Source organism: Paenibacillus sp. VMFN-D1 (assembly GCF_003386155.1).
Classification (GTDB): domain Bacteria; phylum Bacillota; class Bacilli; order Paenibacillales; family Paenibacillaceae; genus Paenibacillus_AQ; species Paenibacillus_AQ favisporus.
The window spans coordinates 1-100,355 of sequence record NZ_QRDU01000005.1; the positions used below are offsets into that span (position 1 = coordinate 1).

The 100,355-nt window shown below is 52.0% G+C and carries 101 protein-coding genes, 2 rRNA genes and 1 riboswitch; of the genes, 88 read left to right on the top strand and 15 right to left on the bottom strand.

Translation table 11 applies throughout. The features are described from left to right. The 4 genes from C7820_RS26395 to C7820_RS26410 all read left to right on the top strand — a co-directional run. Positions 1–97 (top strand): 23S ribosomal RNA (locus C7820_RS26395); the annotation flags it as partial. 143 nt (positions 98–240) lie between these two features. Continuing rightward, positions 241–357, top strand: a 5S ribosomal RNA gene (rrf, locus tag C7820_RS26400). A 361-nt stretch (positions 358–718) separates the two neighbouring features. After that, positions 719–1,816, top strand: coding sequence for a DUF3626 domain-containing protein (locus C7820_RS26405; RefSeq protein WP_251678547.1), 1,098 nt, complete (start codon positions 719–721; stop codon positions 1,814–1,816). Between the two features lie 309 nt (positions 1,817–2,125). After that, a complete protein-coding gene (locus C7820_RS26410; protein WP_258875439.1) occupies positions 2,126–3,322 on the top strand; it encodes an MFS transporter in 1,197 nt (398 codons plus the stop codon). 71 nt (positions 3,323–3,393) lie between these two features. Here C7820_RS26410 and C7820_RS26415 read toward each other — a convergent pair whose 3' ends face one another. From C7820_RS26415 to C7820_RS26445, 7 genes are all read right to left on the bottom strand, one after another. Next, positions 3,394–5,199: a stalk domain-containing protein gene (locus tag C7820_RS26415; protein ID WP_116233572.1), complete on the bottom strand. Its 1,806-nt coding sequence runs from the start codon at positions 5,197–5,199 to the stop codon at positions 3,394–3,396. Between the two features lie 51 nt (positions 5,200–5,250). Beyond that, on the bottom strand, positions 5,251–5,595 hold the full coding sequence (locus tag C7820_RS26420) for an EamA family transporter (protein ID WP_116233573.1): 345 nt from the start codon (positions 5,593–5,595) through the stop codon (positions 5,251–5,253). 1 nt (position 5,596) lies between these two features. Beyond that, entirely contained in the window at positions 5,597–6,289 is a 693-nt protein-coding gene (locus C7820_RS33925; protein WP_258875440.1) for a DUF2304 domain-containing protein, read from the bottom strand. Next, positions 6,279–7,031, bottom strand: coding sequence for a glycosyltransferase family 2 protein (locus C7820_RS26430; RefSeq protein ID WP_116233574.1), 753 nt, complete (start codon positions 7,029–7,031; stop codon positions 6,279–6,281). Before C7820_RS26430 ends, C7820_RS33925 begins: the two co-directional genes overlap by 11 nt. Further along, the gene (locus C7820_RS26435; RefSeq protein WP_116233575.1) at positions 7,006–8,280 is read right to left on the bottom strand and encodes an ArnT family glycosyltransferase; all 1,275 of its coding nucleotides are present in this window, start codon (positions 8,278–8,280) and stop codon (positions 7,006–7,008) included. Before C7820_RS26435 ends, C7820_RS26430 begins: the two co-directional genes overlap by 26 nt. Before the next feature lie 255 nt (positions 8,281–8,535). Beyond that, positions 8,536–9,765, bottom strand: coding sequence for a sensor histidine kinase (locus C7820_RS26440; protein ID WP_116233576.1), 1,230 nt, complete (start codon positions 9,763–9,765; stop codon positions 8,536–8,538). 6 nt (positions 9,766–9,771) lie between these two features. Next, a complete protein-coding gene (locus tag C7820_RS26445; RefSeq protein WP_105442458.1) occupies positions 9,772–10,479 on the bottom strand; it encodes a response regulator transcription factor in 708 nt (235 codons plus the stop codon). A gap of 275 nt (positions 10,480–10,754) precedes the next feature. Between C7820_RS26445 and C7820_RS26450 the strand changes: the two genes are divergently transcribed. The 19 genes from C7820_RS26450 to C7820_RS26535 all read left to right on the top strand — a co-directional run bounded on the left by C7820_RS26450 (position 10,755) and on the right by C7820_RS26535 (position 31,776). Beyond that, complete coding sequence (locus C7820_RS26450; protein ID WP_116233577.1) at positions 10,755–11,498, top strand: acyl-[acyl-carrier-protein] thioesterase; 744 nt, start codon at positions 10,755–10,757, stop codon at positions 11,496–11,498. 78 nt (positions 11,499–11,576) lie between these two features. Beyond that, complete coding sequence (locus tag C7820_RS33585) at positions 11,577–11,717, top strand: hypothetical protein (protein WP_163880674.1); 141 nt, start codon at positions 11,577–11,579, stop codon at positions 11,715–11,717. 168 nt (positions 11,718–11,885) lie between these two features. Continuing rightward, positions 11,886–14,024, top strand: a complete 2,139-nt coding sequence (locus C7820_RS26455) for a DNA topoisomerase III (protein WP_116233578.1) — start codon at positions 11,886–11,888, stop codon at positions 14,022–14,024. A gap of 307 nt (positions 14,025–14,331) precedes the next feature. Beyond that, on the top strand, positions 14,332–14,595 hold the full coding sequence (locus C7820_RS26460) for a DUF1294 domain-containing protein (RefSeq protein ID WP_076176818.1): 264 nt from the start codon (positions 14,332–14,334) through the stop codon (positions 14,593–14,595). A gap of 99 nt (positions 14,596–14,694) precedes the next feature. Beyond that, entirely contained in the window at positions 14,695–15,129 is a 435-nt protein-coding gene (locus tag C7820_RS26465) for a universal stress protein (protein WP_076176817.1), read from the top strand. 219 nt (positions 15,130–15,348) lie between these two features. Next, positions 15,349–15,450: riboswitch (purine riboswitch) on the top strand. Between the two features lie 164 nt (positions 15,451–15,614). Beyond that, a complete protein-coding gene (gene purE / locus C7820_RS26470) occupies positions 15,615–16,100 on the top strand; it encodes a 5-(carboxyamino)imidazole ribonucleotide mutase (protein ID WP_076176816.1) in 486 nt (161 codons plus the stop codon). Next, positions 16,097–17,269: a 5-(carboxyamino)imidazole ribonucleotide synthase gene (purK, locus tag C7820_RS26475; RefSeq protein ID WP_116233579.1), complete on the top strand. Its 1,173-nt coding sequence runs from the start codon at positions 16,097–16,099 to the stop codon at positions 17,267–17,269. The genes purE and purK overlap by 4 nt, the downstream gene beginning before the upstream one ends. Before the next feature lie 3 nt (positions 17,270–17,272). Next, entirely contained in the window at positions 17,273–18,568 is a 1,296-nt protein-coding gene (gene purB, locus C7820_RS26480; RefSeq protein WP_076176814.1) for an adenylosuccinate lyase, read from the top strand. A 289-nt stretch (positions 18,569–18,857) separates the two neighbouring features. Continuing rightward, positions 18,858–19,745 (top strand): phosphoribosylaminoimidazolesuccinocarboxamide synthase, encoded by an 888-nt coding sequence (locus C7820_RS26485; protein ID WP_116233580.1) that lies wholly within the window; start codon positions 18,858–18,860, stop codon positions 19,743–19,745. A gap of 115 nt (positions 19,746–19,860) precedes the next feature. Further along, positions 19,861–20,106 (top strand): phosphoribosylformylglycinamidine synthase subunit PurS, encoded by a 246-nt coding sequence (purS, locus tag C7820_RS26490; protein ID WP_076176812.1) that lies wholly within the window; start codon positions 19,861–19,863, stop codon positions 20,104–20,106. Positions 20,107–20,111: 5 nt separating this feature from the next. Further along, complete coding sequence (gene purQ / locus C7820_RS26495; RefSeq protein ID WP_076176811.1) at positions 20,112–20,801, top strand: phosphoribosylformylglycinamidine synthase subunit PurQ; 690 nt, start codon at positions 20,112–20,114, stop codon at positions 20,799–20,801. Next, on the top strand, positions 20,779–23,022 hold the full coding sequence (gene purL, locus C7820_RS26500) for a phosphoribosylformylglycinamidine synthase subunit PurL (RefSeq protein WP_116233581.1): 2,244 nt from the start codon (positions 20,779–20,781) through the stop codon (positions 23,020–23,022). Before purQ ends, purL begins: the two co-directional genes overlap by 23 nt. Continuing rightward, positions 23,007–24,488, top strand: coding sequence for an amidophosphoribosyltransferase (gene purF, locus C7820_RS26505; RefSeq protein ID WP_089548980.1), 1,482 nt, complete (start codon positions 23,007–23,009; stop codon positions 24,486–24,488). Before purL ends, purF begins: the two co-directional genes overlap by 16 nt. 144 nt (positions 24,489–24,632) lie before the next feature. Beyond that, positions 24,633–25,673, top strand: a complete 1,041-nt coding sequence (purM, locus tag C7820_RS26510) for a phosphoribosylformylglycinamidine cyclo-ligase (RefSeq protein ID WP_116233582.1) — start codon at positions 24,633–24,635, stop codon at positions 25,671–25,673. Further along, positions 25,673–26,290 (top strand): phosphoribosylglycinamide formyltransferase, encoded by a 618-nt coding sequence (gene purN, locus C7820_RS26515; RefSeq protein ID WP_116233583.1) that lies wholly within the window; start codon positions 25,673–25,675, stop codon positions 26,288–26,290. The genes purM and purN overlap by 1 nt, the downstream gene beginning before the upstream one ends. 510 nt (positions 26,291–26,800) lie before the next feature. Continuing rightward, positions 26,801–28,348 (top strand): bifunctional phosphoribosylaminoimidazolecarboxamide formyltransferase/IMP cyclohydrolase, encoded by a 1,548-nt coding sequence (purH, locus tag C7820_RS26520; RefSeq protein ID WP_116233584.1) that lies wholly within the window; start codon positions 26,801–26,803, stop codon positions 28,346–28,348. A 307-nt stretch (positions 28,349–28,655) separates the two neighbouring features. Further along, positions 28,656–29,939 (top strand): phosphoribosylamine--glycine ligase, encoded by a 1,284-nt coding sequence (purD, locus tag C7820_RS26525; protein WP_116233585.1) that lies wholly within the window; start codon positions 28,656–28,658, stop codon positions 29,937–29,939. A 269-nt stretch (positions 29,940–30,208) separates the two neighbouring features. Further along, positions 30,209–31,153 (top strand): ring-cleaving dioxygenase, encoded by a 945-nt coding sequence (locus C7820_RS26530; protein WP_116233586.1) that lies wholly within the window; start codon positions 30,209–30,211, stop codon positions 31,151–31,153. Then, entirely contained in the window at positions 31,153–31,776 is a 624-nt protein-coding gene (locus C7820_RS26535) for an alpha/beta hydrolase (RefSeq protein ID WP_116233587.1), read from the top strand. The genes C7820_RS26530 and C7820_RS26535 overlap by 1 nt, the downstream gene beginning before the upstream one ends. Before the next feature lie 79 nt (positions 31,777–31,855). On the opposite strand, the gene C7820_RS26540 is transcribed toward C7820_RS26535, so the two are convergent. Beyond that, positions 31,856–32,281 carry a VOC family protein gene (locus C7820_RS26540; RefSeq protein ID WP_105442477.1) on the bottom strand — a complete coding sequence of 142 codons (426 nt, stop codon included), beginning with the start codon at positions 32,279–32,281 and terminating at the stop codon, positions 31,856–31,858. 167 nt (positions 32,282–32,448) lie between these two features. On the opposite strand from C7820_RS26540, the gene C7820_RS26545 reads away from it, so the two are divergent. From C7820_RS26545 to ilvA, 8 genes are all read left to right on the top strand, one after another. Beyond that, complete coding sequence (locus tag C7820_RS26545) at positions 32,449–33,879, top strand: spore germination protein (protein ID WP_116233588.1); 1,431 nt, start codon at positions 32,449–32,451, stop codon at positions 33,877–33,879. Between the two features lie 9 nt (positions 33,880–33,888). Beyond that, the gene (locus C7820_RS26550) at positions 33,889–35,043 is read left to right on the top strand and encodes a Ger(x)C family spore germination protein (RefSeq protein ID WP_116233589.1); all 1,155 of its coding nucleotides are present in this window, start codon (positions 33,889–33,891) and stop codon (positions 35,041–35,043) included. 18 nt (positions 35,044–35,061) lie between these two features. Further along, positions 35,062–36,165: a GerAB/ArcD/ProY family transporter gene (locus tag C7820_RS26555; protein WP_116233590.1), complete on the top strand. Its 1,104-nt coding sequence runs from the start codon at positions 35,062–35,064 to the stop codon at positions 36,163–36,165. A 41-nt stretch (positions 36,166–36,206) separates the two neighbouring features. Next, positions 36,207–36,764 carry a flavodoxin family protein gene (locus C7820_RS26560; RefSeq protein ID WP_116233591.1) on the top strand — a complete coding sequence of 186 codons (558 nt, stop codon included), beginning with the start codon at positions 36,207–36,209 and terminating at the stop codon, positions 36,762–36,764. A 564-nt stretch (positions 36,765–37,328) separates the two neighbouring features. Beyond that, complete coding sequence (locus tag C7820_RS26570; protein ID WP_116233593.1) at positions 37,329–37,961, top strand: TetR/AcrR family transcriptional regulator; 633 nt, start codon at positions 37,329–37,331, stop codon at positions 37,959–37,961. After that, on the top strand, positions 37,958–38,422 hold the full coding sequence (locus tag C7820_RS26575; RefSeq protein WP_116233594.1) for a PH domain-containing protein: 465 nt from the start codon (positions 37,958–37,960) through the stop codon (positions 38,420–38,422). The genes C7820_RS26570 and C7820_RS26575 overlap by 4 nt, the downstream gene beginning before the upstream one ends. Further along, complete coding sequence (locus tag C7820_RS26580; RefSeq protein WP_181909209.1) at positions 38,412–39,899, top strand: PH domain-containing protein; 1,488 nt, start codon at positions 38,412–38,414, stop codon at positions 39,897–39,899. Before C7820_RS26575 ends, C7820_RS26580 begins: the two co-directional genes overlap by 11 nt. Before the next feature lie 384 nt (positions 39,900–40,283). After that, complete coding sequence (gene ilvA, locus C7820_RS26585; RefSeq protein ID WP_116233933.1) at positions 40,284–41,564, top strand: threonine ammonia-lyase IlvA; 1,281 nt, start codon at positions 40,284–40,286, stop codon at positions 41,562–41,564. A 247-nt stretch (positions 41,565–41,811) separates the two neighbouring features. On the opposite strand, the gene C7820_RS26590 is transcribed toward ilvA, so the two are convergent. Further along, the gene (locus tag C7820_RS26590) at positions 41,812–42,753 is read right to left on the bottom strand and encodes a hypothetical protein (protein ID WP_116233596.1); all 942 of its coding nucleotides are present in this window, start codon (positions 42,751–42,753) and stop codon (positions 41,812–41,814) included. Positions 42,754–43,033: 280 nt separating this feature from the next. Between C7820_RS26590 and C7820_RS26595 the strand changes: the two genes are divergently transcribed. Next, complete coding sequence (locus C7820_RS26595; protein ID WP_116233597.1) at positions 43,034–44,245, top strand: chromate transporter; 1,212 nt, start codon at positions 43,034–43,036, stop codon at positions 44,243–44,245. 167 nt (positions 44,246–44,412) lie between these two features. Here C7820_RS26595 and C7820_RS26600 read toward each other — a convergent pair whose 3' ends face one another. Both C7820_RS26600 and C7820_RS33930 read right to left on the bottom strand, forming a co-directional pair. After that, positions 44,413–45,078: a DUF1129 family protein gene (locus C7820_RS26600; RefSeq protein WP_116233598.1), complete on the bottom strand. Its 666-nt coding sequence runs from the start codon at positions 45,076–45,078 to the stop codon at positions 44,413–44,415. 80 nt (positions 45,079–45,158) lie between these two features. After that, complete coding sequence (locus C7820_RS33930) at positions 45,159–45,281, bottom strand: hypothetical protein (RefSeq protein WP_256992987.1); 123 nt, start codon at positions 45,279–45,281, stop codon at positions 45,159–45,161. Positions 45,282–45,540: 259 nt separating this feature from the next. Between C7820_RS33930 and C7820_RS26605 the strand changes: the two genes are divergently transcribed. The 3 genes from C7820_RS26605 (at position 45,541) to C7820_RS26615 (ending at position 47,932) form a co-directional block, all read left to right on the top strand. Continuing rightward, positions 45,541–46,017: a hypothetical protein gene (locus C7820_RS26605; protein ID WP_116233599.1), complete on the top strand. Its 477-nt coding sequence runs from the start codon at positions 45,541–45,543 to the stop codon at positions 46,015–46,017. Positions 46,018–46,138: 121 nt separating this feature from the next. Further along, on the top strand, positions 46,139–46,969 hold the full coding sequence (locus tag C7820_RS26610; protein ID WP_116233600.1) for an alpha/beta hydrolase: 831 nt from the start codon (positions 46,139–46,141) through the stop codon (positions 46,967–46,969). Between the two features lie 180 nt (positions 46,970–47,149). Continuing rightward, positions 47,150–47,932 (top strand): DODA-type extradiol aromatic ring-opening family dioxygenase, encoded by a 783-nt coding sequence (locus tag C7820_RS26615; RefSeq protein WP_116233601.1) that lies wholly within the window; start codon positions 47,150–47,152, stop codon positions 47,930–47,932. 240 nt (positions 47,933–48,172) lie between these two features. Here C7820_RS26615 and C7820_RS26620 read toward each other — a convergent pair whose 3' ends face one another. Further along, on the bottom strand, positions 48,173–48,718 hold the full coding sequence (locus tag C7820_RS26620) for a DoxX family protein (RefSeq protein WP_116233934.1): 546 nt from the start codon (positions 48,716–48,718) through the stop codon (positions 48,173–48,175). Between the two features lie 484 nt (positions 48,719–49,202). Between C7820_RS26620 and C7820_RS26625 the strand changes: the two genes are divergently transcribed. The 4 genes from C7820_RS26625 to corA all read left to right on the top strand — a co-directional run bounded on the left by C7820_RS26625 (position 49,203) and on the right by corA (position 53,343). Beyond that, positions 49,203–50,315, top strand: a complete 1,113-nt coding sequence (locus C7820_RS26625) for a DUF3048 domain-containing protein (RefSeq protein WP_116233602.1) — start codon at positions 49,203–49,205, stop codon at positions 50,313–50,315. Between the two features lie 229 nt (positions 50,316–50,544). Further along, a complete protein-coding gene (locus C7820_RS26630) occupies positions 50,545–51,159 on the top strand; it encodes a DUF47 domain-containing protein (protein WP_076176785.1) in 615 nt (204 codons plus the stop codon). Positions 51,160–51,175: 16 nt separating this feature from the next. After that, positions 51,176–52,165: an inorganic phosphate transporter gene (locus C7820_RS26635; protein WP_116233603.1), complete on the top strand. Its 990-nt coding sequence runs from the start codon at positions 51,176–51,178 to the stop codon at positions 52,163–52,165. 218 nt (positions 52,166–52,383) lie between these two features. Continuing rightward, the gene (corA, locus tag C7820_RS26640) at positions 52,384–53,343 is read left to right on the top strand and encodes a magnesium/cobalt transporter CorA (RefSeq protein ID WP_076176783.1); all 960 of its coding nucleotides are present in this window, start codon (positions 52,384–52,386) and stop codon (positions 53,341–53,343) included. Between the two features lie 383 nt (positions 53,344–53,726). Here the strand turns inward: corA and C7820_RS26645 are convergent, their stop codons facing one another. Next, positions 53,727–54,320, bottom strand: coding sequence for a hypothetical protein (locus tag C7820_RS26645; RefSeq protein ID WP_105442490.1), 594 nt, complete (start codon positions 54,318–54,320; stop codon positions 53,727–53,729). A gap of 235 nt (positions 54,321–54,555) precedes the next feature. Here C7820_RS26645 and C7820_RS26650 point away from each other — a divergent pair, with 235 nt between their 5' ends. From C7820_RS26650 to C7820_RS34135, 14 genes are all read left to right on the top strand, one after another. Then, a complete protein-coding gene (locus C7820_RS26650) occupies positions 54,556–54,792 on the top strand; it encodes a hypothetical protein (RefSeq protein ID WP_116233604.1) in 237 nt (78 codons plus the stop codon). A 569-nt stretch (positions 54,793–55,361) separates the two neighbouring features. Continuing rightward, positions 55,362–55,652 (top strand): YerC/YecD family TrpR-related protein, encoded by a 291-nt coding sequence (locus tag C7820_RS26655; RefSeq protein ID WP_076176780.1) that lies wholly within the window; start codon positions 55,362–55,364, stop codon positions 55,650–55,652. Position 55,653: 1 nt separating this feature from the next. After that, positions 55,654–56,433, top strand: coding sequence for a sirohydrochlorin chelatase (locus tag C7820_RS26660; protein WP_116233605.1), 780 nt, complete (start codon positions 55,654–55,656; stop codon positions 56,431–56,433). Between the two features lie 48 nt (positions 56,434–56,481). Further along, positions 56,482–57,363 (top strand): diacylglycerol kinase, encoded by an 882-nt coding sequence (locus C7820_RS26665; RefSeq protein ID WP_076176778.1) that lies wholly within the window; start codon positions 56,482–56,484, stop codon positions 57,361–57,363. Positions 57,364–57,781: 418 nt separating this feature from the next. Beyond that, a complete protein-coding gene (rlmD, locus tag C7820_RS26670; RefSeq protein ID WP_116233606.1) occupies positions 57,782–59,320 on the top strand; it encodes a 23S rRNA (uracil(1939)-C(5))-methyltransferase RlmD in 1,539 nt (512 codons plus the stop codon). A gap of 320 nt (positions 59,321–59,640) precedes the next feature. Further along, positions 59,641–60,219 (top strand): TetR/AcrR family transcriptional regulator, encoded by a 579-nt coding sequence (locus C7820_RS26675; protein WP_116233607.1) that lies wholly within the window; start codon positions 59,641–59,643, stop codon positions 60,217–60,219. Positions 60,220–60,731: 512 nt separating this feature from the next. Beyond that, a complete protein-coding gene (locus C7820_RS26680) occupies positions 60,732–61,247 on the top strand; it encodes a hypothetical protein (protein WP_116233608.1) in 516 nt (171 codons plus the stop codon). A gap of 101 nt (positions 61,248–61,348) precedes the next feature. Beyond that, on the top strand, positions 61,349–61,990 hold the full coding sequence (locus C7820_RS26685) for a peroxiredoxin-like family protein (protein WP_116233609.1): 642 nt from the start codon (positions 61,349–61,351) through the stop codon (positions 61,988–61,990). 407 nt (positions 61,991–62,397) lie between these two features. Next, complete coding sequence (locus tag C7820_RS26690) at positions 62,398–63,381, top strand: tRNA dihydrouridine synthase (RefSeq protein ID WP_116233610.1); 984 nt, start codon at positions 62,398–62,400, stop codon at positions 63,379–63,381. A gap of 153 nt (positions 63,382–63,534) precedes the next feature. Then, entirely contained in the window at positions 63,535–63,810 is a 276-nt protein-coding gene (locus C7820_RS26695) for a hypothetical protein (protein ID WP_116233611.1), read from the top strand. A 68-nt stretch (positions 63,811–63,878) separates the two neighbouring features. Further along, positions 63,879–64,601 carry a nucleotidyltransferase domain-containing protein gene (locus C7820_RS26700; RefSeq protein ID WP_116233612.1) on the top strand — a complete coding sequence of 241 codons (723 nt, stop codon included), beginning with the start codon at positions 63,879–63,881 and terminating at the stop codon, positions 64,599–64,601. Positions 64,602–64,725: 124 nt separating this feature from the next. Continuing rightward, positions 64,726–65,259, top strand: a complete 534-nt coding sequence (locus tag C7820_RS26705; protein WP_116233613.1) for a GNAT family N-acetyltransferase — start codon at positions 64,726–64,728, stop codon at positions 65,257–65,259. Positions 65,260–65,443: 184 nt separating this feature from the next. Further along, entirely contained in the window at positions 65,444–66,040 is a 597-nt protein-coding gene (locus C7820_RS26710) for a chloramphenicol phosphotransferase CPT family protein (RefSeq protein WP_116233614.1), read from the top strand. Positions 66,041–66,127: 87 nt separating this feature from the next. After that, entirely contained in the window at positions 66,128–66,691 is a 564-nt protein-coding gene (locus tag C7820_RS34135) for a 2'-5' RNA ligase family protein (protein WP_397334229.1), read from the top strand. A gap of 144 nt (positions 66,692–66,835) precedes the next feature. Here C7820_RS34135 and C7820_RS26720 read toward each other — a convergent pair whose 3' ends face one another. Then, positions 66,836–67,630, bottom strand: coding sequence for an SDR family NAD(P)-dependent oxidoreductase (locus C7820_RS26720; protein ID WP_116233616.1), 795 nt, complete (start codon positions 67,628–67,630; stop codon positions 66,836–66,838). A 148-nt stretch (positions 67,631–67,778) separates the two neighbouring features. Here C7820_RS26720 and C7820_RS26725 point away from each other — a divergent pair, with 148 nt between their 5' ends. The 23 genes from C7820_RS26725 (at position 67,779) to C7820_RS26840 (ending at position 89,516) form a co-directional block, all read left to right on the top strand. Then, a complete protein-coding gene (locus tag C7820_RS26725; protein ID WP_116233617.1) occupies positions 67,779–68,630 on the top strand; it encodes a helix-turn-helix transcriptional regulator in 852 nt (283 codons plus the stop codon). 396 nt (positions 68,631–69,026) lie between these two features. Further along, positions 69,027–69,485, top strand: a complete 459-nt coding sequence (locus C7820_RS26730) for a hypothetical protein (RefSeq protein ID WP_116233618.1) — start codon at positions 69,027–69,029, stop codon at positions 69,483–69,485. A gap of 130 nt (positions 69,486–69,615) precedes the next feature. Next, positions 69,616–70,554, top strand: coding sequence for an AraC family transcriptional regulator (locus tag C7820_RS26735; RefSeq protein ID WP_116233619.1), 939 nt, complete (start codon positions 69,616–69,618; stop codon positions 70,552–70,554). 216 nt (positions 70,555–70,770) lie between these two features. Continuing rightward, the gene (locus tag C7820_RS26740) at positions 70,771–71,739 is read left to right on the top strand and encodes an SDR family oxidoreductase (protein WP_116233620.1); all 969 of its coding nucleotides are present in this window, start codon (positions 70,771–70,773) and stop codon (positions 71,737–71,739) included. Positions 71,740–71,882: 143 nt separating this feature from the next. After that, positions 71,883–72,707, top strand: coding sequence for a copper amine oxidase N-terminal domain-containing protein (locus C7820_RS26745; protein WP_116233621.1), 825 nt, complete (start codon positions 71,883–71,885; stop codon positions 72,705–72,707). A gap of 64 nt (positions 72,708–72,771) precedes the next feature. Continuing rightward, on the top strand, positions 72,772–73,380 hold the full coding sequence (locus C7820_RS26750) for a Type 1 glutamine amidotransferase-like domain-containing protein (protein ID WP_116233622.1): 609 nt from the start codon (positions 72,772–72,774) through the stop codon (positions 73,378–73,380). A gap of 106 nt (positions 73,381–73,486) precedes the next feature. Next, positions 73,487–73,903, top strand: a complete 417-nt coding sequence (locus tag C7820_RS26755; protein ID WP_309545786.1) for an NUDIX hydrolase — start codon at positions 73,487–73,489, stop codon at positions 73,901–73,903. A gap of 18 nt (positions 73,904–73,921) precedes the next feature. After that, entirely contained in the window at positions 73,922–74,149 is a 228-nt protein-coding gene (locus C7820_RS26760) for a GNAT family N-acetyltransferase (RefSeq protein ID WP_116233623.1), read from the top strand. 254 nt (positions 74,150–74,403) lie between these two features. Then, positions 74,404–76,725, top strand: a complete 2,322-nt coding sequence (locus tag C7820_RS26765; RefSeq protein WP_258875456.1) for a helix-turn-helix domain-containing protein — start codon at positions 74,404–74,406, stop codon at positions 76,723–76,725. Positions 76,726–77,021: 296 nt separating this feature from the next. Continuing rightward, positions 77,022–77,879, top strand: a complete 858-nt coding sequence (locus C7820_RS26770) for an ABC transporter permease (RefSeq protein WP_084204339.1) — start codon at positions 77,022–77,024, stop codon at positions 77,877–77,879. 13 nt (positions 77,880–77,892) lie between these two features. Continuing rightward, entirely contained in the window at positions 77,893–78,753 is an 861-nt protein-coding gene (locus C7820_RS26775; protein ID WP_076177084.1) for a carbohydrate ABC transporter permease, read from the top strand. A gap of 63 nt (positions 78,754–78,816) precedes the next feature. Then, complete coding sequence (locus C7820_RS26780) at positions 78,817–80,379, top strand: extracellular solute-binding protein (RefSeq protein ID WP_116233625.1); 1,563 nt, start codon at positions 78,817–78,819, stop codon at positions 80,377–80,379. Between the two features lie 32 nt (positions 80,380–80,411). After that, complete coding sequence (locus C7820_RS26785) at positions 80,412–81,506, top strand: amidohydrolase family protein (protein ID WP_116233626.1); 1,095 nt, start codon at positions 80,412–80,414, stop codon at positions 81,504–81,506. Beyond that, positions 81,503–81,865, top strand: coding sequence for a Rieske (2Fe-2S) protein (locus C7820_RS26790; protein WP_105444790.1), 363 nt, complete (start codon positions 81,503–81,505; stop codon positions 81,863–81,865). Before C7820_RS26785 ends, C7820_RS26790 begins: the two co-directional genes overlap by 4 nt. Before the next feature lie 501 nt (positions 81,866–82,366). Next, positions 82,367–83,152: a sugar phosphate isomerase/epimerase family protein gene (locus C7820_RS26800; protein WP_220376676.1), complete on the top strand. Its 786-nt coding sequence runs from the start codon at positions 82,367–82,369 to the stop codon at positions 83,150–83,152. 142 nt (positions 83,153–83,294) lie between these two features. Next, complete coding sequence (locus tag C7820_RS26805; protein WP_116233627.1) at positions 83,295–83,996, top strand: SDR family NAD(P)-dependent oxidoreductase; 702 nt, start codon at positions 83,295–83,297, stop codon at positions 83,994–83,996. Positions 83,997–84,233: 237 nt separating this feature from the next. Beyond that, entirely contained in the window at positions 84,234–84,803 is a 570-nt protein-coding gene (locus C7820_RS26810) for a dihydrofolate reductase family protein (protein WP_116233628.1), read from the top strand. 192 nt (positions 84,804–84,995) lie between these two features. Further along, on the top strand, positions 84,996–85,583 hold the full coding sequence (locus C7820_RS26815; protein WP_116233629.1) for a TetR/AcrR family transcriptional regulator: 588 nt from the start codon (positions 84,996–84,998) through the stop codon (positions 85,581–85,583). A gap of 261 nt (positions 85,584–85,844) precedes the next feature. Beyond that, positions 85,845–86,696 (top strand): SDR family NAD(P)-dependent oxidoreductase, encoded by an 852-nt coding sequence (locus C7820_RS26820; protein WP_116233630.1) that lies wholly within the window; start codon positions 85,845–85,847, stop codon positions 86,694–86,696. A gap of 14 nt (positions 86,697–86,710) precedes the next feature. Then, the gene (locus tag C7820_RS26825; RefSeq protein WP_181909210.1) at positions 86,711–87,802 is read left to right on the top strand and encodes an FAD-dependent monooxygenase; all 1,092 of its coding nucleotides are present in this window, start codon (positions 86,711–86,713) and stop codon (positions 87,800–87,802) included. 117 nt (positions 87,803–87,919) lie between these two features. Continuing rightward, a complete protein-coding gene (locus tag C7820_RS26830; protein WP_076177137.1) occupies positions 87,920–88,243 on the top strand; it encodes a putative quinol monooxygenase in 324 nt (107 codons plus the stop codon). A gap of 45 nt (positions 88,244–88,288) precedes the next feature. After that, complete coding sequence (gene csaA / locus C7820_RS26835; RefSeq protein WP_116233632.1) at positions 88,289–88,621, top strand: chaperone CsaA; 333 nt, start codon at positions 88,289–88,291, stop codon at positions 88,619–88,621. A 94-nt stretch (positions 88,622–88,715) separates the two neighbouring features. Then, positions 88,716–89,516, top strand: coding sequence for an SDR family NAD(P)-dependent oxidoreductase (locus tag C7820_RS26840; protein ID WP_116233633.1), 801 nt, complete (start codon positions 88,716–88,718; stop codon positions 89,514–89,516). 245 nt (positions 89,517–89,761) lie between these two features. Here the strand turns inward: C7820_RS26840 and C7820_RS26845 are convergent, their stop codons facing one another. Beyond that, the gene (locus C7820_RS26845; RefSeq protein ID WP_089548914.1) at positions 89,762–90,346 is read right to left on the bottom strand and encodes a TetR/AcrR family transcriptional regulator; all 585 of its coding nucleotides are present in this window, start codon (positions 90,344–90,346) and stop codon (positions 89,762–89,764) included. 261 nt (positions 90,347–90,607) lie between these two features. Between C7820_RS26845 and C7820_RS26850 the strand changes: the two genes are divergently transcribed. The 12 genes from C7820_RS26850 to C7820_RS26905 form a co-directional block, all read left to right on the top strand. Then, positions 90,608–91,366 carry a glucose 1-dehydrogenase gene (locus C7820_RS26850; protein ID WP_089548913.1) on the top strand — a complete coding sequence of 253 codons (759 nt, stop codon included), beginning with the start codon at positions 90,608–90,610 and terminating at the stop codon, positions 91,364–91,366. A 93-nt stretch (positions 91,367–91,459) separates the two neighbouring features. Further along, entirely contained in the window at positions 91,460–92,359 is a 900-nt protein-coding gene (locus tag C7820_RS26855) for an oxidoreductase (protein WP_116233634.1), read from the top strand. Between the two features lie 40 nt (positions 92,360–92,399). Then, positions 92,400–93,392: an NADP-dependent oxidoreductase gene (locus C7820_RS26860; protein ID WP_258875457.1), complete on the top strand. Its 993-nt coding sequence runs from the start codon at positions 92,400–92,402 to the stop codon at positions 93,390–93,392. A gap of 711 nt (positions 93,393–94,103) precedes the next feature. Then, entirely contained in the window at positions 94,104–94,559 is a 456-nt protein-coding gene (locus tag C7820_RS26870; protein ID WP_089548910.1) for a ParB N-terminal domain-containing protein, read from the top strand. A 252-nt stretch (positions 94,560–94,811) separates the two neighbouring features. After that, positions 94,812–96,368, top strand: coding sequence for a copper amine oxidase N-terminal domain-containing protein (locus tag C7820_RS26875; protein WP_116233636.1), 1,557 nt, complete (start codon positions 94,812–94,814; stop codon positions 96,366–96,368). 176 nt (positions 96,369–96,544) lie between these two features. After that, positions 96,545–96,901: a hypothetical protein gene (locus tag C7820_RS33345; RefSeq protein WP_147306308.1), complete on the top strand. Its 357-nt coding sequence runs from the start codon at positions 96,545–96,547 to the stop codon at positions 96,899–96,901. A 142-nt stretch (positions 96,902–97,043) separates the two neighbouring features. Further along, complete coding sequence (locus C7820_RS26880; protein WP_116233637.1) at positions 97,044–97,232, top strand: hypothetical protein; 189 nt, start codon at positions 97,044–97,046, stop codon at positions 97,230–97,232. A gap of 57 nt (positions 97,233–97,289) precedes the next feature. Beyond that, complete coding sequence (locus C7820_RS26885) at positions 97,290–97,718, top strand: hypothetical protein (protein ID WP_116233638.1); 429 nt, start codon at positions 97,290–97,292, stop codon at positions 97,716–97,718. A gap of 131 nt (positions 97,719–97,849) precedes the next feature. Continuing rightward, positions 97,850–98,464 carry a YdcF family protein gene (locus C7820_RS26890; RefSeq protein ID WP_116233937.1) on the top strand — a complete coding sequence of 205 codons (615 nt, stop codon included), beginning with the start codon at positions 97,850–97,852 and terminating at the stop codon, positions 98,462–98,464. 226 nt (positions 98,465–98,690) lie between these two features. Next, the gene (locus C7820_RS26895) at positions 98,691–99,296 is read left to right on the top strand and encodes a dihydrofolate reductase family protein (protein WP_116233938.1); all 606 of its coding nucleotides are present in this window, start codon (positions 98,691–98,693) and stop codon (positions 99,294–99,296) included. A 24-nt stretch (positions 99,297–99,320) separates the two neighbouring features. Further along, positions 99,321–99,989 (top strand): Type 1 glutamine amidotransferase-like domain-containing protein, encoded by a 669-nt coding sequence (locus C7820_RS26900; protein ID WP_116233639.1) that lies wholly within the window; start codon positions 99,321–99,323, stop codon positions 99,987–99,989. A 57-nt stretch (positions 99,990–100,046) separates the two neighbouring features. Further along, the coding region (locus C7820_RS26905; RefSeq protein WP_397334225.1) for a dihydrofolate reductase family protein at positions 100,047–100,355 on the top strand (309 nt) is incomplete at its 3' end.

A 100,355-nucleotide genomic window follows, 5' to 3' on the forward strand; every position in this document is an offset into this window, starting at 1 on the left:
GTAAGACCCCTTGTAGACGACGAGGTAGATAGGTTGGAGGTGGAAGTGCAGCAATGCATGGAGCTGACCAATACTAATCGGTCGAGGGCTTATCCAAAATTACCCCAAAAAGTGACGTGAAGCGTTGGAGCAACACCGATTACTTTTCGGGGACCCCGGGATACAAACCGGGTGAAGCTACGGAAGATAAAACACAGATTCGTTTCGTATCTAGTTTTCAAGTGATCAAACACTTGAACGTTTGGTGGCGATAGCGGAGGGGTTCCACGCGTACCCATCCCGAACACGACCGTTAAGCCCTCCAGCGCCGATGGTACTTGGACCGAAGGGTCCTGGGAGAGTAGGACGTTGCCAAGCGAAGGACCACTGTTGATAACATCGACAGTGGTTTTTTTATTTCTTATCCCCAATGTGGACAACACATCCGTTTTGTCCGTTCATCCACAAATATATATTCCCTGGTCGATTTTCCAAAGGTTATGCACAAAAAAGAGAACCATCCCCGCCCAATTTGGATTATAATCATAAATTATATTCCCATAATTCACAGTTTCATCCCCAGTACGCACAATTGAAGTGTACTTTATGGCATAAATGATTCATGTGGTGATGTTCAGTTGACTTTTGTCTAAATGTTATTCACATGTACATAAGTTTGTAAGTTCATGCCAAGGGCTCTTCGTATGATTGCCCCGGGATCGATAAAGGAGGAGTAAGTTTGACCGAAGCACAAGCTCGAGCTGTACAGTATGTACGTACGGATGCTTTGGATGTGCAGTGCCTTTCCCGCAGTGTAATTGACCGGATTTTGGCTGCAGAAGGACTTAGCGCTATTGATGTTGACTTGCTTATTGATCATATTCGCCGTTTTGCGCGGGTTACGCTCAATTTTCATCCCGATCGTCTGCTCGCGACCGGCCGTTCGGTGGTTGAGGGACTGCTTCAGGATGGGGTGTACCGAGGGCAGTTTGAGACCTCGATCTCCAACGGGAGCCGAACGGCATTTGCAGGTGGTGATCGTGACCGCTGGGAAGAGCATTTATTTGGGAAAGCATACCAGGCGCCCGGCGTAACCAATGAAGAACGGCCGAAGTATGGTGGGCTTAACCTGATGAATTATGCGGACGGTGCGTCACCGCGGTTTGGCTCTTGCCACCTGGTCCTTCGTCCGAATGTTTCAGAGCGCTGTACCTTTACGTTTGGGGATAGCTTTACGGGTCCGGAGCGAAAAGGAACGATCGACGTTTTTTCTCCATTGCTGGCTCCTATGTTTGAGGCGGCTGTCAGCACACAGGAGGTGCTCGGTTCGGATCACATCAACGTACGGCTGTTGGTGGAGCTGCTTCAATCGCTAAACTCCAGATCCAGCGAATTTATACCCGAAGCCTTAGGAAGGTCACTCGATGACTACATTGAAGCACAGGTTCATGCTGTGGTGGATTTGGCGAATGACGCGGAGGCCCTGATTGCTGATCCCTCGTTCAAAGGCACGCCAACGGGAAACCTGTTGGAAGAGACCTGCGATAAGTATGATTTGCGGCTTGGTTGGCATGCGGGTTTTCAGTTAGAGGTTGGATCGGTACCGGGCGATTTTCGGGGGCCTGCGATGCAGCCGCTTGCACTCAGGATCGACCAAAGGTTCGGGAACGATAGGGGGCGGATTGACGCGGCCGTATTAGGGTTGGCAGCGGCATCGCTGCACAATCACCCCGAGGAGTGGCAGGACTGGGGATCATACGATGAAACGTTACAGCACATTAAGCAATTATGGCATGTCCTTGTCCGATTTGGTTCTCCTAATCATTGTGTTACGTAATGTTACGCAGTACCAAATCGGTGAACATATAAAAGGATCAGACTTATATTGCTTTCTATCCATTTGATGACTTTCTTTGTCTTCCAGACTTTTCATACTCGAAAAAACTTCCATGCTTGGAAAAACTCCTAAGAACGAAAGGACGGTGACGGGTTGAGCATTCAAAAGCAGGAATCCAAGCGACATGAAAAAATGGATTCAACCGAACCTCTGGATTCTTATAAAACCGTTGCTCGTGGTGCATCGAAAACTTTGGACGAGATACAGCGACCTCAAACAAAGGACGACTCCTTCTCCAGGAGACAGGTCGTGCTGTTTATCTCTGTTGTTTTCCTGTACTGGTTCTCGTCTTATATTTATGTTCCGATTTTGTCGCCTTATATCGAGCATTTGGGGGCATCCTATACCTATCTGGGCATCGTTCTCGGTTCCTACGGTTTGATGCAGATTTTGTTCAGGCTGCCGCTCGGTATTTTATCGGATTTTATGGAAAAGCGCCGTCCATTTATTTGGCTGGGGCTGGCCGCCAGTGCGGTAAGTGGGCTGATGTTTGCTGCGTTCGGACAGTTGGGTTGGGCGCTGGCTGCAAGAGCCATGGCAGGGATCGCCGCGTCGACCTGGGTGGTGTTCACCGTCGCGTTTTCAGGTTTTTTCCCGAAACATGAAGTAACCCGGGCGATGAGCATGATGCAGTTCACCACCGTGGCCGCCCAATTGACGAGCATGCTCGTCAGCGGGTATTTGGTGGAGCGTTGGAGCTGGCAGCTGCCGTTTTGGCTTGGAGGCATCGTTGCGGTGATAGCCCTTGTACTTGCTTTATTTTTGCGGGACAAAGGGCCGGATCCCGGGCGCACCCCCATGTCGCTTCAGGATTTGGCACCCGTTATGCGTGACCGGACGCTGTTTCGGGTTTCTTTTCTGTCGATCCTGGCGCACTGCGTTCTGTTCATCACGATGTTTGGGTATACGCCGAATCAGGCGTTGGACCTGGGTGCAAGCAAAAATGACCTTGCCTGGCTGACGCTGTCTTTCATGCTGCCGCATGCGGCGGCTACGCTGTTTGCCGGACGGACCCTCGTTAACCGTTTCGGGGCAAGGGCCGTGCTAACCGTGGGGTATGTAGGAACGGCCGTTTTTACGTTTTGTATCCCGGCGGCATCGAGTTTTGGCTGGCTGTGCGTAACGCAAATATTTAATGGACTGGCACAAGGACTGGTTTTTCCGCTCCTATTGGGCAAATCGGTGGCCCACATCGAGCCATCCAAAAGGGCAACGGCAATGGGTTTTTATCAGGCAGTCTATGCAATCGGCATGTTCATGGGCCCGTTTATCGCAGGCTGGATCAGTTCGGCATGGGGGCTCGCAGGCGGGTTCCGCTTGGCGGCATATGCAGCGTTAGCTGCGGGAGTGCTCGCTTTTTGGTGGATTCGGACGGATACAAAAGCTGGGGTGAGTGCAGCTTCGGGCGGACCGCCGAATACGGGGAGTGTTCAGAAAAATGTGTAATGTGCATCTGAGCTGCGGTTTGATCCGCAAAGAAGACCCGCAAAGCGCTCAAACGCTTTGCGGGTCTTCTTTTATTTATTCGATATCGGGAGAAACAGCAGGGAAAACGGCAAGTTGCTGCCGGCGGCCGGGGATAACCAGAGTTCTACCTTCTCCTCCCGGTCCTGCGTCCGGTACAGCACGGTGGCACTGTCCTGGGAGCCGTCGCCGTGCTTGATCTCGACAACCCGGTCGTTCACTCTCGCCGAGCCGAAGTACCTTCCGCCGCGTGGGTTGAAAGCGATGAGCGTGTCCGGCGCAACATGGTTCAGAATGATTTTATACAGGACACCGTAATTGCCGGAATTGATGGCAACGCTGTCCTGCATCCCGTCCATCCCCCGCTGAAAAGGATCAGTGGTGTTGTCGGTGAGCGGCAGGCGCTCCGCTTCCGTTCCGACCGTGCCGTCGTATTCGAACACTCGCGTCGAATCGGCAAAGGTGCCGCGGACGATGGACTCGATCGGATTTAAATCCGGCAGAGACGGCATGACCGCAATCGGGTCATGATCGGCCTGGACCATCAGCATGGTATATTCGACGGGTGCATCGCTGGTGACATCAGCGTTCATTGTGATGACATCGCCGGGAGCAGCCGCGGTAGCATTCAGCTTGGGAAAGAGGGCCACGCTCTCGCTGGGGGCGATCTGTACGCTTCGCTGCTCACTGCCGGTCAAGGTGGACTCCAAATACCGGACGCCAGCCAGTCTGCCGGATAGCTCAGGATACGGAGTTGGCCCCGCCACGCCCGCGCTCTCGATCTGGATCGATGCCGCGGTATCGTTCGGATTGGTGGCGACCAGGTAGAAGCGTGCCTTTGCGGCCAGGTTGTTTTTGTGATGGACCAGAAACCGGGCCGGTCCCGACAGGATGTCCTGGTACAGAATCCCTTCCGAGTTGACCGTCTCCGGACCGCTGGCCCGGAACAGCAAATATGGCTCGGTTGTGTAGGTGTAGGGCAGCGCTTTGTAGGACAGGATTGATTTGCCGCTGACCTGAAATGTGCCGCCTGCCGGAGTGAAGCGCATGACATAATCTTCTTTGCTGTACATCACCTCGGAGGTGATATCGATTTTTTTGCTGTATTCGGATGTCAGGCCGTGCTTGTCGGTAACCTTAAGCCTGATTTCCACCGTACCCGGCTCGAAAAAGGCCGGTTCGTTGTTCGTCCATTCGCGATTCGTGATTGCGTCTTCATCATCGGTGCTTTGATCGCTCAGGATCACCGGCTCGCCGATCCGGTATTGGTCTTTGTCCGTCGTAAAATAGGCCTGCGGCGGTTCGTTCGTTTGCGGACCTTCCGGCTTGTCCGTCCCTGAAGATCCGGTGCCGCCAGGATACAGCGTAATTTGGTTTCCCTGGAGCACATAAGGGAGATGAAAAGCAGTCGTCAGCGAAGTAAGGGGAACCATCAACACGCTGCGGTCCTCGTACGCTTCGCCTTTCATCGTTTTCGTCTCCCCGTTGACTTGATATGCCTTGGTATGTACACGGTACCGGGCTTCGGTACCTTCCCGGGATACGGTGGTCTCTTTCGTAGAGGCTTGGTAAGTCACTTTACAGCCCAAAGAGACGGCAAGCGAGCGGAGGCTGACAAAGGTGACTCCTTTTTTGACGACAGTGGAACGGTTTAATGCGGACTCGGTGCCGCTATTTAGGATTCGGCTGCTGTTTAAATAGATGACCGTCGTTCCGGAAGGACCTGCGGTTGCTTGAGCCATAGTCACATTCTGCGGGATCGTAGGCTCTTGCTCCAGATCGGATGCGGCAGATGCCGGAACCACACCGTAGGCGGCAAGCAGAACGGAAGTCAGAAGGGCGGTTTTTTGTATTTTCATGGGAATGATATGGAACTCCTTTTCTGAAATTTGATAATCAAACAGGGGCCTTTATTTGGCGGCAATGATGACCGCTCCCAGTACGATGACCGCGGCCCCGATCCAGCGGTTCAGCGGAACGCTTTCCCCGAAGAAATACCACGCGGCGAAAATGCCGGCGGCGTAAGCCAGGCTTTGCAGCGGGTAGGCAAGGCTGAGCGGCAGCCGGGACAGCACGACGAACCACAATCCCGTGGCTATTGCATAAAGGGCGATACCAAGCAGAATCAGCGGCGAAAATAATACCTGCAATAGGTTGCCAAGGTGGATGCCACCTTGCTGCTGCAGGCCGATTTTCCAGGAGATTTGACCGGCGACCAGGAGCAGCATATTGAGAAGCAGCATCAAGTAAGCCATACTAGCGGTTCACCTCCGTGCTGGAAGAAGACGGCACAACAATTTGCTCTTCGGAAGAAGCCGCCGCAGAAATTCGCTGACAGGGTTCCGTGGAATGAAGTCCGGAGAATTCCCCGGACGGCATCCCGGATTGCTGCATGTTATGCGCTTCTGGGGGCAATCCGGAGTGCTGTTTAGATGTCTGCTCGGAATGAGGTCCAGATGTATGTTTGGAATGCTGTTTAGATGTCTGCTCAGAATGTGGTCCGGATGACTGTCCAACATGCGGGTCGGATGTCTGTCCCGGGCGCGATCCAAAGGCAGGACCGACAGCAAGCCCCATAGAACCCTCTGAGCCTCCCTCCGCCTGGGCTTCAAGCTTTTGAATGCGTTGCTCCTGCAAGCCCAGCGTTTGGGTAAGCACGATGACCCGGTGCGTGAGCGTGGAGACCGCCATCGTCAAATGCAGCAGGATGAACAGCACCGCGACTACACTTAGCAGGTAGAGCAGCGACGGGGCATAATAAATGTGGATCCGCTGCGCCACCTCGTCCAAAAGGGACGGAAACAGGGACAGCGCCATCATGATCACACTCATCAAAAGCCAGAGCAGGGCGTACTGCTCGCGCAGCCTGCGCTTGCGGATCAAGTATAAAATCGTGCCGGCAAAAGCAAGGCTGATGCAAAAGCTGATGATATAAATATTAAGATTCATAGCGGTTTTCCCACGCTCTCTTTTTCTTGGTTTTCATGAGCAGAACCGACAGGATGACTTTGGACATGTAATACACGGATTTCATAGCCGAGATGCTGGAGACGCCTCCCTGACGCTCATTCATCACGACGGGAATTTCCGTGAAGGACAGCTCCCGGTTGTAGAGCAGCATCAGCGCCTCTACCTCGGGATAGTCGGTCGGGTACTCGCGTGCGAACAGGGAGATAGCCCGCCGTCCGCACAGGCGGTAGCCGGAGGTCGGATCGGTCACGTTCTGCCCGGTGAGCCGGGTCACGAGGGCGGACAGCAGACCGATGCCCATTTTGCGGGCGAAAGTCGACTGAAAGCCCTCTTTGGTAATAAAGCGGGAGCCAATCACCATATCGGCGCCGGTATCGAACTGGGCGGACAGGAGGCAGCGCAGATCGCACGGATTGTGCTGACCGTCGCCGTCGATCTGTACGGCGTAGTCGTAGTGATGCTCCGCAGCGTAGCGATAGCCGGTCTGCACCGCGCCACCGATGCCCAAGTTGCAGGTCAGGTCGATGACATTGGCCCCGGCGGCCCGGGCGATCCGGCTGGTGGCGTCGCTCGACCCGTCATTGATGACGAGCACGTCTGCGTAAGGGGCATCTTCGCGGAGCCGGCGGATGACCCGCCCGATCCCCTCCGCCTCGTTATAAGCGGGGACGATCACGAGCACTTTGGGCGGCTTGTTATGACTTTCCGGTCGATTCAGCATAAGTAACGGCTCCTTTCCGTGAATTTGAAGAGCGGGTCCATTTCTGCCACGCCCAGCGGAGGATGGCGATCCCCGCGGCCGCATCCAGCATGATGATCAGCGGCATGGCGGTGTAGTTATAGCGGAACTCAGGAACGAAGGCCAGGCGGGTAACCGTCATGACCGCTACAATCAGCGTCATCAGTGCTAATGGCTGCTTCCATTTGCGAAGCGATGCGGCCAGGGCCACGGGACAGAACCACACGAGCGCCACATGCAGCAGGCTGCCCAGCGGGCTCGGAAGCACGCGGTATAACGGGCTGTGGCCGCTGCCAAAATACATATTCGAATAAATGTACTTGAGCTTGCCGACGGTGTACCATTTGACGAACTGCCATGTGTGCTGCGTAAAACCGATCTTCAGCCGCTCTTTGGCGACTTCCATCTGGGTTTTACCATGCCGGTCGACCAGGCCGTCGTTGTAATTTTTGTCCGGATAGGTGCCGGCGGCAAACGGATTGACCTGGGTGGAGGCGATCACGACCTCGTGCAGGGTCACCATGTTGCGGACCACCCAAGGAGCGAGGACGATCCCTGTTCCGATGCCGGTGAACAGCAGCAGCTTGAACGTGAGGCGGAATTCCTTTTTCCAGAGCCAATACAACCCGTACACCGGTGCGATCAGAATCAAAAACTCCGGACGCGTCAGCACCAGCAGGCCCATCGCCGCCCCGCTCAGCAGAGCGAGGGTTCGTGTTCTGCGCTCGAAGGCTTCAAGCTGCAGACGGATATACAGCATCAGGAAAAAGCAGGCCAGTGTCTCGGTCAGAACCGCCCCGTTGCTCCAAATAAAAGGCGGATACACGCTGCTGATGAGCAGCACGATCATCGAAACGGTCCGGCCCGAGAGCTTTCGGGCGACCGAGTAAATGAGCCACAGGGTGACGAGGCTGATCATGACCTGAATGTAACGAATATAGGGAAACGGATCATGATGCTGGTAATCGACCAGCTTATAGATGGCCGCCATAAACAGCGGATACCCCGGCGTGACCTGGGCGTTCGGCTGGGTATCCTTGTAAGCGTAGATCCCTTTTTCGAGCAGCTGCCGGACCATGATGTCGTAGTTCAGCGTGTCATGCGAAACTTTATGGGTGACCGAAAGCAGAAAGTCCAGCCGCACATAGGCAGCCAGCGCGAAGATCAGCACGAAAATCGTGATGAGCAGCGTTTTTTTTGGGGCAAACAATTTTGAAGTGATGGTGTACATACGGATTTCGTGCTCCTTCCTGGACAGACAGGGGAGACAAACAGCTCTCCTCACGGACGATGCCTGCTGTCCTCTTAACTTGAATCAAGATTACAGGAGAGTTCTTAACGGGAGCCTACCCAAATGCTTAACAAACGCTTAAGTTTTTCTGTTAAAAAATGCTGTGGGGAGCAGAATAGCACCAAAAAAAGCAGATAGCCGCACTCCCCAGATGGGATGAGGTTATCTGCTTTGAGTATAGTGAAAGGAAAGTGGCTATGCCGGCACAGCCGGATCGGGAAGCCGGGTCTCAAACACGGTCTGGTTCGTCGAGCTCTCCACGGAGATGTCGCCGCCGTGCACGTCGATGATGCTCTTGGTAATGGCCAGTCCGAGCCCGGTACCGCCGGTCGCCTTGGAACGCGATTGCTCTACGCGGTAGAAGCGTTCGAAAATGTACGGTAGATCCCGCTTGGGGATGGGCTCCCCGTAATTGCAGACGCGTATGCGGACAAAGGCTGCTTCCTTTTCGATATAAACGTCGATGTATTTGCCGCTGCTGCCGTACTTAATGGCGTTGGATATGAGATTTTCGTAAGCCCGGACGAGGTGGTCGCCGTCGGCTTGAATGATGACCGGCTGCTCCGGCGCGTGAATCTGCAGAGTCATGTTCGCCTGCTCCAGGCTCGGCACAAACTCCTCGGCCAGCTGCCGGATCAATCCGGTTACATCCAGCTTGCGCAGGTGCAGCGGCATGCCGTTGTTGATGCGCGTATACTCAAACAGGTCGTCGATCAGCTTTTTGAGGCTGAGCGATTTTTCGTAAGCGATATTCATATAATAGCGGAGCTCCACCTCGTCGGCATAACGGTCCTTATCGATGATTTCCAAAAATCCGAGAATGGAGGTCAGCGGGGTCCGAAGGTCGTGGGATACGCCGGTGATCAGGTCGTTTTTCGTCTTCTCGGCGTTACGCTCCTCCTGAATGGAGCGGTTCAGCTGAGCGCTCATCTGGTTGATGCTGTCGGCAATCCGGCCGAGCTCATGGTTTTCCCGAACCGGAATTTCGTAATCGAAATGTCCCTTGGCGATCTCCGCCAGTCCGTAACTGATTTCCTCCAGGTACGTATGAATTTGCCCGGACAGGCTGTTCATGTGTTCCGCGATCGTTCCGAGCTCATCGGCAGCTTTCACACTGACGGAAGCTTGGAGCCGCCCGCCGGCCATGTCCTCCAGGACTCCGGCCAGCTCTTTGGCATAACGAACGAGGGGCCGGGTGGAAGCCACGTAGAGGGACAGGAAAAAGACGACACCGAACACACCGATCGTCGGCCTGGAGCCGATATGGTTGATCACCCAAATCAGGGGCACATTATAAGGCGGGCGCACAATGATATAAGAGGCGAGCAGACGGCCGAGCAGCACGAACAGCAGCGTCAGCCCGGTGCAGCCGAGAAACACGGCAAGGAACTTCCAGCGGATGCCGATGTATACCTTGGTGGTCATGGTGCTCTACACCTCCTTCGCCGATTTCATTTTGTAGCCGATGCCCCAGACGGTCTTGATGTAGGCCGGATGCTGAGTATCCTTTTCGATTTTTTCACGGAGCTTGCGGATATGGACCATCACCGTGTTTTTGGATTCCATGAACGGCTCGTTCCAGACCTCTTCGTAAATTTTGTCCATGCTGAGCACGATGCCCTGATTGACGGCCAGCAGCTTCAAAATGTCGAACTCGCGGGGCGTCAGCTTCACTTCCTGCTCCCCGACGGTCACCGTATGGGTGGCGGTATTGATGACCAAATCGTCAATTACGATTTCGTCCTCGGCTGTAGTATCGCGGTAATTTAGCAGCTTGTACCGGCGCAGCTGCGATTTGACGCGGGCGACCAGCTCCAGCGGATTGAACGGCTTGGTGACGTAATCGTCGGCACCGATGCTCAGGCCGGAAATTTTATCGATATCCTGGCTTTTCGCGGACAGCATGATGATGGGGGTATTGTTCTTTTCCCGGATTTTCATGCAGGCTTGAATCCCGTCCATTTGGGGCATCATCACATCAAGGATGATGAGATCGATCGGATGGCTCTGCAGCGCTTCGAGCGCCTCCAGTCCGTTGGAAGCTTTATATAAGGTGTATCCTTCATTTTTTAAATAAATTTCAATCAGTTCGATAATTTCTTTCTCGTCATCGACGAGCAGGATCGCTTCTCTGGACATTACGGCATTCACACCTCTTTGAATATTGTGGAAACTAGGAGTATGCTTGATGTATAGCATTATAAACCGAAACCCTTAACATTATGGTCACGAATTTCTTAACATTAACTTAAATTCCGCCGATGTTGTGGCCTTAGGATGAACGTTCCGCTGCTTCTTATACATACAGGGAAAGGGCGCAGCCGATGAAAGATAGGGCTTTTTCACCAAATGGAAAGGCTGGCTAACAACGTACGAGTATCATTTTAACGTAAAAAGAGGAGAGAGCGCATAGCATGGGCAACAAGTGGACTGAAACCTACTTAATCCATTCCAACGATATCGATTTTAAATCCGAAGCACGGCTGTCGGTACTGCTGTCTTTGGCGCAGAGAACGGCCGACGCCGATCTGGAGCAGCTTGGGGCAACGAGGGACCAGATGATCGAAGCGGGCATGGGCTGGATGCTGATTACAATGGATCTGCGCATCAGCCGGATGCCGAAGGCGCTGGAGCAAATCAACGTCGAGACCTGGAACAAAGGCCCGAGAGGGGCCTTGTGGCAGCGGGACTTTGTGATTTATGGCAGCGGTGGAGAGATTCTCGGCGAAGCGTGCAGCATTTGGGCGCTCGTGGACATCCAGAAACGCAGAATGCTGCGGCCATCCAAGTTCCCTTTTGACGTCTACATTAATGAAGAGGACTCGGCCGGTGAAGCACCGGATAAAGTAACTATACCTGAGGATATGCCGCTTCATGAATCGTACCGCTCCGTGGTACGCTACAGCGGGATCGACGCCAATCTGCATCTGAATAACTCCCGTTATGCCGATCTGTGCATGGATACGCTGACCAAGGAGGAGCTCACGGGTTATTCTTGCGCGGGTTTCCGGATCACCTACCATCACGAGGCCCGATTGGGGGATGACATGGTGGTGAAACGGTCAGAGCTGTCCGGCGGCCGGGTGTACGTGAGCGGACAAGCCGAGGACGGGTCGCATTATTTTGATGCGTATCTTCTATTGAAAGGAACGAACTGAACGAACGAAGGTATCCTATCGCCCCATGGATAATTCCGTCCCGATCGGGGGATTGTTAAAGGATAAGGGGGGATAAGCATGCCGCATCGTAAACCGGTAAAAGACAGTAACCTGCCAAACAGAGCGAGCCGGAAACAGGAATACACCACGCTGCATCCGGATAAAGCTGCTAAATTTCCGCCGAGCCTGAACCAAATTCCGAAGCAGGAACAGGATTAGGCATTTACCGCACCACCCCAGGTCCTTCAGTGGCAATCTCGGCTCCTGCCGAGGTTCCGCTGGGGGATTTTATTTTGCACAGGCGATAAGATAAAACAGGGTTACCTTCCTTTTGCATCCGCTGCCGGATTCAATGTTATAATAGGACGGAAAGAAAGGTGGTACGTCATGAAATCATTGGTATTAGCCGAAAAGCCTTCCGTTGCCCGCGAAATTGCGCGCGTCATGGGAAGCCACGACAAGCATAAAGGATATATCGAAGGTCCGAAATATATCGTCACCTGGGCGTTGGGCCATTTGGTCGGACTCGCGGAGCCCGAGGATTATGACAATAAATACGCAACCTGGAACCTGGAGGATCTGCCGATCCTGCCGGATTCGATGAAGCTGAAGGTGCTGCGTGAATCCGCCCAGCAGTTCAAGGTGGTGCAGCAGCAGCTCCGTCGACAGGACGTCGGCGAGTTGATCGTGGCGACGGACGCCGCGCGGGAGGGGGAGCTCCTCGCCCGGTGGATCATGAAGATGGGAAAATGGAACAAGCCGTTCAAGCGGCTCTGGATATCTTCACAGACAGACAAAGCGATCAAGGAAGGTTTTGCTTCGTTGAAGCCGGGGAACCAGTTCGACCGGCTGTACGAATCCGCGCGCTGCCGGGCTGAAGCCGACTGGATGATCGGCCTGAACGTGACGCGGGCGCTCACCGTCAAATTCGGGGCGCAGCTCTCCGCGGGACGGGTGCAGACACCGACGCTTGGCATGATTATGGACCGGGAAAATGAAATCGTCAATTTCCGGTCGGAGGAGTACGACACGATCAAGGCTGACTTCGGCGGATTTGCCGCGGTGTGGCGGGGGAACAATGGTGACGCCCGCATCTTCGACAATAGCGCGGCCGAAGCCTTGAAGCGCAAGCTGGACGGATCGTCAGGCCGGATCGCCAAGGTGAAGAAGACGGAGAAGGTCGAGCCTCATCCGCTCGCTTACGACCTGACCGAGCTGCAGCGCGACGCGAACCGCCGGTTTGGCTTCTCCGCGAAGCAGACGTCAAACGTGCTTCAGCGCTTGTATGAGCAGCACAAGCTCGTCACCTATCCCCGGACCGACAGCCGCTATCTGACGTCGGATATGACCGGCACGCTGAAGGAACGCCTGGAGAGTGTGGCCATTGGGCAATATGCTTCCCTGGCGCGTCCGCTGCTCCGGAAAAATTTGAATATAACCAAACGCGTCGTGGACGATTCGAAAGTCAGCGATCACCACGCGATCATCCCGACGGAAGAGACAGTGCTATTGAACCAGCTGAACACGGAAGAGCGCAAGCTGTACGACCTGATCGTCCGGCGCTTCATCAGCCTGTTCTATCCGCCGGCACGGTACGATGCGGTCGCGGTGACGATCGACGTGGAAGGCGAGTCCCTTCATGTGAAAGGGACGACGATCAAGGAGAGCGGCTGGCGCGAGGTATACGGCGGAGATGTCTCCGACGAATCGGATGAAGATTCGTCGGCTGATACCGACGCCGAAGAGAGCGGAGCCCAGCTTCCAGTGCTGAACGAGGGCGAAGCCGTCAAGGTGCAGCGGGTCATCATGCAGGGCGGCCGGACTTTGCCGCCGAAGCGGTATACCGAGGCTGCGCTTCTGTCCCAGATGGAGAAGCACGGGCTCGGCACCCCGGCGACGCGGGCGGACATTATCGAGAAGCTGGTGAACTCCGATACGATCGAGCGCCAGGGGAACGCGCTGCATCCGACGGGCAAAGGCAAGCAGCTGATCGGACTCGTTGCGCCGGAGCTGCGGACGCCGCAGCTGACGGCCAAGTGGGAAGCCGAACTGGAGAAGATCGCCCGCGGCCAGGGGCAGCCGGAGCCGTTCCTGAAGGGAATCCGCGGCATGTCCAAGGATCTGGTGGCGGGTGTAAAGAACAGCAAGGCGGACTACAAGCCGCACAACGTCTCGAACAGCCACTGTCCGGACTGCGGTACCCGGCTGCTGGAGAAGAAGGGCAAGCGCGGCAAGATGCTCGTCTGCCCGAGTGAGGACTGCGGCTACCGCCGTTCGGACGAGAAGCGCCTGTCCAACCGCCGCTGCCCGCAGTGCCACAAGAAGATGGAGATGAAGGAAGGCAAAGCCGGCCTGTATGTGCAGTGCCTGTCCTGCGGCATCACGGAGACAGTCAACAAGGACAGCAAGCACGTCAACAAGCGCGAGGAGCGCAAGCTGGTGCAGCAGTATGCCAAGAAGCAGGAGCCGATCGGTTCGAACCTCGGCGAGCTGCTGAAAGCGGCGATGGAGAAAAAGAACGGTTAATAGCCTGAAAGCCCCGGGCTGCATGCTCTTGCTGATCAGACAGAGCATGCATGCATTAAACCTTTCTCGCCTATCGCCGCCACAGCTAGAATCCAGCTAGTTCATTGGAATCTCTCAAACAAGAGAAAACCGTCATAGTAAGGAGCGCTACGCCGGAGACACTGATTTGCTCCATCATGATTTAGGAAAACTCCGCCAGGTAGGCGTTTTTGCTGGGAATACTGGCAGACGGATGCCTGGCGGTTTGTCTCTTGGCTAGTAAAGATTTATAATAGAAGCAAGCAGTAGAACGGGGGTGGTAGCGTAAGTGAGGACGGCGCTCTTGATCTGGTTTATTTTTATCAACGCGGTAGGTTACCTGATCATGTCCGAGGACAAAAGAAGGGCAAGAAACAGGCGTGACCGTGTGCCGGAAAGAACGCTCTTTCTGCTTGCCGCCATCGGCGGAGCGCTGGGCGTACTGATCGCCATGTACCGCAAACGCCATAAGACCAGGCATCTGAGCTTTCGGGTCGGGATACCGCTGCTGCTGTTCGTCAACGCAGTTCTGTACGCATTTTTCATGAGTTGATTTATCGCTTGATGGTACAACATGGTTTCATTTCTTGCTAATTCGGTTTAATAACATCTCAATTCACACTTCATACAGAGAAAGCGCAGGTGGGTCCACATGTTATTTTCCAAAATTCTTTTAGCTTATGATGGTTCCAAAGCTTCCAATAAGGCTCTTGAACGTGCAATCGAACTGGCGAAAGCGGCGCCTGACGCGGTCATTGACGTCGTACACGTTTTTGATTTCCCGCGCGTATTCATTGGCGAAGGCATGGCTCCGATTCCGGCGTCCGTCAATCAGGACTTCTATGAACTCGCTGAGCAGACGGTCGCGGAAGTGAAGAAACGCCTTGACGGCGAAGGCGTCGCCTACAATGCGGAAATGATCCAGGGTGGACCTGCGGAAGTCATTCTGGAATATGCCAAGGAAAAAGGCAATGACTTGATCGTGATCGGCAGCCGCGGCTTGGGCGGAATCCGGGAGTTCGTGCTCGGCAGCGTCAGCCACAACGTCGTGCAGCATGCGACCATTCCGGTGCTTGTCGTTAAATAAATGATGGAATTGTAAGCCAGTGTGCCCCGAATATGGGGTGCACTGGTTTTGTTTTAGGAATGATCAGCGGCAAAATCCGAACATTCGATTTTACACTGTTTTAATTGTTCGTGTTTTAGTTGACATGTTGTGTAGGGGATTGTTAAACTGTTAGGTGTAAAGCCTTAAGGGATTTGGAAGAGGAAGAGGACCATCGCTGGATGGTTAAGGGAATGAACAAATAATCGAATGAATTGATCTCGTATAAAGCCGGGGATATGGCCCGGAAGTTTCTACCCGGATACCGTAAATGTCCGGACTACGAGGGAATACTGCCGAGGAGTCGCCGGTTCCGATGGACGGAAAGGCTTCCCTCCTTGCTGCGTTTGCGGCAGCAGTATTCCTTACCCGGTCCGGTATCCTGAAAGTCAACGTATTTCTCGGGCACCGGGCCTTTTTGGGTCTCTCCCGAATGAATAAAAAACTTTTGGAAAGTGGGTTGAAACATGTCAGCAGCGGTCGCTGTCATTATGGGCAGCAAATCGGATTGGGAAACGATGCAGCATGCATGTCTCGTCCTGGACGAACTGCAAATTCCGTATGAGAAAAAGGTCGTGTCCGCGCACCGGACGCCGGACCTGATGTTCGCCTTTGCGGAGCAGGCGGCGGAGCGCGGCCTCAAGGTCATCATCGCCGGAGCCGGCGGTGCCGCGCACTTGCCGGGCATGGTAGCGTCCAAGACGACGCTGCCGGTCATCGGCGTGCCTGTGCAGTCCAAGGCGCTGAACGGCCTGGATTCGCTTCTGTCGATCGTTCAGATGCCAGGCGGCATTCCGGTCGCGACGGTGGCGATCGGCAAGGCGGGCGCCACGAATGCGGGCCTCCTGGCTGCGCAAATCATCGGGGCCTATGACAGCGAGGTTCAAGCGCGGGTGCAAGCTCGAAGAGATGCCATCCGCGACGAAGTGCTGGAAAGCAGTGATTCGCTATGAGCAGCAATCAGGCATCGCAGCAGACATGGCTCCCTGGTTCCACCATCGGCATTCTGGGCGGCGGCCAGCTGGGACGAATGATGGCGCTGGCCGGAACCGCTATGGGGTACCGCTTCATCACGCTCGATCCGACGCAGGATTCGCCCTGCGGGCAGGTCGCAGGACAGATTGAAGCGGCTTACGACGACGTTGATGCAGCCCGCCGGCTGGCGGCGGCGTCAGATGTCATTACGTACGAATTCGAAAATGTCGACGCAGAAGTCGCGGCGCTGCTAGAGAAGGAATCCAGCGTGCCGCAAGGAAGCGCGCTGCTCTATACGACGCAGCACCGCCTCCGGGAGAAGCGGGCGATCGAAGCTGCGGGCGTGCCCGTGGCGCCGTACCGCGAAATTACGAGCCTGGAGAGCCTCAGAGAGGCGGCTGCCGAGCTCGGACTTCCCGGCGTGCTGAAGACCGCCACCGGCGGATACGACGGCAAAGGCCAGATCGTTCTCCGCTCGGAGGATCAGCTCGAGACTGCTTACGAGGAACTGGCTGCCACCGGCCGCGAGCTGGTACTGGAGAAATTCGTTGATTTTCAATGCGAAATTTCAGTTATTGCCGCCCGCAGTCCAAAAGGGGAAGTAAAAAGCTTCCCGGTGGCAGAAAATATTCATGTGAACAACATTTTGCACCTGTCGATCGTCCCGGCGAGAGTCGAGGAGCAGGTTCAGCGGGAAGCCCGCAAGCTTGCGGAGCAGCTCGTAGAACACCTGGGCGCGGTCGGCCTGCTGGCTGTGGAGATGTTTGTGACGAGGGATGGGCAGCTGTACGTGAACGAGCTGGCGCCGCGTCCGCACAACTCCGGCCACTACACGATGGAGGCCTGTGCGACTTCGCAGTTCGAGCAGCATGTCCGCGCCGTGTGCAACATGCCGCTTGGCGACACGACGCTGCTGACCCCCGTCGTCATGGTCAACGTGCTCGGCCAGCATCTTGAACAGGTGATCCGTGCCAGTGGCAGACCAAGCATCGCCGTCAGCGAATACGGCGTGGTGCCGAAGCTTCATTTATATGGCAAGAGCGACGTGAAGAAAGACCGCAAAATGGGACATATCAACCTGCTGTGCAAAGACGTGCAGGACGGACTCGACTGGGTTGAACAAACTAACATCTGGAGGCAAGGATAATTTATGATCGAACGTTACAGCAGACCGGAAATGCGGGCCATCTGGACCGAAGAAAATAAATTCAAGGCATGGCTGGAAGTAGAACTGTGCGCATGCGAGGCTTGGGCCGAGCTGGGCGTTATTCCGAAGGAAGATACGAAGCTGCTTCGCGAAAATGCCAAATTCGACATCGACCGGATTTACGAAATCGAGCAGGAAACGCGCCATGATGTCATCGCCTTTACCCGCGCGGTCTCGGAAAGTCTTGGACAGGAGCGCAAATGGGTGCATTACGGGCTCACTTCCACTGACGTGGTGGATACAGCGCTCGGATATCTTCTCCGTCAAGCAAACGAAATTTTGGAGAAGGATATTTTGAACTTCATCGAGATCCTGAAAGACAAGGCTATTGCTTACAAAGACACGCCGATGATGGGGCGTACGCACGGTGTTCATGCCGAGCCGACGACCTTCGGCCTGAAGATGGCCCTCTGGTACGAGGAAATGAAGCGCAACCTGGAGCGTTTCCGCCACGCGGCGAACGGCGTCCAGTTCGGGAAAATTTCCGGCGCGGTCGGCACCTATGCCAACATCGACCCGTTCGTGGAAGAGTTCGTCTGCAAAAAGCTCGGCACGAGCCCGGCTCCGATCTCCACGCAGACGCTGCAGCGTGACCGCCATGCCGAATACATGGCAACGCTGGCATTGATCGCGACGTCGCTCGACAAGTTCGCAACGGAAATCCGCGCGCTCCAGAAGAGCGAAGTGCGCGAGGTTGAAGAAGCCTTCGCCAAAGGCCAGAAGGGCTCCTCGGCGATGCCGCACAAGCGCAACCCGATTGGCTGCGAGAACATCTCGGGCCTCTCGCGTGTCATCCGCGGCCACATGGTGACCGCCTATGAAGACGTTGCGCTCTGGCACGAGCGCGATATTTCGCACTCCTCCGTGGAGCGGATCATCCTGCCGGATGCGACCATGCTGCTGAACTACATGCTGAACCGCTTCGGCAACATCGTGAAGAACCTGACCGTGTTCCCGGAAAACATGAAGCGCAACATGGCGCGTACCTACGGCGTGCCGTTCTCCGGCCGCGTCATGACGAAGCTGATCGACAAAGGCTTCAGCCGCGAGCAGGCGTACGATACCGTGCAGCCGCGGGCGATGCAGGCGTGGGAAGAACAGCGCCAGTTCCGCGACATCGTGGAAGCAACGCCGGAAATTACGGAGGCACTCAGCCCGGAAGAGATCGAAGATGCGTTTAATCCGTCGTGGCATCTGAAGCACGTGGATACGATTTTCAAAAAGCTTGGCTTGATTTAAGAGCGTTCGGTTTAAGTTAATCGTGAGTAACCCGTATTAGAGGCTTGGAGAATGATGGACTCAACATCATGGCACACATCTTCAGCGATTGCAGCGAAAGGGACGGAATCGATCCAGAGAAGCGACAGCGTTCGCCTTTGTCTCCGAATTTCAACCGCTATTTAAGAGCGACCGATCAAGAAATTTGGAGACAACAGCGATCGGCGGAACGATCCGTAACTGCAGCGGCTGCCCCGCTGACGACGAGGGGATTTTCAAGTGTTGAGCCGAGAAAATGGGGAGGATTCGCATGACATCACCGGCTGTATCGACCGCGGTGGAACTGGTAGACGCGCCGCTGCTGTACAAAGGCAAGGTGCGCGAGCTTTACGATTTGGGAGAACATGTGCTGATCGTGGTTACCGACCGCATATCCGCTTTTGACTATGTGCTGGAGCCGCCGGTGCCCGAGAAGGGCAATGTGCTGAACAAGCTGAGCGCGTTCTGGTTCGAAATGACGAAGGACTTCATGGACAACCATGTTGTCCATACGGACGTCGAGCGACTGGGCGCCGTGGCGAAGAACAAGGAGCTCTTGAAGGACAGGATCATGGTGGTCCGCAAAGCCGAGCGGATCGACATGGAATGCGTCGTGCGCGGTTATATTACCGGTGGCGGCTGGAGGCAGTACCAGGCGGGCGGTGAAGTGAACGGCATCAAGCTGCCGGAGGGCATCCGCAAGAACGAGCCGTTCCCGGAGCCGATCTTCACGCCGGCGGCCAAAAACGATGTCGGCCATGACGAGGACATCTCCATGGAACGCATGCAGGAATTGATCGGTGCAGAGCTGGCGCAGGAGCTCCAGGAGAAAAGCCTGAAGCTGTACGACTTCGCTCGGCGGTACTGCGATGAGCGCGGCATCATTTTGGCGGACTGCAAGTTCGAATTCGGCGTACTGGACGGCAAGGTCATCCTGATCGACGAGATTTTTACGCCGGATTCCTCGCGCTTCTGGGCTAAGGAAAACTATGCGCTGGACATCGAGATCGACAGCATGGATAAGGAGCCGGTGCGATCCTACCTTGCCTCAACACCATGGGACAAGAACAGCCAGCCGGACCCGCTGCCGCAGCCGGTAGTAGACGAAACGACCCGCAGATATGTAGACATTTACGAACGCCTGACGAAGCGCGTTTAAGATAAATTCCGCTGTAGTACGAACTTAGGTTTTTAGACGATTTTTTTAGCTAATGCAGGCCTGAAAAGGATTCATTCACTCATTCACTCATTCCTAGAGGAGGAACTAGAAGAACATGATGAAAGCTACGGTCTATGTCACTATTAAGCAGGGCGTACTCGATCCGCAGGGGGTTGCGGTGCAGGGAGCGCTTCATTCGATGGGATTCGAGGAAGTGTCGAGCCTCCGCATCGGGAAATACATGGAGCTTCAGCTGGACACGAATGACCGTGCTGAGGCGGAACAACGCGTCAAAGCCATGTGTGAGAAGCTTCTGGCGAATACGGTGGTCGAGGATTACCGATACGAATTGGAGGGCTAACATCCATGAAATTTGCAGTTCTCGTCTTTCCCGGCTCCAACTGTGATATCGACTGCTACAAAGCGGTAGAGGAAACACTCGGGGAGCCTGTCGATTACGTCTGGCATACCGCAACCGACCTGTCCGCTTACGACTGCATTCTGGTTCCTGGCGGTTTCTCTTACGGCGACTACCTTCGCTGCGGGGCAATCTCGCGGTTTGCTCCAGTCATGAGTGAAGTGGCCAAGGCTGCAGAGCAAGGCAAATACATTCTGGGCATTTGCAACGGATTCCAAATCCTGACGGAAGCGGGGCTGCTGCCGGGCGCGCTGCTGCGCAACACGTCCATGAAGTTCCGCTGCCATGATACCGTGCTGAAGGTGGCGAACAACCGCACGCCGTTCACGACCGACTTTAGCGAAAATGAAGAAATCGTCATTCCGATCGCCCACGGCGAAGGGAATTACTATTGTGATGAAGAGACGCTCGCGCGTCTTCAGGAAAATAACCAAATCGTCTTCACCTACAGCAGCAATCCGAACGGCTCTGTCCTGGATATCGCCGGCATTTGCAATGAGCGCGGCAACGTCGTCGGCATGATGCCGCACCCGGAACGCGCAGTGAACTCTCTGCTCGGCTCCGAGGACGGCAAGCGTATGTTTACATCCATTTTGAAGGCTTGGAGGGATACCCATGGCGCAGCAAGTGTCCGCTAAGGAACCGACCGCAGCACAGATTGCGGAACAGAAAATCTATCAGCAGTTTGGGGTATCGGACAGTGAATACGAGCTGATCTGCTCCTTTATGGGACGTCAGCCGAACTATACCGAAATCGGCGTGTTCAGCGTCATGTGGTCTGAGCACTGTGCCTACAAAAATTCGAAGCCGCTGCTGCGCCGCTTCCCGACCAGCGGCCCGCGGGTCCTGATGGGACCGGGCGAAGGCGCGGGGATCGTCGACATTGGCGACAATCAGGCGGTCGTGTTCAAAATCGAAAGCCATAACCACCCTTCCGCGGTAGAGCCTTACCAAGGCGCCGCGACCGGCGTGGGCGGCATTATCCGCGACATTTTCTCGATGGGCGCAAGACCGGTAGCGCTGCTCAACTCGCTGCGTTTCGGCAAGCTCGAAAGCGACCGCGTGAAGTATCTGTTCGAGCATGTTGTGGCCGGCATCGCCGGATACGGCAACTGTATCGGCATTCCGACGGTGGCCGGTGAAGTGATGTTCGACAACAGCTACGACGGCAATCCGCTGGTTAACGCGATGTGTGTCGGTCTAATCGACCACGACAAAATTCAGCGCGGCGTGGCTAAAGGCGTGGGCAACCCGGTCTTTTACGTAGGCCCTCCTACCGGCCGCGACGGCATTCACGGTGCGACGTTTGCTTCGGTTGAGCTCAGTGAAGAGTCGGAAGCGAAGAAAACGGCCGTTCAGGTCGGCGACCCGTTCATGGAGAAGCTGGTGATGGAGTCGACCCTGGAGCTGATCGATTCCGGGATCGTACTCGGCATTCAGGACATGGGCGCAGCCGGCTTGACCTGCTCCAGCGCGGAGATGGCGAGCAAGGCCGGCAACGGCCTGGAGCTGTACCTCGACCAGGTGCCGCAGCGTGAAGAAGGCATGACGCCGTACGAAATGATGCTCTCCGAATCCCAGGAGCGCATGCTGTTCGTCGTCGAGCCGAAGGACGAAGCGCAGGCGATGGAAATTTTCGAGCGCTGGGGCGTCATCTGCGCCAAGGTCGGCAAAGTGACCGACGACGGACGCCTGAAGCTGTTCCACCATGGTGAGGTCGTTGGCGACATGCCAGTCAAGGCACTTGTTGACGAGTGCCCGGTGTACAACAAGCCGTCGAGCGTGCCTGCTTATTATGAAGCAAACGCCGGCGTCGATACGCTGCGCTACGAAGAAGTGAAAGACCTGGGCGGCGCCCTGAAGCAGGTTTTGGCTTCCCCGACGGTGGCCAGCAAAGCCTGGGTATACAATCAGTACGATTACATGGTCCGCACGAGCACGGCGGTCCGTCCGGGTTCCGACGCGGCAGTGGTTACGATCCAAGGCACGCGCAAAGGCCTCGCGATGACGACCGACTGCAACGGGCGGTACGTATATCTCGATCCGGAAGTCGGCGGCCGCATCGCGGTCAGCGAAGCCGCGCGCAACATCGTCTGCTCCGGCGCCGAGCCGCTCGCGATCACGGACAACCTGAACTTCGGCAGTCCGGAGAAGCCGGATATTTTCTGGCAGATGGAGCGTGCGGTAGACGGCATGGCCGAAGCCTGCCGAGTGCTGGATACGCCGGTCATCGGCGGTAACGTCAGCCTGTACAATGAGAACGCCAGCGGAGCGATCTACCCAACGCCGGTCGTCGGCATGGTCGGTCTGGTGCATGATACAGATCATATTACGACACAAGGCTTCAAACAAGAAGGTGACGTCATCTTCCTGCTCGGCGACACGAAAGCGGAGCTGGGCGGCAGCGAGTTCCAATACGTCGTGCATGGGGCAACGGAAGGACGTCCTCCGGCGCTCGACCTGGATACGGAGAAAAAACTGCTGTCCTCCGTGCTTGGTGCGATCCAGCAAGGACTCGTACAGTCGGCGCACGACTTGTCCGAGGGCGGCCTTGCAGTGGCTCTGGCCGAGTCCTGCATCAGCGGTTCGCTGGGTGCCCAGGTGCATGTCGAAACCGGCCTGCGTCCGGACGTAGCCCTGTTCAGCGAATCCCAATCCCGCATCCTGCTCTCGGCATCCCGGGACAAGGCAGAGCAGCTGAAAGCTTATATTGAAGGTCAAGGCGTGCCGGTTGCCGAAATCGGCATCGTGGAAGGCAACAGTCTGGTGGTTGACATCAACGGTGCTTCGGCCGTGAACGAAAGTGTAGGAGGCTTGAAGCAGGTCTGGGAGGATGCGATTCCATGTCTCATGAAGTAACACCGCAAACGCTGTGGACGGGAGACTACTATAACGAAGGCTCGGGCAAAGACGGGCTGTTCGACAAATTAAAAGAAGAATGCGGCGTGTTCGGGGTCTATGGACACCCGGACGCCGCTTCTTTGTCCTACTACGGGCTGCATGCCCTGCAGCACCGCGGGGAAGAAAGTGCGGGAATGTGCGTCAGCGACCGCGAGGAATTTCACTACCACCGCGGCATGGGGCTCGTCAAAGAGGTATTCGACAAAGACATGATGGCTTCCTTAACCGGGGACATCTCCATCGGGCACGTGCGCTATTCGACGAGCGGCGACAGCAAGCTGACGAACGCGCAGCCGCTGGTGTTCAAGTACCGTGACGGCGACCTGGCCGTGGCGACCAACGGCAACATCGTGAACGCCCCGCAAATCCGGCGCGAGCTGGAGGAAGGCGGGTCGATTTTTCAGACGACGAGCGACACGGAGGTCATCGCGCATCTGATCGCGCGTTCGCCGAAGGATCTCGTCTCCGCGGCCAAAGACGCGTTCAACCGCATCGTCGGCGGCTACGCGTTCCTGATCATGACGAACGACCGGCTGCTGGTCGCGTCGGATCCGCACGGGCTGCGGCCGCTGACGATGGGAAAACTCGGTGAGGCGTATATTTTCGCCTCGGAGACCTGCGCGCTCGAGACGATCGGCGCGGAGCTGATCCGCGACATCGAGCCGGGTGAGCTGCTTATTCTCGACAAAGACGGCTTGCATGAAGACCGGTTCGAGGAGAAGAAGCACCGCAAATCGCTGTGTGCGATGGAATACATCTATTTTGCCCGCCCGGACAGCGACATGAACGGCTCGAACCAGCACGCCGCCCGCAAGCGGATGGGCAGCCGGATGGCGATCGAGTCGTTTGTCGACGCCGACATCGTGACCGGGGTGCCGGATTCCAGTATTTCCGCGGCGATTGGTTACGCGGAGCAGACGGGGATCCCGTACGAGATGGGGCTCATCAAAAACAAATACACGGGCCGCACCTTTATCCAGCCGAGCCAGGAGCTGCGCGAGCAGGGCGTCAAAATGAAGCTCAGCGCCGTGCGGCGCGTGGTCGAAGGCCAGCGGGTCGTCATGATCGATGATTCGATCGTCCGCGGCACGACCTCCCGCCGGATTGTGAACCTGCTTCGCGACGCCGGGGCGGTGGAAGTGCATGTGCGGATTACGTCGCCGCCTTTTAAAAATCCGTGCTTTTACGGCATCGACACGCCGGACCGGCGCGAGCTGATTGCCTCAAGCAAGTCGGTGGAAGAAATCTGCCGGGAAATTAACGCCGATTCGCTGGCGTTCCTTAGCCCGGAGGGTCTGATCACCGCGATTGCAGGCAACAATGCGGATGATTACAAGGGCGGGCTGTGCCTGGCTTGTTTCGACAACGATTATCCGACGCATCTGGATTTTAACGGTGAAGAGAAGTTTGGCTGCAGCTGCTGATGGGCTTGGAATGCAGGACGATTACTGATCGCGATGGCATTGCCGGGCTGAAGGTTTGGGCTGTGCCTGTGGATCGATTCAGGATATGAATACTTTACCCGCTTAAAATAGAGGCGGAGCATCTGACAAAGGAGTGTCGTGGGAGTGTCTGAGGCTTATAAAAATGCCGGTGTGGATATCGCGGCCGGAAATGAAGCGGTAGAACGGATGAAGAAGCACGTAAAACGGACGTTCCGTCCGGAAGTGATGACAGATCTTGGCGGCTTTGGGGCGCTGTTCGGCCTGAACAAGGACAAATATGAGGAGCCTGTGCTCGTTTCCGGAACGGACGGGGTCGGCACCAAGCTGAAAATCGCCTTCGCCATGGACCGTCATGACACGATCGGGATCGACGCGGTAGCCATGTGCGTCAACGACATCGTGGTGCAGGGGGCAGAGCCGCTGTTTTTCCTTGACTACTTGGCATGCGACAAGGTCGTGCCGGAGAAGATCGAAGCGATCGTGGCCGGTATCGCCGAGGGCTGCCATCAGTCCGGCTGCGCGCTGATCGGCGGCGAAACCGCCGAAATGCCCGGTATGTATGCCGAAGGCGAATACGATATCGCGGGCTTTACCGTCGGCGTTGTCGATAAAAGCAAAATCATCAACGGCGCGTCTATCGCCCCTGGAGATACGGTCATCGGCATCGCATCGAGCGGCGTGCACAGCAACGGCTTCTCCCTGGTGCGCAAGCTCTTGCTTGAGCAGTCCGGCTACAGCCTGCACGATGAAATCCCTGAACTGGGCGGCAAGCTGGGCGACGTCCTGCTGACACCGACCAAAATCTATGTGAAGCCTCTGCTGGCTCTGCTAGAAAAGGTCAACGTGAAAGGCATGGCGCACATCACCGGCGGCGGCTTCATCGAGAACATTCCGCGCATGCTGCCTGCAAACGTCAACGTGGACATCCGGTACGGTTCCTGGCCGATCCTGCCGATCTTTGAGCTGATGCAGAACAAGGGCAGTATTGCCAACCGCGATATGTTCACCACGTTCAACATGGGCATCGGGCTTGTCCTTGTCGTCAGCGAAGGCGATGCGCAGCAGGCACTGGAGCTGCTCAAGGCGAGCGGCGAGGAAGCGTATATCATCGGATCGGTAACGCCGGGTGAGTCGGTTGTGACCTTTACGGGAGCCGATGTCTAATGAGCGGCTACCGGATTGCTGTGTTTGCTTCCGGTACGGGAAGCAATTTTCAGGCACTGGCCGAAGCGGCCGCTGAGGGAAGGCTCGGCGGCGCGACGGTGGAGCTGCTCGTCTGCGACAAACCGGCAGCCCCTGTCGTCGGCCGGGCGGAGCGCCTCGCCATTCCCACGCATCTGTTTGTTCCCAAACAGTACGGATCGCGTGAGGAATATGAGACGGAAATCGTCGCCAAGCTCGAGGAGCTGAACATCGACCTGGTCGTGCTGGCAGGGTACATGCGTCTGCTGACTTCCGTGATCGTCGACAAATATGCGGGACGCCTGATCAACATTCATCCGTCGCTGCTCCCGGCATTTCCCGGGACGAACGCGATCGGACAAGCGCTGGACTATGGCGTCAAGCTGAGCGGCGTAACCGTGCATTTTGTGGACGGCGGCATGGATACCGGGCCGATTATCGCCCAGCGGGCGATCGAGGTGGCCGAGCATGAGACGGAGGAGTCTTTTGCGCAGGCGGTGCATGCTGTGGAACAGGAGCTGTACCCGCAGGTCGTTGCTCTTTTTGCCCAGGGTAGAGTGAAGCTGGAGGGCCGGAAAGTTACGCTGCTTAAGGGATGATGCCTTGAAGTGGTTGGAGAGGTAACAACACAAAGATATAGAGATAGGGTAAGGGGATAAAGGGCAGCTGTCGTGGTTCCGACACGAATGGAGGCGGCTGTCAGCGGCTTTTTCGTTAAATATAAGTTGAATTAAAAGAATAGGATGCAGGGCAAGGGAGTAAAACGATTCTGAAGAAGCGAAGCGTTCGCATTTGGCTTTCGGATTTCTACATTAGGTTGGATCCATTAATCAAGAAATACGAAAACAAGAGCGATCGTAGGAACTTTTTACGTACTTGCCCCTATCATCCATTTCAGTAGTTCAACTTATAAGAAATGATAAATTTCGGTGTTTCCGCAAAGACTTCGGCCGTTATCGAGCAAAAAGTGCGCTTTGTGGAGGGATTTGACGGTTTTGTCGGCTCGGCCCGCTTCCGGCGGATGCCGGGGAATCTTTTCGATATTTCTCGGGAAATAAATGAGCTTCGAGCGAAAGTTATCGTTTTTACACATAAAGGAGGAGCATATCGTGAGTATTAAAAGAGCGCTGGTCAGCGTATCGGATAAGAAGGGCATCGTGGATTTTTGCCGCGAGCTGTCTGCATTGGGCGTAGAAATCATTTCGACAGGGGGCACCAAAAGCCTGCTGGCACAGGAAGGCGTGCCGGTCATCGGCATTTCCGAAGTAACCGGGTTCCCGGAAATTTTGGATGGACGCGTCAAGACGCTGCATCCGGCGGTACACAGCGGCCTTCTGGCTGTCCGTGACAGCGAAGAGCATCAGCAGCAGATGAAAGAGCTGGGCCTGGACTACATTGATCTGGTCGTCGTAAACCTGTATCCGTTCCAGGAGACGATTGCCAAACCGGACGTTACGTATGAAGATGCGATCGAAAATATCGACATCGGCGGTCCGACCATGCTTCGTTCGGCAGCCAAAAATCATGCGTTTGTCAGCGTAGTTGTCGATTCGGCCGACTACGGCACCGTACTTGCGGAAATCCGTGAGAACGGAGATACGACGCTGGAGACGCGCAAACGGCTTGCAGCCAAAGTTTTCCGCCACACCGGCGCATACGATGCCCTCATTTCCGATTATTTGTCGAACGTCACAGGCGATCCTCTTCCTGAGCGTTTGACGGTTACTTACGAGAAGATCCAAGACCTTCGTTACGGCGAGAACCCGCACCAGAAAGCGGCGTTCTACCGCAAACCGCTCGCTCCATCCGGAACCATCACAACTGCTGAGCAGCTGCACGGCAAGGAATTGTCTTACAACAACATCAACGACGCCAACGCGGCGCTGCAGATCGTCAAAGAATTCGATGAACCGGCTGTCGTGGCGGTCAAGCATATGAACCCTTGCGGCGTAGGCACAGGCGAAAGCATTTTGGAAGCCTATAAAAAAGCCTACAGCGCGGATCCGACTTCCATTTTCGGCGGCATCGTCGCGGCAAACCGCATTATCGACAGCGACACCGCTGCGCTGCTCAGCGAAATTTTCCTGGAAATCGTGCTGGCACCGGGCTTTACTGATGAGGCACTCGAAATTTTGACGAAGAAGAAGAACATCCGTCTGCTGAAAATGGGCGAATTCGGCTCTGCCAAGGAACGGGCCAGCCAATTTGTCGTCACGTCGATCGACGGTGGCATGATCGTACAGGAAAGCGACGTGCATTCGCTGGACGAAGCCGATCTGAAAGTCGTAACCGATCGTGCGCCTAGCGAAGAGGAGCTGAAGCAGCTGCTGTTCGGCTGGAAGGTCGTCAAGCACGTAAAGTCGAACGCGATCGTACTGGCCGCGGACAACATGACCGTTGGCGTGGGTGCGGGTCAGATGAACCGCGTCGGCTCGGCCAAAATCGCCATCGAGCAGGCGGGCGACAAAGCCAAGGGAGCGGTGCTCGCTTCCGATGCGTTTTTCCCGATGGGCGATACGCTGGAGCTGGCGGCCAAAGCCGGGATCACGGCGGTTATTCAGCCTGGCGGCTCCATCAAGGACGAGGAGTCCATTAAAGTCGCCAACGAATACGGCATTGCGATGGTATTTACGGGCGTGAGACATTTTAAACACTAAGACGGGAACTGGCCGTTCTGGCTGGGAGGAAGTCAATACCGTCATATGTAGAGTCATTGCCACTATGCATTGAAAAGTGAAAAAGGCTGAGATAGCCGCGTTTAAGAGGTTTGGGAGAGAGTTAGGGAAGGGTGACTACAGCCGGGCTGTGGTCGGAAAGTCACCTCTAGCAGCTGCTTCCCGTCATCAAAATCTCCACTGAACGCGGCTGTCTGCTATAAAGGGTGTCGACACCGTAATGTTGGACGCGAATGTTATAGATTTCTAATGAAAAATTAACGCATAAACGAAGAAACGGGAGGCGGACATGGATATTTTGGTGATTGGCGGCGGGGGCCGCGAGCATGCCATCGTATGGGCGCTGCATAAGAGCCCGAAGGCGGGACGGATCTACTGTGCCCCGGGAAATGCGGGGATCGGGCAGATCGCCGAATGCGTGCCGATTCAGGTCAATGAATTCGACAAGCTGACGGACTTTGCTTTGACGAAAGAAGTGGGATTGGTCGTCGTCGGACCGGACGATCCGCTGGCAGACGGCATCGTGGATGCTTTTGAGGCGAAAAATATTCCGGTATTCGGGCCTGACCGCAAGGCGGCTGAAATCGAGGGCAGCAAAACGTTCATGAAGGATCTGCTGCATAAATACAACATTCCTACGGCGGCTTACCGCAAATTCGACAATTACGAAGAAGCATCCGCTTATTTGCAGTCGCAGCAAGCACCGATCGTCATTAAGGCGGACGGACTTGCTGCAGGAAAAGGCGTCACCGTGGCGTTTACGATGGAGGAAGCGGAAAAAGCGCTCCACGACATCATGGTCGCCAAAGTATTCGGCGAATCCGGGGCTCAGGTCGTCATCGAGCAGTTCCTGCAGGGGCAGGAAATGTCGATTTTGTCCTTTGTCGACGGCGAGACTGTGCGGCCGATGGCAGCTGCGCAGGACCATAAGCCGGTGTTTGACGGGGACAAGGGTCCGAACACAGGCGGCATGGGCACCTATTCGCCGCTGCCGCATGTGGATCCGGCGATTATCGAGGCCGCTGTCGAAAACATCATCAAGCCGACCGCCAAAGCGATGGTCGCCGAAGGCCGGCCGTTCCGCGGCGTGCTCTTTGCCGGGCTGATGATCCAGCCGGACGGTACGCCGACCACGATCGAGTTCAACGCCCGCTTCGGCGACCCGGAGACCCAGGTCGTGCTGCCGCGGCTGAAGACGGATCTGCTCGACATTTTCCTTGCGGTCGTGAACGGTACACTGGCCGATATCGACATCGAGTGGAGCGATGAGGCCGCCGTGTGCGTCGTGCTCGCTTCGGGCGGCTATCCCGCTTCGTATCCGAAGGGACTGCCGATCCAGGGGCTGGATCAGGTCGATGCGGCAGACGCCCTCGTGTTCCATGCGGGAACCGCAAAGAACGAGCAGGGCGAGTTCGTTACCAGCGGCGGCCGTGTGCTGGGCGTCGTTGGCCTGGGTGCCGACATCGCCGAAGCCCGCGCGAAGGCATACGCGCAGGCCGAGAAGATTACGTTCGAGGGCAAGCAGAACCGCACGGACATTGCTGCCAAGGCGTTGGTGAAGAGCGGGAAATAAAGATGTTTCGCTAGAGATGTCCCTAGGGATGTTGCCCGGTACACTTTGCCGGATCTGAGATAGAAGGCGTTCCGAGGTCGACACACGACCGAAGGGGCGCCTTTTGTTGTTCAGCACCTCACCATTCAAATACCCCTTGCCAAAAATCTTTAAATCATATATTATATATTTATAAATCTTAATATTAAAATAAATTTAGAACAGGTTTGGCAAGTCCTAAACGCAATGAGCGGTTTAAAATTCAGAGAGCACAGAGGAGGTTTCAAACCATGCTGCAGACGACAGGGATCCACCACATTACCGCATTCGTGAACAACGCCCAGGACAACGTTGATTTTTACGCCGGGGTGCTCGGGCTTCGACTGGTGAAAAAGACGATCAACTTCGATGCACCGAACGTGTACCATCTGTACTTTGGCAACGAGCACGGCAGTCCGGGGACGATTATTACGTTTTTTCCGAGGGACAATAGCCGAACAGGCTCCGTTGGCGGCGGACAGGTGAAAACGACGGTGTATGCCGTTCCTCCGGGAAGCCTGGATTTCTGGATGCAGCGTCTGAGCTCTCTGGATTTGGCGTACGGCACGACGGAAAGATTCGGAGAAACGTACATTCAATTCAAAGATCCTTCCGGTCTGCAGATTGAATTGGTGGAGCGGGCCGAAGGGGCGCCAAGCCGCTGGTCCTTCAGCGGGGTTCCGGGGGACCATGCCATTAAGGGATTCGGCGGAGCCGTTTTGGGAAGCAATAACCCTAAGCAGACGATGCTGGTTCTGGAAGAAATCCTCGGACTGGCCAAAATCGGCGAAGACCAAGGCCAGGTCCGTTACCGCAGCACCGGCGATATCGGCAACATCATCGACGTGAATATCGGTCAGGAAGAGCGGGGGACCGCCGGTGCCGGTACGGTGCATCATATCGCCTGGCGTGCCAAGGATTTTGCGGAGCATGAGGCGTGGAGAAGTCTGGTGGAGGAAGCCGGTCTACGTCCGACGCAGATCGTCGACCGTCAGTATTTTAACGCGGTGTATTTCCGCGAGCCGGGCGGGATTTTGTTTGAGATCGCCACAGATCCGCCAGGGTTTGCACGAGATGAGCCGGAAGAGGAAATGGGGACACATCTTATGCTGCCCGAGTGGTATGAGCCGAAGCGTGAAGTGATAGAACAACTTTTGCCGGACATTCAGGTCCGTGCGTTGGGAGGCGTACAATGATGAGTATGAAGCATATTTTTGTTCAAGGAAGTCGGCCGGAGGCACCCGTATTGGTTCTTCTTCACGGAACGGGTGGGAATGAGCGGGATTTGCTCCCGATCGCAGACATGATAGCACCAGGGGCATCCGTGCTTGGCGTGCGGGGAAACGTTCTGGAGCACGGCATGCCGCGTTTCTTCCGGAGACTGGCCGAAGGGGTGTTCGACGAGGAAGATTTGGTTGCGCGGACGCATGAGTTGAAGGCCTTTTTGGATGAGGCGGCCGCGCAGTATCCCATCGACCGGAACCGGATGGTGGCTGTCGGCTTCTCCAACGGCGCCAACATTGCCGCGAGCCTGCTGTTCCATTACAGCGACGCCCTGCAGGGCGCAGTTCTGCTGCATCCGATGGTCCCGCTGCGCGGGAGGGAGCTGCCTGATCTAACCGGCGTTCCGGTATTTATCGGGGCAGGGACGAATGACCCAATCTGCTCCGTCAGTGAGACTGAAGAGCTCCATTCGCTGCTGTCTGACGCCGGTGCGGATTCCGAGCTGCATTGGGCAAATTACGGACATCAGCTGAGCAAGCTGGAGATTGATGCGGCGACCGCCTGGTTTGAGCGTCATTTTAATAGCAAAGCATAATGGTTTGATCGAAATAAGGAAAAGGCTGCTTGGGACTCATCCCGGGCAGCCTTTTTTTGGTGCGTTGGAATTCCGTTCTTTACTCCTCTGGAAACTCCCAAGCGGGATTCCAGACGATTTCCCACAGGTGCCCGTCAGGGTCCTGAAAATAACCGGAGTACCCTCCCCAGAACGTGTCGTGCGCGGGTGAGGTAATGGTAGCTCCCGCCTGACGCGCCTGTTCCATCACTTGATCGACCTCTTCCTTGCTGGTCACGTTGTGGCCGATCGTAAACTCCGCACTGCTGGGGGCCGTGCGCTCGATGTTGGCGTCGTGGACGAGGTCGTCTCTTTTCCAGACAGCCAGCTTCACCCCGGCTTGAAGGTCAAAGAATGCGACCGCGCCGTGCTCAAACTCTGTTCCAATAATGCCTTCCGTAGGTAGCCCCAGGCCATCCCGGTAAAAGGCCAGCGCCCTTTCCAAGTCGTCTACTCCCAGGGTCAAAACGGATATACTTGGCTTCATCGTGTTACATCCTCCTTTTTGGATTCAAGTGTGTGCGATGTCTTCTGCTTGTACTTTTGATTATAGCCATGCATTGGTGACAGCTTGATTGTCACCATGAAGGAATAATTTGACTCCATTTCTGGCATGATATGAGAACCGATCATCGTACAAAGAGGTGAGAAACTATGAAGGGAACCGCACTGGATATCCTCAAACAGCAGCTGAAGGATTCCCCGGATCTGGTTTGCCAGCCATTTCTCATTGACGGTAGAACTTGTACGTTATTTTATATACCTTCCATTGTAGACCAAGCGATGCTTCAAAAGAACATCGCCCGTTTTTTGCTGGCCGAAAGCCGGACGGGGAGTTGGGATGCTTTTCGCCGTAACCTGCAGCAAGGAACCGCGTTTCCGGTCGTCTATCATGCCATTTCCGACCCCGAAGAGGCCCCCGTTCTGGTCGTACAAGGGAAGGCCGTCCTGCATGTGGATCAAACGGACGATTTTTATTATTTTGACACCGTACAGTACCAGAAAAGATCGATTGCGGAATCGCAAAACGAATTGGTCGTTACGGGTCCGCAAGAGGCTTTTATCGAGGATATTCAGAGCAACCTGTCCCTGCTGCGCCATAAGATCCGGCATCCGAAACTGAAGATGAAGGAATATACCATCGGCGAATATACCAACACGCTGGTTTATGTGGTTTATATCGAGGGAATGCCCAAAAACGAAGTGTTAGCCGAAATCGACAGCAAGCTGCAAAGCCTATCCATCGATGGGATTTTCGGCATTGGTTATGTAGTGGAACATTTCAAGGAAAGCTCCACGCCGTTTCCGATATTTCAATATACGGAGCGGCCTGATGCCGTTGCAGCCTCTTTGCTCGAGGGGCGCGTCTGCATTTTGATGGATGGGGCACCCAATGCTGTGATCGCTCCGGTCACCTTGTTTTCGTTATTGCAGGCCTCGGAGGATTATTTTCAGAGTCCCTTTGCAGCCAGCTGGATTCGCATGGTCCGATTCGCTTTTTCGCTGTTGTCGATCTTATTGCCTTCATTATACGTAGCGATTACGACATTCCATCCTCAAGTCCTGCCGGCTCATCTGCTGATTACGATCGCATCCGCCCGTGAACGCATTCCGTTCTCGGCATTAACGGAAGCGCTGCTTATGGAGCTGACCTTTGAAGCGCTGCGGGAGGCGGGCATGAGAATTCCGAAGCCTGTCGGCCAGACGGTCTCGATCATCGGGGGGATCGTCATTGGCCAGGCCGCCGTTCAGGCAGGCATCGTCTCCGCTCCCATGGTTATCGTCGTTTCGATCACCGGGGTGGCATCTTATATCATTCCCCATCTGGAACTGGGGCTTATCTTTCGGATGCTCCGTTTCCCGTTTCTCATTTTAGGCGGTTCGATGGGGCTGATCGGAATATTCGCAGGTACTTTTGTTCTGTACGCGCATCTGGTGCACTTAAGGTCCTTTGGAGCCCCATATTTGCAGCCGGTCGCACCGCTCGTCCTGTCCGATTGGAAAGACACGCTGTTGCGGCTGTCATCACCTTTGATGAACAAACGCAGCAGCGCCTTTTCGAGAATCCGGCATCGGAGGAGATAATCCATTTCTATGAAAACGATACTTCTGAAAATTGGGCTGATAGCCATCATATTGTGCAGCATCACTGGATGCTGGTCCAAAGTCGAGCTGGATCAGCGTATTTTCGTAAACGGGGTGTTTATCGATGTCGGCGAAGAACCCGGAACGGTGAAGGTCTCGATCAGCACGCCTCTGACCAACCGCCTGGATTCGGACCAGTTAAGCGGCGGGGGAGGCGGCAAGGATAAGCCCTACTCCTTGATCACCAAGCAATCCACGAGCATCGGCAAGGCGCTGGAATATATCCACAAAGATTTGTCGCGCCAGCTCAGCCTGTCCGAAATCAAAGTCGTGATGATCAGCGAGCAATACGGCGAGCAGGGCATCGGCGATCTACTGGAATGGATCAAGAGGGAGCCCGATGTCCCGATCGGGGCATACTTGTTGGTTGCTTCCGGTAAGCTGGATGATGCCGCACACCTGACGCCGATTTTTGAACAGCTGCCCACCACGGTGCTGCTAAGCTTCGCCACCCAAGGTTATATGCTGAATACGACCATCAGGGACTGTATCGTCGCGGACGCGGCAGGCTTGGGATACGCCGCCACCTTATTGCAGAACGACAAGATCCATTCGGCCGCCGATGCTCATAAAAGCGAAACGTGGACGGGGATTAAAGGGGCGGCTTTGTTTCAGCAAGGCCGATTGAAGGGCACGCTCCCCTATGAAGAAGCCAAAACGATCGCCTGGGCCCACGGGCATCTCAAATTTCCGATTTATTCCGTTCAATGGGATCACGGCAAGAGCAAAGCTGATCTTAAATTCACTTATACGAACGGTAAAACTTCGGTCAGAATGACCCCAAACGGCCCGGTGTTCACGGTTCATCTCAAAGGCAGGGCCAGCATCATAGCCAAAAAGGACGCTTCTCACCGCGACGTGAAGGACATCAGCGGAACCATCATGAACCAAATGAGAGAAACCGTCTCCGAAGACTTCAGGAAGAGCATTGTCTACTCTCAACAAATCGGAGCCGATGTGCTTCAGCTCGGGTTTCTCCTGGAGTGGAACGCCCCGCAGTACTGGCAGCAGGTGAAAGGCAAATGGCCGGAACACTATAAGAAGGATGCCGAGGTACGCGTAGTTACCAAGTTGAGCCTGGACGATTACGGGAAAGAATATTGAGAAGGGGAGCGAGGCAAAATGACTTCAAACAACAACTGGAGGTTGGCCCGATTTGCCTTTGTCTATTTTAACTCCCAGGCGTCCATCTTCCTTATTCCAGAGCTCGTATCCACGTCTAGCTATCAAGGAATTGCGGGCATCGTGTTCGGTTCCCTCCTGGGCTTCATCATTTTGTTCTATATGGTCTATGTCGGCAAGCTTCAGCCGGCTTCCTCCTGGGTCACCTTCGGAAACCGAATTATGGGTAAAGGGATACATGGAGCCTTCGTTGTTATGCTGCTTGCATGGACGGTGTACTACGCCTCCTACGATATCCAAAGCTTCGTCTTGTTTTTCGGGACCAATTACTTGAAAGGAACCCCGCCCTGGTTCATCCAGCTTATCATCAGCCTCGTGATCCTCTACGTTGTCCAGTTGGGGGCAAGGACGCTTGTGTACATGTCGGAGGGCCTTTTTTTGCTGATCTTTGCAACCACGCTGCTGATCACCTATTTTTATGCTGAAAACGCCAGTGTGCAGATGCTTCCGGCTTTTTTTCATTACTTTGACCTGCCTACTTTTTCCAGAAATACAATGGCTACGTTTTCGGTCGTGAGCGAGTGGGTGGTCTTCCTGTTTCTTGCTCCGGAATTTACATTCGGCAAAGGGACGTTCGCCAAGCTGGCGGTTGCATCGGTTGGAAATTCCTTAGTCTTGTTGTCAGGCTGGATGTTTACGCTGCTTAATTTCAGTCCGCATTATGCCAAGCAGATCCAATATCCATTCCTCGAAATTATCCGAGGTAAAATAGACGATGGCCTGTTGGAAAACTCCGCCCCGTTTATGATCGGGGTATGGACGGCTTCGATGCTGATCCATTGCTCTTTTTTGATATATGCCGGAACCAAGTGCATGTCCTATTTTACGAAAGGAAAAGGAGAGGGAATCATCGTCCCTTCGCTGACGCTCGTTTCGGCGGGGATTGCGTTTTATTACGCCTACCACTTGTCTGTCTACCAGAAGCATTATTTTTCCTTTATTACGGTGCTGGTGTGGATTTTTATCGAGCTGATTCCACTGTATTATGGGATCGTGGCCATGTTACGAATACGGTCAAAAAAATGGTGGAGTGAGCAGTCCTGAATGGGGATGGCTCCATTTTAAACGTCAAGGAGTGAAATACGATGAGCATCGCTGTCATTTATGGGGGTACGCGTCCAGAAGGGAATACGGAGCTTCTGACCGAGCGGGTCGTCCGGGGATTTGCAGGCGTGGACCGGATTGTGCTGAAAGAGTATACCGTTCAACCGATTGAGGATCTTCGACATACCGAGCAGGGGTTTCAGGACGTGGGCGACGATTACAACGGGCTGATTGACCGCGTGCTGGCCGCGGATACCGTGATTTTTGCCACGCCGGTGTATTGGTACGGCATGTCGGGTCATATGAAAAACTTTATCGATCGCTGGTCCCAAACGCTCAGGGACGATCAGCGCCCGCATTTCCGGGAATCGATGAAGTCCAAAACCGCTTATGTGATTGCGGTCGGTGGCGACGATCCACAGCTGAAAGGACTGCCGCTGATTCAGCAGTTTCAGTATATCTTTGGCTTCTTCGGAATGAAGTTCGGGGGCTATATCCTGGGCGAGGGGAATCGGCCGGGGACGGTTATCCATGATACGGCGTCGATCAAGCTGGCGGATGAGCTCCGGGACCGTCTGATCCGGCAGGTGCAAGAATAAGCCATATTTTTCAATTTGCATAGCTTGTGGTATATCTTGCCGTATGCTAAGATAACAATAAATAAGGAGCAGCCGGCCCAGGCTACTCCCTAGCACAAACATCTTGAGTGGGATTTCCCTCCAGGATCAAGCTTGACCTTGAAAATAACCCACTTAGGTGCCGACCTTAAGAGTGGGTTATTTTCGTTTATCGATGTAAGTGAGTAACGCTACCAGGAAAATCCCGAAGGTTAGTACTTCACCAAACGAAATGTTCATTCGCATCACCTGAGCTAACGTAACGTTTAACCTGAGAATAAAAGATCTAGAAAAGGCCCATTTAAGGGGGCCTTTTTTATGCTTACCCATCAAAACAAATACACACATTTCATGCATCATGATAGTGAGTTCTTCAAGCTGTATAGGCCCTCAGTTGCCCCAGTCACCAATTTTCTGGCGGTTCCATGCTGCCTCAACCGTTTGGATATTGACAAATTAGTACACCCGTACTAAACTAATTAGTACAGTCGTACGATTCTTAGAATCTACGAAGCAGGTGAACTCCAATAGGGGGCGGGGGAGTCTATGGAACAATCGAAGAGAAGGCAGCAAATCGTGGAGGTCGCGATCCATACGATTGCCGAGCTTGGTTACGCCCAGGCCTCGGTGGGACAAATCGTCAAGCGTGCCAGTGTAAGCAAGGGCGTGTTCACCTACCACTTCGCCAGCAAGGATGAGTTGATGGAGCAAATCGTCCATGAGGTCTTTGATGCCGGAGCACGCTTCATGTCTCCACGAGTCGAGGGACAAACGACACCAGGCGGCATGCTGAAGGCCTATATCGAATCGAACCTGGAATTTATGGGCGGGCACCGTGACTATATTGTAGCTTTAACGGAAGTTGTCACGAATGCGCGCACAGCGGACGGAAAGCTTCGATTCGGAGGAGCCGCCGATGACTTGATCCTGGAACCTCTTATCGAAATATTGCGATGGGGACAGGAAGCCGGGGAGTTCAAGCCGTTTACCGAACGCTCCGCTCGTGTTACTGCAGCGGCCATCCGCAGCGCCATTGACGGCGTCGCAAGCCAGCTGCTCGTCAATCCCGGCCTGGACCTTTCGGGATACGCGGTGGAACTTGCCGACCTGTTTCTATCGGCCGTCCACCGTCCCTCTCATCCAGCGGATTCGTCTGCGGAAGGAGGAGAGCGGTTATGAAACGGATCGATCCGAGGGCGGTGAAAGCGCGAAGAATGGAAGGGTGGATCGCCAGCGCGATCAGTGTCGTGCTGATTATCGCGCTTCTATGGCTGACAATGGCATACAGCTGGCCCGTCTGGATTGCAGGATGGAGTGCGGCCGCCGTCCTGTTGTTTATCGTGCTTGAGCTGGCGGTGCTGCCCGGTTTGCTGTACCGGTTCTGGCGATATGAGATTACGGAAAAGAACGTAGAGCTGAATCACGGCGTCTGGGTGCGCAGGAAAACGTTGATCCCGATGGTGCGTATTCAGCATGTGGATTCCAAGCAAGGGCCGATCCAGAAAATCTATGGACTGTCCACCGTCACGTTCTCCACCGCAGCCGGCAGCCATCGCATTCCTGCATTGTCAGAGCACGAAGCTGAGAATATCCGCAAGCAGATTTCGGATTGGGCAGGAGGGACGGACGGTGAACTCTAATCCAGGACCCTTGCCGGCCAACCGGCGGCTGCATCCCGTATCCATTCTGTACTTTCTGATTCATTCCGGGAAGGAACTGGCGGGCTTGCTGCCTTTGATTCCATTCTGTATTTTTCTGATCCATCGCGTATTTGGAAAAGAGATCGACCGCGTCGTGCTGACCGGTTGCGTTATTGCGGCGGCTGCGGTCATGCTGATCGTATTCGCTTGGCTGCGCTGGCGCCGTTTTGTGTACCGGGTGGAGGACGGCGTCCTTTATATGGAACACGGGCTGTGGGTCCGCCGAAAACTATGGATCACCAAAGAACGCATTCAGTCTCTGAATATCACAGTCAGCCTGTATGATCGAATGTTCGGGCTCGTTCGCCTGGAAATGGAGACGTCCGGGGGTGAAGAAGAGCCGGAGGCCGTGCTCAGTTCGATTTCTGCCGCGGAAGCCGCCCGGATTCAGCGAGAGATCGGCATGGCAGACCCGGAGAAGGCGGTGTCTGACACGTCCGGCGATTCCCCCGTTCACGCAGAACGGCCGAACGCTACTCCCCTGAACAGCATGCGGCTGTCACTGGGCCAAACGCTGATCTTAAGTACAACGAGCGGCAAATTCTCGATCCTCTGGATGGTGATCGTAGGGGGAGGCTTGAAGCTGTGGGATGAATGGGTGAGGGATACGCCGATTTGGGATCAGCTGTCCCCGCGGCTAATGGTCCTCGGAATCCCGGGACTCGTCGTCATCCTTGCGATCCTTTCCTGGCTGCTCGCGTTTGCAGGCGCCTTCTTACTGGAGTATGGCTTTCGGGTTGAGGCCGAGGGCCGTACGTTAACCATCGAGCGGGGCTTATTGGAAAAGAAAAGAACCGTCATCAAGCCGCACCGGATTCAGGCGATCCGCATCACCCAGAACCCGCTGCACAAGCTGCTTCGCCGGGCTTCGGTTCGGATGGTCATCGCAGGCAGCTCGGATGAGGAGAAAAAGGCCGTCGATTTGTTTCCGCTTGTCCGTTATGACGAGCTTCCTCTGCGGCTGGCAGCGTTTCTGCCCGGCTTCCGCCTGCCGCAGACCTGGAACCCGGTCAGCCGTAAATCTTACCGTTCTTACACCGTGCTGCCGGTTCTCATCTGTATCATCCTGGCGGCAGCCGCCTGGTTGCTCGCGCCCGGCGTGTGGCGGTGGCTTGCATGGGTTCTTCCCCTCTTTGCCTGGGCAGCGTCTTCATTGGAATACCGGAGGGCGGCTTGGAGCAGGGAGGAGAACCAGCTTCACATCCGCTATGGGAGCTTTTCCGAGAAAACCGTGCTGATTCCGATTTCCAAGGTACAGTGGCACAAAACCTCGCAGACTCCATTCCAGGCGGGAAAAGAGCTGGCCACGCTGAAAGTGGCGGTAGCGTCCGGTAAATCCGGAGACAAAGTTTCGCTGCGGCATGCTTCGGCCTCCGATGTCGACATGCTCACCGATTGGCTTTCCGGAAAACAGTAGCTGATGGCCTTTCCACCGCGAAGCGGGTGGGAGGGCTTTTTTTGCTATCAAACCGGCTGTTGGCGCAATTAGGGAAAAACGCAATAAGAAAAACGTCTATCGACGTACTTTCAAAGAAGACAGACCGCGGTTAGCTGAAGTTTTTCTTGCGAGTATAGAATGGTTCAGCTTCGCTGAATTTTATAAATTCTATAATCTTCAAAAATAGGTGCCTGCCGGGAGAGAGCCTCTTGAAAAAAAGCCGTAAAAGCGTTAAGTTACTGAGTAATATAAAAACGTCCGTTTAAAAAGAGGGCTAGCGGAGTGAGGAGAGAACAAGAGATGAAAGATACCGGTAAGGAAACGCAGGCCCAGCCTTCAGCTGGGGCCGAAGGAGTCACCGTCATGAACGCTGAAAGAGAAAGCGCGGCAGACAAGCCCCGCACCGTCAGCATGGAAGATATCGTCCGGGCACATCACGTGCTGCGGGAAGTTATCGTTCGGACGCCGCTGCAGCGGGATCCGGTCCTGTCGGCGAGATACGAATGCAACGTGTTTTTGAAAAGGGAGGATCTGCAGGTCGTGCGTTCCTTCAAGATCCGCGGGGCCTACAATATGATCCGCAGCCTGTCGCCGGAGGAGCTGGCGAAGGGGATCGTATGCGCGAGTGCAGGCAACCATGCGCAGGGTGTGGCCTTTTCGTGCCATGCGCTGAATATTCACGGGAAAATCTACATGCCGAGCACGACCCCGAACCAGAAGGTGAAGCAGGTCAAGCGCTTTGGCGGCAGCAACGTGGAAGTCATTCTGACCGGAGACACGTTTGACGATGCCTACGCAGAGGCGATCAAGGCCTGCGACCGCGATGGCATGACGTTTATCCATCCGTTTGACGAGCCTAAGATCATTGCAGGGAACGGCACGATTGCGATGGAAGTGATGGAAAGTCTGGATTCGGCTGCAGACCATGTATTTGTCACCATTGGCGGCGGCGGACTTGCGGCAGGCGTGGCGACGTATATCAAGACGGTCAGTCCCGCGACCAAAGTGATCGGCGTCGAGCCGGAAGGCGCAGCATCAATGAGCGAGGCGCTGGCTCAGAAGGGCGTCGTCACCTTGGACGAGATCGACAAGTTCGTCGACGGAGCAGCCGTGAAAAGGGTGGGCGACACCCCGTACGACATCTGCTCGCGCCTGCTGGACGACGTCGTCAAAGTGCCGGAAGGCAAAGCCTGCACGGCCATCCTGGAGCTGTACAACGAAAATGCAATCGTCGTCGAGCCCGCAGGCTCACTGCCGGTGGCGGCGCTGGACCTGTACCGGGATGAAATCCGCGGCAAGACGGTCGTCTGCATCATCAGCGGCGGTAACAACGACATCGACCGGATGCAGGAGATCAAGGAGCGCTCGCTCATGTACGAAGGCATCAAGCACTATTTTATGATCAATTTCCCGCAGCGCTCCGGCGCGCTCCGCGAATTTCTGGAGGACGTGCTCGGGCCGGGAGACGACATCACCAACTTCGAATATACGAAAAAGCACAACAAAGAGAACGGACCGGCGCTCGTCGGCATCGAGCTGAACAGCCGCGAGGATTATGAGCCGCTCATCGAGCGCATGAATCGGAAAGGTCTCAAATATACGGAGCTGAACAAGGATTCCAGCCTGTATAACATGCTGATTTAATAGAGCGGCCGATCGCCGGCGGCGGATGCTGATATTTTCGCCCCTTGGTGCACCGTGCCAACGTGGGAGCAATCCGCTTCCGCCCGCCAAAACGACAAAAAGGGAGGCCTGCAACCATCGCAGCGGTCTCCCTTTTCTATTTTTAAATATGACAAAGGAACAGCTTCAAAGAATGTACGTTGATAGACGATTTTTTATCCGGTTGATGATTCAGCCGATAAAAGTTTCGTCTGATGAACGAACGGCATTATTTCAGCGCGGAATTGATGTAGTTCCGGACTTCTGGCGTCAGGGTGTCTTTGTTTTTGTTCACGACGTCAAGGAATCCCTTGATGCGTTTCAGGTAGCCGCTCGCGGCCGGGTTTCCTTTGCTGACGGCAGCTTCCAGCGCGGCTTTGGCATTCGGATCGATTTTCTTGCTGTCATAGTCGAACATCGGCGTGTTGTTGAGGCCGTTCATGCTGATGGACAGGTACAGCTGGTACAGCGCTTTGACCTGGGTCACACGGTTGGATTTCGGATACGACTTCACGAATGCTTCCTGAGTCTGGGCACGCTTGATGACTTCCTGCCAGCTGATCGACAGCGCTGCGTCGTTGGCAAAGCGGTTCTTCGTCTCCGCCGTCATGATATCGATATAGCTCTTGATATCGTTGGTTACGTAAGGGCGAACCTTCTGGAAGCGCGGGTAGTCCAGCACCAGGTAGAACATACCTTCAGCCGTTTCGAGACGATAGCCGCTGTCGCGGGCGCCTTTGAAGAGGGCTTTCAGGTTTTTGTCGCTCGTCTTATTGATCAGGGAAGTCAGGTCGTCGCCTTCCTTCATCAGCTTCATGAGGCTGCGCTGTACATTGTCTTTGTAAAATTTCTGGTTCCATGCTTCCAGATTGGCGTTTTCGGCATTCTCCATCTTGAGAGCCATCAGCATGGCTTGATACGGTGTTACTTGATAAATGTTTTTCTCCATGTAGGCAAGTGCTTCCGCCTGCTTCGCCGGTTTCTTCAGCAGCTCCATCATGTGGTTGTAAATGGCGTTGGCGTGCTTCGTTTTGGCCGAGACGGCGGCAGAAACTGCCGATTTGTAAGCGGCAGGCTGCGCGGTGGCTGCATGAACCGCTCCGGCTCCGGTTTGCAGGGTAAGGGCAATCATAAGGGCAGCGGCTGTGGCCGCGGTAACTGTTTTTTTCATAGGTGTGTTCAACCTCCTGTTTGGTATATGAACATATTACCCGAAGGTTGTTTCGCTTTGATCTCAACTTGTTTCCGACTTGTAAACTTTTAGCGATGGATTTTGGAGACAGGGGAATTTCACAGTACTGCATAGAACTAAATATCAGGGATTCGTATATTTTCTCGCTTGTTTCGAATCTTTTGATACTCCATTAATCTACATGCAACATATAACGTGTATGATGGATTTGATTTGCCGGAAGCAAGCACCCCAAAAATAACGCTAGGGAGCGATTGGCTTGAACCCTGAACCACAACAAACCTTAGAAGCTACCAATGCAAAATCAGGATCACTCTGGGAGGTGCTTCGCGTCTCCACCAAATTAGGCCTGACCTCCTTTGGCGGTCCGATTGCCCACCTGGGTTACTTCCATGACGAATACGTCCGGCGCAGGAAGTGGATGGACGAAAAAGCCTATGCGGATCTTGTGGCCCTCTGCCAGTTCTTGCCCGGTCCGGCAAGCAGCCAGGTCGGCATCGGGATTGGCATCCTCCGGGCGGGCCTGTGGGGCGGTATGATGGCCTGGTTAGGCTTTACGCTGCCTTCCGTGATCGTGTTGGTTCTGTTCGCCTTATTGCTTCAAGGTTTCGATATCGCGAATGCAGGCTGGATTCATGGGCTTAAAATCGTGGCGGTCGCTATTGTCGCCCAGGCTGTGCTGGGCATGGGCCAAAAGCTGACTCCGGACCGATCCCGGGTCACGATCGCCGTTTGCGCTGCTGCACTTGTGTTACTATGGCCGACAGCCTATACTCAAGTGCTGATCATTGCCGCCGCGGGTATAATCGGGCTGTGGCTGTACAAGAAGGGTCCGGATCCTGGCAGCCAAAGTCTGCGGATGCCGGTGGGCAAACCTTTCGCGATCGGCTGCCTTGTTCTGTTTTTCGGCCTACTCGCTGCGCTGCCGCTCTTAAGACAAACGTTTGACATCCAATGGCTGGCCCTGTTCGACAGCTTCTACCGCTCGGGGTCATTGGTTTTCGGCGGCGGACATGTCGTACTGCCTTTGCTGGAGCGCGAGGTTGTGCCGACGGGCTGGGTAAGTCCGGAAGACTTCCTTGCCGGTTATGGGGCGGCACAGGCCGTTCCCGGCCCGCTGTTTACTTTCGCAGGGTACCTCGGGGCGATGTCCGGCGGCATAACTGGTGCAATTGTTGCGACAGTGGCGATCTTCCTGCCTGCTTTTTTGCTGGTTGCCGGAGCGCTGCCGTTTTGGAACGGCCTCCGAAACAGCCCCAGGGTGCAAGGTGCGCTAATTGGGATTAACGCTGCCGTGGTCGGCATCTTGTTAGCGGCATTCTATGTTCCGATCTGGACGACGGCCATTACGGCACGGGTTGATTTTGCCTTGGCTCTATTGTTATTTATCCTGCTTGTCTTCTGGAAGCTCCCGCCTTGGGTTGTCGTTCTTGCCGGTGCGTTAGCCGGAATGATTATCGGATGGATATGAGTGGATCTTAGAGGCTGTCGTATAATAGCCTAAAACGAAAAATCCCCTTCGAGCAAGCGTAGCGCTGCCATTCAGCACCTGCCTGCTTAAAGGGGATTTTCGCTATGTTCGGGCTATCCGCAAATATGGGGCCAAGGCGCTTTGTCCAGCCAACCTCGTTTGCCGAATCAGCCTCTTCTTAGAAAGATAAACCGCAGCCCGGCCAGCCCAACCAATCCGATCACCAGGCTTACCCATGGGTTGACAGTGAAGACCGGCAGCATGGTCCGCATCGAGAACCCGATGATCATGACGATGATCAGGATGATCAAGTACACCCCGATCGCCTTTAAATCGATCTTGGGCTTGCCGGAGCCCTTATCGCTGCCTGGTTTATTCAGGGTCTTGGTGACAAGCTCGGTCAGCAGAATCGAGCCTGCGGCCAGCACGATCAGCGCCAGCAGGCTGATCCGATTGATCGGTTCCCCTGCATAGCCGCTCCATTCGGCGACCAGTCCGAACACCGCCTCGACCAAAAACAGAAACGTGAACGCCGCCCAAGGAATCATGATGTAATAGGCGGCTCCCTCGATGGCTTTACGCTTCGGCAGCGCATCCGCGATGCTGCGGGCACAGGCCGCCGGATCTTCGCCATACAGCTGGGATGCCGTGCGGCCGGCTTCCTGGGCCTTCAGCACGTCCGAAGCCACTTCGAGCAGCTTCTTCTCGGCCTGCTGCCGGTCGGCGCGGGTGCTGCGCACCGCAATGATGACGTCCTCCACGTAATCCCGGTTCGCCGGGGTCATAAGTTCGCGCAGCCGGTTATTTTCTTGAATCATTTGCTTGATCGTCATTCTGTACGCTCCTCCATATACCACAAGTATAGGAACAGCCCCGGCCGTTTGCAAGGCAGCCTTCAAGGGATACCGTCCCTCTATTCCTTGAAAAAGAGCATTTCATAGTGCACCGCCACATAGATGATGGCGATAATGACGCAGACGATCAGGACGATCGACAGCGGTTTTTCCTGGGCAAACGTCATGACATGGTCCCACATGGATGATCCATCCCCTCGCAAAAATGATAAGTAGACCTAGTTTCTGCCGCGCGTCTGTTTTCCATGCAGGCAAGGGAGATATGAGGCGCAGCGATGGTCCATAGCAACGCTCCACAGCAACGCTCCACAGCCCAGCAGTAGTCTCCTGTCTCCCTTAATTTTGTGAACATTTAACGACCCCCGAATAATCGGCGCGGCTGCGCGTGACAATAGGTCAATATGCACCAAATTTTTAATCTGACCAGGGGGTGACCTTGTCGTGAGCGACAACTTTAAGCAGAAATATGTGTGGGACAGCAAGAGCAGAGGATGGATCGTGGAAATGGCCGCGCTGGGGTCACTGAACGGGTCCGAAGCAGCGGCCGAACAGGCACGGACAAAGGGAGAAGAAGGCGGGCAGCTGTCTGTATCCGGGCAGCAGGCAGGGCAAGCGAATCGCATCAGCGATCACGAGCTTCGGGGCGTTGGCCCGGTCGATGTCGGCAACGGCATGCGGGGCGTAGGTCCGGCAGCCGAAGATAACGGGATCGGGCCTCGGACGGCGGGCGCATTCACGAGCGAAATGGCCGAGGAGCCGATCGAAGCGTACGGCTGGCTTAATGAGCCGGAGTCCAGGGAGGAGCACGGCAGCTGGCATCCGCAGAACGTGCTGGAAGTAAGTCCGGAGAACAGCCTGCTGACCGATTGGGAAGGCCGGGAGGAAACCCATTCGATGTTCCGCCGCAGTTACGAATAGAGGCATAAGCCGCTTTTTCAATTGACACTCTCCGCCCCGTGGTGATAAGATAAATTTCGATATCACATTAAACTTATCGGAATTATCAATATATAAAATTTACGGGGACGGAGGAGTTATGATGGAGCGGAATATTACGATCCGGCACGAACAGGAGGAGCTGGCGGCGAGCCTGCATTATCCGGTGAAACAGGAAGGCAAGGAGGGCCGGTGCAAAGACCGCGTCCCACTGGTGATCATCTGCCACGGGTTCGTCGGGAGCCGGATCGGTGTGGACCGACTGTTCGTGAAGACCGCGCGCGAGCTGGCGCGGGAAGGATACATGGTGCTGCGCTTTGACTATGCCGGATGCGGCGAGAGCAGCGGGAGCTACGGGATGGAAGGGCTGGAGTCGATGATCGCCCAGACCCGGACGGTGCTCGATTACGGCATGAGCTGCGTGGATGTCGATCCGACGCGCGTCACCTTGATCGGGCACAGCCTGGGAGGCGTGGTGGCCATCCTGACGGCTGTCCGCGACCGCCGCGTCAAAAGCCTGGTGCTGTGGTCGTCGGTCGGATATCCGCTTAGCGATATTTTGAAAATCACCGGCAGAGACGTGTACGACACCGCGGTGAAATCCGGGTACTCGGATTACCTGGGCTATGACTTCACCCCGGGATTCTTCGACTCGCTCGGACAGTATCAGCCGCTGCAGGAAGCGGTGAAGTTCGGCGGCGACGTGCTCATCATCCATGGAACATCGGACGACACCATCCCGGTGGACTATGCGTTCCTGTATCAAAAGGTGTTCTGGATGCGCAACGAGGGCCGCTGCGACAAGGAGATCATTTTCCAGGCGGACCATACGTATTCCTCCGGACCTCACCGCAGACAGGTAATCCACTGCACGAAGGAATGGCTGAACGACCAGGAAGCCGTTCAACAGGAATGGCAGCACTGGATGATCTAGAACGTTACGAGGTTCGGTTATCCCAGGCAGACACCAGGTATGGCAGGCGTGGATAACGAGGCGGGGCGGCGATCCAAGGCAGGCGGGCGGACCGTATGTTCGGGCGGAAATTGGAAATCTCTCTGCATACACGGTACAATAGAAACAGCAACGTATACTGGCGTGTGGAGGTTGACATCGATGACATTACCAGCACTATTTGTAGCCCACGGTTCACCCATGCTCGCTTTGGAGGATCACGAGTACTCGCGGTTTTTGGAGACTCTGGGACGGGAGCTGCCTGCCCCGGAAGCCATCGTCGTCTTCTCGGCACATTGGGACAGTCCTGAGCAATCGATGACAGTGGACGAATCTCACGATACGATGCATGACTTTTACGGATTTCCTGATGCGATGTACGAGCTCCGCTACCCGGCTAAGGGGTCGGCAGCCGTCACTCAAAGAATCGCCAGCCTGTTCGAAGCAGGCAATCTGCACTACGAGCCCGTTCTGGGACGCGGTCTGGACCATGGCGCTTGGGTCATCCTGAGCAAAATGTACCCGAACGCGGACATTCCGGTCATTGAGCTGTCCGTGGATTCACGGCGTTCACCTGAGGAGCAGTACGCCATTGGCGCGATGCTGAAGGAGCTGCGGCAGGACAACGTGCTGATCATTGGCAGCGGCGGCCTCGTTCATAACTTGCGGCTGATCAGTCAGACGGATGAACCGGAAGCCTGGGCGGTCGAATTCGACGAATGGATTGCCCGGAATCTGGAGACCTGGAACCTGAAAGAGCTGTTTAACTACGACAAAAAAGCACCGCATGCGCGCGAAGCCGTTCCGTCCTACGGGACCGAGCATTTTGCCCCGCTGTTCTACGCGATGGGCGCAGCGAGCGACGAGGCGAAGGCCAAACGGCTGATCCAGACGTACCAATATGGAAGCCTCAGCCTGAACTGCTGGATGTTCGGCGGGTCTTGACCCGAGCGGAAGGCTTGCAGCAAGATTGCATTTTGAAGGGGGACCGGCAAAGCGCCGAAAGTCCTGTAAAATATAAACGAGCCGGCATCCTTGCCGGCTCGTTTCTTGTTTGAACGGGGGAACGTTCAAAGCAGTATATGGGGAAAGCGGCGGTCCGCTCCGTCCATCCGGCTGTTCGCGGGATTCGCGCTTCAGCCGAGTGGACGGTGCTGGTTGCGGGCCGTCCGCTTGCTCCTGAAGTTAAGCGGCGCCCTTGCTCTTGCCATTCATGCCTGGTGCGGGTGCCGGCGTGGGATCCATGCCGTCATGATGCCGGTGGAACAAGCCGCGGAGGTAAGGCAGTACCCAGCGGTCCAGACCGATGCGGCCGGCGTTGGCGGCAGCGACGACGATGAACATTTCAAGCAGCAGCATTTGTGCGTTGGTGCTTACGGTGCCCGAGAAGAGGAACGCCGCGTTCATCACCATACCCATCAGGGCGGCGAAGGTGGTGAAGGTGCCGAGGATCAGCCCCAGGCCGACCAGCGTTTCGCCGAGCGGGATCAGGACGTTGAAGAATTTGACGCCCGGCAGGGCCGCGTGTTCCAGGAAGGCTGCCCACCAGCCTTGAACGGCCGGGTGATCACCGGTACTTTTGGCAATCGCCCCCTGCAGGAATCCGCCGGCATCGAAGCCTCCGGTCAGTTTCTCGATACCGCCCTTGATCCAGCTGTACCCCAGGTAGATCCGGACGATGGTCAGCAGCCAGCTTGCTACTTTGTTATTTCTAAGCCAATGGTTGAACATGATTTGTTCCACTCCTTTAATTTCTTTGGGATGTGTTGCTTTTGTAAGATGATCATCCTTGATGTCTTTATTATAAGTGAAAAATTTCACAACAACTGTGATATACATCACACATCCAACAAAATACGAAAAAAAGATTTCAGTTATGTTTAAGCTTCGGACGCTAAGCTGGATTTATCCGAAAAACGGGATGTTTTAGCAGTCGAAAAAAATAAATAACCTTCAATGTAGCCGTACCCGGAGCACATTCCCTCGTGTGTCTCTCAGGTTATGCCTGTAGTCCGCCGCAGTGTGGTCCGTCAATCTGCATGGGATCAGGATCAAACGCCCGCTAGTGCGAGTCCGTCGGCCCGCCAATCTGCCTGAAAACACAGACAGATGCCGCCCTTTTGTGATTAAATGGAAGGAAAGTATGTGTGGACGAGCCACACAAAGACAGCAGGGGATGACCGGGAGTTTACGATGAAGGGATGAATCCAAGCGAATGAACGATACGTGGAGTACAGGCTGGAGGAGGCTGGCAGGCACGCTGCTGTGCCTGACGCTGAGCGGCTCGCTCTTGGCCGCCTGCACCGAGAAAGCGGCGGAGGCGCCGCAGCCGCCCGCCGCCGGGGAGCAGCAGCCGGCGCAGGACGAGCCGGCGCCGGAGGAGACCGCGCCGCCGGAAGCGGCGGAGCAGGAGCCGGCCGCCTATACGGCGCCGCTGACCGGTCTGCCGGTGGAGCAGCCGGCAGACAAGAGGCCGCTGGCGGTGATGATCAACAACGCGCCGGCGGCACGGCCGCAGTCGGGCCTGAGCCAGGCCGACATCGTCTATGAAGTGCTGGCTGAGGGCGGCATCACGCGGCTGATCGGCATCTTCCAGAGCCGGGGCGCCGAGGAGACGATCGGGCCGATCCGCAGCATCCGCCCGTATCTGATCGATCTGGGCGAGAGCTACGGCGGCGTGCTGGTGCACGCCGGGGGCAGTAACGACGCCTACGCGATCATCCAGCGCCAGCACAAGGAGGACCTGGACGAGATCAGCAACGCCGGGCCGTACTTCTGGCGCGACAAGAGCCGCAAGGCGCCGCACAATCTGTACTCCAATGCGGACAAGCTGCGCGAGGGAGCGGACAAGCGCGGATACGCAGAGCATGTGGAGCTGAAGTCGTATCCTTTTCACGATCCGGCGGACGACAGCGTTCCCGAGGGTGAGGACGCTGCGGGCGTCGACGTCACCTTTTTGCTCCAGAGCTATAAAGTTTCCTATAAATATGATGCCGCCACCAAGCTCTATCAGCGCTTCATTAACGGCAAGCCGCATATCGACCTGAACAACAACGAGCAGCTGACCGCGGCGAACGTCATCGTGCTGGGTGCCGACCAGAAGGTGCTGGACGATGTGGGCCGGCTGGACATCGATGTATCTTCCGGCGGGAAGGCCGTGCTGCTGCAGCGGGGCAAGGTGCTGGAGGGCAAGTGGGTGCGCGCCAAAGGGGATGTCATCCGCTTTGTAAAAGACGGCCAAGAGGTGCCGCTCTACCCGGGAACCACGTATTTTAACATCGTGCCGAATGCGCCATCTTTCGACAGCCATCTTCAGCTTCTTAAATGACGGAAAAATAGGGAAAGGATGGCGAATCCTTGCGGGAATTGTCACTCCACCGGATATTTTGGCAGGGAATGGGTAAGTTTAATATATAAATTCGGCAGCGAGTTTACATTGCATTAAAATTGAAAGCCGCTTATCTTTACAAACCGTAGGACGGATTGATAAGATAACAAGGGTTGTCATTCTCATGTTTTTGCGGTGTTTATGCAAACTTATGTAAAGGGGTTATCGTATGAGATTGAAGAAAAAGGACATATTTTTCCAAACCCTGGAGAATATGGCCGATACGATTGTGCAGGCTGCCGATTATTTCGCCCAGCATGTGGACAATCTGCAAGATGTGCTTGTTTTTGCCAACGAAATGAAGAGATTCGAGTCGCAATGTGACGATTACACGCACACGATTATTACAGAACTCAACAAGACATTCATTACGCCCATCGAACGTGACGACATCATGGACCTGACAACCACCATGGATGATGTGATGGACGGGCTGGAGGCCTGCGCTTCCCGTTTCGACATGTACCATCTCCCGGATCCGGATGAGTATATCGTGCAATTCGCGGAAATTCTCCGTCAGTCGGCTTATGAAATTCAGAAAGCGATCCACCTGCTGTCCCAGAAGAAGCTGCTGGCCATGCGTGAATATACGATCCGCCTGAACGACCTGGAGAACCAGGGCGACGAGCTGCTTCGCATTTGTATTAAAGAGCTGTTTGCGAAAGTGACCGATCCGATCGAGCTGATCAAGCGCAAGGAAATTTACGAACGCCTTGAGACGACCACCGACGCTTGCGAAGACGTGGCCAACATGCTGGAATCGATCATTATGAGCAACTCGTAAGGGGTTTTGGAGACACATGGAGACATCATTATTTGTACTTACCATAGTCATCATTCTGGCGCTGGCGTTTGACTTCATCAACGGTTTCCACGACACGGCAAACGCGATCGCCACGTCCGTATCGACACGGGCGCTGAAGCCGCGGACGGCGATTATTATGGCTGCGGTCATGAACTTTGTCGGCGCAATTATGTTCACGGGCGTCGCGAAGAAGATCGGCGGCAGTGTCACCGACCCCTCCACGCTGGACAATGGGCTCGAAATCGTCATAGCCACGCTGCTGGCGGCGATCATCTGGAACCTCGTCACCTGGTGGCTCGGTATTCCGTCCTCCTCGTCGCATGCACTCATCGGTGCGCTGGCCGGAGCGGTTTACGTCGGAGCAGGCTCAAGCCATATCAAGTGGAGCGGCTTTACGGAAATTGTGGAGGGTTTGTTGTTATCCCCTCTGATTGCATTTGTGATCGGCTATATCGTCATGACGATTCTGAAGTGGATTTTTGCCCGCCGGAGTCCGCATACGGTCAATAAAGGCTTCCGGTTTATGCAGATCATTACGGCGGCACTGCAGTCGTTCACGCACGGCACGAACGATGCGCAGAAGGCGATGGGGATCATCACCCTGGCACTCGTATCGTCAGATCGTTTGCAGACGCTCGAAGTTCCGCTCTGGGTTAAAATCGCTGCGGCGACCTCGATGGCGCTCGGCACATCCGTCGGCGGCTGGAAAATCATCAAGACGATGGGCACGAAAATTTTCAAAATCGAGCCAATCAACGGCTTTGCGGCAGACTTCTCGTCCGCTTCCGTCATTTTCTCGGCAACGCTCCTACACCTGCCAGTCAGTACGACGCACGCAATTACGTCCGCTATTCTCGGCGTGGGCAGCGCGAAGCGCTTTTCCGAAGTAAAATGGTCGCTGGCCGGAAGAATCGTCATCACCTGGTTCATTACCATTCCGATTTCAGCGGTGCTGGCGGGCATTATCTTTAAAATCCTTTTCTAATCTTGCTTAAATATCATATATAGATGTATACATTTGGAGTAGAGTGGGGGCCAATCGTCAAAGGGTTGGCTTTTTTGTTGCGCAAAAACATCGCCGGCGTGACTTCATTCGAACGGATGCTGTACAATACGAAGATAGATCAGAACATACATATAAAGTGCTCCGCTTCTGCCGGAGCCGCAACATAAGCCGCTAGAGGGGAGCTTCGCTGAACGCCGATGATACGCACGCTTGCCATTACCCATACCCATGAAGTGCTGACGGGAATTTCGCTGGAAGAAGCCCGGATGGAGGACTATGCCTGGATGTGGGTGGATTTCAACGGTCCGACCGAAGAGGAATCCGCCCTTTTACATACGTATTTTCATTTTCACCCGCTGGCGGTCGAGGACTGCATGCATGTGCTGCAGCGGCCGAAGCTGGATATGTACGAGGATCTGCAGTTCTTCGTTCTGCATGCGCTCGATCCCGATACCCTCGGGGTGGATGAGGTAGACCTCTTCCTCGGGCACGACCTGCTCGTGTCCTTTCATCTCAAAGAGCTGCCGGTCGTCGACGACGCCTGGGAGCAGATCCTCCAGCATGCGCATGACCGCAAAATCTGGGCGCGCGGCCCGGTATCCTGTGCCTATACGATCATGGACCACCTGGTGGACCGCTACTTTCCGAGTTTGTACAAAATCGAGGATGAGCTGGCCGACCTGGAGAACCGCGGCGGCAAAGAGTCGGTCGAGGAGCTGATGAACCAGGTGTTCGACCTGCGCGGCCGGCTGCTGAAGCTGCGGCGGACGATCGTGCCGATGCGCGATCTGCTGTACCGGGTCGTCAACTCCCAGCATGTCCAGAACAACAGCGAGCATAAGGTGTATTTTGCCGATATTTACGACCATCTGCTCAAGCTGACCGACATGATCGAGGCCGACCGCGAAATGACCGCCGACCTGCGCGACAGCTACATCTCGCTCAACTCCAACCGGGCAAACGCCATCATGAAGACGCTGACGGTCATTACCGTCATCTTCATGCCGCTGACGCTCATCGCCGGCATCTATGGCATGAACTTCGTCAATATGCCCGAGCTCAACTGGAAGTACGGCTACCCCGCCGTCATGCTGCTCATGTTCTTGCTTGGGGCGGGCATGGTGCTGTGGTTCACGAAGCGCGGATGGTTCAAATAGGGGGAAGGACTATCTGGGATTGCATCAGGCCAAGAGTGTGGCAGGGGAGAACGGGAGCAATCGGCCAAGAGCAGGATAAAGTAGAACGGGCGGCCGGACAACAGAACGTATGGTAGAACGGAATGCGCCAGGCCAAGCACGGAAGTGGAGAGACTTCTGAGCTGGGACCTGGCGCTTGTATGTTCTTTGGGCATGATATGGTGGCGAAGAGGGAATCATCGTATTCTTCCGGTAAAATGGGCGACATGAGGGTATCGATATTGTGAATGGTGAGTACGATAGGGCATGAGGTACGATATGGCACCGGATTATGACACCGGCTCATCGCACCAACGAAGGCTTCGTTCGACGCTTAAACGGCAATGGTAGTGGATTTTTTGGCGTCAGCTGCGCTTCTTCTTGGATGTTTTTTTCGACGAGCTCTTTTTCGACGACGATTTTTTCTTGGAAGACGATTTCTTGGATTTCTTTCTCCGGCGCGGTCTGTACTCGCCATCATTGCTGCTGTTGGTTTTGCCTTTACCGAGACCCGCGAACAGTTTAAACATCGGGGCGATCTGCTGCATACCGGTCATCACCTTCTGGAATTTGCCGACGGAGTTCACGATGCCGTCGATGCCGCCCACCCGGTCGATCAGTCCCTTGAGGTCGCCGAGCTGGGCGAGGGAGAAGCCGGTTTTGGCGGTTTCGGCTGCGGCAGCGACCGGTGCGGCGGCTGCGGCTGCGGCTGCCGCGGGAGCAGCAGAGGCGGCTGCGGATACTGGCGGGATGATCTCCGCCGTACCTGCCAACCCTTCCGGTCCGTAATAAGGCGCAAACCCGGGAGCGCCTCCGGGTAATCCGCCGGGTGCTCCAAAGTCCGGATAGCCTTGAATGCCGGGATACGGGGACTGTGGATATGGGGAGGCAAATTCGTTCAGCGAGCGGTGGTCAGCTTTGGGCTTTGCCTTTGACTTATGGTAGTAATGCTCAGGCATGATATCACTTTCCTTTTTGGAATGATTTACTATACTGTATGTGCTGGGCAAACATAATGTATGGACGTTAGCCCGGTAGACAGGGATAGGAGCGGAAACGGGCGGATGCCCAGGCGGCGCGGAAGCACGGATGAAACGGTCGGCAACGTGGAATGCGGCTTATTTTTGCTTGACCCTGACACTAATGTCACGGTTTATAATGAGCTCATCCCAAACAGAAAAGGAAGATGCCGTGATGGATATTTCGTCCCAAGAAGAACATATGATTCAGGCCCTGCGTGAGGTGGCATTACCTCCACTATTTGTGCTCATCCGGATTCGGAACGATATTTTAAATGACACGGTCAATATCGAAGAAGGCCGGAGAAATGAGATCGTAAGCACGTTGGAACAATACATCGCCCCGCTCTGGGAGGATTATCATAAGGAGAAGAACGCACAAGCCAATGAAGGAGCTTCGAATCCGGAATGAATGGGCACGACATAGAGAAGGACCATCGAGTACGGATTGAGTGGACACAAACATCACAACAACGCGCCATGCCGCCATATCGGGCGGTTTTTCTTTTGCACAAAAGTCGGCATTCAAGGATCCCAGACCTCTTACCCTACAAGATTCAGCGGAGGCCCGGTTGGTGCCTGTGCGGAAGATCCGGGAGAAGGAATATCGCCAATCTCTGATCACAACCCGGAGTCCAATGCCGGGAATTGGAAATGATCCACCAAAACATGTACAAGCCCGTCTGGATGATGTATAATTTAAGCGCTTTCAACTGGAAGGTGGTGTTCTATGCATTTTAACCGTGGAAGGGCATCGGGGACCGGGCGGCGGATCCATGTCGCTTTATTTGGCCTGCTGCCATGCAACTCTTCAGTGCGTGAATCCGTTAACGCTTGAAAAGTTCATACCGGCTCGGTACAATGGGAGTACATAGAGGACTATCATTTGAACACGGATTGACCGATATTAAATGTGGAAAGACCCTGTGACGGGAGCAAAATCCTGAATAGGCAATAGTTACAATAGGGGATGATATTTCAGTGCAGCTGAAGAAACTTAATGATAAAAGCATCGACCAACTATTTGAAGCCATTTTAACTCTTAAAGATGTAGAGGAATGCTACGTATTTTTCGACGATCTGTGTACTGTCAACGAGATCCAATCCCTCTCCCAGCGTCTGGAAGTGGCGCGCATGCTCGGCAAGGGCAGCACGTACAATCAGATTGAGGCGGAGACGGGAGCCAGCACGGCCACCATTTCGCGGGTGAAGCGCTGTTTGAATTATGGCAACGAAGGGTATAAAATGACGTTAGAGCGTCTCGGGCGTTAATATGCGCAAACCGGGGGTACTTGTTATCAGTCACGGCTCCAGGGAATCCTCCTGGGTCCAGCTGGTCGACGATGCCGTCCAACAGCTGCCGCTGCGGGGAGAACTCCCTGTGGCGGCTTCGTTCTTGGAGATCGTGGAAGGCCGCTTGATTCAGGACGGGATCGATGATCTGGAGCGTCAGGGCGTAACGGATATACTGGTGATTCCGCTGTTTGTCTCTTCGGGCAGCACCCATGTGAATGAAATCGCATATGCGCTCGGCGTCATTGACGCTCCGGCCATCGACACGGACCTGGAGCCATTTCGCATCCGGGCGAATATTGTGTACGGAGAGCCGATCGACAACGATCCGGACGTGGCCCGCATGGTGTGGGATAAAGTGAAGACGGAATCGAAGAACCCCGGCGAGGAGGTTCTTATTCTTGTTGGTCACGGCAGCAGCCACGACGGTTTCCGCGAGCGCTGGGAGGAAGGCCTCTCGCGCCTGGCGGAGAGCGCCCGGGCGATCGGCGGCCTGGCCGCGGCGGACTATGCCCTGCTTCGGCCCGACAGCGTACGGGCGAAGGTGGAATACTGGCAGAAGGAACGCGGAATGCAGGTGATTGCAGCTCCGCTGTTTTTGAGTGACGGCTATTTCACCCGGACGGTGATTCCACAGCGGCTGGACGGGTTAAATTACCGGTATTCAGGTGAAGCGCTGCTGCCGCACCCGCTGCTGACCCATTGGATGGAGCGGCAGATCCGGAGCTGGCTTGCGCGTGGTGCTGATGCGTCATTGTAAGGAACAGGCGCTTATTCGGAAATTATCAACTTATTAGGTGGCGTATGTATGAAAAGAGCACGTTTGATTTATAATCCCACCTCAGGCCGGGAGGAAATGCGCCGGCGTCTGCCGGACATTCTGCACCGGCTCGATCAGGGCGGCATCGAGGCTTCCTGCCATGCCACGATGGGCGAAGGGGACGCCACGAAGGCGGCCATCGACGCCGTGGAGCGGGGGTATGACATGATCATCGCCGCCGGCGGGGACGGCACGCTGTACGAGGTCGTCAACGGCATGGCGGAGCGGGATAACCTGCCGCCGCTCGGCGTGTTCCCGGTCGGAACGACAAACGATTTTGCACGGGGGCTGGGCATTCCGAGAAACTGGGAAGACTACTGCGACCTGGTCATCCGCCAACAGACCCGCCCGATTGACGTGGGCAAGGCGAATGACCGGTATTTCATCAATATCGCGGGCGGAGGCACGCTCACAGAGCTGACGTATGATGTGCCCAGCCGGCTGAAGACGATGATCGGCCAGCTCGCTTATTATATTAAAGGCGTGGAGAAGATGGTCAGCCTGTCTCCGCAGGAGCTGATCATCAATGCCGAGGGCCAGGAGACGATTCATGACGAGTTCATGATCTTCCTGATCACGAACACGAACTCCGTCGGCGGCTTTGAGAAGCTCGCGCCGGGCGCGCGTATCGACGACGGCCTGCTCGACGTGATCGCCCTCAAGAAATGCAACCTGGCCGAATTCGTGCGGCTGGTCAGCCTCGCGCTGCGCGGCGAGCATTTCAACGACAAGAAGGTCGTCTACTTCCGCACGAGATCGATGGAAGTGACGTCCCCGGGCAAGGTGTTGCTGAACCTGGACGGAGAACTTGGCGGAACGCTGCCGGGGCAGTTCTCGGTGCTGCCGCAGCATTTGCGGATTTTTGCGTAAGGCTTGTTTTTGACATACTTCGATATAGACAACAGGGATAGGAACAGAATGGTTCATCCGGCAGCAGGGAAGTTGTGCAGGTGGTGGATCATCGCAGGAGAGTTAAGGTGTCGGCATGCGGCTCATCCGCCAGGGATGGGGGCAGGGCATCTTGACTTTTTTTGTGCGCTTTTCTGTTATAATGGGAAGGATGCGGGGAAGAAATGAAGCCAGAGGGTTGTGGGGCTTACGACCCGCGGGATAAAAGATGGATTAGTGTGTGGAGCAAGGTATGAGCAAGGATTAGTATGCGGAACATGGATGAATCATAGATCGGTATTCAATTCCTCATATAATTTTGATGAATACAAGTGGACAGGCCGCCGTACATCGGGGCTATCCCTTTCAAAATATACTCGAAAGAAGTGACTCAAGCAGCATGAACAAGCGACACAGCCGCCGGAACCCCGGCCGCCGCAGCACGCCTGCAGCGATTGCCGGCCTGCCGGTAGCGAAAAACGATGAGGCCGTCATCGACATCATCGGCATGAACCATGACGGAGAGGGGGTTGGCCGAGCAGAAGGCTACACCCTGTTCGTCGCGGGCGCCCTTCCCGGCGAGAAGGTCCGCGTGAAGGTGCTCAAGACGAAGAAGCAGTACGGCTACGCCAGGCTGCTCGACATCGTGCAGGCAAGCCCCGACCGGATCGCGGCGCCCTGCCCGATCTACGACCAGTGCGGCGGCTGCCAGCTGCAGCACATGGACTATGCCGCCCAGCTCGCGTGGAAGCGCCAGCTGGTCGTGGACAACCTGACGCGCATCGGCAAGCTACAGGTGCTCGGCGAGCCCGAGCTGCGCGGGCCGCAGGCTGCCGATGGGGCGGAAGGCGCGGATGCTGCTGCGTCGGCGTCCGCTGCCGCAGCGGGCGGTGCCACGCAGCAGGGCATCCACGTTCATGCCACGCTGGGCATGAACGAGCCGTGGCGCTACCGCAACAAGGCTCAGGTGCCGATCGGCGTCACCGAAGGCGGCCTGGTGGGCGGCTTCTACGCCCGCGGCAGCCACCGCATCATCGACATGGAGACCTGCCTCATACAGCACGAGCACAACGATGAGGTCGTTGCCCGTGTGAAGGCCATTGGTCGAAAGCTCGGCATCACGGCGTACGACGAAGAAACCGGCCAGGGCCTGTTGCGCCACGTTGTCGTGAAGGTGGCCTTCCGCACCGGTGAGATGATGATCGTTTTGGTCACTAACGGAGACAAGATACCGCATGCGGACGAGTGGATCTCGGAGATCCGCGAACAGCTGCCGTCGGTCGTCAGCATCTGCCAGAACGTCAACACGAAGCAGACGAACGTGATTTTCGGTGATGTGACTCGTGTCCTGTGGGGCAGTGAGGTCATTTATGATTATATCGGCGACGTGAAATTCGCCATCTCGGCGCGATCTTTCTATCAGGTGAACCCGTCACAGACCGAGGTGCTGTACGGGAAGACGGTCGAGTATGCGCAGCTGACCGGAAAGGAAACGGTCATCGACGCGTACTGCGGCATCGGGACGATTTCGCTTTTCTTGGCCCAGCATGCGGGCAAGGTGTACGGCGTCGAGATCGTGCCGGAGGCGATTGAGGATGCGCGCCGCAACGCGGAATTGAACGGAATGAGCAACGTTACGTTTGAGGTCGGAGCGTCCGAAGATGTCATTCCTGCCTGGAGGGAGCAGGGCATCGAAGCGGACGTCATCGTCGTCGACCCGCCGCGCAAGGGCTGCGATCCAAAGCTGCTGGAGACGATCCTGGAGATGAAGCCGGAGCGGGTGGTTTACGTGAGCTGTAATCCTTCCACACTGGCGCGGGATTTGCGGGTGCTGGAGGACGGTGGGTACAAGACGGTGGAAGTGACGCCGGTGGATATGTTCCCGCATACGGTGCACGTTGAATCGGTGGCTTGGTTGGTGAAGGATAGTTGTAATTAGCAATAAAGTTAACCCAAAGCCTAATTAGTCTGCATAAAGCATAAATAGTTTGCCTAAGAGCCGAACGAAATTCAGGTATTCACTCCTGTTTTTCCTCGGCTTTTTTAAACCCAATCGATATCCGCCGAGGGAACCCAGGGGCAGGCAATATTATTTTTAGGGAGCGGGACAGGATACGTGCATACCGTTTCCCCTCGACCTTGAACCCAGAACCCGCTAGGACCCTTGCCCCGCCTACATTTTGCCTACTGATGATTCCATCCAGCTTTGCCCTTATGCCACCATTTGACAAACTACCTACCAGAAGGTAGAATTACGATATGAACAATTTATCTAACACCTATGACGAAATACTGGCTTGTGCGCGTTCTCTGATCATCGCTGGTGGCTACAACGGCTTCAGTTATGCCGACATCGCTGATGTGGTTGGGATTCGTAAGGCGAGCATCCATCACCATTTCCCGAGCAAGGTCGATCTGGTCCGAACGTTGGTTGCGCGGTATCGGAAAGAAGCCGAAGAGGGGATGGCGAATCTCGAGCATCAGGTATCCGATCCGCTCGAACTGCTTCGGTTCTACACTGGTTATTGGGAAGCCTGCATCATGGACGACAGCGCTCCGTTTTGTGTCTGCGCGCTGCTGGCAAGCCAGCTCCCCGTCCTGCCCGAGGAAGTTGGCCTAGAGGTCCGGGCGCATTTCCGCTCTCTGTCGGGTTGGTTGACATCCGTGCTGGAGCGCGGCGCACGGCAAGGGGAGCTTCAACTGATGGGTACCCCTCATGATGAGGCCGAAGCGTTCATGGCGACGGTCCACGGCGCGATGCTCTCAGCACGGGCCTATGGCGATCCGAAAATATTCGGCGTCGTGACAAGCTCGCTCTTGGAGCGATTCTCTTCGTGATGAAAGCCGCGATGGCGATGGTATGTAGTCATGATCTTGAAGAAAAGAGGTGAACCCTTTAGCTTTACCCATCTTGAGAGCAGGCTATGTTCTAATGAGGATCAGATCGCTATTTTACGAACGAATCGCATCTCATCCGCCAAGTACAGATACGAGGCATGCCGTCTACATATCGTCAGTCTACTGTGAGAACGGCGTATTCTTGTCGCTGAATGTTTGCTAAACGGTCCCTGCTGCCCGTCGATGGATCCGACATACATCCAGAGCTGCTGAGTATGGGATATCGGTTGTCGCCGGTCCCGTCGAGTGGTCCGAGCGTGATGTTTTTTCACGACAGGCACGGGGGACGTTTAAAGCAGATGGCGGAGTCTTGTCTTTTTAACCTACCTATTAGTAGGTAGTGAATAACGACCAAATGAATTTTGATCAGGAATGCTGTCAGCCGCTAGTATCGGCTCGCGCCAAGACAAAACAAATCAACCTTGTCCTTATGGACTGGAAGGAGACAAATTATGTTTGGAATTTCATCACTCGGCTGGGTGCATACACTCAGCAGCTTGCCCGCCATTCCGCTGGCTATCTATATGTTTGCTCGCTACGGACGGATTGTTCCTCGCTCAAAGCCCGGTGTCGTCTACTTCATTTCGATGCTGATTGGCGCGATCACCGTCTTCCCCATCGCACATCAGTCGGCTAGCTACGCCATTGGTACCGCAACGCTCCTGCTGCTGCTCGCCGGATACGGCGTCGGGCGTATTTCGAGCTTTGGGCGTGCGGGGAAGTACCTCGAAACCATCTTCCTGAGCCTGACGGCGTTTCTGTTGATGCTGCCGACCATTACCGAAACCCTGACCCGTGTTCCTAACGGCCATCCTTTCGTCACCGATCTGAGTTCGCCCATTCTCCGCGGCGCCCAAGCCAGTCTCTTCGTCATTCTCATTGTTGGCTTGACAGCCCAAATCATCCATTTGCGCAGGCAAGGCAAGCGCGCGGCATTCGCCTCACCAGCCGAGATTTCTGCCGAATGAAGCTTCATGAATTGAGATTTAGCCTGATAAATAACCAGCAAGTCTATCTAATTTTATAGCGGCTTCTATGAGAAAGTCTACATTAAAAAGGAGAGCAAAACATGTCATTAACTCAAGCTTTAGCGGAAACCAAACAGCAATTTATCGCGCATACCCCTATAGAGATTCAAACAGAGATGTTCCGTCAGATCCGGGAGCAGCAGGAATCCGGTATTCCTTACGGCCGGCAGGAGGGGGAGAAGGCTAAAGATTTTACACTCAAGAATGCTTTGGGAGAAACGATTAATCTTTATGATGAATTGTCCAGAGGACCTGTTGTCCTGACTTTCTATCGGGGCGGATGGTGCCCGTTCTGCAACAGTCAGCTGAAGGCGTATCAGAAGCTACTGCCGGACATCGAAGCCCTTGGGGGCCAGTTGATCGCGGTCAGCCCGCAAAGCCCGGACAACACGCTTTCCCAGCAGGAGAAAGAAGAGCTGACCTTCCAAGTGCTGAGCGACACCAACGGTCTCGTGGCTGCTTTCTATAACATCCTTTACGACGTTCCGGATTACATCCAGAACATGATGAAACAAATGGGCATGGACTTGGCGGAATACAATGCGACGAACCGCTGGATCCTGCCGATTCCTTCCACCTTTATGATCGACGAATCCGGCATCATCCGTTCTGCCTACGTGAATCCGGACTTTATGCAGCGGTTGGATCCGGAGAATATTTTGCAGGAATTGAGAAAGCTGTAAACCCTACGATCATAATTGCTATACCTGTGTTTCATAGGAATGGCATGATTAAATGATTGGAATAAAGAACGAATTTCGCTGATTGGGGAGTTCGTTCTTTTTCTTATAATATCAGAAAGTATAAACTCCAGAGCCATGGCTTCCTGATATTGCAAGAAAAACTTCCTTTAAACGCGGTCTGTCTTCTTGGAAGGTACGTCGATAGAGTTTTTCTTATATCTGACAATATAAAAATTTCAGAGTAATTTGATATATAATATGGTCAGAAGGGTTGGAAGCTCAAGTGTACTTTGATTTAATTATTTAAGTTATGAAGCATGATATAAGTGGATAAAAAGTCGAATATGAGGCGTTATATTTTTGGATAACGGCTGAAGCTTTATTATTACGAGAGGATTGAGTTTGAAGTGAACGATAATTTTTGGCTTGATTTACCCCGGCCTTTTTTTATACTTGCACCAATGGAAGATGTGACGCATGTTGTTTTTCGTCATGTCGTGAGTAAAGCAGGAAGACCGGATGTGTTTTTTACCGAGTTTGCGAATACGGAGAGCTACTGTCATCCAGAAGGCAATCATAGTGTGCGCGGCCGTTTGCTATTTACCGAGGATGAACAACCGATGGTTGCACATATATGGGGCGATAAGCCGGAGTATTTTGAAAAGATGAGTATCGGGATGGCGAAGGCAGGATTTAAAGGGATCGATATCAATATGGGTTGTCCTGTTCCTAATGTGGCATCCAACGGGAAGGGAAGCGGATTGATTCTCCGCCCAGAGGTTGCAGCTGAAATCATCCAAGCCGCCAAGGCAGGAGGACTGCCTGTAAGTGTAAAGACCAGACTTGGTTTCACCAGGGTGGATGAATGGCAGGACCGGCTGACCCATATTTTGAAGCAGGACATTGCTAATCTTTCGATCCATTTGCGTACACGAGATGAAATGAGCCAAGTTGATGCACATTGGGAGCTGATTCCTGAAATTAAAGCACTTCGGGATCGTGTGGCGCCACATACGCTGCTCACGATTAATGGAGATATTCCTGACCGTCAAACAGGCCTGAAGTTGGCTGAGCAATATGGTGTGGATGGGATTATGATCGGGCGTGGCATTTTTAAAAATCCGTTTGCCTTTGAAAAAGAACCGAGGGAGCATAGTAGTAGCGAATACCTTGATCTTTTAAGATTGCAGCTGGATCTCCATGATCAGTATTCCCAACAATTAGAGACCCGTCCATTCAAAGCTCTACATCGCTTTTTCAAAATTTATGTCAAAGGGTTTAGAGGGGCCAGCGAACTCAGAAATCAATTGATGAGCACGGCGTCTACCGATGAAGTGCGTGCGCTTCTGGACGAATTTGCACAGCGTATGGATGAGGGTGCAGACAGTTAAATAAGGTATGCGCAGCAACTCCGTCCCTTAGGGGATGGAGTTTTTTGCGTTCTGTGATGGACGAATTTAGTCTTATGCGATTGCGATTGTGTTGTATTGAAGGGCAGATTATGATAATTGTACGATAATCATGATCCCTATGGAGTGATGACCTTGAGATACACCGATTACATCCGTCTGAAAACAGGCAGGTACCAATCTGTAGGAAAGTTTGGCGACGATATCTACGCATATGAGGTCCTAACAGGGATCGCCGACTCCCCGGAGTACCACCAAATTTCCAAGGAAGAATTCGAATCGTTTGAAACCTGGAGCCAGGAGTACATTACGGATCTTAAAAAACTCTATGAAATCATTAACCGCCCTGTCATCTGCAGCGGTCACCTGGGAAGAGCGGAGCTGAATACTTCGCTGCTTCGGGATATGTAGCCGCAGGAATGGAGAAGAACTTGTGTTCATAATGACAACAAAAAGTATACAATCGTGGGGGGGTTCGTATGATTGATCAAATCAAACAGGTAGTATGTGAAAATTGTAGTCAGCCCAATGTGTTATGTGTACTTTTAATGGGTTCGGTTTCAGCGGACGCTCATGACCAGCACTCGGATGTCGATTTACTTGTCGTCTATCAACAGTCCGAGCCCGTGTTGCGTCTTCCCAACGCGGCTTGGAAATGGGATGTATCCTACATAAGCGAAAAGGAGATTAAAGGGCTTCAAAAATTATCGGATTGGCGAGCGAACGCTTTTTTAACTGCTCAAATCATCGTTGACCATACCACATGGCTGCCATCGGTTATTCATGAAATCTGTACACTATCGGATCAAGAATCTGAACGACATGTCACGAGATGGTTGGATGCCTATCTGAATGCTTTTTATCGATCTATGAGGGCAGTAAGAAGAAATAATGAACTTGGGTATTTGCTGCAGGCTTCCTCGTCTATCATGTGCTTAATCAATTGCTTGTTTAGTATTAATAAGCTAATTCCCCCTTATTTGGATAGAGTCGATATCTTACTCGATCGTTTGGAGCATCTTCCAATGCAGAAGACAGCTTTAAGTGAACGATTTGCAGCGATATCCAAATCCGCTAACCCCAAGGATCAGATCATATTGTTTAGAGCTACCGAAAAATTACTAAGATCTTGTGGTTTTAATCAAGTGTATGAGGCATGGGGAGACCAGCTGGAAAATGAAGTGAATTACTGGGAAGGCTGAAGATGAGTCCGTTCGGAAGTAAATGATTGAGTGATATGAGATGAGCCTCTTTGCAGCAGACGGCATAAGAGGAATTTTTTGAAATTGTGGAATATTCACATAGCCACAGAAAGGGGTTTTTACCGTGAGTATCACTTTTGAGTCTGTTAAACAGGAAGTTGATGAGCTCATACAGTTCCTCACATCAGATAGCTGGCCTTATCATGGAGTTGAGAACCCTACTGAATCCGATATCAGAAAGGCTTATGAAAATGGCGCCTATCACAATGAGAATACTCGAACGTTCTGGATCATTGATAAAGGCGGCCATCAGAAAATCGGGCTGATCCGATTGTTTGATGTCTCCGATCCGATTGTTATGTTCGATCTGAGAATCCGAGGCGAGTATCGGGGCAAGGGTATCGGAAAGTCAGCTTTGAGTTGGATTGTCTCGCACGTGTTCTCTGAATACCCGGAAGCGATCCGCATTGAAGGACATACCCGAGTGGATAACACGGGTATGCGGGCTCTGTTTGCTAAATCGTTGTTCGTATTGGAAGCTTATCATCGTAAATCTTGGAGACAAGCCGGGCTATTGTTTGACTCCGTCGGTTACGCGGTGATTAGGGAAGACTGGGAGAACAATCAGGTTACACCTATTCCCTGGTCGATAAAATAATTGATGGAATCCAATTTATTTCATTAGCAATTAAGGTAACGGGAAACGTTATTTTCATTAGCCTAGAGGCCAGGATCATTTCAATTGTTTCTCGAATATTTTATCAGCTGGATAATTTATTGAACTTTGTGAAGATAACGTTTATCTGAAAGATACGCAAATCTTATAAGTAAGGGTGGTTCGTTTGGAGCAAGGGCTTATTGTGTTGTTGAACGGAACTTCAAGTGCAGGAAAGACGAGTATTTCCATGGAACTGACCAACCAGAAAGAGATTCTTTTTCATCATTTATCCATAGATGATTTTTATCATAATTACAATGATTTTATTAATAATAAATTTCCAGATTTAAAACCTGTAAGAAAATTGGATGATGAAGTTATCGGACAAATCATATTTGATCCCTTAATCTCCATGTACTACGCGACAATTAAATTGTTTTCCGAAATGGGTCTGAATGTAATCGTTGATACCGTAATCGAAAATGACAAGTGGTTTAATGATTATCTTGATGTACTTTTTGATTATCCTACATTATTTGTAGGTGTCATATGCTCGAAAGAAGAACTCGCAAGAAGAGAGCAAATCAGAGGAGATCGAAGGATTGGACTAGCAGCTTCCCAATTCGACAAAGTATATTCCTTTAATGAATATGACCTTGAAGTAAATACGGAAGAGTTGAGTCCGACAGAATGTGCCGAAAAAATATTAAGTTTTATGAAGTCCGAACAGGATTATGCTGCATTTAAGAAATTAAGTAAAAGAGAGGTTAGTGTTTCATAGAAGGCGAATCCATCAACTTTGACTCGAATACGGAACTCTATATAAAGAATGTTTGGAAAGAGTTGAGTGATAAAGCTATATCCCAATATGCTGAGGAAGTACAAGATAAACGACCACATATTACGATGGGGGTATGATTCTGGAATAAATATTGAACAATTTATCTCCGATTTTGACCGATTTTATGAATCCCAAAAACAGATATCCATTACGCTGAGTTCGTTAGGGACTTTCTTAAACCCTGGAGCATTATTCCTAGCGCCTGTTCCTTCCAAAGAATTTTTAGAAATCCACGGTAACCATCATAACTACTTTGAAATATATCGAGCGAGTGCTGAAACTCAATATCTTCCGAATAATTGGATACCTCACTGCACATTAGCTAATAGACTGAACGATGAGAAGTTAAAAGAGGCGACTGTTTATTGCACTAACAGAATCGAACCATTAACAACTTCAATTGTTGAAATATCAGTAATAAAAGCTATATATGAAAATAATAAGTGCATAAAATCACCATTGATTCACACAAAGGTATTAAAAAGGAACGTCCAAAAACGGAAGTATAACAGAACTTCACTGAGGTGCGATATTTTAATGATCTTGGAGCAGCTTGCTGGCGGGCTATTGCTTCACCCTTTGTTCAATTAACTGGAAACGTAATGTACTCAGCCGTGGGATGTCAGAAATTCCATCATAGTTTAGGGGCGGCAGCAATTGTCGGAGCGTTTCATAACATACGCAAGGAGTATCCCCGGGTCAATGGACCCTAGGGGATACTCCCTCCGTTAGGGACTACGCTCTTGTTCCACCGTCCACCGGCAGAACGACGCCTGTTACGTAAGAGGCGCGATCGCTCAATAACCAGGCAGCCGCTTGCGCGATCTCATGAGGATCGGCAGGACGCCTAAGAGGCGTCACAGAGCTGCTTTTTTCGATGATATCTGGAACTTGTGCAACTAACCCCTCGATCATCTCGGTCATGGTCGTGCCAGGTGCAATAGCGTTTACACGGATACCCGAAGGCCCGTATTCAATGGCAGCCGTCTCGGTCAGACTATTAACAGCCCGTTTGGCGGCTCCGTAGACAGACAATCCGGGATTACCTCTGAAGCTGCCCACGCTGCTGTTATTGACAATGGCACCGGTACCTGCAGTATCGAGCATTGCCTTGATTTCCGCTTTCATTGCCACCCAGATTCCTTTGTAATTGACAGCTTGAAGAAGGTCGAAATCCTCTTCTGTGACCTCTGTTAAGGGCGAAAGGGGAGCCCCAATTCCAGCATTATTGAATGCTATATCCAGGCGACCGTGACGCTCAACGGTCGTTTGAACCGCCCGTTCGATGCTGGCGGAATCGGCCAGATCGGCTACAATGTAATCGGCTTTACCGCCTTTCGCGATAATTTCCTCTACTCCAGAGCGAAGAGCTGCTTCTGTTCTTGCGACGAGAGTAACCGCCGCTCCTTCTTCGGCGAAGAGTTTGGCTGCCGCTGCTCCGATGCCGCGGCTGGCCCCTGTAACCAGAGCTACTTTATTGATAAGCATTCCCTGAGAATTGTAATTTTTGTGCTGTGTGATTGATTGCATGGCCTGTCTCCTTTAAAGTCGGTAATGGTTTGAAACGTTTCAAACGGAGTTGAAGCGATTTCTATGATTGAGTATAATTTTCTAATACACTTTTAACGAGAGGTTGCTTAATCATAGGTTTCTGAGTAATAGGTTAGGAGGGATTGAGATGAACGATCGCGAGCGCCGTTCGGCTCTTGGTGATTTTTTGCGTAAACAGAGGTCAAGCCTTTCTCCAGAGGATGTGGGTTTGCCGACTGGGTCGCGCCGCCGGACAGCCGGATTGCGCAGGGAAGAGGTCGCACAGCTGTCGAATATCGGCACATCCTGGTATATGTGGCTGGAGCAGGGACGTGATGTCCGTCCGTCAGTACAAGTGTTGGAAAGCCTAGCTGCGGCACTAAAGCTTAATCCCAATGAACGACGCCATCTTTTTTTTCTTGCAGGAGAATCACTTCCTCCTTACTTGTCTCCTCATAAAGAAAGTATCGGGTCAGCATTTCAAAGGATGCTGGATGACCTTACTCCGAATCCTGTATATATTCTGGGAAGACGCTGGGATTTTGTGGCCTGGAATGATGCTGCAAATGAGGTTTTCTCTATTTCCTCGGCAGCACCGCCTCATGAATTCAATTTAATCTGGCGGTTTTTCACGGACCCGGTATGGAAGGGGCGCTTCAAAAATTTCGATCAAAAGGCTACGGGAATGATTGCGGAATTCCACACGGCATCAGCCCGCTACGTTGAAGATTCGTCGTTTGCCGAATTAATAGAAGATCTGAAACGAATAAGTCCTGAATTTGGCCGGCTATGGCTGCAGCATGAAACGCCCGGCTCTCTTGAAGGATTTAAAGAAGTGGAGCATCCTTACATGGGACACCTTGAGTTTGATCATATTACCCTGCAAATCCCCAATGATCCTGATATGAGAGTGATGATTTACATGCCTCTACCAGCAACAAGATCAAAGCTGGAAAAATATTTGGCAAAGGGATCACCTGCAAAGGAAAGTAAGGGATAACATCATTATCCTAAGCGCGGGGGGCTTTCGATGTGGGAGTTTTATAATGTCGGAGGACAAGAATATATACGCAAAAGAAGTCGCGGGATCCGCGGCTTCTTTTTTCTAAAGATGCAAGTTCTTGCCCTCAGCTAGGGACATGAACTTGCATCTCTACCTGTGCTGCTGGATGCCGGCAATCCGGGCTAAGTTAGAACCGTAGTGTATTTATTACGGTCGGTTTAGAGGAGCATTAGTCGAAAGGGAATGTTGTCCAAAAACCGGCTGCCTTTTCTTCAATTAACGGGCAGGGGAGTTCAATGTTTTTCGCGAATACCCTACATATGGATTATTTACAAAGATCTAGAATAAGTCGTTAGCCGAAAGCTTGATAGAGATAAAGTAGAGGAGCCTGAAATGAATAAATCTAAAAATATCATAACTATATTAGCAGTTGTAGTTATTATTCTAGTAGTTTTTCTAATATATTCTAGGAATGTACAAATGAACAGTAAAGAGATTTTAAAATACAAACAAAACATGATTGATATGGAATTTAAATATCAGTTAGGTGAATCAGCTGCATGTTTTAGTAGGGATTTTACCGATGGAAACAACAGTAATTATGAAAGTTGTGTAGGTTCAGTAGCTGCAGCTTCAGCCGTATCTAAACCTTCGTCTTATGAAGCCACTAATGATTTGATAGATGTAGGACTTGATGGTTTATACAAAGCAATGATAGATGGAGACAAGAAAGAAATAATAATAGGTAAGGCAGAAGAGATAAGAAATATCTTCATGAAATTAAATCTAGATCCAACGGATATAAAAACCACAGATGAACTAAACATTCTTGTTGCAAGTCTTTATAAATAAAGAATCTTCAACCATGATTACCAGCAAAAAAGAATTGAGAAAAATAACTTGAAGAAGCAGCGGAAATGGGGGGCAGAGGAGCCCGTCACATCGTTCGATATGAAAAGTTAAGAAGGAGGCTCTCGAAAAAATGCTGGATAATCACGAGATTATACGGGTATCCGATCATACCAAGAGATCGCTTGATGCAGAAACGGCCCGACTGGCAAGTCTGATTTACGCTTATACTTCGCATGACGGGACCTATGATGTGCGGATCCCTGGGTTGTATGTCATTCGTTACTCACATGTAGAAGCTGCGGATTACTTACATACCATCTACTCGCCTGCCGTCGGCATTGCCGCACAAGGGAAAAAAATCTTAACCGTGGGACAGGAGGTACATGAGTATGGCGGGTCTCGTATTTTTATTGCTCCCGTTGCCTTACCGGTTGCGATGAAAACCATACAAGCCAGCCCTGTCGAACCCTTCTTGGGAGTAGGACTATACCTTGATCCACAAAGGCTCGCTGATTTGGTTCCGAAAGTATTTCCGCAGGGGTTGCCTAAAGTTCACAATCGTAGTGCGGGTTACGTGGTTGATGCTGATTTGGCCATTATGAATGCCGTGGTAAGACTTGTAGACTGTCTATCCCATCCGGGTGATGAAAAATTGCTTGCGCCGCTCGTCATGGACGAGATTTACATCCGGCTTCTCCGCAGCCCCATCGGCGTTAACGTTGCCGAGACGGTTTTTGCAGATTCCGGTGTGCAACGGATTGTGAAAGCAATTGACTGGCTGCAGGCCAACTACTCCCAGCCATTAAAAATCGCAGATTTGGCAGAGATGGTCCATATGAGCGAGTCATCGTTTCGTGAGCATTTTAAGTCGGTTACGGCAATGAGCCCCATACAATACCAGAAAGCACTGCGCCTTCAAGAAGCAAGACGCCGGATGTTATCCGATAAAATAGATGCGACGACTGCGGGCCGGGCTGTAGGATATGTGAGCGATTCCCAATTCAGCCGGGATTACAGCAGCTTCTTTGGAAGTCCTCCAAGCAGAGATATCGCCAAATGGCGCAAATAAACACAGTATTTGAACGGATCGGGAGGCATCATCGCTTTTTTCCATATATACCCGCGGCCATAAGGCTTAGCGGGTTTTACCTTTTCTGGAGAGCAGATTTCGTTGAATGAAGCAAAAACTTAAGCGAATAAGGCAAACATCCGGATGAACAAACTCCTATACTATGGTTAAAGCGAGATTCAAGAAATCTGTTTAAAAATTTGAGGAGGATTTTACATGCATGTTTTTGTTACGGGAGCTGCCGGCTTCATCGGAGCAGAGGTTGTTCGTAAACTAATAGATGCTAACCATCATGTAGTCGGTCTGGTTCGTTCCAAAGAGGCTGGCAGGAGGCTCACTGCTATAGGTGCAAAGGTGCAAATGGGTTCAATAGAGGATATCGAATGCTTGCATAGAGGAGCTGCAGAGGCAGATGGTGTTATTCACTTGGCCTTTTTCCATAAGTTCTCGCATGCCAGTCTCCGGACACGCCTTCGAATTTTGCTCGGGGGCAATCCCCGCCTTGCGTCATTGAGATTCATGAAGGCTGCTGCAGAGGCTGACAGACGCGCCATTGAGACATTCGGTACTGTGCTTTCGGGCCGCGACTGTCCACTAGTCGTCGCTATTCCAACTATGAGCCTTTCACCGGGTGGACTGGCGACAGAAGAGCATGCACCCGACCCTAACTCCTTAGGAAGCGGACGGGTTCCGTCGGAGATCGCTACACTGGCATTGGCAAAACGGGGAGTCCGCTCCTCAGTTGTTCGTCTTCCTCCGCTTGTACATGATTCGGGCGGTGATAAGAACGGCTTGTTACCGCTTCTGATTCGCACGGCTCGTGATAAAGGCATCTCCGCCTATGTGGGTGAGGGGACCAACCGCTGGCCGGCTGTGCATCGCCTAGATGCGGCTCAATTGTTTAAGCTTGCATTGGAGAAAGCCCCGGCAGGGTCGCGACTCCATGCGGTGAGAGATGAGGGAGTGCCATTTCGAGAAATCGCCGTCACCATCGGCCAACATCTGAAGCTCAAGATAGATAGCATTGACGTGGACAAGGCGGGTTCACATTTCGGATGGATAGGAGCCTTCGCGTCGGTGGACAATCCTGTATCAAGCGCATTAACTCAAGAGCGCCTGGGGTGGCGTCCCGTACATCCATCCCTTATTGAGGACATTCATGAGGGGCACTACTTCCGCAGATAATTTGATCTTGGCTAGGAGCGGTTTGCCGGCGGCAGCTGCTCCTTTTATTTATCAAGCTCACGGACAGTTTAGCGCAACATTACTTCACACTTCTCGTCATAATATTAGTTCACTAAAATATGCCAAGAAAGGAATAGAATATTATGAAAAAGGTTCTAACAGGAATTTTCGCTGCATTCATTTTATCTATCTCTTCATCTGCATACGCGGCAGATATGCAAATAAAAGTTGAAGGTGTTACTATTGCCTCTGCTGTGAAGCCCGAAATGAAGAACAATCGAACGATGGTGCCTTTGCGTTTTATCAGTGAAAATTTGGGAGCCAAGGTCAACTGGTCAGGTTCGGAAGTTACGCTCGCAAAAGGCGATATGCTGGTAATCTTAAAATTGAAGAGCCGTACGGCGATGAAAAATGGTAAACCTGCGCTACTGGATGCAACCCCATATATCAAGAATGATCGCATCATGGTTCCGCTTCGCTTTATTGCAGAAACGTTCAACTGCAGCCTCGGATTCAGAAATTCGACAGTATCTGTTGAACCAGCCCCATTTGTTCTAGATGGAGTGAAAGTCAAAGCATTGCAGTACGAAGTTAATTATACAATGGGCAGCATAGTAGAAGAAATTAATGGGAGTGCCTATATCGAAGCGATTTATCATATTTTTGACAACAAAGGAAGTAAGGCGAATCCCCCTGCCAGTTACACTTCGAGTGTTATAGAGCTTACAAGGGGGGATTATTACATGAGTGGAAAGTTTGATTTTTTGGATCAAAAAGGGAACAGCATGAAACAATTTTATCTCTATACTTTATCTCATTCCGAGGGCAATCCCAGTGTTATGTTATATGATGCGACTGAAAAACAATGGTACTCGTTTACCTACCCAGCATTTCAATCGATTGATCAGTTCATTGAAACTGCAGGGAAGAACGGTTTTCTGACGACGATCAGTGATACAAATCCATAAGGCAACAAATTAGAGGCAGCGTTCTCGTAGTTCTGAAAATGGCAGTTTAAGGAGAAGATACAGAATGGACAGAACAATTCTCGCAATTTCTGGTGGTGGTTTTTCCGAAGAAGACCAAGCCTACATTGATGAATACTTATTAAAAATACCTAGAAAGCAAGAACCATTAAAAATTGCATTTATTGCAACAGCCAGTAACGATGCACAAGGTTATATCGATAAGTTTTATAAGGCTTTTAAAAATGAACAATCAAGCCATCTTACTATAAATGATTTTGACACACCCAACATTCAAGAAATTGTTAATGATTTAGATATTGTGTATGTAGGCGGTGGGAATACCCAATATATGCTTGAAATTTGGAGAAAAACAGGCTTCGACGTTGTTTTGAGAAATGCTTATCAAAAAGGTGTCATATTAGCAGGTATAAGTGCAGGGGCCATGTGTTGGTTTGAAACTTGTTTTAGTGAGAAAAATGAAGAAGAATTCGAGGAATTTGAAGGATTAGGATTGTTAAAAGGCAGCCTTTGTCCGCACTATAATGATAAAGAACGTCGTATTGCATTTGATCATTGGGCTTCTACTCAAAAAAACAGCACGCTTTATACTTTATTGGATAATGAGAATTTACACTTTAAAAATGAAAAGTTAGTTGCAAAAATAATTACGTGACGCTCTAAAGATCAGTGTGCTTTTTTATTATACAAACGTTCCGCGTAAGGGGGGTGTAATATGCCATTTTCAACTCACATCGTAGCCGCAGGTGGATTTGTGGAAGATGAGCAAGGAAATATCCTGGGTTTACCCCGGTGGACAAGTGGAAGTTGGAGAAAACTTGATGGATGCATTGGTTCGTGAAGTTAAAGAGGAAAGCGGAATTGACATCACGGTTAGCGGCTTAATTGGTGTTTATTCAAATACAGGAATTTTTAAATGGTATGATGGCGTGACTGATGTTCCTACGCAAGTTATTTTTGATTTCGTATGCAAGCCTGTTGGAGGGGAGTTAGCTGTTTCTGAAGAAACAACCGATAGCCGTTGGGTGGCGAAGGATAAAGTTCTTGATTTCATTACACATCCAGCGATTCGCACTCGCTATCAGGCTTATTTTGAGTTTAACGGAGCCGTAAATTACATAGAGTATGTAACGAATCCCGAGTTCCTAATCAAATACCAAACACATATATCGAAGTAGATTGTTTCTTCTGACACAATGTTGCCGGAAAAGGGAATAGGTAAATCCTTGGTTCAAAAATTGATTAATAAGGCGAAACATTGTGAGGGACTTGAACAGATTAACCTCACTGTCATCTCAAATAATAACGCGGCAAAGCGGCTTTATGAGACTATCGGTTTTGTAACTTATGGAACAGAGCAGAATGCCCTAAAGAATGGATATCAATACTGGGATGAAAATTTAATGGTCTTACGGTTGAACTAAAGGGAAAAGGCAGCCAGATTAATCATTTTTAGATAATGAAATATATAAAAAATAGACTGGGGCAAGTGTTCCAGTCTTTTTTTGTTGCAATCATGGCCATGTAGCCCAAAAGCGAGGTCCGGCTGCCTTTCAGGCAGAAGCGGTGATATTTTGCAAAGTAAACAAGTACAAATTTAGTGAAAATAGTTTAAGATAGGGGTGAAATAATATTTTGTATTTAAGTTATTTTTATGAAATTTTATTGGAGGGTTGTCATGGTGAACCGTTTCTGGCAAACGTATCGTACTGTGCTGTTTTGTCGGTTATTCGCTAACTACTTCGCACTGATTCTCATCCCAGTCATCGTAGCCGCCGTACTGACCAATTTTTTTGTCGTCCGGTTGATTGAGCATGATGCGGAAAGACTGAACAATACCATCATGCAGCATTTCTCGGAGCAAACCGATGACACCTTCGCCTCTCTCGAACGTGATATGGTGAACATGCTGTCAACTGCAAGCCTCAAGAACTTTCCCGGAACGTCCGGCGGTCCGGCCGACCTCACGCAGCACTATGAATGGATTCACTCGCTCATGCAACAAATGAATAAACTGGATTCGGAAGATCTGGTGTACAAATCGTTCCTGTACTTTGCGAGCGAAGATCTTGTCATCGACGGCAATACATACAACAACAAAGACGAGTATTTCCGGGAACAGTATCTGATTAAAGATACGGATATGCCATCCTACTTTGCCAATTTTACTGGCAAGAAATCGATGGTTTTTACAAAACCGCATACCGTATTTGAAAGGCCGCCGTTCACTCGGGACATTGTCTCAACCCACTCGAATACCGCCATGCTGATGAGCTATCCATTCAACAATAGCAATCCCGAAGTCTATTTGGTCGTGAATCTTGATCTAGATGAGCTTCGCGGGCGATTGGGCATTCAGGAGAAGTGGGTAACGGATACGATGCTGGTCAACTCGTCCGGCTCCGTCCTGATCTCGAACGGATCGTCCGAGCTACAGCCTGATTCATTTGCAGCAATGATCCGTATGAAGCCGGAACAGACTTTATTTTTAAACGAAAATAAGAAAGCGCTATCATTTACCGAATCCCGTTTCAACGATACTTGGTATTACGTAAGCATGATCGATCTGCCCACCCTGATGAAGCCGGCAAGCACGATCCGCACGATGACGTTCGTACTGCTTGGCATGTTTATCATCGTAGGCGGCTTGGTTTCTTATGATTTGAGCCGGAGATTGTACAATCCGATTCGCGAAATTAAAACGGGGCTGGAATCGCAGCATCCGCATCTGGACGACGCACCCGGCTCCCACAGTGGCAACGAGTTCGATACGATAAAACGGTTTTCGCATTTGCTAATCTCTAAGAACAAAGAGCTGACACAGACCGTAAACGGCATGTTCCCGATCGTTCAGGAGCAATTTATTGTTCGAGTGTTGTTGGGTGAATACCGTGACAGCTTGTCCATCGAATATTACGCGAAAGAAATTGCCTTCCCGTACAAACCGGTATCAGCCGCAACCGTCCTCTGCATTGATATCCAATACTATTCGCCATTCGCGGAACAGCTGTCTGAAACGTCCAAATCATTTATGCTGGCGGAGCTGAAGGAGAAGATTCGCAAGCTGTCCCCGGCAATGATTTGGGTATGTCAAACACGTTCCGAACAATTGTCCTGTGTGTTGCATCACGAAGAGAATGGGCTTTGTGACCCCATGGAAACAGCGAATGTTATAAAGCTGCTCCTGGAACATCCTTATTACAAGGCTTCCATTGGGATCGGGGAAACAATCCATTCCGTCGCCGCCCTCCATGAGTCTTACAACCATGCGCTTTCGATGCTCCATTATAAGAGTTTGCACGCTGGTGCGGAAATTTGCAGCGAACAAAGGGTGTGGAAGGAGCGATCGTCAGGAGATAGTTTCTTGTCTGCTCAAGAAGTGAACCGGATCTTCAATAGGTACAAAGCTGGCGATTACAAAAACTTGCTTCAGTCCGTGTTCGACTTGCTGGACGCAGGAATGCGAAGCAATGCGAACGCAGATCAGATGAAGAACTTGGGCACCGATGTGCTGAATACTTGGGCCAGGGCCATCGAAAGTGAGCAAAACGATTTTGACATCTCGGTCTATTCCGAGTTGTTTGCCTCCATCAACCGCTGTGTAACCTGGGAAGAAATGAGGCAAACATTTCGGGAAATACACGGCGTATTGTTCCGGAAAATCGAAGTGCCGGATCGTAAACAACAGTTTGCCGAAATTTTGGACTATATTCGGACCCATTATAACGAAGAACTCTCCATTGAGCATTTTGCGGAGCAAATGAACATGTCCGCCGGGCATTTCAGCCGCATGTTCAAGGAAGAGGTAGGTGAGAAGTATGTGGAATACATCGCCAAGTACAGGATTTCCAAAGCGAAGCAGTTTTTGCTCGAAACCGATCTAAAAATCGATGATATAGCCGAACAAATCGGCTATTGGGGAAGGAACTCATTCATCCGTAATTTTCGCCGTTACGAAGGAATTACCCCGGCTAAATATCGCGCGATTCATCAAGCATGAGTCTTCTTTTTTTCGAAGTCTCATTTTTTTCACCTGCTTATTATGCGAGTTGGCGTTGTCATGCGGTTTGTAAAAATGGAGACAACCCGAAAACATGGTGCTTTACCCGCGACGTGTCACCACATATAGTCAGAGCAAAGATTCGGCTGGCGTTCAAACGCCTGCCAAAGGAGGTGAAACCGTTGTCATTGGATCGAAGCGACGCCGCGAACGCACAAATACCAGCCCGAGATCAAAGTGGAAAGGGCACTTCTCTCCGATTCAAGCTGAAGAAATACAAAACGTTATATTTGCTGATGCTGCCCGGCATCCTGTATTACATCCTCTTCAAATACGCGCCGATGTACGGGGTGATCATCGCGTTTCAGAATTTCTCGATCGGCCGTGGTATCATGGGCAGCAAGTTTGTCGGCCTGCAGCATTTTATTGATTTTTTTCTCAACACGCCGGATGCCTGGAAGCTGGTCCGGAATACGGTCATGCTCAATGTTTACGACCTGATATTTCGATTTCCGGCACCAATCATCCTTGCCTTGCTGTTCCATGAAATCCGAAGCCGGAAGTTCAAATGGTTCGTGCAGAGCGTCAGCTACATGCCTCACTTTTTATCAACCGTCGTGATCGCCGGCATTATGGTTACCTTTTTGTCGCAGCAGACCGGAATCGTCAATCATATACTCGACTGGCTCGGCTTCGGGCGAATCATGTTTCTCGGCGAGCCAGGTTGGTTCCGTACGATCTACGTAGGCTCGGAAATTTGGCAGACGATCGGCTGGGGCACCATCTTGTACTTGGCGGCTATTGCCGGCGTCGATCCGACGTTGTATGAGGCTGCAAAAATCGATGGGGCCAATCGGTTTCAACAAATGCGTCATGTGACCTTCATCGGCATGATTCCGGTAATGATCGTCCTGTTTGTCCTGACGCTTAGCCACTTTATGGAAACCGGCTTCCAAAAAATTATTTTGCTGTACAATCCGATGACCTATGAAACCGCGGATGTCCTCAACACATACATTTATCGCCGCGGCATCCTATCCGCCGACTTCAGCTTCGCTACAGCTGTCGGTTTGTTCCAGTCGGTGATCGGATTCGTACTAGTCGTCTCAGCGAACCGTGTCGTCAAGAAATTTTCGGACACTAGTCTCTGGTGAAGGAGGCCGAGAAATGAAAATCAAGGAAAGCTTCGGCTCGAAGTTGTTTGATGCTGTGAATATCTTCCTCATGTCCATCCTCATTATCGTCATGGTCTATCCACTCGTATATGTGTTTTCCGCTTCCATCAGTGATAACGCCATGGTCATGAGCGGGCGGGTCGTTCTCTGGCCCAAAGCGATCAACTTGATTGCTTATGAACGGCTCCTCGGCAATCCGGATCTATGGATCAGCTATTGGAACACGATTCGCTATACCGCCGTTCAAACCTTTTTATCGCTCGCCGTTACATCTGCCATGGCTTATCCGCTTGCCAAAAAAGGGCTCCCTGGCCGTCCGCTGATCCTGTTCCTGGCGGCCTTCACGCTGATGTTCGGAGGAGGGATGATCCCGACCTTCCTTGTTGTACAGAAACTGGGACTGCTTGATACGATGTGGGCGATCGTGCTGCCCTCGCTAGTCAGCACTTGGTATCTGTTCATCATGCGCACCTTTTTCGAAGGATTGCCGGAAGAGCTTGAAGATGCCGCCACCATTGATGGCTGTGGCACGATGCAGGTGTTCCTAAAGATTGTACTTCCGCTTTCGCTTCCGGTACTCGTCTCCATTGGTCTGTTCACCGCCGTTAATCAATGGAACTCGTTCTTCGATGCGCTGATCTATTTGAACGATCGGAGCATGTACCCCTTGCAAATCATGCTGCGCAACATTATTATCGCCGGCTCGAATGTCCAGGGCGAAGGCAACACGGACTATATAGAGACGCTGAAATACGCCATGATTACGATTGCTACGGTACCGATACTATGCGTGTATCCGTTCATTCAAAAATATTTCGTACAAGGCACCATGATCGGCGGAATCAAAGGGTAGATGTAGATTCCACCGGAACTTATTCCTATATATCCGATGTCAATATAAGGAGGGTATAAACAAGTGAGCAAAAGAATGATGGCCATCATCCTTTCTGCCGTTATGCTGAGCGTTCTGACCGCAGGCTGCAGTGGAAAAGGCGGGAAGCAAGAAGGGGCAAATGGAGGAGGGACAGACTCGCAAAAGCCAATTTCGTTCTCCTGGCTAGTTTACGATCGCCCGGAAGGAAAGGTAAAGAATGATTGGGAGATTTTCAAGGAAATCGAAGCGAAAACGGGCGTCAAAGTGGATTGGCAGGTCGTCAGCCAAGAAGGCCTGACAGAGAAGCGGCAGATTATGATCGCTACCAACACGGTCACGGATTTTAGTCAGCCGACAAATCAAGAGGCTAGGGAGAACGGGCCGGAGAACGTGTTTCTGAATTTGAACGATTATTTGGATATCGCGCCCAATCTCAAAAAGTTTTATGAAACTTATCCCGAAGCGAAAGCTGTGGCAACTGGAGCAGATGGCGGTATCTACGACGTTCCTGTACTCGAAGGTGACCCTGCTGGGAAAGGCTTCAATTATATTTGGATGGCGCGCAAAGATTTGATGGATAAATATAACTTGAAAGCCCCGACAAATATTAATGAATTTTATCAATTCCTGAAAGACTTGAAGGCTAAAGAGCCGGACAGTTACCCGCTCAGCTTCAATACTCCGGTCACGGCGGATACCGGAATGTATACCGTATTCGGAAAGATTTTCACAGGTATTACAGGCTTTTTCAATCAAAGTCCGACGGAAGATAAGTATGAGTTCGCGCCGTACAATAGCGGATATAAAGATGCACTTGTATTTATGAATAAGCTGTATACAGAACAGCTGCTCGACCCCGAATTTTATTTGTTGACTCCGGATCAGTGGGAAGAACGGTTCTTAAAAGGGAAGTCGTCCGTAACCTACTACTGGAAGGCGGAAGTGAACCCAACGATCGACAAAGCGAAGCAAGCCGGCACGCCGGATTACGATCTGGATGCGCTTCCCGAGTTTGCCGCAGACGGCGTAAAGACCTACCAGTTTTCCCGTCCGGTCGTAGGATCGGTGGGGCGGGCCATTTCGGCGAAAGTCAAAGATAAGGAAAGAGCCGTCAAATTTCTTGATTATCTAGTGAGTGAAGAGGGCACCAACTATTTGTCGCTCGGTATTGAAGGCAAATCGTATACCCTTGAGGACGGGAAGCCGGTCTACATGAAAGAGTTCGGAGCTAGCCCCTATGTGCCGCTGCGCCGCGATTTCGGTGTATGGTACGACAACATTTCGCTGAACAACGCATTGGCACGTCAAACGTGGGAAAGAGGTCTCGACGATAAAAGCAAAGCGATCAACAGCAGCTATGAAAAGTTCATCATTCCCGCGCCTAAGGCACTCGTGAAGACTACGGAAGAGCTCGATCTGGAAAAATCAAAGCTGACCCCGCTCACCAAGTTTTTGGAGCAGAAAATTACAGAATTCGTGACAGGCAAAACACCGATTACCGACGCGAACTACCAGCAGTTCTTGGATCAATTGAAGAAACTCGGCTCCGATGAACTGCTGGATATGTACAATACGGCATATAAGCGCACATATGGTTCTAAGTAAGCCGTAAGATTCAAATCAAAGGAGGGCATGGAATGCGATCCGCATCGTTTATCGTTGATGCTGACATCCACAATGCGATCGACAAACTGCAGGACTTGCTGCCTTATTTACCGAAAGTATGGCACCAACAATGGCTCGAAAGTGGTATCGGTGTGCATGGGCAGTATTATTCGCCCGTAGGTGTATTGCGTCAGGATGCAAAGCCCGACAATGGCGCAACCCCCGGAAGCGATCCGCAGTTTGTCCTGCAGCATTATATGGAACCGTTCGGAATCGATTACGGCATACTAACGGGTGGGGGAGAACAGGGCCTTTCTCTTCACGCCGATCCGGACTATGCGAATGCCGTAGCTGCCGCCTTCAATGATTGGCTGGCGGATCAGTGGCTTAGCGTCAGTCCAAAATTCAAAGGCTCCATTCAGATTAACCATTCCGATCCGGCCGAAGCCGTCAAAGAGATCGACAGGATGGGGCCGCATCCGGGCATGGTGCAGGTCGTTATGGGAAGCGGAGCGCGTATGCCGTACGGCAACCGCTTTTACCATCCGATCTACGAAGCAGCTGAACGGAATGGACTGCCGGTCGCCATTCATCCGGGCACGGAAGGGAAGGGGATATCCGGCGCCCCGACACCGGCCGGGTACCCGACCCGGTATATGGAATGGCACAATATTCTACCTGCGAATTTCATGACTCATATCAATAGCCTGGTATGCGAAGGAGTGTTCGAAAAATATCCGAAGCTTAAATTTGTAGCGATCGAAGGCGGTATAGCCTGGCTGCCCCATTTGATGTGGCGCATGGACAAAAACTACAAAGCGCTGCGCGATACCACGCCATGGCTGAAGCGTCTGCCATCGGAGTATATTGTGGAGCATGTGCGGGTAACAACGCAACCGATCGAAGAACCGAAGCAGCCGGAACATCTGCTGCAAATCTTTCAGATGATGCATGCTGAACAGATCGCCATGTTCTCATCCGACTACCCGCATTGGGACTTCGACAATCCGAAAGTCGTGCTGAGAAACCTCCCCCAGAAGTTGAAAGAGCGTATTCTAGGGGATAACGCGGCAGAGCTGTACGGCTTCCGGATCCCGGAGAGGCCTAAGGAGGCGGGTCCCGCATGAGAGTGAAAGTGGCGGAGCCAGATGCGATCAGCGACGGCGGCAAACTTATCGTAAAAGTGAAAGAGATGGAAATCGGCCTGTTTCGGATCGAAGGTAAATACTATGCGTGGCGTAACGTTTGCCCGCATGCGGCGGCGCCGGTATGCGCGGGGGCGATTCGAGGGACCCGGCTTCCTTCCGATGTTTACGATTATTGTTACGGATTGGAAGATCGAGTGCTGCGATGCCCATGGCACGGCTGGGAATTTGACCTGAAGAGCGGTCATCACCTGGCTCCAGGCAGCGACGCGAAGCTGCGTGGTTATCCGGTGGAAACCGACGATACCGGGGTATATGTTGTGTTACGTAAGAGAAATTGAAGCTTGGTTTGCGGCTAAGGATATGATTCCTTAGCCGTTTTTTTCACAAACAGCCGCGTCTGGCAACGACGTTATATCCTGTAGAAATGGCCCTTTTGGCGATTTCTCGGCCAAATCCGGTGGAACAGCCTGTAATGAACCAGGTCTTTGGTTGCGATTGATTTTCGGTCACTTCACTCCTACCTTCTTATCCGATTTGATCAGATAAGTATCTAAGAATTTTTAGTACCCTTATTAATTTTGCTAACGCTACGTTAAAGGGCAGTTGATGTCAACCCTTCTATAGAGGTATCTAGTTAATAGGCTCTCCTTCAAAAAAATGAGATATATAAAGATAAACAAAGATCTCATTTTCTGAAAATCCCATAATCGGCCATCTAGAGCGAAGATACGTTTCTATTCAGAAAGCGAACGTGTGTTTTTAAGGTTTGTCAATTAATCAATAGTATCATAACATAGCTTCGTGGGGACCAATTATTGGGAAAAGGGAAGGTCATAACTATGAATTTACCAGGGAATCGGCATATGTTTACCATTTATGATTGGTTTGGATATGAATTACCGATTAAAGATCGTTATGGGTTAATAAAAAAAGCCGGATTTGACGGTGTTTTAATGTGGTGGAGTGATGGCTTTGGTCGCGGCGATTATCGCAACGGGCCTCAAATTGCGCGGGACGCGGGTCTGTTTATAGAAAATATTCACACACCAATCCAGTACGAAAACAACCTCTGGCTAGACAATCTGGACGGTGAAGCCTTAACCGATATCTATTTGCAATGTGTAGCGGATTGCGCCGAAATTGAAATTCCGACAATGGTGGTGCACCTTCCCAACGAAAACCATCCATATAACGTGTTAGGACTGGATAGAGTCAAGAGAATTGCAGAAAAAGCTGAACAGCTTGGTGTCAATGTTGCGATGGAGAATTTATGGAACTTTACTAATTTGTCATATGTGCTGGAGCAAGTCGATTCTCTGCGAATCGGATTCTGTTATGACAGCGGACATCACTACCGACACTATCCAAGCGATGATTTATTAACCATGTACGGTTCCCGACTGATGGCGCTACATTTACATGATAATAACGGAAGTTATGCTCAACATGGGTTACCTTTTGACGGCACGATTGATTGGTCTACAACCATGAAAAAAATTGCTGAAACGAATTATTCAGGCGCGACTGCCATAGAGGCCATGAATTGGGATTATGAGCATTTATCGGCTGAAGAGTTTTTACATAAAGCGTTTGAACGAGCAAAAAGGCTGGAAGCATTACGCTAACCGGAAATGATAACTCAATAAAGCATTTGAAGGCAGCCGCATACTTGGGATCGGCTGTCTTTTCTCCATTAACAGGCAGGTATATCTAAGAACGAATCGAAGCAATAGATGATCGCCAAATAAATGGAAAGAGGTAAACTGGATGAGAGCATTTATTATTACAGGTACATCTCGTGGTTTGGGTTATGAGATCTGCAAACAGCTTATTAACCGTAATCATCTTATCTTTGCAGTTGCAAGGAACCATAATGACTCTCTGATCGAATTTGCAGCTCAACACGATTGTAAATTACATTTTGTGAAATATGATCTACAAAACATAGATGACATATCAGAATTAATTAAAGAAATAATGGAACGAGTTCCTGACGAAATAGAGTCGATCACATTGATTAATAACGCAGCTCAGGTAACACCTTTAGGGAATATAGACGATTGTAGACCTGAAGACGCAGTAAAAAGTATACAAACCAACTTGTTAGCGCCGATCTTGTTAACCCAGTCTTTAATAAACCAAACGGATGAGAGGAGTGTCCATCGAATCATTGTAAACGTATCCTCTGGTTCCGCTAAAGATGCGGTGGCCGGCATGAGCATGTACTGTGCTTCAAAGGCTGCTTTGAATATGTTCACGTCCTGCATACAATTGGAGGATCATAAATCGTTAACCATATACAAAGTAGATCCGGGTATGGTTGATACCTCTATGCAGGAGGTGGCACGGAACCAAGAAGGACTAGCAGTTGCGAATTTTTTTAGAGAAGCCAAAGAAACAGGTGCCTTGAAATCTGCGGAAGATGCGGCGAAAAAAATTGTTAGAAGGGTTTTAGCTTCACAATCTTAAAATAAATATTGATGATACATATTAAGCTAAGGACAGTTAGCAGCAATGGGGGATGAAAATGGCTAAAAATTAAGATAACGGGCAGTTTTGCGCAACATGGCTGTCTGCAAAAAAATTCTGATTCCCCCTTGAACCTTACGTTAGGTAATGATTTATAGTGAACCTAACAGCAGAACAAACACAGGACAAGTGCCAAAAATAGAACAAGATAAATTCGAAAACGGAGGAGAAACAGACATGAGGAAACTCGTATTGTTCATGCATGTGTCGCTAGACGGGTATGCGTCGGATTCGAACGGAGGGCTAGATTGGATTCCGTATAACGAGGAATTCGAGAAGTACGCCGAGGAGGTCGTAGCCGAAGTCGGCTCTCCCGTATACGGACGCACGACGTATCGGATGATGGAGAGCTACTGGCCCACGGTGCTGGATAATCCGAATGCGTCGAGGCACGATATGGAGCACGCCAAATGGGTGCAGGATGTTAAGAAGATCGTCATCTCCGGCACGATGGACAAGGCGGAATGGAACAATACGACCCTGATCAAGGACAATATCGCAGAGGAAATTAAGGCGCTCAAGGAGGAGCCTGGCAAAAATCTCGTTATCTTCGGCAGCCCGGGGGCTGCGAAGACGCTGCTTGAGCTCGGCCTGATCGACGAATTTCTACTGACGATTTGTCCGGTTGTCCTGGGCGGTGGAAATTCGGTTTTCGACGGCGGCGTCGAGAAAATCAGGCTCAAGCTGCTGTCCAGCCGAACGTTCAAGTCGGGCATTATCGCGACCCGCTATGAGTTGGAGAAATAGTCGTGCCGTACAAGGGGTTCCGCTCTAACGGGGAACGATTGCTTAAAATACAAGTCGGCAGCCGGTCAAGAAGCATGGCTGCCGTCTTTATTTAGCTATAGAGCAGTTTACATATATCGTTAAAACAATAAAAGCTCTAAGCGTACAACCTTCCTTATGGACATTCGTGTATAGCACTGCTATAATGGGCGTATGAACACATATGACAAAATATTAGCAGCTGCTCTTAAGGTACTCGAAGAGGAGGGCGGAGCCCAATTTTCGACGCGAGCCGTAACTGCGATCGCACAGGTTACGGCTCCTACGCTCTACCATCATTTCGGCAGTGCCGATGGACTCCTGAGTGCAGCTATAGTGGAAGCGTTCAAACAGTTATTTAAAAGCAAGATTGCCGCTGTGGAGTCCGCCATTCCAGAGATGGCTCTTCGTCAAGGATGGGATGACTATGTCCGCTTCGCGGCAGCCCGTCCCCGGATTTATGCGGCGATGATGGGGCGGTTGCTCGAGGGAGCCCATATCGAGGCGGCAGATCAGTCGTACCAAGCATTGGTGCAAAATATTCAGAGAGTCGCCGACGAAGGCAAACTGGCAGTGTCAGTCGACGCTGCGGCAGATCTGGTCTGGGCTTCTGCGAATACGGCCTCTTGGCTGTATGTGACGGCCCAGGTTCGTAAGACACCCCCACCCCAGCCCGACGTCGTTGATCTCATTCGGGAAAGCGTAATGCAGATCATTTTGATCCAAAGGCCGGAAGACGATTCAAAAAGAGGAATTCGATGACAGAGCCTGGCGACCCCAGGCAAAGCCCTAATTTAGAGACGCATAAGAAAGATCGCCTATCCAACCTGGACATCCAGGAGGATGGCGATCTTTTTTATGTTTGGAGGATGCGAGTCAAACGATGTTCGAACCGCAGGACAACACTTCTAGAAAATATATAGCACCGCTATAGACAGTTTTGTATAGCGGTGCTATAATACCCGTATAGCAGTGCTATACAGTGACAGTGATCCACAACTTATCAAACCTAGGAGGGTTACTATGCCATCTAAAACTCAAGAGCTGGTCGTCGTCACAGGTACATCCAGCGGCATCGGCAGGGCTACCGCGGAGCAGCTCGCCGCTGAAGGATTTCACGTTTTGGCGGGGGTTCGTCGTCAGGAAGACGCCGACAAAATCAAACGCAAAAATATCGAACCGGTGATCGTCGATGTTACCAATATCAACACACTAAAGGCGCTGGCCGAACGGGTGGAGCAAGATCCACTTGGTCGCCCTTTGCGGGCAGTGGTCAACAATGCCGGCATCGCCGTTAATGCCCCTCTCGAGATGGTTCCGCTGGATGAATTTCGCCGCCAGATCGAAGTCAGCGTGATCGGGCAGGTCGCGGTTATTCAGGCACTTACCCCGGCCTTGCTGAACAGCGGCGGACGCGTGGTCAATATCGGTTCGCTTGGGGGCAAGGTTTCCATGCCCGGGTTCGGAATTTATTCGGCTGCAAAGTATGCTATGGAAGCGATCAATGACAGTCTCCGCAGGGAGATGTCCTCGTTTGGCCTCAAGGTCATCATGATCACGCCGGGTGGCGTCAGCACAGGCCTGTCGGAGCAAGGGATTACGACGGCAGAGCGGCTGGCGAAATTGATGACGCCGGATCAGCACAGGCGCCATGATCGTCTTTTTGATGCCGTGAAGGCTCAGGCTGAAACATGGGCAACGGACGGTATCCGCCCCGAGAAAGTGGCAGCAGTGGTTTCACGAGCCATCCACGTAAGTAAGCCGCGCACCCGCTATACGGTCGGTCGCGATTCCGCGCTGCTGACCCGACTGGTCCGTATTCTCCCAGACAAACTCCTCGATCGGATGCTCCGCAGCCAGATGAAATTGCAGTAACGGGAGAATGAATGATGTCACAAAAACAATTTGAACATGCCATTATTGTAGGTGGATCTTTAGGTGGTCTAATGATGGGGCTTGCGTTATCTCGTTCTGGTTATACAGTGACCATTCTTGAACGTGCAGATTCATCATTAAGAAATGGCGCTTTTATTCGTTTACACACAAAGCCTTATCGTAACAGTGAAATTGAACGTGAATTAAGACACTTGGCATCCAATGGTAGCAACCATGTTGAAGCTTGGTCAGCCATTCAAGAACGTTTGCGCAATGCGGTCGCTAAAGAACCTGGTATTACCCTTCGGCACCATACACGAATTGTTAGTGTTGGGCAAAATGAATCATCTGCTTGGGCTACCAGTGAAGAGGAGCAGACGTTTAAAGGAGACTTTTTAATTGGCGCAGATGGATATCGCAGTATTGTTCGCCGTTATTTAAGCCCTGACAAACCATTTGCAGATTATGCTGGCTATCTGGCTTGGGTAGGGAAAGTGGATGAACATTTGCTGCCCAAGAAAGACTGGAAAAAACGGCAGCTTTCGAGCGCTTATTTCAACGATAGTGCTGCCGGTAAATTGACAACTGCGGTGATGCCAGGGAAAGAGGGGGGAACCCATCCTGGCCAGCGATGGATAGGTTTTTGCTGGTTTGATCATTCGCATAATCCATTGCTGTCTGAATTAGGGGTGTTAAAGGACGGGGTTGCCCAACATTCCTTATACGGTGAAGCTATTCCGGATTCGCTGCTGGAAGAACTATCACAAACCAGCCAAGCCCATTGGAGCAAAGAAGATGATGCCATTTTGCAAATCGCGATTAAAGACCGCAGTTTAATCGGGGCACCTGTTAATGAATACATCCCTAATATATTGTCAAAAGGAAGAATAGCCATGATCGGCGACGCAGCTCATACCATGTCACCAATGACGGGCGCAGGCTTTAATGACTCACTTGATGATACGGTTGCCATTATAGACTCTATTAAACAGTATCCGAATTCGATAACAAAAGCTTTGAGTGAATACCAAACACGCCGTTTAGATGTGGTTCGTCAAGATGTTCTTGCGGGCCAAGGCTTTAATCGTTCTTTTGGACGTTTGTAACAGCATGAAACTAAGCCATTGATGCACTGGAATTTCAAACATAAACGGGGAATTTGCCCATTTGAGAAAACGGTAAAACAAAAAATACGAAGTATTTATAAAATAGGAGGAATTAGCATGAACGATACAAAGAACCGTTACGTTACTGTACTCTGGGAGGCGAGAGCTAAAGCAGGGAGAGAAGCCGAGATGAAGGCATTCATGACTGCTGCCGTCACCCCGTCGCGCAACGACCTGGGTAACATTGACTACGAGGCTCACGAAGTAGAAGGCCAGCCTGGCACATTCATCATCTACGAGCGCTGGGAAAACCGGGATGCCCTCGATCGGCACCTGAACGCCCCCCGAATGAAGGAACTGGTACCCCAGCTCTTAGAGTTGATGGAGGGATCCATTGAGGAAGGGATTCGACTCCTGCAGCCGTTCCGCCCAGCGCAGTAAAAGCAACGCCGAGGGGTTAAGGACTCTAGTGGAGGAGGCAAAACGTTGGCAACAATCGATGATTTTACAGCACTAGATATTCGTGTCGGAACGATTAAGGAAGCGGAGTTTTTTGAAGAAGCGAAGGTCCCTGCGATAAAGCTTAAGATTGATTTTGGACCGGAGATCGGGATGAAATCCTCAAGTGCACAAATAACTAAGCGATACAAGGTTGAGGATATTGTAGGGAAGCAAATTATAGGAATCGTCAATTTTCCTCCTCGGCGCATTGCGGGATTCAAATCGGAGGTATTAGTGTTGGGAGGAGTCCCGGAAAAAGGAGATGTTATTCTATTAAAGCCGGATACTGAAATGCCTAATGGTACGCCTATTGCGTAAAAATAAGGATCTACCTAAATTATTTTCATCAAAGGAATAATACTTGGAAATAAAGGAATTTAAATTTTAAAAGCGTTAGCTTTCGGAGGTAAACATGGATCTTAAATTAGCCAACAAAGTAGCTGTCGTTACCGGAGCAAGTAAAGGAATTGGACTCGCTATCGTTCGAAAATTTGTCGAGGAAGGGGCAAGTGTCGTCGCGGTAAGTCGGACTTTAACGGAGGAATTGGCTGATCTTGTTGAAAACAAATCAGTCAAACATCTACCGATTGATGTCAGTATGGAACGCAATACCGTTGAACTTTCTGAAAAACTCGGTGGCGTGTTCGGTAGAGTCGACATTTTAATCAATAGTATCGGGGCAGTTGACAAGAGGAGAGGAGAAGGTTTTTTAGCTACGCCAAATGAGGAATGGGAACAACTTTTTGATTTGAACTTGTTTAGCGTTGTTCGTATTACGCAAGCAGCATTATCGCATATCCTCAAGAACAATGAGGGTGCCATTGTAAATATCTCTTCGGTAAATGCACAAATGCCCGAAATGTTATTGCCCATTTATGGAACAACCAAAGCGGCACTTAATAATTTGACGAAAATGCTGGCTGGCGAGTTTGGGCCTCGTCATATTAGAGTGAACTCGATCTCGCCTGGACCGGTAGTAACGCCTTTGTGGCAAGACCCTGAAAACGGAATGGCCAAAACGATCGGTTCAGTTGCAGCGATGGATTCCGAAAAAGTTTTTGAAGAGCTGCCTAAAATGGCTGGTATAACATTGGGGAAATTTGCAGAAGCCGACGATATTGCAAACCTTGCAGTTTTCCTTGCTTCGGAGCGAGCTTCAATGATTACCGGAGCGGATTATGTTATTGATGGAAATATGATTAAAACGATTTAAACCGAAATTGACGAAAAACAGGTACTGTGTATTCAAGCCATATAGACAATGAGGAATGAACAATATTTACCCTTTGTGGATCAACACAAAAAGGACAGGCTGCCTGTCCTTTTTTAATTGTATGAGAGAAACGCGTCATAAATCTACGGTTCGATCAAAAGGTTACAGACCGACTCTCAAGGTGCCCCTCATCTTGACGAATATCAGGCACTCTTTTTGACCGCTCCGCCTGTTCGCGGGACCAATTATTCCCCTATTACGGGTGCTATGCCAGCAGCAACGACCACCAAAACTTCTCGCGCCATGTCTTCCGCCGATCGATATTCCGGATGTCTGCTCCACTCCAGGGCTGATCCAAATATGCCCCAGCTTGCAATCCGGGCGGCAGTCTCCACCGTCTCTCGTGAAACGGATGGTTCCGATTGTTCACTTAACCAGGTGAATAATAGGTCATACAGTTCCTTTTGCATCGCGACCTCAAATAACGGTTCATACTGACGATCAGCTAAAGTCATATACGGACGAGTACAGAAAAGAAAATCAAAAACGATTAAAATAAGCGTTCGCAGGCTCCCTATATCGGATAAAGCAGCATTAGGCAGCTCATCCTTCAGCTTCTCTAGAAATTTTTCCCTCATCCAGCTCTCAAGAAATGCGAATTTGTCTTCAAAATGCGCATAGAACGTGGAGCGGTTTACGGTCGCGTATGCCGTAATATCTTGTACGGTAATAGAAGTGACATTCCTCTTCTGCTCAAGCAATTCCATAAAAGCTTGCATCAATAATTGACGCGTCCGTTTCACACGGGGATCGTTTGTGTTAGTCGACATGTTATGATCCACCCTCTCTCTCAGGATATATTGGTTATCATGCGTTTAGGAAAACTAAAGGCCAACAAATAAGTACGTGTGTTGGATAACCCACAAAAACGGTTTTTTACTGGTTGTATAAGCCAAACCGCTTAGATAAGATTAGCACAGACAGTGTTGCTTTTACTACACTGTTGGGTCAATTTGTCGGTTCAAAGTAAAGGCTTCTTATCCAACATTTGACCGTTAGTTTAGCACATAAACCAAGGGAGGACGATGGAGATGGCAAACCATACTGGAAGTAAATACGCAGGCAAGAATGTAGTGATCACAGGAGGCAGCAGCGGGATCGGCCTCGTAACAGCTCAGCTGCTGGCGGATGAAGGAGCGCGTGTTCTGATCACTGGTCGTAACCAGGATAAGCTTGACACAGCTCGTGAAAAAATTGGCAGCAACGCGGTCGCAGTGCTGAGCGACGCCGCGTCTTTAACGGATATCGATAAATTGGCTGAACGGGTAAAGGCTGAGTTTGGAACGATCGATGCCTTGTTCATAAACGCCGGCATCACGCACTTTATCCCCTTCGAGTCGGTGACCGAGGAAGTGTACGACGAGTTATTTACAATCAACACCAAAGGCCCGTACTTCACCGTGCAGAGACTGACCCCGTTGCTAAACGCAGGAAGCAGCGTGGTGTTCACCACCTCGATCGCGAACGCAGTGGGTATCCCGATGCTTAATGCTTATGGGGCCAGTAAAGCAGCGCTTCGCTCCATGACGCGCAGTCTGGCCCGTGAGCTGTTGCCGAAGCAGATTCGCGTCAACGCGGTCAGCCCAGGCCCTATCGACACCGGCATCATGGAGAAGTCGATGCCGAAGGAAGCTGCAGAACAGACCAAGGCACAGATGAGTCAGCAGATCCCCATGCTGCGTTTCGGTGACCCCATCGAGGTTGCCAAAGCAGCCGCATTCCTTGCGTTCGACGCGACTTACACAACCGGAGCCGAAATTCCCGTGGACGGAGGCGGCTCTCAGATCTAAGTTCGTGTCCAAGCTCGCAGCTGGATAAACATGTTGTACCTGATCAGAGCATGCCACTAGTTTTTGGATTGAACAGAGGAAGGAAGAAACCACATGACAACACCATGGACAGAAGACCACATGCCAGATCAGACCGGTCGAGTGGCCATTGTAACCGGATCAAACAGCGGGATTGGTTGGGAAGCGGCGCGGGTGCTAGCCACCAAAGGGGCGACGGTCATTATGGCCTGCCGCAGTATCGCTAACGCCAACATGGCGGCTGACCAGATTAAAACACTTAAGCCGTCGGGCAAGGTCGTAGTCATGAAGCTCGATTTGGGTGATCTGGAGTCCGTCCACGCTTTTGCCGCGGCCTTTCGCCAGCACTATGATCGGCTGGATCTCCTGATTAACAACGCCGGCGTGGCGAAGCCGCCTTACGGGAAGACAGCGCAGGGCTTCGAGCAGCAGTTTGGGATCAATCACCTTGGGCACTTTGCGCTGACCGGTTTGATGCTGGATATGCTCGACGCGACGCCGGGCGCACGCATTGTGACCGTAAGCAGTTTGTCGCATCGCTCGGGAGTGATTCGCTTTGATGATCTGAACTGGGAGCGGAATTACCATCCAGCGCGCGCCTATGCTCAGAGCAAGCTGGCGAATCTGCTGTTCACCTATGAGCTGCAGCGCAGGCTTGTTGCAGCAGGCCAATCAACGCTGGCAGTAGCTTCGCATCCGGGCTGGTCCGCGACCAATGCGCTGCGGCATTCCAGCATGATGCGGAGCCTGAATCCGTTTTTCGCGCAGTCCCCGAAAATGGGTGTTTTGCCGACCCTGTATGCAGCCACTGCGCCAGGCGTCCGAGGTGGAGATTACTACGGGCCAACGAGTCTCGAATTGCGCGGCTACCCCAAGAAGGTTGTTTCGAGTGCAAGCTCGCATGACGAAGCCGTTGCGCGGCGGTTGTGGACGATTTCCGAGGAGCTGACACAAGTGAAGTATACACTTATGTAAATACACGAATTTGCTAAAACAAACGGGAGGGGATATCAAATTGGAGAATTTAGATACGTCAAGCAAAGATGTGAACAATCAGACGTCCAGCCCTGCTACTATGCGGGCGATCCGCCTCCACGACTACGGCGAACCGGCCGATGTCCTGCGCATGGAACAGGTAGAGATCCCTTCCCCAGGCCCGGGACGCATTCGTGTAACGGTGCGAGCTTGCGGACTGAATCCGGTTGACTGGGTCTTGTGCAAAGGGTTATATCCTGGTAAGCTGCCCCGCGGTATCGGGCTGGAAGTGTCCGGGATTGTGGAAGCGGTCGGTGAGGGGGTCACCGATGTCGTTATCGGTGACGCCGTCCTGGGCTCCGCCGACTTTGTCGGCGCCCCGAGCGCCGGCGCTGCGGATCGGGCGATCATGGACTATTGGATCCGCATCCCTGCAGGACTCGAGTTCGTGCAAGCAGCGGCGCTTCCAATGGCGGTCACAATTGCATACAACCACCTTAAAGCACTTGGTGTTAAGTCGGGACACACCCTGCTGATGCACGGAGCAGGCACAATGATGGGCTTCGCTGCCGTCCAGATCGCCCTCATGGACGGCGCCAACGTGATCGCTACCGCCGGTGACACTTACGCCGACCGGCTCCGTTCGATGGGAGCGGCGGTGACCTCGTACGGTGACGGAATGGTCGAGCGGGTAACCGAGCTCGCCAGACAGCCAGTGGACCTGGTTCTGGACACGGCTCCGGTCAGCGGCATATTGCCCGACCTTATCCGGATCGCCGGTGGTGATCCCCGCCGTGTTCTAACCATCAGCGACTTCGGCGCAGCTGCCAAACTCGGCGTCCGCGCCAGCAGCGGAGAAGACCAGACCTTACGCTATGATGTTCTCGGCGAGTTCGCCCAGTATGCTGCAGAAGGCAAGTTCACCGTTCCGGTCGCCCAGACTTTCGCCCTTGAGGACTGGCGTAGAGTGCTCGACATCAGCCAGAGCGGACATGCCCGTGGCAAACTGATCCTCCTGCCTGCCGGCGACTGATGTAGAGAAGATTGGGATTACACCTCTGGTTCGGTTTATCGAAATCATGATTGATGAATATAGTCGGTGCGCAAATGTGCTGATGATGTACGAAGAGGTCTCTCATGCCGGCAACAATCGGGACAAAGGACATCCATTGGATGGCCTGAGCGGCATTTTCATTTCCGGATATAAGCGCGGAAAGCTCGTCCGCATGAAAGAACAGGATCAAGGCAGAGCTTATCCCCCATTACCATCCGAATGCGGCCCCGCCAACGGCAGCGTGAATGCCGTATTTCATCCATAGTACAGCTAACAACAGCATCGTACCGGCGCGTACCGCCTGCTCTACCAGTTCGGAAATGTACGCCTGCGATTTGGGCTGGGATCGTACGACGAAGTATATTCTGATTCATGTTAGGGGTTAAGGGGGCCGGGCAGCTTACTGGCGCCGAGGATTAGGTGAATGATATGACGGATAATGAACCGGAAGGCCTTATTGAGGCTTTCCGGTTTTTTTGCGGCAAAGTTAGCATGCGGGAAGTACCTCTTAGTCGTCGAACGTACGAGGATGAGTAGCCGAAGTTGCTTCTCGGATAAAAGAGTGGGTTCTCCAATACGCTTGAAGTAAGAAACGGACAGTTTAGTTATATCTGATAAGTACCATTTTGTCCCATTTGGAAGTGGTATACAATAGGTTGTACTAGCCCAATCGAGGAGAGAGTGAACCTAATGCTATACGGCAGTACAAAATGTGCAATTGAATATGCCCAACGTGGTGCCATTGATGAGTGGATTCAGTTATTTCTTAGAAATGACGGAGACAATGTTGCATTGGCAGACGGGTTATTGGAGAAGAAGAGATACTATATCGGTCCTGTCGTAACGGATATATCGGAGTTTGGAATTGAAGAGGGAGCTCCATCGTATCTGACTAAGGAGAATGATATAGCATGGTTTTTCCATGTCGTGGATAAAATGAAAATCGCCTATGGTGATTGGGACTTTCCGCCGCTAATCGTCTTTTATTCCGCTGGCAAATATGAAATCGCTGATGGGCGTCACCGCAATGAAGCGTTTCGACAAATGAACATAAAACAAGTACCGGTTATTTTTTGGACCGATACGGAGGAAGATTTTCGTTATATGATCGAGCATACCTCATCTATGGGAATGAACCTTGGATGACTCGCTAACGGAGAACGATAGCTCTATAAGAAAGAAGAGACGGCAGCCGTGAAATGACTGCCGTCTTCTCAGCTAACGGGTAGGACTGTGTAATTATGTCGCGAATTATCAAGTATTTAGAACCTTACTCAGTCATAATATACATCCAGTATACTTTGCGGTGTAACCGCGGAACATTCTCGCTCCCCCAGCCGTCTATAAGAATGACAGGCTTCATGGCCTATAGATCTTCCTGACGGAAGGGACGATGAGATGAAAATGAAACAGTTCTATATGTTCACTCTGGCGGTACTGCTCACCGTCGGAGTTCCCGTCTGGTCGGGCGGGACCTCGTGGGAGGCTGAGGCGGCAGCGTCAACAGCTGCCAATGTGCCACCTGCCGCCGAAAACGACATTGCTACCGTGCCGGCATCATCGGCGCAGCCGGCGGCCATTCAAGCGGATGCTGTTCAGCGGGTCCAAATGAGTCACGCCGATCTGGCGTGGGTGCCGCTGTTCGCCTCGCGTGCAGCAGATCAAAGCGCTATTGCGAAGACGGCTAACTTCGTTAACCGGTTGCTTAAGAACGCAAAGCCGTCGACGGAGCAGTTGGTCGGAGAGGACGCCTTTTTCGCCACTAGTGTCGATGTCATGCTAACCGACGGGACCGATATTTACTTGCAATTCAAGGATTCGAAGCATGTTCTCATCCATATCGGCGAAGATAAATATATCGCCCAGGATGCCACAGCCCTCAAAGAGTTTTACGAATTGCTGGCGGTATCCCCGCAGACCGATGTAAGCACGCTCAAGCCGACCATTGGACAGACGGTTCGTATTAAGGGCAGTGACGCGAGTAACTATGAAGGAACGGTTCGGATCTTCGTCGAGACTTCCGGCTCATCCGGAGGCTATATGACAGCAAAGGGCGTGGATTATCCATCCAAAAGAGCACTGCTCGTCCATACCGCGCCTTACTCTGAAGCACGGTACGATTTTCAATTCACGATGCCGGCCTACGGCGAGGCGATTGACGGTACCTTCAAGCCGATCACGCCTGGCACTTATGACCTCTACATCGACACCGGCTCGAGAAGAACCATACGCAGCGTTATGGTCGCTCCTCCAGCCGCTCCTACGCTGGCCATCAACGGTGTCACGGTGAACGATCCGGCGCTTGCGCCGATCGTCTCGAACGGCGTCATGCTGCTGCCGATGCGCGCGCTTGCGGAATCGTTCGGCTGGTATGTAAGATGGGACGCCGCGTATAAAGCCGCCTTCGTTTCAACACAGCCTGATACGCAGGGAATCAACCCAGGAAAAGGCGCAGCGTTGTCGCTATGGGTGAACGGCAAGAAGCTTACCGGCGCGAACGCCAAACCGGTGATTGTGAAGGGACGTGTTTATTTGCCGCTGCGCGCGACGGCGGAAGCGTTCGGTTTCCAGCTGACGTGGACGCCAAGCGTTCGCGGCGTGCTGCTCGTATTCAGGCCGCAGTTACTTGATGAAGGCGCGTATGCGGGGGAAGCGAAGAAGTTGGCCGCTGCGAAGCTGCTCAACGGCTATGTCAACGCCATGAATGGTCGCGACGCCGCTGCGCTCGGCCGGCTGTTCGTGAAGAACGGCATGCCGGCGCAGTTGTTCGAGATCATCGGCCAGCGACTCATTACGGGCGTCCGCTCCGTGACGTTCGAAGACCGTCCCGGCGGCGCACTGCTGGCGTATGTGACGTTCAGTTACCTGTTCGATCAGCACGGCAATAAGTCGGGCACTTCAGGAATCGTGCTCATGCAGGAAAATGGCGCGTGGAAAATCTCGGACGTCGACTGAGGGAACAATAGTTCAAAATAACAAACAGCAGCCGGCAAGTAATTGGCTGCTGTTTTTGTTAAGCTAACGGGCAGGTTTACGTAACAAATTAGTTCTCCTTTCTGTTTTATAATATGTGAACTTCATTAATACTCAAGGGAGGGATTACAATAAAAGGAATCCTCATCTGTTTATTCATGGTTATGTTTTTATCTGGATGTTTAAATAGCTCTTCTATTTTATTTACTGGTGAAAGTAAGAACTGGTCAGCAAAATATGTCGTTACTAACCTCAATGGTGAGAACCACGATTACACATTGACATTAACTTACAAAGGAGATAACCCTTCTGAAGTGGGTAAAGTCAAATATAAATTTTCTGTATCATCAGGGGGAGGAAGTGGAGAAACAGAATTATCAGGGCATAAAGAAATCACTCATAAATCTATTAGTAATGGTGCTGTTCCGCAGAAAGACGAAACAATCAATGTTACTGTCGAGTGGAAAGGTATTAAAGAAGAGCTACAGCTTTCACTAATGGGAAACGATAGTTGAATAAACAAACATTTGAAGAAGCTGCCGGCGCCGATCGGCAGCTTTATTAAGCTAACGGGCAGGATAGATATAACGATTAACGGGGAGAATGGGAAGCAAAAAAAACGCAACCGTGAGATAATATCCAATGGAGGTTAACCCCTTGAAACGAATAGGACTTAGATTCTTAGCCTTGCTTTCGGTCTTCTTTGTCGGAAACCTTATTCTAAACGTGATATTTAAACCGGATGTGGATGTCGGTACTGCATTTTTAGTCTCATTTGGTGCCTCAACTGGCGTGGCTTTAGTTGAATATTACTTATTGAGAAAGAAACGTAAAGGCGATGATTAAGCTAACGGGAAACGTTTGTTTAATACATTCACACTTTCAAGCTACCTGGAGGTTACCATGAAAACTAATGAAGCGATGACCACATTATTGCTTAAAACCAAACCTTCAGGGGGTAGTAATAACGATGAATACACCCACTTTGTTGAATGGGATGGCTGTATTTTGATCAGCAGTTTTGCAAGAGATTTACCGAGTAGTTTCGATAAAACAACTTACTCTGATCGTACTGATTGCGAAACGTCGATAAATCATTTGCACTTGGAGAACCTTTCTATAGCATTAGGTATAATTGACGTATGGGAAAAGACACTCCGCCGTAACTTCTCAGGGAGAGAATTTAATATTGTAGTTAGTTGTGAACTTGATGGAACAGAAGCTGTTGCTCGTTTTTATCGGCTAAGACCGGATGAAGTAGCCTGGATGAATGAAGAAAATGATCTCGAGAATTATGAACATGAAGCAATACTACTTCTAAAGGTGCATTAAGCTAACGGGCAACGATAACTCAATGAAAACATTTCAAAGGCAGCAGGTATTTTGCTGCTAAAATGATCATAGCCATTTCAAAAGGAGCAATGAAGTGTGAAATGGGGCAGCTTACATTGGGGGTTAGTTCCATGCTTATTTCCAAGATGAACCCGGCAGAATTAACTATAGATCAAACCACCAAAGTAGTGTTTGGTGATGGTAAGTACACCGATGACGGAGCTGCGAATGGAGATTGCATATTTGTTTTTGGTGGGTCGTATTTATCAAGAGCGGTAAAGGCGGTTGAATTGTTTAAGAATGGTCGAGCCCCTTATATTTTGTTTACTGGCGGGGATAAATTTGGACAAATACATCCGCCAGAGGCAATTGTCCTGCAGAACGAGGCAAGAAGACTGGGCGTACCTAATGAATCAATTTTAATAGAGACACAGTCTAATCATACGAAAGAAAATATACTGTGTTCACTCACCGTTCTTGATCGAGCAATCGGCTTAGAAAACATCAATCGGTTGTTGTTAGTTAGTTCGCCTGGGCACATGCGCAGATGCCTTCTGATGTTAAAAACATTTATGCCACCATGGTATCAATATGTGTGGTGCCCTGATGATCGAGCTATAGGGCAGGCTAACAACTGGTGGCAGCATGAGCAGGAAGTTATCAGGGTCAGAGCTGAACTGCATAAAGTCATCAACGGTGTGAAAGGGAAATATTTCGTAGACGACGAAGTGGAGTTAGATCGTTGATTATTTTGAAGTCACCTAAATGAGCGAGAATTTCACTAACGTAAACGTTAATGTAACTAAATAAAGGAGCAGTTTGCCACCGGCAGCTGCTTCTTTTATTTATCAAGCTAACGGCAGATTAGATTAGCAATCTGTAAGAAACAATCCGAACTGAAATGTCCTAAACTTAGTTTAAGAAGACAACCCACCTGTGGACAGATTTAATATGAAAGGAATGAAAAGAAAAATGGGAAATCTTGTTGTGCACATGTTCATGACTTTGGATGGTGTAGTCCAATCTCCCGGGTCGCCTAATGAAGATCGTGAAGGCGGTTTCGGCTACGGCGGATGGCAAGGACCGTTTCGGGATCCGGTGACAGGACAACGGATCGCGGATGATTATGCGAGCCTCGACGCTATGTTGATCGGACGTAAAACGTACGAGATTTTTGCGTCGTACTGGCCGCAGGCGCCTGACACCAACCCGTTCACCAAGCTGATGAACGAGAAGCCGAAGTATGTCGCATCCCGGACATTAACCAGCGTCGATTGGAATAATACAAAACTGCTCGACGCGGATGTGACCACAAGTGTGCCTTTGTTGAAGGAGCGTTACGAGGAGGTGCATGTCGTCGGCAGCAGCGACCTGGTCCAGACATTGTTGCGTCACGAGCTGATTGACCGAATGAACATCTGGCAGTTTCCAGTAATACTCGGAGAGGGAAAACGATTCTTCGGCGATGGAACGATACCGACGAATCTGGAATTACTTGAATCCAGAGCGTTCTCCAAAGGGACGGTTCTATTGCGCTACGCGCTTGCGGGAAAACCGTCTTTTGGCAGCATGGCGTGAGATGATACACAAAGGAGTGAGGTTATGAAATTTCTGCTCACATCTGCAGGCATCAATAATAAAAGCATACAGGACGCGCTGGTTGACATGTTGGGCAAACCTATTGCCGAGTCTAGCGCCCTGTGCATCCCCACCGCGATGTACGGACACCCCTGGGTCGGCCCCGGCGTCAAAGCCTGGCAGTTCATCAGCGGGAATTCCGAGAATTCCATGGTTGAACTGGGCTGGAAGTCCGTCGGCGTGCTGGAGCTCACAGCGCTGCCAAGCATCGCCGAAGACCGCTGGGTGCCGCTGGTCCGGGAGACGGATGTACTGCTGGTGGCGGGCGGCGACGCCCTCTACCTGTGTCACTGGATGCGGCAATCCGGGCTGGCAGACCTCCTGCCGTCGCTGCACGCCGTTTATGTGGGAATGAGTGCAGGGAGCATGGTGATGGCCCCTAACATTGGGGATTACTTCGTTGGCTGGACTCCACCCAACGGTGGCGATGAAACGCTGGGACTGGTTGATTTTGCTATGTTTCCGCACCTGGATCACGAGCTGCTGCCGGGAAACACGATGGCTGCTGCAGAGAAATGGGCCGCCGGGATGCAAGGGCCATCGTATGCGATGGATGACCAGACCGCCATCAAAGTGATTGACGGAACAGTCGAAGTTGTCTCCGAAGGGCATTGGAAACTGTTTTCACCCTGATCCTTCATTAAATTAAATTTGTATTCGGTCAGAAAACCAGGGAGGAGAGTCAGTCGCATGGCAAAGATCGTTTTCGCATTGAACCAGTCTCTGGACGGATTCGTCGACCACGACCACCCGGCATTTCAGCCCGACCCCGTGCTATTCCGTCATTTCATCGACGACGTAAGCGGCCTGGCGGGCTGCTTGTACGGGCGCCGCATGTACGAGACCATGCGGTATTGGGACGGAGACCATTTTGAATGGGATGCGCCGGAACGGGAATACGCAGCGGCGTGGCAAAGCAAACCGAAGTGGGTGGTGTCGAGGACGTTAAAGTCCGTCGGTCCGAACGCTTCTCTGATCGAGGGCGACCTCGCAGCGGCC

What these genes read in the sequence shown, in the direction of transcription:
- C7820_RS26415 (WP_116233572.1), bottom strand. Translation starts at nt 5,199, where the DNA reads ATGAAAATACAAAAAACCGCCCTTCTGACTTCCGTTCTGCTTGCCGCC.
- C7820_RS26420 (WP_116233573.1), bottom strand. Translation starts at nt 5,595, where the DNA reads ATGGCTTACTTGATGCTGCTTCTCAATATGCTGCTCCTGGTCGCCGGT.
- C7820_RS33925 (WP_258875440.1), bottom strand. Translation starts at nt 6,289, where the DNA reads ATGAATCTTAATATTTATATCATCAGCTTTTGCATCAGCCTTGCTTTT.
- C7820_RS26430 (WP_116233574.1), bottom strand. Translation starts at nt 7,031, where the DNA reads ATGCTGAATCGACCGGAAAGTCATAACAAGCCGCCCAAAGTGCTCGTG.
- C7820_RS26435 (WP_116233575.1), bottom strand. Translation starts at nt 8,280, where the DNA reads ATGTACACCATCACTTCAAAATTGTTTGCCCCAAAAAAAACGCTGCTC.
- C7820_RS26440 (WP_116233576.1), bottom strand. Translation starts at nt 9,765, where the DNA reads ATGACCACCAAGGTATACATCGGCATCCGCTGGAAGTTCCTTGCCGTG.
- C7820_RS26445 (WP_105442458.1), bottom strand. Translation starts at nt 10,479, where the DNA reads ATGTCCAGAGAAGCGATCCTGCTCGTCGATGACGAGAAAGAAATTATC.
- C7820_RS26450 (WP_116233577.1), top strand. Translation starts at nt 10,755, where the DNA reads ATGGGCAACAAGTGGACTGAAACCTACTTAATCCATTCCAACGATATC.
- C7820_RS33585 (WP_163880674.1), top strand. Translation starts at nt 11,577, where the DNA reads ATGCCGCATCGTAAACCGGTAAAAGACAGTAACCTGCCAAACAGAGCG.
- C7820_RS26455 (WP_116233578.1), top strand. Translation starts at nt 11,886, where the DNA reads ATGAAATCATTGGTATTAGCCGAAAAGCCTTCCGTTGCCCGCGAAATT.
- C7820_RS26465 (WP_076176817.1), top strand. Translation starts at nt 14,695, where the DNA reads ATGTTATTTTCCAAAATTCTTTTAGCTTATGATGGTTCCAAAGCTTCC.
- purE (WP_076176816.1), top strand. Translation starts at nt 15,615, where the DNA reads ATGTCAGCAGCGGTCGCTGTCATTATGGGCAGCAAATCGGATTGGGAA.
- purK (WP_116233579.1), top strand. Translation starts at nt 16,097, where the DNA reads ATGAGCAGCAATCAGGCATCGCAGCAGACATGGCTCCCTGGTTCCACC.
- purB (WP_076176814.1), top strand. Translation starts at nt 17,273, where the DNA reads ATGATCGAACGTTACAGCAGACCGGAAATGCGGGCCATCTGGACCGAA.
- C7820_RS26485 (WP_116233580.1), top strand. Translation starts at nt 18,858, where the DNA reads ATGACATCACCGGCTGTATCGACCGCGGTGGAACTGGTAGACGCGCCG.
- purS (WP_076176812.1), top strand. Translation starts at nt 19,861, where the DNA reads ATGATGAAAGCTACGGTCTATGTCACTATTAAGCAGGGCGTACTCGAT.
- purQ (WP_076176811.1), top strand. Translation starts at nt 20,112, where the DNA reads ATGAAATTTGCAGTTCTCGTCTTTCCCGGCTCCAACTGTGATATCGAC.
- purL (WP_116233581.1), top strand. Translation starts at nt 20,779, where the DNA reads ATGGCGCAGCAAGTGTCCGCTAAGGAACCGACCGCAGCACAGATTGCG.
- purF (WP_089548980.1), top strand. Translation starts at nt 23,007, where the DNA reads ATGTCTCATGAAGTAACACCGCAAACGCTGTGGACGGGAGACTACTAT.
- purN (WP_116233583.1), top strand. Translation starts at nt 25,673, where the DNA reads ATGAGCGGCTACCGGATTGCTGTGTTTGCTTCCGGTACGGGAAGCAAT.
- purD (WP_116233585.1), top strand. Translation starts at nt 28,656, where the DNA reads ATGGATATTTTGGTGATTGGCGGCGGGGGCCGCGAGCATGCCATCGTA.
- C7820_RS26530 (WP_116233586.1), top strand. Translation starts at nt 30,209, where the DNA reads ATGCTGCAGACGACAGGGATCCACCACATTACCGCATTCGTGAACAAC.
- C7820_RS26535 (WP_116233587.1), top strand. Translation starts at nt 31,153, where the DNA reads ATGAGTATGAAGCATATTTTTGTTCAAGGAAGTCGGCCGGAGGCACCC.
- C7820_RS26540 (WP_105442477.1), bottom strand. Translation starts at nt 32,281, where the DNA reads ATGAAGCCAAGTATATCCGTTTTGACCCTGGGAGTAGACGACTTGGAA.
- C7820_RS26545 (WP_116233588.1), top strand. Translation starts at nt 32,449, where the DNA reads ATGAAGGGAACCGCACTGGATATCCTCAAACAGCAGCTGAAGGATTCC.
- C7820_RS26550 (WP_116233589.1), top strand. Translation starts at nt 33,889, where the DNA reads ATGAAAACGATACTTCTGAAAATTGGGCTGATAGCCATCATATTGTGC.
- C7820_RS26555 (WP_116233590.1), top strand. Translation starts at nt 35,062, where the DNA reads ATGACTTCAAACAACAACTGGAGGTTGGCCCGATTTGCCTTTGTCTAT.
- C7820_RS26560 (WP_116233591.1), top strand. Translation starts at nt 36,207, where the DNA reads ATGAGCATCGCTGTCATTTATGGGGGTACGCGTCCAGAAGGGAATACG.
- C7820_RS26570 (WP_116233593.1), top strand. Translation starts at nt 37,329, where the DNA reads ATGGAACAATCGAAGAGAAGGCAGCAAATCGTGGAGGTCGCGATCCAT.
- C7820_RS26575 (WP_116233594.1), top strand. Translation starts at nt 37,958, where the DNA reads ATGAAACGGATCGATCCGAGGGCGGTGAAAGCGCGAAGAATGGAAGGG.
- ilvA (WP_116233933.1), top strand. Translation starts at nt 40,284, where the DNA reads ATGAACGCTGAAAGAGAAAGCGCGGCAGACAAGCCCCGCACCGTCAGC.
- C7820_RS26590 (WP_116233596.1), bottom strand. Translation starts at nt 42,753, where the DNA reads ATGAAAAAAACAGTTACCGCGGCCACAGCCGCTGCCCTTATGATTGCC.
- C7820_RS26600 (WP_116233598.1), bottom strand. Translation starts at nt 45,078, where the DNA reads ATGACGATCAAGCAAATGATTCAAGAAAATAACCGGCTGCGCGAACTT.
- C7820_RS33930 (WP_256992987.1), bottom strand. Translation starts at nt 45,281, where the DNA reads ATGTGGGACCATGTCATGACGTTTGCCCAGGAAAAACCGCTGTCGATC.
- C7820_RS26610 (WP_116233600.1), top strand. Translation starts at nt 46,139, where the DNA reads ATGGAGCGGAATATTACGATCCGGCACGAACAGGAGGAGCTGGCGGCG.
- C7820_RS26615 (WP_116233601.1), top strand. Translation starts at nt 47,150, where the DNA reads ATGACATTACCAGCACTATTTGTAGCCCACGGTTCACCCATGCTCGCT.
- C7820_RS26620 (WP_116233934.1), bottom strand. Translation starts at nt 48,718, where the DNA reads ATGTTCAACCATTGGCTTAGAAATAACAAAGTAGCAAGCTGGCTGCTG.
- C7820_RS26625 (WP_116233602.1), top strand. Translation starts at nt 49,203, where the DNA reads ATGAACGATACGTGGAGTACAGGCTGGAGGAGGCTGGCAGGCACGCTG.
- C7820_RS26630 (WP_076176785.1), top strand. Translation starts at nt 50,545, where the DNA reads ATGAGATTGAAGAAAAAGGACATATTTTTCCAAACCCTGGAGAATATG.
- C7820_RS26635 (WP_116233603.1), top strand. Translation starts at nt 51,176, where the DNA reads ATGGAGACATCATTATTTGTACTTACCATAGTCATCATTCTGGCGCTG.
- corA (WP_076176783.1), top strand. Translation starts at nt 52,384, where the DNA reads ATGATACGCACGCTTGCCATTACCCATACCCATGAAGTGCTGACGGGA.
- C7820_RS26645 (WP_105442490.1), bottom strand. Translation starts at nt 54,320, where the DNA reads ATGCCTGAGCATTACTACCATAAGTCAAAGGCAAAGCCCAAAGCTGAC.
- C7820_RS26650 (WP_116233604.1), top strand. Translation starts at nt 54,556, where the DNA reads ATGGATATTTCGTCCCAAGAAGAACATATGATTCAGGCCCTGCGTGAG.
- C7820_RS26660 (WP_116233605.1), top strand. Translation starts at nt 55,654, where the DNA reads ATGCGCAAACCGGGGGTACTTGTTATCAGTCACGGCTCCAGGGAATCC.
- C7820_RS26665 (WP_076176778.1), top strand. Translation starts at nt 56,482, where the DNA reads ATGAAAAGAGCACGTTTGATTTATAATCCCACCTCAGGCCGGGAGGAA.
- rlmD (WP_116233606.1), top strand. Translation starts at nt 57,782, where the DNA reads ATGAACAAGCGACACAGCCGCCGGAACCCCGGCCGCCGCAGCACGCCT.
- C7820_RS26675 (WP_116233607.1), top strand. Translation starts at nt 59,641, where the DNA reads ATGAACAATTTATCTAACACCTATGACGAAATACTGGCTTGTGCGCGT.
- C7820_RS26680 (WP_116233608.1), top strand. Translation starts at nt 60,732, where the DNA reads ATGTTTGGAATTTCATCACTCGGCTGGGTGCATACACTCAGCAGCTTG.
- C7820_RS26685 (WP_116233609.1), top strand. Translation starts at nt 61,349, where the DNA reads ATGTCATTAACTCAAGCTTTAGCGGAAACCAAACAGCAATTTATCGCG.
- C7820_RS26700 (WP_116233612.1), top strand. Translation starts at nt 63,879, where the DNA reads ATGATTGATCAAATCAAACAGGTAGTATGTGAAAATTGTAGTCAGCCC.
- C7820_RS34135 (WP_397334229.1), top strand. Translation starts at nt 66,128, where the DNA reads ATGCTGAGGAAGTACAAGATAAACGACCACATATTACGATGGGGGTAT.
- C7820_RS26720 (WP_116233616.1), bottom strand. Translation starts at nt 67,630, where the DNA reads ATGCAATCAATCACACAGCACAAAAATTACAATTCTCAGGGAATGCTT.
- C7820_RS26725 (WP_116233617.1), top strand. Translation starts at nt 67,779, where the DNA reads ATGAACGATCGCGAGCGCCGTTCGGCTCTTGGTGATTTTTTGCGTAAA.
- C7820_RS26730 (WP_116233618.1), top strand. Translation starts at nt 69,027, where the DNA reads ATGAATAAATCTAAAAATATCATAACTATATTAGCAGTTGTAGTTATT.
- C7820_RS26735 (WP_116233619.1), top strand. Translation starts at nt 69,616, where the DNA reads ATGCTGGATAATCACGAGATTATACGGGTATCCGATCATACCAAGAGA.
- C7820_RS26740 (WP_116233620.1), top strand. Translation starts at nt 70,771, where the DNA reads ATGCATGTTTTTGTTACGGGAGCTGCCGGCTTCATCGGAGCAGAGGTT.
- C7820_RS26745 (WP_116233621.1), top strand. Translation starts at nt 71,883, where the DNA reads ATGAAAAAGGTTCTAACAGGAATTTTCGCTGCATTCATTTTATCTATC.
- C7820_RS26750 (WP_116233622.1), top strand. Translation starts at nt 72,772, where the DNA reads ATGGACAGAACAATTCTCGCAATTTCTGGTGGTGGTTTTTCCGAAGAA.
- C7820_RS26755 (WP_309545786.1), top strand. Translation starts at nt 73,487, where the DNA reads ATGAGCAAGGAAATATCCTGGGTTTACCCCGGTGGACAAGTGGAAGTT.
- C7820_RS26760 (WP_116233623.1), top strand. Translation starts at nt 73,922, where the DNA reads ATGTTGCCGGAAAAGGGAATAGGTAAATCCTTGGTTCAAAAATTGATT.
- C7820_RS26765 (WP_258875456.1), top strand. Translation starts at nt 74,404, where the DNA reads ATGGTGAACCGTTTCTGGCAAACGTATCGTACTGTGCTGTTTTGTCGG.
- C7820_RS26770 (WP_084204339.1), top strand. Translation starts at nt 77,022, where the DNA reads ATGCTGCCCGGCATCCTGTATTACATCCTCTTCAAATACGCGCCGATG.
- C7820_RS26775 (WP_076177084.1), top strand. Translation starts at nt 77,893, where the DNA reads ATGAAAATCAAGGAAAGCTTCGGCTCGAAGTTGTTTGATGCTGTGAAT.
- C7820_RS26785 (WP_116233626.1), top strand. Translation starts at nt 80,412, where the DNA reads ATGCGATCCGCATCGTTTATCGTTGATGCTGACATCCACAATGCGATC.
- C7820_RS26790 (WP_105444790.1), top strand. Translation starts at nt 81,503, where the DNA reads ATGAGAGTGAAAGTGGCGGAGCCAGATGCGATCAGCGACGGCGGCAAA.
- C7820_RS26800 (WP_220376676.1), top strand. Translation starts at nt 82,367, where the DNA reads ATGAATTTACCAGGGAATCGGCATATGTTTACCATTTATGATTGGTTT.
- C7820_RS26805 (WP_116233627.1), top strand. Translation starts at nt 83,295, where the DNA reads ATGAGAGCATTTATTATTACAGGTACATCTCGTGGTTTGGGTTATGAG.
- C7820_RS26810 (WP_116233628.1), top strand. Translation starts at nt 84,234, where the DNA reads ATGAGGAAACTCGTATTGTTCATGCATGTGTCGCTAGACGGGTATGCG.
- C7820_RS26815 (WP_116233629.1), top strand. Translation starts at nt 84,996, where the DNA reads ATGAACACATATGACAAAATATTAGCAGCTGCTCTTAAGGTACTCGAA.
- C7820_RS26820 (WP_116233630.1), top strand. Translation starts at nt 85,845, where the DNA reads ATGCCATCTAAAACTCAAGAGCTGGTCGTCGTCACAGGTACATCCAGC.
- C7820_RS26825 (WP_181909210.1), top strand. Translation starts at nt 86,711, where the DNA reads ATGTCACAAAAACAATTTGAACATGCCATTATTGTAGGTGGATCTTTA.
- C7820_RS26830 (WP_076177137.1), top strand. Translation starts at nt 87,920, where the DNA reads ATGAACGATACAAAGAACCGTTACGTTACTGTACTCTGGGAGGCGAGA.
- C7820_RS26840 (WP_116233633.1), top strand. Translation starts at nt 88,716, where the DNA reads ATGGATCTTAAATTAGCCAACAAAGTAGCTGTCGTTACCGGAGCAAGT.
- C7820_RS26845 (WP_089548914.1), bottom strand. Translation starts at nt 90,346, where the DNA reads ATGTCGACTAACACAAACGATCCCCGTGTGAAACGGACGCGTCAATTA.
- C7820_RS26850 (WP_089548913.1), top strand. Translation starts at nt 90,608, where the DNA reads ATGGCAAACCATACTGGAAGTAAATACGCAGGCAAGAATGTAGTGATC.
- C7820_RS26855 (WP_116233634.1), top strand. Translation starts at nt 91,460, where the DNA reads ATGACAACACCATGGACAGAAGACCACATGCCAGATCAGACCGGTCGA.
- C7820_RS26870 (WP_089548910.1), top strand. Translation starts at nt 94,104, where the DNA reads ATGCTATACGGCAGTACAAAATGTGCAATTGAATATGCCCAACGTGGT.
- C7820_RS26875 (WP_116233636.1), top strand. Translation starts at nt 94,812, where the DNA reads ATGAAAATGAAACAGTTCTATATGTTCACTCTGGCGGTACTGCTCACC.
- C7820_RS33345 (WP_147306308.1), top strand. Translation starts at nt 96,545, where the DNA reads ATGGTTATGTTTTTATCTGGATGTTTAAATAGCTCTTCTATTTTATTT.
- C7820_RS26885 (WP_116233638.1), top strand. Translation starts at nt 97,290, where the DNA reads ATGAAAACTAATGAAGCGATGACCACATTATTGCTTAAAACCAAACCT.
- C7820_RS26890 (WP_116233937.1), top strand. Translation starts at nt 97,850, where the DNA reads ATGCTTATTTCCAAGATGAACCCGGCAGAATTAACTATAGATCAAACC.
- C7820_RS26895 (WP_116233938.1), top strand. Translation starts at nt 98,691, where the DNA reads ATGGGAAATCTTGTTGTGCACATGTTCATGACTTTGGATGGTGTAGTC.
- C7820_RS26900 (WP_116233639.1), top strand. Translation starts at nt 99,321, where the DNA reads ATGAAATTTCTGCTCACATCTGCAGGCATCAATAATAAAAGCATACAG.